This window comes from Isoptericola sp. NPDC019693, from assembly GCF_044389085.1.
Classification (GTDB): Bacteria; Actinomycetota; Actinomycetes; order Actinomycetales; family Cellulomonadaceae; genus Isoptericola.
This window is the reverse complement of the sequence record NZ_JBIRXP010000002.1, coordinates 110,505-222,346: the sequence shown is the minus strand read 5'-3', so window position 1 is coordinate 222,346 and position 111,842 is coordinate 110,505. Positions and strand designations below refer to the sequence as shown.

106 protein-coding genes, 2 tRNA genes, 1 other RNA gene and 1 riboswitch (2 of these 110 cut by a window edge) are annotated in these 111,842 nt (G+C 72.3%); of the genes, 40 read left to right on the top strand and 69 right to left on the bottom strand.

The window, feature by feature from the left end:
• The 6 genes from ACH436_RS06445 to ACH436_RS06420 form a co-directional block, all read right to left on the bottom strand.
• Nucleotides 1-508 carry the 5' portion of a hypothetical protein gene (locus ACH436_RS06445; RefSeq protein WP_430559371.1) on the bottom strand. The gene continues 92 nt to the left of window position 1, outside the view, so 508 of the gene's 600 nt are visible here — the first part of the coding sequence; it begins with the start codon at nt 506-508; its stop codon lies off the left edge, out of view.
• Nucleotides 508-2,688, bottom strand: coding sequence for a hypothetical protein (locus ACH436_RS06440; RefSeq protein WP_430559370.1), 2,181 nt, complete (start codon nt 2,686-2,688; stop codon nt 508-510). The genes ACH436_RS06445 and ACH436_RS06440 overlap by 1 nt, the downstream gene beginning before the upstream one ends.
• Nucleotides 2,685-5,393: an ATP-binding protein gene (locus ACH436_RS06435; protein WP_430559369.1), complete on the bottom strand. Its 2,709-nt coding sequence runs from the start codon at nt 5,391-5,393 to the stop codon at nt 2,685-2,687. The genes ACH436_RS06440 and ACH436_RS06435 overlap by 4 nt, the downstream gene beginning before the upstream one ends.
• The gene (locus tag ACH436_RS06430; protein WP_430559368.1) at nt 5,393-5,842 is read right to left on the bottom strand and encodes a hypothetical protein; all 450 of its coding nucleotides are present in this window, start codon (nt 5,840-5,842) and stop codon (nt 5,393-5,395) included. Before ACH436_RS06430 ends, ACH436_RS06435 begins: the two co-directional genes overlap by 1 nt.
• Nucleotides 5,843-5,844: 2 nt before the next feature.
• Nucleotides 5,845-6,072, bottom strand: coding sequence for a hypothetical protein (locus ACH436_RS06425; protein WP_430559367.1), 228 nt, complete (start codon nt 6,070-6,072; stop codon nt 5,845-5,847).
• A 294-nt stretch (nt 6,073-6,366) separates the two neighbouring features.
• On the bottom strand, nt 6,367-6,645 hold the full coding sequence (locus tag ACH436_RS06420; protein WP_430559366.1) for a hypothetical protein: 279 nt from the start codon (nt 6,643-6,645) through the stop codon (nt 6,367-6,369).
• 245 nt (nt 6,646-6,890) lie between these two features.
• Between ACH436_RS06420 and ACH436_RS06415 the strand changes: the two genes are divergently transcribed.
• The 3 genes from ACH436_RS06415 to ACH436_RS06405 all read left to right on the top strand — a co-directional run bounded on the left by ACH436_RS06415 (nt 6,891) and on the right by ACH436_RS06405 (nt 10,087).
• The gene (locus tag ACH436_RS06415) at nt 6,891-8,177 is read left to right on the top strand and encodes a hypothetical protein (RefSeq protein WP_430559365.1); all 1,287 of its coding nucleotides are present in this window, start codon (nt 6,891-6,893) and stop codon (nt 8,175-8,177) included.
• A 249-nt stretch (nt 8,178-8,426) separates the two neighbouring features.
• Nucleotides 8,427-9,455, top strand: a complete 1,029-nt coding sequence (locus ACH436_RS06410; RefSeq protein WP_430559364.1) for a hypothetical protein — start codon at nt 8,427-8,429, stop codon at nt 9,453-9,455.
• A 266-nt stretch (nt 9,456-9,721) separates the two neighbouring features.
• A complete protein-coding gene (locus ACH436_RS06405) occupies nt 9,722-10,087 on the top strand; it encodes a hypothetical protein (RefSeq protein ID WP_430559363.1) in 366 nt (121 codons plus the stop codon).
• Nucleotides 10,088-10,735: 648 nt separating this feature from the next.
• Here ACH436_RS06405 and ACH436_RS06400 read toward each other — a convergent pair.
• On the bottom strand, nt 10,736-11,185 hold the full coding sequence (locus ACH436_RS06400) for a hypothetical protein (RefSeq protein WP_430559362.1): 450 nt from the start codon (nt 11,183-11,185) through the stop codon (nt 10,736-10,738).
• An 80-nt stretch (nt 11,186-11,265) separates the two neighbouring features.
• On the opposite strand from ACH436_RS06400, the gene ACH436_RS06395 reads away from it, so the two are divergent.
• The 3 genes from ACH436_RS06395 (at nt 11,266) to ACH436_RS06385 (ending at nt 14,213) form a co-directional block, all read left to right on the top strand.
• The gene (locus ACH436_RS06395; protein WP_430559361.1) at nt 11,266-11,910 is read left to right on the top strand and encodes a TetR/AcrR family transcriptional regulator; all 645 of its coding nucleotides are present in this window, start codon (nt 11,266-11,268) and stop codon (nt 11,908-11,910) included.
• 2 nt (nt 11,911-11,912) lie between these two features.
• A complete protein-coding gene (locus ACH436_RS06390) occupies nt 11,913-12,881 on the top strand; it encodes an epimerase (protein ID WP_430559360.1) in 969 nt (322 codons plus the stop codon).
• Between the two features lie 84 nt (nt 12,882-12,965).
• A complete protein-coding gene (locus ACH436_RS06385) occupies nt 12,966-14,213 on the top strand; it encodes an NAD(P)/FAD-dependent oxidoreductase (RefSeq protein WP_430559359.1) in 1,248 nt (415 codons plus the stop codon).
• On the opposite strand, the gene ACH436_RS06380 is transcribed toward ACH436_RS06385, so the two are convergent.
• The 6 genes from ACH436_RS06380 to ACH436_RS06355 are packed head-to-tail and all read right to left on the bottom strand — an operon-like array spanning nt 14,203 to nt 23,698.
• Nucleotides 14,203-15,633 (bottom strand): UDP-glucose dehydrogenase family protein, encoded by a 1,431-nt coding sequence (locus ACH436_RS06380; RefSeq protein ID WP_430559358.1) that lies wholly within the window; start codon nt 15,631-15,633, stop codon nt 14,203-14,205. The genes ACH436_RS06385 and ACH436_RS06380 overlap by 11 nt on opposite strands.
• Complete coding sequence (locus tag ACH436_RS06375; RefSeq protein ID WP_430559357.1) at nt 15,630-18,062, bottom strand: phosphotransferase; 2,433 nt, start codon at nt 18,060-18,062, stop codon at nt 15,630-15,632. Before ACH436_RS06375 ends, ACH436_RS06380 begins: the two co-directional genes overlap by 4 nt.
• On the bottom strand, nt 18,052-19,908 hold the full coding sequence (locus ACH436_RS06370) for an ABC transporter ATP-binding protein (RefSeq protein ID WP_430559356.1): 1,857 nt from the start codon (nt 19,906-19,908) through the stop codon (nt 18,052-18,054). The genes ACH436_RS06375 and ACH436_RS06370 overlap by 11 nt, the downstream gene beginning before the upstream one ends.
• Complete coding sequence (locus ACH436_RS06365) at nt 19,901-21,190, bottom strand: glycosyltransferase (RefSeq protein ID WP_430559355.1); 1,290 nt, start codon at nt 21,188-21,190, stop codon at nt 19,901-19,903. The genes ACH436_RS06370 and ACH436_RS06365 overlap by 8 nt, the downstream gene beginning before the upstream one ends.
• Nucleotides 21,187-22,467 carry a glycosyltransferase gene (locus ACH436_RS06360; protein WP_430559354.1) on the bottom strand — a complete coding sequence of 427 codons (1,281 nt, stop codon included), beginning with the start codon at nt 22,465-22,467 and terminating at the stop codon, nt 21,187-21,189. The genes ACH436_RS06365 and ACH436_RS06360 overlap by 4 nt, the downstream gene beginning before the upstream one ends.
• On the bottom strand, nt 22,454-23,698 hold the full coding sequence (locus ACH436_RS06355) for a glycosyltransferase family protein (protein WP_430559353.1): 1,245 nt from the start codon (nt 23,696-23,698) through the stop codon (nt 22,454-22,456). Before ACH436_RS06355 ends, ACH436_RS06360 begins: the two co-directional genes overlap by 14 nt.
• A gap of 139 nt (nt 23,699-23,837) precedes the next feature.
• On the opposite strand from ACH436_RS06355, the gene ACH436_RS06350 reads away from it, so the two are divergent.
• Complete coding sequence (locus ACH436_RS06350; protein ID WP_430559352.1) at nt 23,838-25,241, top strand: DUF4232 domain-containing protein; 1,404 nt, start codon at nt 23,838-23,840, stop codon at nt 25,239-25,241.
• A 96-nt stretch (nt 25,242-25,337) separates the two neighbouring features.
• On the opposite strand, the gene ACH436_RS06345 is transcribed toward ACH436_RS06350, so the two are convergent.
• A complete protein-coding gene (locus tag ACH436_RS06345; RefSeq protein WP_430559351.1) occupies nt 25,338-26,405 on the bottom strand; it encodes a 3-deoxy-7-phosphoheptulonate synthase in 1,068 nt (355 codons plus the stop codon).
• 491 nt (nt 26,406-26,896) lie between these two features.
• Here ACH436_RS06345 and ACH436_RS06340 point away from each other — a divergent pair, with 491 nt between their 5' ends.
• The 3 genes from ACH436_RS06340 (at nt 26,897) to ACH436_RS06330 (ending at nt 30,732) form a co-directional block, all read left to right on the top strand.
• The gene (locus ACH436_RS06340; protein ID WP_430559350.1) at nt 26,897-27,679 is read left to right on the top strand and encodes an SDR family oxidoreductase; all 783 of its coding nucleotides are present in this window, start codon (nt 26,897-26,899) and stop codon (nt 27,677-27,679) included.
• 57 nt (nt 27,680-27,736) lie between these two features.
• Nucleotides 27,737-28,234, top strand: a complete 498-nt coding sequence (locus ACH436_RS06335) for an NUDIX hydrolase (protein WP_430559349.1) — start codon at nt 27,737-27,739, stop codon at nt 28,232-28,234.
• A 176-nt stretch (nt 28,235-28,410) separates the two neighbouring features.
• Nucleotides 28,411-30,732: an immune inhibitor A domain-containing protein gene (locus ACH436_RS06330; RefSeq protein WP_430559348.1), complete on the top strand. Its 2,322-nt coding sequence runs from the start codon at nt 28,411-28,413 to the stop codon at nt 30,730-30,732.
• Between the two features lie 118 nt (nt 30,733-30,850).
• Here the strand turns inward: ACH436_RS06330 and ACH436_RS06325 are convergent, their stop codons facing one another.
• The 9 genes from ACH436_RS06325 to ACH436_RS06285 form a co-directional block, all read right to left on the bottom strand.
• A complete protein-coding gene (locus ACH436_RS06325; protein WP_430559347.1) occupies nt 30,851-31,582 on the bottom strand; it encodes a glutamine amidotransferase in 732 nt (243 codons plus the stop codon).
• Nucleotides 31,579-32,547 carry a bile acid:sodium symporter family protein gene (locus ACH436_RS06320; protein WP_430559346.1) on the bottom strand — a complete coding sequence of 323 codons (969 nt, stop codon included), beginning with the start codon at nt 32,545-32,547 and terminating at the stop codon, nt 31,579-31,581. Before ACH436_RS06320 ends, ACH436_RS06325 begins: the two co-directional genes overlap by 4 nt.
• A 73-nt stretch (nt 32,548-32,620) precedes the next feature.
• On the bottom strand, nt 32,621-33,430 hold the full coding sequence (locus ACH436_RS06315) for an ABC transporter permease (RefSeq protein WP_430559345.1): 810 nt from the start codon (nt 33,428-33,430) through the stop codon (nt 32,621-32,623).
• A complete protein-coding gene (locus tag ACH436_RS06310; RefSeq protein ID WP_430559344.1) occupies nt 33,427-34,410 on the bottom strand; it encodes an ABC transporter ATP-binding protein in 984 nt (327 codons plus the stop codon). The genes ACH436_RS06315 and ACH436_RS06310 overlap by 4 nt, the downstream gene beginning before the upstream one ends.
• Before the next feature lie 44 nt (nt 34,411-34,454).
• A complete protein-coding gene (locus tag ACH436_RS06305) occupies nt 34,455-35,240 on the bottom strand; it encodes a hypothetical protein (RefSeq protein WP_430559343.1) in 786 nt (261 codons plus the stop codon).
• 5 nt (nt 35,241-35,245) lie between these two features.
• Entirely contained in the window at nt 35,246-36,025 is a 780-nt protein-coding gene (locus ACH436_RS06300; RefSeq protein ID WP_430559342.1) for a hypothetical protein, read from the bottom strand.
• Nucleotides 36,022-37,029, bottom strand: a complete 1,008-nt coding sequence (locus tag ACH436_RS06295; RefSeq protein ID WP_430559341.1) for an ATP-binding cassette domain-containing protein — start codon at nt 37,027-37,029, stop codon at nt 36,022-36,024. The genes ACH436_RS06300 and ACH436_RS06295 overlap by 4 nt, the downstream gene beginning before the upstream one ends.
• Entirely contained in the window at nt 37,026-37,421 is a 396-nt protein-coding gene (locus tag ACH436_RS06290; protein WP_430559340.1) for a GntR family transcriptional regulator, read from the bottom strand. The genes ACH436_RS06295 and ACH436_RS06290 overlap by 4 nt, the downstream gene beginning before the upstream one ends.
• A 168-nt stretch (nt 37,422-37,589) precedes the next feature.
• Complete coding sequence (locus tag ACH436_RS06285) at nt 37,590-38,045, bottom strand: DUF6194 family protein (protein WP_430559339.1); 456 nt, start codon at nt 38,043-38,045, stop codon at nt 37,590-37,592.
• 33 nt (nt 38,046-38,078) lie between these two features.
• On the opposite strand from ACH436_RS06285, the gene ACH436_RS06280 reads away from it, so the two are divergent.
• The gene (locus ACH436_RS06280) at nt 38,079-38,804 is read left to right on the top strand and encodes a MerR family transcriptional regulator (protein WP_430559338.1); all 726 of its coding nucleotides are present in this window, start codon (nt 38,079-38,081) and stop codon (nt 38,802-38,804) included.
• A 99-nt stretch (nt 38,805-38,903) separates the two neighbouring features.
• Here the strand turns inward: ACH436_RS06280 and ACH436_RS06275 are convergent, their stop codons facing one another.
• Nucleotides 38,904-40,019, bottom strand: coding sequence for an aspartate-semialdehyde dehydrogenase (locus ACH436_RS06275; RefSeq protein WP_430559337.1), 1,116 nt, complete (start codon nt 40,017-40,019; stop codon nt 38,904-38,906).
• A gap of 7 nt (nt 40,020-40,026) precedes the next feature.
• Entirely contained in the window at nt 40,027-41,328 is a 1,302-nt protein-coding gene (locus ACH436_RS06270) for an aspartate kinase (RefSeq protein ID WP_430559336.1), read from the bottom strand.
• A 174-nt stretch (nt 41,329-41,502) separates the two neighbouring features.
• Here ACH436_RS06270 and ACH436_RS06265 point away from each other — a divergent pair, with 174 nt between their 5' ends.
• On the top strand, nt 41,503-43,302 hold the full coding sequence (locus tag ACH436_RS06265; RefSeq protein ID WP_430559335.1) for an N-acetylmuramoyl-L-alanine amidase: 1,800 nt from the start codon (nt 41,503-41,505) through the stop codon (nt 43,300-43,302).
• A 9-nt stretch (nt 43,303-43,311) separates the two neighbouring features.
• Here the strand turns inward: ACH436_RS06265 and ACH436_RS06260 are convergent, their stop codons facing one another.
• The 7 genes from ACH436_RS06260 to ACH436_RS06230 form a co-directional block, all read right to left on the bottom strand.
• The gene (locus tag ACH436_RS06260) at nt 43,312-44,088 is read right to left on the bottom strand and encodes a TSUP family transporter (RefSeq protein ID WP_430559334.1); all 777 of its coding nucleotides are present in this window, start codon (nt 44,086-44,088) and stop codon (nt 43,312-43,314) included.
• Between the two features lie 108 nt (nt 44,089-44,196).
• Complete coding sequence (locus ACH436_RS06255) at nt 44,197-44,766, bottom strand: DUF5063 domain-containing protein (protein WP_430559333.1); 570 nt, start codon at nt 44,764-44,766, stop codon at nt 44,197-44,199.
• A 73-nt stretch (nt 44,767-44,839) separates the two neighbouring features.
• Nucleotides 44,840-45,439 (bottom strand): recombination mediator RecR, encoded by a 600-nt coding sequence (gene recR / locus ACH436_RS06250; protein ID WP_430559332.1) that lies wholly within the window; start codon nt 45,437-45,439, stop codon nt 44,840-44,842.
• 61 nt (nt 45,440-45,500) lie between these two features.
• Nucleotides 45,501-46,106, bottom strand: a complete 606-nt coding sequence (locus ACH436_RS06245) for a DNA-binding response regulator (protein ID WP_430559331.1) — start codon at nt 46,104-46,106, stop codon at nt 45,501-45,503.
• Nucleotides 46,103-47,416 (bottom strand): sensor histidine kinase, encoded by a 1,314-nt coding sequence (locus ACH436_RS06240; protein WP_430559330.1) that lies wholly within the window; start codon nt 47,414-47,416, stop codon nt 46,103-46,105. The genes ACH436_RS06245 and ACH436_RS06240 overlap by 4 nt, the downstream gene beginning before the upstream one ends.
• Nucleotides 47,417-47,451: 35 nt before the next feature.
• A complete protein-coding gene (locus ACH436_RS06235) occupies nt 47,452-48,294 on the bottom strand; it encodes an ABC transporter permease (RefSeq protein WP_430559329.1) in 843 nt (280 codons plus the stop codon).
• The gene (locus tag ACH436_RS06230) at nt 48,291-49,280 is read right to left on the bottom strand and encodes an ABC transporter ATP-binding protein (RefSeq protein WP_430559328.1); all 990 of its coding nucleotides are present in this window, start codon (nt 49,278-49,280) and stop codon (nt 48,291-48,293) included. The genes ACH436_RS06235 and ACH436_RS06230 overlap by 4 nt, the downstream gene beginning before the upstream one ends.
• Nucleotides 49,281-49,402: 122 nt before the next feature.
• On the opposite strand from ACH436_RS06230, the gene ACH436_RS06225 reads away from it, so the two are divergent.
• The gene (locus ACH436_RS06225) at nt 49,403-49,924 is read left to right on the top strand and encodes an NUDIX hydrolase (RefSeq protein WP_430559327.1); all 522 of its coding nucleotides are present in this window, start codon (nt 49,403-49,405) and stop codon (nt 49,922-49,924) included.
• A 95-nt stretch (nt 49,925-50,019) separates the two neighbouring features.
• On the opposite strand, the gene ACH436_RS06220 is transcribed toward ACH436_RS06225, so the two are convergent.
• The 7 genes from ACH436_RS06220 to ffs all read right to left on the bottom strand — a co-directional run bounded on the left by ACH436_RS06220 (nt 50,020) and on the right by ffs (nt 57,161).
• Complete coding sequence (locus ACH436_RS06220) at nt 50,020-50,442, bottom strand: VOC family protein (RefSeq protein ID WP_430559326.1); 423 nt, start codon at nt 50,440-50,442, stop codon at nt 50,020-50,022.
• Between the two features lie 10 nt (nt 50,443-50,452).
• A complete protein-coding gene (locus ACH436_RS06215) occupies nt 50,453-50,884 on the bottom strand; it encodes an NUDIX domain-containing protein (RefSeq protein ID WP_430559325.1) in 432 nt (143 codons plus the stop codon).
• Between the two features lies 1 nt (nt 50,885).
• Nucleotides 50,886-53,642: a DNA polymerase III subunit gamma and tau gene (locus ACH436_RS06210; protein ID WP_430559324.1), complete on the bottom strand. Its 2,757-nt coding sequence runs from the start codon at nt 53,640-53,642 to the stop codon at nt 50,886-50,888.
• Between the two features lie 131 nt (nt 53,643-53,773).
• The gene (locus ACH436_RS06205) at nt 53,774-54,436 is read right to left on the bottom strand and encodes a methionine ABC transporter permease (RefSeq protein WP_430559323.1); all 663 of its coding nucleotides are present in this window, start codon (nt 54,434-54,436) and stop codon (nt 53,774-53,776) included.
• Nucleotides 54,436-55,644, bottom strand: coding sequence for a methionine ABC transporter ATP-binding protein (locus ACH436_RS06200; RefSeq protein ID WP_430559322.1), 1,209 nt, complete (start codon nt 55,642-55,644; stop codon nt 54,436-54,438). Before ACH436_RS06200 ends, ACH436_RS06205 begins: the two co-directional genes overlap by 1 nt.
• 113 nt (nt 55,645-55,757) lie before the next feature.
• Nucleotides 55,758-56,651 carry a MetQ/NlpA family ABC transporter substrate-binding protein gene (locus tag ACH436_RS06195; protein ID WP_430559321.1) on the bottom strand — a complete coding sequence of 298 codons (894 nt, stop codon included), beginning with the start codon at nt 56,649-56,651 and terminating at the stop codon, nt 55,758-55,760.
• 413 nt (nt 56,652-57,064) lie between these two features.
• Nucleotides 57,065-57,161, bottom strand: an RNA gene (gene ffs / locus ACH436_RS06190) — signal recognition particle sRNA small type.
• Nucleotides 57,162-57,310: 149 nt separating this feature from the next.
• Between ffs and ACH436_RS06185 the strand changes: the two genes are divergently transcribed.
• Nucleotides 57,311-57,395: transfer RNA gene (locus ACH436_RS06185), tRNA-Ser, on the top strand.
• A 188-nt stretch (nt 57,396-57,583) separates the two neighbouring features.
• On the opposite strand, the gene ACH436_RS06180 is transcribed toward ACH436_RS06185, so the two are convergent.
• Nucleotides 57,584-58,888 carry a glycoside hydrolase family 6 protein gene (locus tag ACH436_RS06180; protein ID WP_430559320.1) on the bottom strand — a complete coding sequence of 435 codons (1,305 nt, stop codon included), beginning with the start codon at nt 58,886-58,888 and terminating at the stop codon, nt 57,584-57,586.
• Nucleotides 58,889-59,100: 212 nt separating this feature from the next.
• Here ACH436_RS06180 and ACH436_RS06175 point away from each other — a divergent pair, with 212 nt between their 5' ends.
• Both ACH436_RS06175 and ACH436_RS06170 read left to right on the top strand, forming a co-directional pair.
• Nucleotides 59,101-59,397: a type II toxin-antitoxin system VapB family antitoxin gene (locus tag ACH436_RS06175; RefSeq protein WP_430559319.1), complete on the top strand. Its 297-nt coding sequence runs from the start codon at nt 59,101-59,103 to the stop codon at nt 59,395-59,397.
• A gap of 61 nt (nt 59,398-59,458) precedes the next feature.
• Nucleotides 59,459-60,094 carry a LytR C-terminal domain-containing protein gene (locus tag ACH436_RS06170; protein WP_430559318.1) on the top strand — a complete coding sequence of 212 codons (636 nt, stop codon included), beginning with the start codon at nt 59,459-59,461 and terminating at the stop codon, nt 60,092-60,094.
• A 22-nt stretch (nt 60,095-60,116) separates the two neighbouring features.
• Here the strand turns inward: ACH436_RS06170 and ACH436_RS06165 are convergent, their stop codons facing one another.
• From ACH436_RS06165 to ACH436_RS06105, 13 genes are all read right to left on the bottom strand, one after another.
• Nucleotides 60,117-61,475, bottom strand: a complete 1,359-nt coding sequence (locus ACH436_RS06165; protein WP_430559317.1) for a uracil-xanthine permease family protein — start codon at nt 61,473-61,475, stop codon at nt 60,117-60,119.
• Nucleotides 61,476-61,711: 236 nt separating this feature from the next.
• Complete coding sequence (locus ACH436_RS06160) at nt 61,712-64,420, bottom strand: Tat pathway signal sequence domain protein (protein ID WP_430559316.1); 2,709 nt, start codon at nt 64,418-64,420, stop codon at nt 61,712-61,714.
• Complete coding sequence (locus tag ACH436_RS06155; protein ID WP_430559315.1) at nt 64,417-65,094, bottom strand: DUF1961 family protein; 678 nt, start codon at nt 65,092-65,094, stop codon at nt 64,417-64,419. Before ACH436_RS06155 ends, ACH436_RS06160 begins: the two co-directional genes overlap by 4 nt.
• Nucleotides 65,076-65,789, bottom strand: coding sequence for a rhamnogalacturonan acetylesterase (locus ACH436_RS06150; RefSeq protein WP_430559314.1), 714 nt, complete (start codon nt 65,787-65,789; stop codon nt 65,076-65,078). Before ACH436_RS06150 ends, ACH436_RS06155 begins: the two co-directional genes overlap by 19 nt.
• Nucleotide 65,790: 1 nt before the next feature.
• Nucleotides 65,791-66,771: a carbohydrate ABC transporter permease gene (locus ACH436_RS06145; RefSeq protein ID WP_430559313.1), complete on the bottom strand. Its 981-nt coding sequence runs from the start codon at nt 66,769-66,771 to the stop codon at nt 65,791-65,793.
• Nucleotides 66,771-67,745: an ABC transporter permease gene (locus tag ACH436_RS06140; protein ID WP_430559312.1), complete on the bottom strand. Its 975-nt coding sequence runs from the start codon at nt 67,743-67,745 to the stop codon at nt 66,771-66,773. Before ACH436_RS06140 ends, ACH436_RS06145 begins: the two co-directional genes overlap by 1 nt.
• 64 nt (nt 67,746-67,809) lie before the next feature.
• On the bottom strand, nt 67,810-69,357 hold the full coding sequence (locus ACH436_RS06135; protein ID WP_430559311.1) for an extracellular solute-binding protein: 1,548 nt from the start codon (nt 69,355-69,357) through the stop codon (nt 67,810-67,812).
• Between the two features lie 32 nt (nt 69,358-69,389).
• Nucleotides 69,390-70,085, bottom strand: a complete 696-nt coding sequence (locus ACH436_RS06130; RefSeq protein ID WP_430559310.1) for a YesL family protein — start codon at nt 70,083-70,085, stop codon at nt 69,390-69,392.
• Between the two features lie 184 nt (nt 70,086-70,269).
• On the bottom strand, nt 70,270-72,396 hold the full coding sequence (locus tag ACH436_RS06125; RefSeq protein WP_430559309.1) for a glycosyl hydrolase: 2,127 nt from the start codon (nt 72,394-72,396) through the stop codon (nt 70,270-70,272).
• Nucleotides 72,393-73,124 carry an HlyD family efflux transporter periplasmic adaptor subunit gene (locus ACH436_RS06120; RefSeq protein WP_430559308.1) on the bottom strand — a complete coding sequence of 244 codons (732 nt, stop codon included), beginning with the start codon at nt 73,122-73,124 and terminating at the stop codon, nt 72,393-72,395. The genes ACH436_RS06125 and ACH436_RS06120 overlap by 4 nt, the downstream gene beginning before the upstream one ends.
• Complete coding sequence (locus tag ACH436_RS06115; protein WP_430559307.1) at nt 73,121-74,875, bottom strand: glycosyltransferase; 1,755 nt, start codon at nt 74,873-74,875, stop codon at nt 73,121-73,123. Before ACH436_RS06115 ends, ACH436_RS06120 begins: the two co-directional genes overlap by 4 nt.
• A gap of 330 nt (nt 74,876-75,205) precedes the next feature.
• Nucleotides 75,206-76,129 (bottom strand): LLM class F420-dependent oxidoreductase, encoded by a 924-nt coding sequence (locus ACH436_RS06110; protein ID WP_430559306.1) that lies wholly within the window; start codon nt 76,127-76,129, stop codon nt 75,206-75,208.
• A 76-nt stretch (nt 76,130-76,205) separates the two neighbouring features.
• Complete coding sequence (locus ACH436_RS06105) at nt 76,206-76,862, bottom strand: DsbA family protein (protein ID WP_430559305.1); 657 nt, start codon at nt 76,860-76,862, stop codon at nt 76,206-76,208.
• 72 nt (nt 76,863-76,934) lie between these two features.
• Between ACH436_RS06105 and ACH436_RS06100 the strand changes: the two genes are divergently transcribed.
• The 3 genes from ACH436_RS06100 to pnuC all read left to right on the top strand — a co-directional run bounded on the left by ACH436_RS06100 (nt 76,935) and on the right by pnuC (nt 79,102).
• Nucleotides 76,935-77,186, top strand: a complete 252-nt coding sequence (locus tag ACH436_RS06100; RefSeq protein ID WP_430559304.1) for a hypothetical protein — start codon at nt 76,935-76,937, stop codon at nt 77,184-77,186.
• 10 nt (nt 77,187-77,196) lie between these two features.
• On the top strand, nt 77,197-78,012 hold the full coding sequence (locus tag ACH436_RS06095; protein WP_430559303.1) for a TetR family transcriptional regulator: 816 nt from the start codon (nt 77,197-77,199) through the stop codon (nt 78,010-78,012).
• A 102-nt stretch (nt 78,013-78,114) separates the two neighbouring features.
• A riboswitch (FMN riboswitch) is annotated at nt 78,115-78,257 on the top strand.
• A 125-nt stretch (nt 78,258-78,382) separates the two neighbouring features.
• A complete protein-coding gene (pnuC, locus tag ACH436_RS06090) occupies nt 78,383-79,102 on the top strand; it encodes a nicotinamide riboside transporter PnuC (RefSeq protein ID WP_430559302.1) in 720 nt (239 codons plus the stop codon).
• A gap of 90 nt (nt 79,103-79,192) precedes the next feature.
• Here pnuC and ACH436_RS06085 read toward each other — a convergent pair whose 3' ends face one another.
• Nucleotides 79,193-79,879 carry a hypothetical protein gene (locus tag ACH436_RS06085; RefSeq protein WP_430559301.1) on the bottom strand — a complete coding sequence of 229 codons (687 nt, stop codon included), beginning with the start codon at nt 79,877-79,879 and terminating at the stop codon, nt 79,193-79,195.
• Nucleotides 79,880-79,917: 38 nt separating this feature from the next.
• Between ACH436_RS06085 and ACH436_RS06080 the strand changes: the two genes are divergently transcribed.
• The gene (locus tag ACH436_RS06080; RefSeq protein ID WP_430559300.1) at nt 79,918-80,613 is read left to right on the top strand and encodes a GPP34 family phosphoprotein; all 696 of its coding nucleotides are present in this window, start codon (nt 79,918-79,920) and stop codon (nt 80,611-80,613) included.
• Nucleotides 80,614-80,769: 156 nt separating this feature from the next.
• On the opposite strand, the gene ACH436_RS06075 is transcribed toward ACH436_RS06080, so the two are convergent.
• Both ACH436_RS06075 and ACH436_RS06070 read right to left on the bottom strand, forming a co-directional pair.
• Nucleotides 80,770-82,083 carry an extracellular solute-binding protein gene (locus ACH436_RS06075; protein WP_430559299.1) on the bottom strand — a complete coding sequence of 438 codons (1,314 nt, stop codon included), beginning with the start codon at nt 82,081-82,083 and terminating at the stop codon, nt 80,770-80,772.
• A 130-nt stretch (nt 82,084-82,213) separates the two neighbouring features.
• On the bottom strand, nt 82,214-83,470 hold the full coding sequence (locus tag ACH436_RS06070; RefSeq protein ID WP_430559298.1) for an acyl-CoA dehydrogenase family protein: 1,257 nt from the start codon (nt 83,468-83,470) through the stop codon (nt 82,214-82,216).
• Between the two features lie 230 nt (nt 83,471-83,700).
• Between ACH436_RS06070 and ACH436_RS06065 the strand changes: the two genes are divergently transcribed.
• Nucleotides 83,701-84,183: an NUDIX domain-containing protein gene (locus ACH436_RS06065; protein WP_430559297.1), complete on the top strand. Its 483-nt coding sequence runs from the start codon at nt 83,701-83,703 to the stop codon at nt 84,181-84,183.
• Between the two features lie 190 nt (nt 84,184-84,373).
• On the opposite strand, the gene ACH436_RS06060 is transcribed toward ACH436_RS06065, so the two are convergent.
• A complete protein-coding gene (locus ACH436_RS06060; protein ID WP_430559296.1) occupies nt 84,374-85,717 on the bottom strand; it encodes an Nramp family divalent metal transporter in 1,344 nt (447 codons plus the stop codon).
• Between the two features lie 128 nt (nt 85,718-85,845).
• On the opposite strand from ACH436_RS06060, the gene ACH436_RS06055 reads away from it, so the two are divergent.
• From ACH436_RS06055 to ACH436_RS06040, 4 genes are all read left to right on the top strand, one after another.
• Complete coding sequence (locus ACH436_RS06055) at nt 85,846-87,156, top strand: glycosyltransferase 87 family protein (RefSeq protein WP_430559295.1); 1,311 nt, start codon at nt 85,846-85,848, stop codon at nt 87,154-87,156.
• Between the two features lie 129 nt (nt 87,157-87,285).
• Nucleotides 87,286-89,091, top strand: coding sequence for a choice-of-anchor I family protein (locus ACH436_RS06050; RefSeq protein WP_430559294.1), 1,806 nt, complete (start codon nt 87,286-87,288; stop codon nt 89,089-89,091).
• A 58-nt stretch (nt 89,092-89,149) separates the two neighbouring features.
• Nucleotides 89,150-89,821, top strand: a complete 672-nt coding sequence (locus tag ACH436_RS06045) for an ANTAR domain-containing protein (protein ID WP_430559293.1) — start codon at nt 89,150-89,152, stop codon at nt 89,819-89,821.
• Between the two features lie 82 nt (nt 89,822-89,903).
• Complete coding sequence (locus tag ACH436_RS06040) at nt 89,904-90,611, top strand: ANTAR domain-containing protein (RefSeq protein ID WP_430559292.1); 708 nt, start codon at nt 89,904-89,906, stop codon at nt 90,609-90,611.
• A gap of 7 nt (nt 90,612-90,618) precedes the next feature.
• On the opposite strand, the gene ACH436_RS06035 is transcribed toward ACH436_RS06040, so the two are convergent.
• Together ACH436_RS06035 and ACH436_RS06030 are read right to left on the bottom strand one after the other, a co-directional pair.
• Nucleotides 90,619-91,185 (bottom strand): PAS and ANTAR domain-containing protein, encoded by a 567-nt coding sequence (locus tag ACH436_RS06035; protein WP_430559291.1) that lies wholly within the window; start codon nt 91,183-91,185, stop codon nt 90,619-90,621.
• 137 nt (nt 91,186-91,322) lie between these two features.
• Entirely contained in the window at nt 91,323-91,862 is a 540-nt protein-coding gene (locus ACH436_RS06030; RefSeq protein ID WP_430559290.1) for a PadR family transcriptional regulator, read from the bottom strand.
• 77 nt (nt 91,863-91,939) lie between these two features.
• Between ACH436_RS06030 and ACH436_RS06025 the strand changes: the two genes are divergently transcribed.
• The 4 genes from ACH436_RS06025 to ACH436_RS06010 all read left to right on the top strand — a co-directional run bounded on the left by ACH436_RS06025 (nt 91,940) and on the right by ACH436_RS06010 (nt 95,580).
• Nucleotides 91,940-93,001: a serine hydrolase domain-containing protein gene (locus ACH436_RS06025; protein WP_430559289.1), complete on the top strand. Its 1,062-nt coding sequence runs from the start codon at nt 91,940-91,942 to the stop codon at nt 92,999-93,001.
• 95 nt (nt 93,002-93,096) lie between these two features.
• The gene (locus tag ACH436_RS06020; protein WP_430559288.1) at nt 93,097-93,336 is read left to right on the top strand and encodes a BatC protein; all 240 of its coding nucleotides are present in this window, start codon (nt 93,097-93,099) and stop codon (nt 93,334-93,336) included.
• Entirely contained in the window at nt 93,333-94,604 is a 1,272-nt protein-coding gene (locus ACH436_RS06015; protein WP_430559287.1) for a cupin domain-containing protein, read from the top strand. The genes ACH436_RS06020 and ACH436_RS06015 overlap by 4 nt, the downstream gene beginning before the upstream one ends.
• A gap of 28 nt (nt 94,605-94,632) precedes the next feature.
• Nucleotides 94,633-95,580 carry a sucrase ferredoxin gene (locus ACH436_RS06010; RefSeq protein WP_430559286.1) on the top strand — a complete coding sequence of 316 codons (948 nt, stop codon included), beginning with the start codon at nt 94,633-94,635 and terminating at the stop codon, nt 95,578-95,580.
• A 35-nt stretch (nt 95,581-95,615) separates the two neighbouring features.
• On the opposite strand, the gene ACH436_RS06005 is transcribed toward ACH436_RS06010, so the two are convergent.
• Entirely contained in the window at nt 95,616-96,161 is a 546-nt protein-coding gene (locus tag ACH436_RS06005) for a hypothetical protein (RefSeq protein WP_430559285.1), read from the bottom strand.
• Between the two features lie 149 nt (nt 96,162-96,310).
• Here ACH436_RS06005 and ACH436_RS06000 point away from each other — a divergent pair, with 149 nt between their 5' ends.
• On the top strand, nt 96,311-96,943 hold the full coding sequence (locus ACH436_RS06000; protein ID WP_430559284.1) for a hypothetical protein: 633 nt from the start codon (nt 96,311-96,313) through the stop codon (nt 96,941-96,943).
• A gap of 10 nt (nt 96,944-96,953) precedes the next feature.
• On the opposite strand, the gene ACH436_RS05995 is transcribed toward ACH436_RS06000, so the two are convergent.
• The gene (locus tag ACH436_RS05995; RefSeq protein ID WP_430559283.1) at nt 96,954-97,277 is read right to left on the bottom strand and encodes a hypothetical protein; all 324 of its coding nucleotides are present in this window, start codon (nt 97,275-97,277) and stop codon (nt 96,954-96,956) included.
• A gap of 97 nt (nt 97,278-97,374) precedes the next feature.
• Complete coding sequence (locus ACH436_RS05990; protein WP_430559282.1) at nt 97,375-98,040, bottom strand: Type 1 glutamine amidotransferase-like domain-containing protein; 666 nt, start codon at nt 98,038-98,040, stop codon at nt 97,375-97,377.
• 131 nt (nt 98,041-98,171) lie between these two features.
• Here ACH436_RS05990 and ACH436_RS05985 point away from each other — a divergent pair, with 131 nt between their 5' ends.
• Together ACH436_RS05985 and ACH436_RS05980 are read left to right on the top strand one after the other, a co-directional pair.
• On the top strand, nt 98,172-98,414 hold the full coding sequence (locus ACH436_RS05985; RefSeq protein WP_430559281.1) for a hypothetical protein: 243 nt from the start codon (nt 98,172-98,174) through the stop codon (nt 98,412-98,414).
• Between the two features lie 46 nt (nt 98,415-98,460).
• The gene (locus ACH436_RS05980; protein WP_430559280.1) at nt 98,461-99,105 is read left to right on the top strand and encodes a hypothetical protein; all 645 of its coding nucleotides are present in this window, start codon (nt 98,461-98,463) and stop codon (nt 99,103-99,105) included.
• Between the two features lie 32 nt (nt 99,106-99,137).
• Here ACH436_RS05980 and ACH436_RS05975 read toward each other — a convergent pair whose 3' ends face one another.
• Nucleotides 99,138-99,623, bottom strand: coding sequence for an Imm8 family immunity protein (locus tag ACH436_RS05975; RefSeq protein WP_430559279.1), 486 nt, complete (start codon nt 99,621-99,623; stop codon nt 99,138-99,140).
• Between the two features lie 220 nt (nt 99,624-99,843).
• Here ACH436_RS05975 and ACH436_RS05970 point away from each other — a divergent pair, with 220 nt between their 5' ends.
• Together ACH436_RS05970 and ACH436_RS05965 are read left to right on the top strand one after the other, a co-directional pair.
• A complete protein-coding gene (locus ACH436_RS05970) occupies nt 99,844-100,305 on the top strand; it encodes a hypothetical protein (RefSeq protein ID WP_430559278.1) in 462 nt (153 codons plus the stop codon).
• 542 nt (nt 100,306-100,847) lie between these two features.
• On the top strand, nt 100,848-101,345 hold the full coding sequence (locus ACH436_RS05965; RefSeq protein ID WP_430559277.1) for a hypothetical protein: 498 nt from the start codon (nt 100,848-100,850) through the stop codon (nt 101,343-101,345).
• A gap of 179 nt (nt 101,346-101,524) precedes the next feature.
• Here ACH436_RS05965 and ACH436_RS05960 read toward each other — a convergent pair whose 3' ends face one another.
• The 4 genes from ACH436_RS05960 to ACH436_RS05945 all read right to left on the bottom strand — a co-directional run bounded on the left by ACH436_RS05960 (nt 101,525) and on the right by ACH436_RS05945 (nt 105,939).
• On the bottom strand, nt 101,525-103,264 hold the full coding sequence (locus ACH436_RS05960; protein ID WP_430559276.1) for a DUF2326 domain-containing protein: 1,740 nt from the start codon (nt 103,262-103,264) through the stop codon (nt 101,525-101,527).
• Nucleotides 103,261-103,494, bottom strand: a complete 234-nt coding sequence (locus ACH436_RS05955) for an ABC-three component system middle component 6 (protein WP_430559275.1) — start codon at nt 103,492-103,494, stop codon at nt 103,261-103,263. The genes ACH436_RS05960 and ACH436_RS05955 overlap by 4 nt, the downstream gene beginning before the upstream one ends.
• Nucleotides 103,491-104,264, bottom strand: a complete 774-nt coding sequence (locus ACH436_RS05950) for a hypothetical protein (protein ID WP_430559274.1) — start codon at nt 104,262-104,264, stop codon at nt 103,491-103,493. The genes ACH436_RS05955 and ACH436_RS05950 overlap by 4 nt, the downstream gene beginning before the upstream one ends.
• Before the next feature lie 847 nt (nt 104,265-105,111).
• A complete protein-coding gene (locus ACH436_RS05945) occupies nt 105,112-105,939 on the bottom strand; it encodes a hypothetical protein (RefSeq protein WP_430559273.1) in 828 nt (275 codons plus the stop codon).
• A 225-nt stretch (nt 105,940-106,164) separates the two neighbouring features.
• Here ACH436_RS05945 and ACH436_RS05940 point away from each other — a divergent pair, with 225 nt between their 5' ends.
• The 5 genes from ACH436_RS05940 to ACH436_RS05920 all read left to right on the top strand — a co-directional run bounded on the left by ACH436_RS05940 (nt 106,165) and on the right by ACH436_RS05920 (nt 110,288).
• Nucleotides 106,165-106,509, top strand: coding sequence for a plasmid replication, integration and excision activator (locus tag ACH436_RS05940; RefSeq protein WP_430559272.1), 345 nt, complete (start codon nt 106,165-106,167; stop codon nt 106,507-106,509).
• Nucleotides 106,510-106,635: 126 nt separating this feature from the next.
• Nucleotides 106,636-107,283, top strand: coding sequence for a hypothetical protein (locus ACH436_RS05935; protein WP_430559271.1), 648 nt, complete (start codon nt 106,636-106,638; stop codon nt 107,281-107,283).
• Nucleotides 107,261-108,067: a hypothetical protein gene (locus tag ACH436_RS05930; RefSeq protein WP_430559270.1), complete on the top strand. Its 807-nt coding sequence runs from the start codon at nt 107,261-107,263 to the stop codon at nt 108,065-108,067. The genes ACH436_RS05935 and ACH436_RS05930 overlap by 23 nt, the downstream gene beginning before the upstream one ends.
• Entirely contained in the window at nt 107,970-109,610 is a 1,641-nt protein-coding gene (locus tag ACH436_RS05925; protein WP_430559269.1) for a replication initiator, read from the top strand. Before ACH436_RS05930 ends, ACH436_RS05925 begins: the two co-directional genes overlap by 98 nt.
• 552 nt (nt 109,611-110,162) lie before the next feature.
• Nucleotides 110,163-110,288 carry a DNA-binding protein gene (locus ACH436_RS05920; protein ID WP_430559268.1) on the top strand — a complete coding sequence of 42 codons (126 nt, stop codon included), beginning with the start codon at nt 110,163-110,165 and terminating at the stop codon, nt 110,286-110,288.
• Between the two features lie 277 nt (nt 110,289-110,565).
• Here ACH436_RS05920 and ACH436_RS05915 read toward each other — a convergent pair whose 3' ends face one another.
• Complete coding sequence (locus tag ACH436_RS05915; protein ID WP_430559267.1) at nt 110,566-110,877, bottom strand: hypothetical protein; 312 nt, start codon at nt 110,875-110,877, stop codon at nt 110,566-110,568.
• 106 nt (nt 110,878-110,983) lie between these two features.
• Nucleotides 110,984-111,073, bottom strand: a tRNA-Ser gene (locus tag ACH436_RS05910).
• A gap of 145 nt (nt 111,074-111,218) precedes the next feature.
• Here ACH436_RS05910 and ACH436_RS05905 point away from each other — a divergent pair.
• Nucleotides 111,219-111,842: the start of a glycerophosphodiester phosphodiesterase family protein gene (locus tag ACH436_RS05905; protein WP_430559266.1), read on the top strand. The gene runs 858 nt beyond the window's last position; the window shows 624 of its 1,482 coding nt (coding positions 1-624); its start codon is at nt 111,219-111,221; its stop codon lies beyond the right edge, outside the window.

Sequence of the window (111,842 nt, the reverse complement as noted above, 5' to 3'; positions counted from 1 at the left end):
CGTCGAAGACTGCCTCCTCGGCGTTGATCGCGACCTGGCGAGGTTCCCCACGCACGGTGACTTCGGGCGTACTCGCCGGGTCGGTCATGCTCAGAGCGGTGGACCAGAGGTCCGACGTCGCGAGTGGGCGGACGTTACTGGCCCACGTGTCGCTGTCGAGGTTTGGCCGGGCCCAGGCGGCCACGAAAGCGGCGGCAACGTCGGCAGCGGCTGCGGCGGGATCATCGGCGGCCGGGTCGGCACTCAGGTCGTCAGACGCTCCGACAGACGCCGCATCGCCCGTCGCCATGCTCGAGCTCGAGGTCTCGTCAGGGGTAGGGGCCGAGGAGAGTAAGCCGTCGACGGACTCGGGCGAGGCCGACTGAACGACGGCGGCGGATGACGCGCCTTCCTCGTCGTTGATCTCCCCGGCGAAGAACACGGCCACCAGAGCGATCACCACGACCCCGACGAATCGCAGGGGCGAGTAGAGGGGCCAGCGGACGATCGGAGCAAGCATCTCCCACATCAGCGGTACTCCTCCCGCTCGTCGTTCGCGTCCGCCGTGGTCGGTGGACGCCAGATCTCGAAGACGGCATTGCCTTCTGAGTCGTAGGTCGTGCCCGCCTCGACGACGCCGGCCGGCAGGGTGGTCGAGCCGCCGATGACCTCACCGCGCGGGGCGTTCTTGTCGACCGGCCCGGACAGGTCGACGTCGGCATCGTCTGGACGGGTTGGCGAAGACTTGCGCCACTCGGCGACCGGATTCTCGCGAACGGAACCGATGATTGACGTTCCCGCCGCCGTGGTCTGCGTGTCGACGGCACCCAGCTCAGGCGCGGACGCTTCATGTGATCCCGACGCGGAGTTGCTCGCCGCAGTCCCGGCGATGGCAGCAGCGCTGGCACCCGCTGCCAGTTCCCCGCGGGTGCGACGAGACAGTGTTCGGCGATCGGCCGGCCGAGCCCCAGGGATCTCGTTCGTCCGATCTCGATGCCGACCTCGATTCGTCACGCCCGGTGCCTCAGGCAGCTCCCGCCCCGAGGCGGACTGCCGACCGGGGCCGAGCTCCCGCGGCGGTCCGTTCCCGGCGGGCAGCGCCCTGGTGCTCCCAACTGCTACCGGAGCGCTCTTGGCGTAGCCATGGCGGTAGACGCTGGGCTCGCGCCCATGCTTCTTCTCGTCGGTCTGCTCGCCGTCGCTCTTCTTCGAGTCCTCGACACCGCCCCGGACCGCCTGACGGGTGACGAACGCGTTGAGCAGCGTCCCCATCCCCGACCGAGCCATGCGCCGTGCTGCCCTAGAGCCCGGAACTGCGCGCCCAGGACGCAGCAGCTTGAACAGGATGAACGGCACTGCGGCCACGATGACGAGCTTGAGGCCGAACGCCAGGTCGGAGTCGAGTACGGCTGTGGCTAGCAGGAGGTTCGCCAGAGCCGCGACGAAGAACGCCGGCCCGAGGATGATGAGTCGGCCCACCTGCTTGAGCACCCCGATCACCCAGTCCTGGGTGACGTACAGCAGCCCAAGAACGCCGAACGCAGGCGCGAGCGGGACGAACACGCGCGTGGCCACGTATGCGACGACGATGAAGACCGCGGCGACCGCCAGGAAGGGCATCATCACGGCGACCCTGAGCACGACCGTTCCGGCGGCGTCCCACCGGCCGTTGTTCCCCGTGAGCTGCTGATAGGCGCCGGAGTCCTCGCGCTCGACGGCGGCAGCGGTCTTGACCCACAGCTCCTTCTTGGCATCGACGATCGCCTGGCCGGCGTCGGGGTCGTTCTTCACCGTCTCGGCCTCGCTCCAAGTCAGGTGCGAGGCTCGGAACAGGTTCGGCCCGTGCTCGCGAGCAACCGCGCTGTCGTTGGATCCGAGCGTGCCTTCGAGCCAGGCGTCGTAGAACAGGTCGCGGTTGATCGTGTCGAACATGTCGTCCAGCGCGGCCTGAGCCTCGTTCGGGCTCTCCTTGCCTTCGTTCCCCGGGACCGGCGGGCCGTAGGTCTCGTTCGCCACACCCACTCCGCGAGCCGACGTCGTGATCGTCTGCTGCACCAGCTCGTCGACGGCCCGTGCCGACGACACCGGATAGCTCATGACGTAGGTCGCCCCAACGAGGACCAGCAGCGCCCAACCGACGGTCGTGACCGTCGAGGACACGTCGGCGCGCATCGCCGTGACCAGGACTCCCACCGTGACGAGGATGAGGATCACCGTGACCCACGGGTCCCAGAACCCGCCCTTGACCGCGGAGGTCGCACTCGTCAGGACGTCGTCGAGCGGTGCCAAGAAGTCGGGCGTCACCACCAGGCTGAACAGGTTGTGCGTGAACGCCGAGACAGACGCGCTGCTGGACAGAAGGAAGTTCGCCATGCCTGTCTGCGCGTTCGGGAGCACGTCCGAGCCGGGGACGCAGCCGTTGTCGTAGTTCGCCCAGCGGTACGAGTAGCCGTAGACGTCCGCCAGCTTGACGTCCTGATTGGTGAACGGGTCGGCGTTGCTCGCCGTGGCCGGCTTGCCGTAGAGCTTGCCCGGTAGCCCGGCCAACGGCGACGCCGGCTCGGGAGCAGACGCGCACGCCTTCGCTGCGACCCCACCCGCGGCCGAGACCACCGTCGTCCCCCCGGGTGCGGCGGCAGCACCCAACGCTGGCCCAGCGCCCAGAAGGCCGAGGGCGAGCAGGGCGACGACGACGGCCCGGCGGATCATGCTGCGCCTTCCTCGGCGCTCCCCTGGTCGACGAGCTCGAGGGCTCGGCGCTTGGTCGGGTCCGCGGTGGTGTTCAGCGCCGCGGTGAGCCGTTCATGGTTGGAGTAGTCGACGCGGATCTTCTCGACGCCGCCCTTGCCGTCCTCCCCGCCCATGCCGTCACGGAAGATGAACTCGCGTGGAGCGCCCGTCGTCTCCGAGCGACGTGACCGCCGCGAGAGCTTCGAGAACTCCGCCTCGTAGCCGACGCCCGTGGGCAGGCCAAGCAGCCGGCAGTTGTGCTCCTGCGCCTCCTCGTCTGTCGTCTTGCCCACGAAGGCGGCGCCGACGAAGTTGTTGATGTTCTGGCCGATGACGTTCGCCGCGTTCTGGGTCGAGACCAGGGCCGCGATGTCGTGCTTGCGCGTGTCGGTGGCGACCTTCTGCACGAGGGTCCGGCCCGTCGAGACCGCGGTGATCTCGTGGACCTCGTCGAGGAACATGCCCTTGCGCTCGTGGAAGTCGGCCCGGTAGACCGACCGCAGCGCGGACCACGCAGCCAGCGACATCACGGGTCGGCTCATCAGCTCGTCGTACGACCACTCACCTTTGGGCTTGTTCTCGTCGATCTGCGCGAGGCCCTTGAGGCTGAAGAACGTCATGCGGCGGCTGCTCAGCGCGTCCCCGTGGTTGCCGCCTGACGGCGAAGCGAAGAACAGGCGCGAGATCTCCCGCTCAGACGCCTCCCGCAGCCTGCGCTGGATCCGCGCCGCTAGCTCGCCGTCGTCGTGGTGTTGGAGTGCCATGAGGACGCCGTGCGCGGTGGAGTACGGCAATGCCTCCGCGCGTGCCACGGCGTCACGCAGGATCGACATGGCTGCCTTGTCGTCCTGGTCCTCGGCGGGAAGGCACCAACGCAGCGTGTCGGTCACCAGGTCGCGCCGCTGCGCCTTGGCGGCGGACTTCGCCAGGGCGAGCGCCTGCTCCGGGTCCGGCTCGTCGCGGAACCACGCCTCCTGCGGCTCCGGAACGAGCGCATAGGGATTCAGCGCTCCAGGCTCGGACTCCAACAGATTGATCGCCGTCGCGACGACCCGGAACTCGGGAAGCTCCGCGAGGGATCCGAGCCGGCCGGAGGGATCGAGGACGGTCCAGGGCACACCTTGAGCACCGGTCTTGTAGACGATGCCCCCGGCGAAGAAGCTCTTGCCCGCGCCCAGCCCGCCTACGATCGGCACCAGGCCGGAGCCCTCGACGACCTCGGGCCCGTACCAGGGATCCCAGGTAACCGGCCGCTCCGCGAAGCCGCTCGTGTAGCCGATGAGGACGCCACGCTTGTCGCCGACTTCCGCCGTGGCGGCGGGGACGCCTGCCGCGAGCTTGAGGATCGGCAGGTGCCTGGTGTGTCCGCTGTTGGCGAGCGGCTCCATCGGCACGAACTCGCGCGCGAGGCGGAACTGGTCGAGCTCGCGCTCGATCTTGATCGCCGGCTTGTAGACCTTCTGCACCACCTTGGCCCGCGCCAGCGCCTCTTCCTGGGTCGGCGCGGCGACGGCGATCCGATACCAGCCACGGGTCCGGGTCGCCAGGCCATCGAAGCCGGAGCGCTGTTCGTCCTCGACAGCGGAGGCCCGTTCGGACTGCCTGGCGAGCTGGCGCGGAGGCTGCTTGCCGTGGTCCTCGAGGTAGTGGTCACGCTGCGCGAGGACGCGGTCGGAGAGCTTGTTCATCTCCTTCGACGTCTCGTCCGGCGAGCGCACGTCGACACGGAAGGACCACTCCACCGGGAAGGGCAGCTTGTCAGTCTTGGCGATCCACGGCTCGTCGACCTCGGGGATGTGCAGCTCCCCCATGCGTCCGACGGTCAGGACGACGACGCACCGCGTGATCGGCTGCTCCCCCATCGTGGTGTCGATGCGCACTGACTGCGCCAAGGGCTCAGCGCTCCAGAACGTCGAGCCCGTGAACTCGTGGAGGTCTTCCTTCGACCAGTGCGTCTCCTCGATGGTGTCCTGGTTCGGAGCCGGGCAACCAAGCGCGAACGACCGAGCCAGCAACCACGCCATGTCGTTGCCGACCGCGGGGATCGCGTCGACGCCGGCGCCCGCCATGATCTCGTCGACCTCGTCCAGGCGATGCTGCACCGCCGCGAGCTCTCGGCGGGCGATGTCGGGCAGGACTCGCGCGGTCAGGTCGACGGCCGACGACCGAGAACCGAGGTCGACCCCGAAGTACACGAGCTTGTCCGACTGCATCCGGGACGCGAGCTGCTGCTGGTCGCGCACGAGGATGGCTTCGAAGCCCTCGCTCGGGCTCGGCGAGTTCTGCCATGCAGCCTGTGCCCAGGTCTGGACCGGGTAGGGGCGGGTAGTGATACGGCAGTAGACCGTGCGCCCGACCAGCTCGGCGATCTGCGACGCGTGCGCCTCGATCAGCGCCTCGCCGTCCGCCACGGTGCGGAAGCTCCACCGCTGCGGGTCGAGCAGGTACCAGGCGACCATGCGCTTGTCCGAGAACGTGACGTTGTTGGCCACCCGCGACAGGGCCCACTTCATGGCGCTGATCATCTTCGGCGTATCCGGGTACCGGCCCCGGCCCTTCGCCGGCTTGGTCGGGCGGGCGGTCTCGACGTGCTCCTCGACCGGGTCGTAGGTGATCGCGACGTCGTCGTCTTCGTCGTCGTCAGGCTTGCGGCGACCAAGAAGAGACCTGAGGTTGAGCTGCATCATTCCCCCTCGCGCCCAGCCGCGCGGGCGGCGGCATGCCGGTTCGCGTACGACCGCCACCGCCGTCGTCCCGTCATCAGCCGGTGGTCAGCGCCGATGGACGTTGCTCGACGGCGGAATGCTGCGGGCTGGCGGCCCCGCTGCCCCCGCACCGGCATGCGGGTGGCGGTGAGCTCGTGCCAGAACGTGGCGACCAGCACGCCGATCGGTCGTTCGTGCGTCGTCCTGTCGACGATCCACTGCGACAGCCGCAAGGCAACGAGGACGGTCAGCGCGACGGACAGGAGTGTGAACCCGATGCCGGTCTTGAGCAAGAAGGCCAGCCCGAGCAGGACCATCACCGGTGTGACTGCGATCATCCGATAGCGCAGGCGACCGATGTAGTACCCCGGCGGGCCAAGGTACGTCTGGTCGACGTCGTAGATCTCGTCGTCGTCCGGGAGTCGCATGATCAGGCCGTCTGGAAGAGCCCGAGGAGCCACTGCCCGACCTCGTCGAACGAGCCGGTCACGACCATCGCCAGGAACGCCACTCCGACGAGGGTCACGCCGACCTTGGTCACGGCCTTCGAGATGTTGCCGGCGTTGCCGGCCCACAGGACGCCGATCGCGATGACGATCAGGATGAGCGGAACCACGTTGTCCTGGATCCACTGAGCGATGCCGCCGGTACCAAACATGATGGAGTCTCCTTCGATGCTGGATCGTGCAACGCATTACACGCTACACGCACGGGCCGACAGTTGCTAGGAAGCGGTTCGGAGATTCGTCGCGAGGGTGTTGTCAGGGAGCCAGCTCGTGGTCGATGGCCACGAGCGGTTCGGCGCAGAGCCGATCTAGGGTCGTCCCGCGGGGCTGTCGACCGCGCTTCGCACGCGCTGCGATGCGCACCCCGGCGCCTCCAGTGTTAGCCGCGGGCGACGGAGCGCAGTGGCGACGCGCCGGAGGTGATGTGCTCGAAGGTGAACTCTTGGTTACGCGTCGTGCTGCTCGAGGTAGGCGCGAGCCTTCTCCGCGTTGTCGAAGTTCGCGCGGGCAGTGCGGTCAATGTAGGCGACCATGCTCTTCGAGAGCCCGACGTCGGCAGCCACGGCCCCGAGCGAGGCGCCTGGCGTCGCGAGCATGGCCAGCACCTCGGCGTCGCGGACGGCCCGAGCTTCGCGCTCGAGCTCGGCGGCCTCCTTCTGGCGAGCGATCGCCTTGCGAGCAAGGTCCCGGTGAAGGCCGTACGGTGTGCGACTTTCAGCGACCATGGCTCGACCATACCCCCGAACGTGCAACACGCTGCACAGCCCCAACTATCCATATCCCCGATCAACATTTCACCCACCGGCGTGCATCACCGCACCTGCACAAGGTGCCATGCTGAGACCGCATTAACCCCGAGGGGCGGGATCGCTGTGGCGCTCCGAAATCGGAGTGAGTCCGACCCGACACGCTCAACACATCAGCGCAACAAGAAGCCCCGAACCTTAATATCGTAAGGAATCCGATCACCATGCCAACTGAGCTCCCTGAGCAATCCGGACCCTCCTCTTCGGTAGCGGAATTCATCCGACGAGCCGACGCCGCAGGGATCGGCTATAAGCGCGACGGTGATGAGATCGAAATCTTGGGCGACGGACTTCTGGTGGAATTTCCTCGAGGCCGCGAAACCCGCGAGCTTTACCTAGGCACCGAACAAGTCAATGCTCTTCTTGCCACCAACTTTGAGGAAATCAGATTCCTCGGCGACTATGCCGCGATCGCGAGCCCAGAGAACCAGACGATAGAGGCATTCGTCACCTCGCAGCAATTTCCCATCTCGACACTTTCCAGGCGTATCCGCGGCCTTCCGCGGAATAGCAATCAGTCCTCAGCCGCGGATCAGTTTGACTCTGCCGAGGAGCCCCTTCAGGACGCATCGATTCGCGTCGAGGAGGGGGAAAATTGGCTCGAATTGTCAGCACCGAGTCCAACCATGCGGGCCTTATTCCCATATAGACGCTTCACCCTTAAGCTCCCGGCGAATGCTGCCATGAACTCAGCAGAGTCGATCGCGACTCTCGAATCTCTCTCAGGCGCATTCTTCTTCGATCTCGACGTCCGCTACGGTGTCGCGCTCCAACTCCAGCGTCTACGCACGCGGCGCCTCGTGGCAGAGGAACGAAGGCACCCGGCGCCTCCAGAGTATCCGCAAAATGTTTATCCACAGGAGGCCCTTGAACTTTATCGCTACGGGCGGAGCGCGCGCGGGCTCCCTCTTCTCGAATTTCTCGCATACTACCAGGCGATGGAGTTCTTCTTCCCGTACTTCTCGGAACAGGCCACCATCGCCTCGATAAAGACCGAGCTAATGGACCCGGGATTCAACCGACTTGACGACGCATACCTACGGCGCCTGATATCTCTAGCGAGGCCGTCCAGCCGAGGCGGCCCGTCTGAGCGGGGACAACTTCGAGCAACAATTGAGGGATGCATTGACGGTGAACTTCTCACGAATTTTATTAGTTCCAGCCAGGAGGTCAGAGACCACTTCTGTGCAAACAAGCAGCACATCCCGGGACTGAGCAAGATCCAGATGGGGTCCGACCAGGACCTGCGCCACCAGATCGCCGACCGCATTTATGCGTTGCGATGCCGAATCGTACACACCAAGTCAGACGGTGGTGAGTCACGGGCTGAGCCCGAGCTACTCCTCCCCTCGAGCGATGAGGTGCAGTGGCTAAATCCCGAGATCGAGCTTGCTAAGTTGGTGGCCCAACGTGTCATCGTCGCGCGCAGTGCCCGCGCGCTTCGTCCCTAATGTGTTGCGATCAGGTGCGGGCCCGGTACACACCGGCTCGGCTGGGTTGAACGTGCCGCCAATTACTGGCGCTGCGCACGCACGCGGCGCTAGCGTTGCCGCATGGCGAAGGTCCGCAGCGTTGGCCTTCGGCGCGATACGCCTTGCCTGAGCGACCGTCCACGCTGGTGTCGGGCGCGCAGTCTACGACGACAGCCTCATTCATCACCACGAGCAGATTGCAGGTTCCCTTGATCGCCCGATGCCCCCGTGAGCGCGACGCAGATGACCACCGTTAGCCCGGCCCAGGATTACTGGTGGGCCGGAAATCCCGATGAGCGGTACTGGATGGAGATTCGCCGGAGGGCCGGTATCGGGATTGACCTCTGGTCGCCCGACCGGAACGAGAATGGCGGAGTGGATCCCTGGTACGAGCTGCTCGCGAGCGTCCGCGCCGGCGAGGTCGTGTATCACTACAGCGCTCGGGAGCAGCGAATCGTGGGCCGCAGCGTCGCAGCACGCGATGCCGAGCATCGCGCCCACGACCACTCGTACAGGGTCGCGCTGAAGAACTTCGAGCCCATCGACGGCGCGGTGAATCTTGACGCGTTCCGATCTCACGCCGATGAGCTGTACGACCTCCGCGACAAGTTCCGTCAGTCATACAGCGGGCCTCTCTACTTGCCCTTCCAGTTCACAACGGACCGTACGCAGTTCCGGCCCATGTCAAACTACTTCACGAAGCTGCCCCAGGCTTTCCTTCAAGTCCTCTTTCCTGAATCCAATGGCGGCTCCGAGACGACGCCAATCGGTCAGGGCGAGGAGCCACTCGATGAAGCGCCAACCCAAACCCCTCCGGGCGTCGCGTTCCTTGACCCGTTTAAGCCCAAGGCCGACACGGACTACGTCGTTGAGATCGCGAAAGCGAAGCGAACTTCAACACGACGCCACGAAACGCTCGTTAACAACTTCGCTTCTTGGCTCATTCGGCATGGATTCGAACCTGGGAAAAACGCCGCGATCGACCTCGGGCTGCTCGATCCGCCCGTGATCTTCGAGGCAAAGACAGTCGGCAATTCCTGGGCCGATGCGATCCGTCAAGCCGTCAGCCAGCTCTACGAATATCGATACTTCAAGGTTGGCATGCCAGAGGCGGAACTGATCTTTCTTAGCGAAAAGCCCTTACCCGCCGAATGGTTGATGTACCTCGAAAAGGACCGGTCCATCGGCGCCGTCTGGCCGGTCGGCGCGGCTTGGCACTTTAGTCCACGAGCCTCAGCGGCACTTGGCAACCCGTAGCCGCACCAACGACGAGTCACCCCGACAAATGACGCCGGCGCGTGAACCATCAAGCGGAACATGCGCAATGTGTCATGCCTTGACGCGGGACCTGCTTGACACATCTGTCTCAGGACATGCTTGACTGCCCTGGCTTGGCGACTGATGCTTCGACCCAGCGTGGCGCTAGCCGATGCACCTCATCGAAAGGGAGGCGCGTGATGCCCTGGCGACCCGACAGGAGCGCGTTCGATCGCGATCCCAGTCTCGACATCTTCCGAGGCAGCGTGGCCCAGGTCTTCGATGACTCGACGACCGGGTTCGTCGTCTTCCGAGTCGAGCCGAGGTGGACCCGGACCGGCGGGTTCCTCTGGTGGACCAGATGGGCGCGCGGCGTGGAGCATGTTGAGTTCATCGAGACTCTCTGGCTGAACGCTGCCGACGCACCCGACCCTGACAAGGTGGTCAGCGAGGCTGGGTGGGCCGAATCGCCTTCCGGGTGGCTTGATGAACTGAGGAACGGTTCGTACGGCTTCTACGAGAACTCTGGTGACGCGGAGCACCCCGAGCAGGAGCGGATGCTGCGGGTTCGGTGGCTCGTGGGGGCCGAACGCGCGAAGGCAATGGACGAGTGGGGCGTTGGGGCGGCCTGACTCTCGAACGTCACCAGCTCGTCCGATGCGACGCAGGCCCGATCCGCAGCCAGGCGTCAAGCATGTCCTGAGACAGATGCGTCAGGCAGGTCCCGAGACAGGACACAGGCGTCCAGCACGCCGCGTGAGAACTTTCCTTACTGACTCAAGCGCGCGGCTCCGCCGCGCGGGTCGGCCTACCGGGCGGGGCCCCGCGCTCCGCTCGCAGGCTCGCTCCGCGCACCCCACCCGTCCGGCCCCCCCCCACATGACAAAGGCGACCTCGAGGTGCTCCCGAGGCCAACTCACCATCCGGCACCGCACCGACCGCCGAGCATCCGGCTGCCTCCGGCCCGCGTCAAGGGCGCCTTCGGCGTCGCACGCGATGACCTGCGGCCACCCCTGACCCGGACCTCCGTCAGCCTCCCGTGCTCCGCTATCGGTTCAGCGCCTTCCAGTGTCCCCACCTGCACGAGTCGTCGCGCTGGGGGCGCTACTGGGGGCTTACTGCCGCGACTACCGGCGGACTCCGGCGAACGACAACCCACAGAACCACAGCGAACCGAGGGCGACGCGTGGTGTCGGATTGCCTTCGGGACGAAGAGGTCGCAGGTTCAAATCCTGTCACCCCGACCAGCCGAGAGGCCCTCTGAACAGCGGAAACGCTGATCAGAGGGCCTCTCGCTCTGTCCGGGAGCTCGCGCCGGGCCGCGGTCGCCGCATGGCCGCCCCGACCACCGCGCACAGCGCTCCGGGAGCGAAGACGAGGCCGATCGAGAACCCTCCGAGGACGACGTAGACCACGAGGCAGACCGCCGAGAGCACCGACAGCACCGTCCACGCCCGGCCACGAACGAGCATCGGCAGCACGGCGAGTGGGATCGGCGCGGCGACCCACGCGACGTACGACCAGGCCCGGGCGGCGAGCAGCGACGTCGGAGGGTCGCAGGTGCTCCACTCCGAGAGCTCGCCAGAGGGCGAGACGGATCCGCCCCCGGAGCACGCGGACTGGGCCTCGTAGATCGGTGCGGTGAGCAGGTAGGTCGAGCCCACCACGACCAGCCCGAGCGCGACGACCTGCCAGGCCCGCTTCGTGTTCCACCACCCGGCTCGGCCCATGGTCCCCTCGCCCCTCCGTCGGCGACATGGCCAACAAACCATACACACGTATGACTGGCAACAGGTCTACCCTGGCGACCGTGACCCACGACCGCGCCGAGGCCACCCGCAGGCGCCTGCTCGACGCCACCGTCGCCGCCCTGCGCGCCCACGGGACCGCCGGGCTGACCTCGCGGGAGATCACCCGCGCCGCCGGGGTGAACCTGCAGGCCATCACCTACCACTTCGGGTCCAAGGACGAGCTGGTCGCGCAGGCCCTGACCGGCCTCGTGACCGAGCGGATCGCGCCCGTCCGCGCGGCCCTCGACACCGACGGCGACCCGGCGGAGCGCCTGTTCGCCGCGCTCCGCACCATCGGCGGCACGTTCGTCGTCGCCCGCGACGACCTGGCCGCCTACGCGAGCGCGGTGGCGGCGGCATCGTCGAACCCGACTCTGGCGGCCGCCCTGCGCGACCTGCACGCCGAGCTCGTGGACTACCTCGCCACCCTCATGGCGCAGATGCAGGCCGACGGCTACATCCAGTCCTGGGTCCGGCCGCGCGCCATGGCCGAGGTGCTGATCTCGATCGGCGACGGCGTCGCCATGCAGGCCCACTACGGCGAGCCCGACGTCGACGGCGTGCTCGACCAGGTCGCGCTGCTCCTCCTCGCGGCGCGCGACCAGCGGTCGCGGGTCTGGCCGGCGGCCGCGCGGGCGCTCCTCAAGCAGGCACGGAAGGGATGACGATGCGCGGACGTGCGGTGGTCGCCGGCTGGAACGGCTTCATCGGTGACCGGCTGGTGGCCGACCTGGCGGAGCGCGGGTACGGCGTCGTGCGCGTGGGACGCACGGGCCCCGACGCTCGCTGGGGGGACGCCGCCGCGCTGGCCGCCGCCGTCGACGGCGCCGAGCTGGTCGTGAACCTCGCGGGCAAGAGCGTCGGCTGCCGGTACACCGAGGCGAACCGCGACGAGATCCTGCGCTCGCGCGTCGAGACCACGCGGGCGCTGCGCCAGGCCGTCGAGGCCGCCGCGACCCCGCCGCGGCTGTGGCTCAACGCCAGCACCGCCACCATCTACCGGTACGCGGCGGACCGCCCGCAGACCGAGTCCGACGGCGAGCTCGGCACGGGCTTCTCCGTGGACGTCGCCCGCAGCTGGGAGCGCGAGCTGTTCGCCGGCGACCTGCCCGGAACGCGCCGGGTGGCGCTGCGCATGGCGATCGTGCTCGGCGGGCCGGCGTCCGACCTGCTGGCCCGGATCGCGCGGCTCGGCGTGGGCGGGCCGCAGCACGACGGCTGGTGGTTCCCGCACCGCCGCTACCGCGGCATCGGCAACGAGCCGTCCGGCGGCCCGGTGCCGGTCCACCGCTCGGGCGGCCGGCAGAAGTTCTCGTGGATCCACGTCGACGACGTGCTCGCCGCGATCCGGTTCCTCGAGTCGCACGACGAGCTCGCCGGACCGGTCAACCTGTCCGCACCGCACCCGAGCGACAACCGCACCCTCATGGCCGAGCTGCGCCGTGCGGTCGGCATGCCGGTGGGCATCCCCACCCCGCGCTGGCTGCTCGAGCCGGCGCTGTGGGCGCTCCGCAACGAGTCCGAGCTGGTGCTCAAGAGCCGCTGGGTGCTCCCGGAGCGACTGACCGCCGCCGGTTTCGACTTCGCCTGGCCGGAGATGGGGCCCGCGATCGACGACGCCGTCCGGCGCCACTGACGCCCCCGCGGAGGGTCGCCAGCAGCGCGGAACTGTGGCACCGTCGGCCTCGGCAGCCCTCGTCCCCGCTGGTCAGGAGTCACCATGCCTGCGTCGTCCACCGCACCTGTCGTCGTCGTCGGAGGGGGGCTGGCGGCAGCCCGGGCCGTCGAGGCCGTGCGAGAGCAGGACCCGGACGTCGACCTCGTCGTCGTCACCTCCGAGGGCCACCGGCCGTACGAGCGCCCGCCGCTGTCGAAGGACTACCTGCGGGGGCAGGCGGAGCCCGACGTCATCTACCCGCTGCGGGCCGGCTGGTGGGACGACCACGGCATCGACCTGCGCACGCTCTCCACGGTCGTGGACCTCGCCCCCGGGGACCACGAGGTGACGTTCGCCGACGGCTCGACCCTCGGCTACTCGAAGCTGCTGCTCGCGACCGGCTCCACGCCCCGCGCGCTCCAGGTGGTCGGGCGGAGCCTCATCGGCGTGCACACCCTGCGCACGGTCGACGACGCGGACCTGCTCGCCGGGCTCCTGCTGCCCGCGTCGCTCGAGGGCGAGGGCAAGGTCGTCGTCGTCGGCGACGGCTGGATCGGCACCGAGGTGGCGGCGTCGGCGCGGATGCTCGGCCTCGACGTGTGCCTCGTGGGCCAGACCGAGCACCCCCTGCAGGCCACGCTGGGCCCGGAGCTCGGGGCCCTGTACGGGCGGCTGCACGACGACCGGGGCGTGCTGCGCCACCGTGGCGACGTCGTCGCGTTCACGGGCGAGTCCGGCCGGGTCAAGGGGGTGGAGCTGGCCGACGGCACCCGCCTCGAGGCCGACTTCGTCGTGATGGGCGTGGGGGTGACGCCCAACGTCGGCATCGCGTCGGCCGCCGGGATCGAGCTGCGCTCGCGCGACCTCGGCGGCGGGATCGCGGTGGACGGCACCCTGCGCACCTCCGCCCCCGACGTCTTCGCCGCCGGCGACATCGCCTCCGTCCCGTCGCCGCACTACGGCCGCCCGCTGCGCGTGGAGCACTGGGCCGTCGCGCAGGACACCGGCGCGCACGCCGGCCGCGCGATGCTCGGCGACGACGCCACCTACGACGTCCTCCCGTACTTCTTCAGCGACCAGTACGACGTCGGCATGGAGTACAAGGGCTTCGTCGACCCGCGCGCCGGCGACACCGAGGTGGTGATCTCCGGCTCCACCGCCGACCGCGAGCTCGTCGCGTTCTGGCTGCGTGACGGCGAGGTGCAGGCCGGAATGGCCGTCAACGTCTGGGACCGCATGGACGATGTCGAGGAGCTCATCCGCTCCCGCCGCCAGGTGCCCCGCGCCGAGCTGGAGGCGTTCACGGGCTGACCGCCGGACCGACGGCGGGGCGGCCGAGGGCACGCACCCGCCACCCGGCGGCGACCCACCGGTCGACGTCGAGCGCGTTGCGGCCGTCGACGACGACGCGGCGCGCAGGCTCGAGCGCCGCCGGGTCGAGGTCGCGGAACTCCTGCCACTCGGTGAGGTGCAGCACCAGGTCGGCGCCGGTGACGGCGTCCTCGACGGTGTCCGCGTAGCCGAGCGTGGGGAACGTCCGCGCCGCGGTGGCGTTGGCGCGCGGGTCGTGCACGCGCACGTGCGCGCCCTGCAGCTGCAGCTGGGCGGCGACGTTGAGCGCGGGCGAGTCGCGCACGTCGTCGGTGCCCGGCTTGAACGCCGCACCCAGGACGGCGATGCGCCGCCCCAGCACGCTGCCGCCGCACTCCTCCACCGCCAGCGCGACGGCCCGCGACCGGCGCCGCATGTTGATGGCGTCGACCTCGCGCAGGAACGTCAGCGCCTGGTCGACGCCGAGCTCGCCGGCGCGGGCCATGAGCGCGCGGATGTCCTTGGGCAGGCAGCCGCCGCCGAAGCCGAGGCCGGCGTTGAGGAACTGGTGCCCGATGCGGGCGTCGTACCCGATGGCGCCGGTGAGCGCGACGACGTCGCCGCCGGCCGCGTCGCACAGCTCGGCGATCGCGTTGGCGAACGAGATCTTCGTGGCGAGGAACGCGTTCGCGGCCACCTTGACCAGCTCGGACGTGGCGAGGTCGGTGACGAGGAACGGCACACCGGCGTCGACCACGGGGGCGTACAGCTCACGGAGCGCCTTCTCGTGCCGCGGGTCCGTGACGCCGACGACGATCCGGTCGGGGCGCAGCGTGTCCTCGACCGCGCGCCCCTCGCGCAGGAACTCCGGGTTCCACGCGACGCCCACCTCGACGCCGGCGGGCGCGAGGCCGTCCGCGAGCGCCTGGAGCCCGGCGGCGGTGCCCACAGGGACCGTGGACTTGCCGACGAGCAGCGCGTCCCCGCGCAGGTGCGGCACGAGCGCGGCCACCGCGGCGGTGACGTGGCCCGTGTCCGCCGCCATCGAGTCCCGGCGCTGCGGCGTCCCGACGCACACGAAGTGCAGGTCGGCGAACCCGGCCGCCTCGGCCGGGTCGGTCGTGAACCGCAGCCGCCCGGAGGCCGTGTGGCGCTCGACGAGCTCCGCCAGCCCCGGCTCGTAGAACGGCAGGCGGCCCGCCGCGAGGTCGGCGATCTTCGCGGGGTCGGTGTCCAGGCCGAGCACGTCGTAGCCCAGCTCGGCCAGGCACGCGGCGTGCGTGGCGCCCAGGTAGCCCGTGCCGATCACGGTCACCCGGGTGGTCGCGGACGCGCCCGGCGCGGTGGCCGGCTCGACGGCGACGTCGGGGACGGCGGTGTTGACGGTGGCGGCGGTGGTGGTCGGGGCGGGGTGCGTCATCGGTCCTCCAGGGTGAGCAGGGTGGGCTCGAACGGCAGGGGCCGGTCGAGGTCGGTCAGGAGCGCGCCGGGCACGTCCCGGGGCGCCGGCCGGAACGCGTACACCGCGGCCAGGCGCGCGCGGGCGGCGACGGCGAAGGCGTGGAGCGCCGCGCCGTCGGGCTCGGGGCGGTAGCCGTCGACGACGGCGGACGCCACCAGGGCGGCACGCTCGGGCGGGCACACGCCCTGGTGCGCACGCAGCTCGAGGTGCACGATCAGGTTGGCCAGGTCGAGCGCGGGGTGCGCGAGGGCGGCGAGGTCCAGGTCGAGCAGGCCCGCTCGGACGCCGTCGCCGTCCCCGGCGTGACCCTCGACGTGCACGAGCAGCTGCTTGTCGTGCAGGTCGCGGTGCGTGAGCACGGCGGGCGCCGCGGGGGCGGCGGCGAGCGCGACGCGCACCCGCCGGACGACGGCCTCCGCGTCCGCCGCGGACGTCGCGCCGTGCGCGACGGCGAGCCCCCACCAGCGGGCGACGACACCGACCTCGGCCGCGGCGTCGTGCTCCGCGACGTCCGGGGGCGGTGCCGCCTGGAGCCGCCGCAGCCCGCGGCCGATGGTCTCTCCCGCGGCGGCGAGCAGGGTGTCCGGCGTGGCCGGGTCGCGCAGCAGCTCGTGCAGCGTGCGCCCGGGCAGCGGCACGGTGGTGACGAACCCCTCGCCGCGGTCCTGGACCTCCGGGGTGGCGAACGCCGCCGGCGGCACGGCGACGTCCGCGGGCTCGCGGCCGGGGCGCGTCACCTTGGTGTAGGTGCCGGCAGGTTCGCGGACGACGCCGCGCCGGCCGGAGCGGTGCGCGACGAGCGTCGCTCCCGCGCGGACGCGGGCGGCCAGGCCGGGCAGACGCGGGTCCGCGCCGTCGGGCTGGAGCACGAGGGCTCCGCCCGCGACCGGCACGGGCCCGCGTGCGTGGGCGGGGTCCCCGCCGGTGCGCACCCCCGCCCCGCGGGCGGGTGGCGTGACCGGCCCGGCGTCCCAGCGCCCGGCCAGCACGGCGCCGTCGCGGTCGGTGCCGACCACCAGCAGCCGGTCGGCCGTCCGCGGCAGCACGGCGCGCAGGGCATGCCCCTGGGCCGCGAGCGCGTCGGCCAGCGCCTCGGCGACGGGCGCGGTGCGGATCCGGGGGCCGTCGGGGACCGCGGGCTCCCCCAGGGCGGACGGCGCCCGCGACCGTCCGGGCCGGACCGCGGCGAGCGGGATGCCGCGGCGCCGTCCGGCCGTCATCGCGGCTCCCAGCGCGCCGCCCCGGCCGTCGGCGAGGTCGTCGGCGAGCTCCCGGAGCGCGGCGGACGTCGCCGCCCAGCCGTCCTCCAGCCGCCGGAACGGCTCGCCGGCACGGCGCCGCAGGTGCTCGACGACGGCGGCGCGCAGCTCGGCCTCCGCGACCGGCCCCGCCCCGGCCCCGGCGTACCCGTCCAGCACCGCCGCCAGCCGTGCCGCGGCGGCGTCGACCTCGCCGTGCGCCCGCACGAGCGCGCCCGCGAGCGACCCGAGGTCGTCGGCGGGTCGGCCCCAGCGGGCGGCGTCGCCGTCGACGAGGGCGAGCCCGCCGCCCGGGGTCCGCACGAGCTGGTCCAGAGACAGGTCGCCGTGCACGGGGACGGCGCCGTCCGGGCGCGGGGGGATGCCTGCTCCCGCGGGGCGCGCACCGTGCAGCGCAGCCGCGAGCGCGCCGACCTCGCGGAGCGCAGCGTCGTCGAGCGTGCCCGCCGCGTCGAGCCGGTCGAGCGAACGGCCCGGCACCCAGTCGGTGACGACGACGCCCCGGTCGGCGTCGACGGCGCGCAGCCGCGGCGCGGAGAGGTGGTTCCCGTCCGCCACCGCCCCCAGCAGCACGTACCCCCGGACGGCGGGCGCGACGGCGTCCGGCCGCACCAGCCGCAGCAAGGCCTCGCCGCGCGGGCCGCGGGCGTACAGCACCGCGCGACGCTCGGGGTTGTGCCGCAGCAGCCGCGGGTCGGCGGGCCGGCCCACGACGTCGGCCGCGAGGTCCGCGGCGTCGCGCGCCGCGGGGAGCTGCCGGTCAGCGGCCCAGTCGGTGACGACCAGCCCGGCCTCCCGGTCGAGCAGCAGCACCTCGCCCGGCCGGCGCGGGTCGAGGCCCTTGTCCAGCTTGCCGCGCGACCCGGCGGCGTAGGCGCGCACCAGGAGGTCGCGCGGGCGGCCGGCGACCCCGCCCGTCCACCGGCACGACAGCACGACGCTGGTGCCGGGCTTGTACCGCAGGTACGGCAGCGAGACGGTGCCCGGTGCTCCCGTGGCGTCCGCGAGGCGCGCCGTCAGCCGGTCGAGGTCGAGGACGTCGCCCAGCGCGGGGATCGCGGGGTCGGCGGCCGCGACCTGGCGCGCGGTCGCCGGGCGGGCACGGTCGAGCGTCAGGTCAGGCGCCACGGGACGCCACCTCCTCCGGGGTGCGCGGCGCCGCGGGCGCCGGGGGCAGGTCGGGGCCGTCGCCGAGCACGACCGACGGCGGGCCGGACGCGACCACGCGGCCGCCGTCGAGCCGCACCACGCGCTCGCAGTCGCGTGCGGCGTCCAGGTCGTGGGTGATGACGAACGTGGTGCGGCCGCGGGTCAGTCGGCCGAGGGCGTCGACGACCTCGTGCTCCGTCTGCTCGTCCAGGCCGGTGAGGGCCTCGTCGAGCACCACCACGGGGGCGTCGAGCATCGCCGCGCGGGCGATGGCGATCCGCTGGCGCTGACCGCCGGACAGGGTGCCGCCCCGCTCCCCCACGACGGTGTCGTAACCGTCCGGCAGCGCGAGGACGAAGTCGTGCGCCCCCGCCACGCGTGCGGCACGCTCCACCTGCTCGTCCGTGGCGTCGGGCACGGCGGCGGTGATGTTCTCCCGGACCGTGCCGTGGAACAGCACGCTCTCCTGCAGCACGACGGCGACAGAGCGGCGCACGCTGTCGAGCGTGAGGTTGCGCAGGTCGTGACCGTCGATCCGGACCACGCCCGCGTCGGGGTCGCGCAGGCGGGAGATCAGCGAGACCAGGCTCGACTTCCCGGCCCCCGACGCGCCCACGACCGCGACCCGCTCCCCCGGCCGCACGGCCAGGTCGAGCCCTCGCAGCACGGGATGGCCCGGCACGTAGGCGAACCAGACGCCCTCGAACCGCACGTCTCCCAGCGCCCGCCCGATCGGCCGCGCCCAGCTCGCATCGGTCACCTCGGGCCGGCTCTCCAGCACCTCGACGACCCGCTCCCCCGACGCCCCGGCCTGCGCGATGCGGCCGGTGTACTTCGCGATGTCCCGCATCGGCTTGAACGCCGCCTTGAGGTACGTGAGGAACACGGTGAGCTCGCCCGGGGTCAGCGCGCCGTCGAGCACCCGCTGTGCGCCGACGAACAGCACGACGGCGGTGGCGATGCCCACGAGCACGTCGGTGGAGCGCTCCAGCCCGGCGGACAGCCGCTTGGCCCGCACCCCCTCGCGCAGCGACGACGAGTTGGAGCGCGCGAACCGCCCGCCCATCCGGTCCTCCAGCGCGTACGCCTGCACGACCTTCACGGCGCCCAGCGTCTCCGTGGCGAGCGACGCGAGGTGCCCCTCGGCCTTGCGCTGGTCGCGCGACACCTTCCGGATGGTGCGGGACAGCCGCGCGCTGGTGAGCAGGAAGACGGGAAGCACGATCACCATGACGAGCGCCAGCAGCGGGTCGAGCACCGCGACCACGACCACCATGCCCACGAGCGTCACGACGTTGCCGATCATGGGCAGCATCGCCGTCACCGACACCTCCTTGAGGCGCGTGACGTCGCTGGTGAGCCGGGTGACGAGGTCGCCCGTCGTCGACCCGTCGTGGAAGCGCAGGGACAGCCGCTGCAGGTGCGCGAACACGTCCGCGCGCACCCCCGTGAGCACGCGGTTGCCCGCCAGGGAGAAGCAGACGGTGGACGCGTACGCCGCACCGGCGCGCAGCAGCACGATCACGAGCAGCGACCCCGACGCGAGCAGGATCAGTGCGGGCAGGTTCGCGGGCTCCGGGCCGGCCGCCGTCGACCCCGTGGCGGCCACGATGCCGTCCACCACGTACTTCAGCGGCCACGGCTCCAGCAGCCGCATCCCCACCTCGGCGAGCATCGCCAGGCTGCCCAGCACGAACAGCCGGCGCTCGGGCCGCACGTGGTGGCGCAGGTGCGGCCAGAAGCGGCGGAACGAGCGCCCGGCCTCACGCACCGAGCGCGGCTTGTAGCGGTTCCCGGCGCCGACGCCCGCCGTCGTGTCAGCCATGACGGGCCCCCGCGTGCTCGGGCAGCCGCACCCCGGCGAACCCGAGCGCCCGCCGTACCACCACGGACCAGTCGTGCCGCTCGACGGCGACCTCCCGCGCCCGCGCGGCGAGCGCGGCGCGGCGGTCGTCGTCGTGCGCGAGGGCGACGAGCGCGTCGGCCAGCGCGGCGGCGTCCCCGGGCGGCACGAGCGCGCCAGCGGCCCCGTGCTCCAGCGCGTCGGGCAGCTCCCCGACGGCACTCGCGACGACGGGCAGCCCGGCCGCGAGGTACTCGTAGACCTTCAGCGGCGAGAAGTAGAAGTCGTCGAGCGGCGGGTAGGGCGCCACGGCGACGTCGGCGCGGTGCAGCAGCGCCGGCACGTCGGACGGCGCCACGGCGCCCGCGTGCTCCACGGCGTCGGCCACCCCGAGGGCCTCCGCCCGGGCGAGGACGGCCTCGCGCTCGGGGCCGTCGCCGACCAGCAGCAGCCGCGCGTCGGGGACTCGGCCCCGGACCACGGCGAACGCGTCGACGAGCACGTCCAGCCCGTGCCACGGCTTGAGGGTGCCGACGAACAGCACCGTCAACGGCGTCGCGTCCTGTCGGACTCTTCGCGCGGACGTATCCCTCCCGAAGTGGAGGGCGCCCTGGCGCCCGTGAACGCGTCCGCGCGAAGAGTCCGACAGGTCGCGACGGCCCCCGCACCGGTCCGCGGCCGGGACGATCCGCCCGGTGTCCACTCCGTTCGACAGCACGTGGACCTTCTCCGGGTGCGCGCCGGCGCGGTCGGCCGCCCAGGCGGCGACCGGCCCGCTCACCGCGACGACCGCCGTCGCCGCGCCGACGGCCGCGCGGGCGCAGCGCTCGGCACCGGCCTCGTCGGCCAGCTCACGGTGGGTGCGCTGCTCGGCGACGAGGGGCGCGTTCACCTCCAGCACGCTCGGCACGCCCGCGTCGCGTGACCAGGCGGTGGCCGCCGTCCCCCAGAGGGAGTAGCGCTCGTAGACCAGGTCGACCCCGGCCCTCCCGTGCAGCGCGTCCAGGACGTCGGCGACCAGGGCGTCCGCGTCCTGCAGGGCACGCTCGCGTCCCGCGGTGGAGCCCGTCGGCGCCACCGGGAGGCGGTGCACGACGACGTCGGCGAGGTCGGCGGGCACGTCGCCGCCGGGGCGCGTCGTGACGACGTGCACCTCGGCGCCGGCGCGCACCAGCTCGCGCAGCACGGCCTGCACGTGCACGGACGAGCCCTTGCGGCCGAACACCGGGACGCCCGGGTCGGAGCTCACGTACGCGACCCTCATGCCGCCCTCCTCTCCGCGGCGGGGGCCGCCGCGGTCTCCAGCACGTCCAGCAGGCGCCGGGACGTGCCGACGACGTCGAACTCGGCCTCGATCAGCGCGCGGGCGCCGTCGGCGAGGCGGCGCGCCTCGTCCGGGTCGTCGAGCAGCGCGCGGAGCGCCGCGGCGAGCGCCGGGGCGTCGCCGGGCGGCACGAGCCGGCCGGTCTCGCCGTCGCGCACCGCCTCGGGGATGCCCGTGACGGGCGTCGAGACGACGGGGGTGCCGAGGGCCATCGCCTCCAGCAGGACCGTGGGCAGGCCGTCGCGGTTGCCGTCCGCGCCGAGCACGCACGGCGCGGCGAAGACGGCGGCGCGGGCGACGACGTCCCGCACCCGGTCCTGCGGCAGCGGGCCGTGGAACGTCACGTGCTCCGCGCCCTCCCGCAGCAGGCCGAGCGCGGCGGCGCGGTCGCGCAGCTCCGCCTCCTGCGGCCCGGAGCCGACGAGGTCGAGGTGCACGTCGCGGCCGTCGGCCACGAGGAGGGCGAGCGCGTCCAGGAGGTCGCCGAAGCCCTTCTTCTCCACGAGCCGCCCGACGGCGCACACGTGACGGGGCCGCCGCGGCGTCGACGCGCGGGCGTACTCGTCCAGGTCGAGGCCGTTGTACACGCGCACCACGGCGTCCGCGGCCGGCCCGTAGGTGTCGCGCAGGTAGGCGAGGTTGTGGTCGCTCACGGTCACGACGGCGCGCGCGTCGGCGAGCTTGACCCGCAGGTCGGCGGGGTCCACGGACTCGTGGAAGATGTCCTTCGCATGGGCGGTGAACGTGTAGCCGATGCCGAGGACAGCGGCGGCGAGTTGCGCGACCGTCGTCGCGACGGACCCGAAGTGCGCGTGCAGGTGGGTGAGCCCGGCGTCGTGCGCGGCGGTCGCGACCCACAGCGCCTGGACGGCGTCCTCCGGGTCGGCGCCGAGCAGGTCCGCGAGGGTGGCGGCGGGCAGCGCGCGCAGGTCGAGCCGGTCGTGGGCGGCCGCGAGGGCCGACCACGCGTCGGCCGCACGGGGTGCGCGGGGCACGTACCGCACCGGCGCGGCGACGTCCGCCAACGCCGCGTGGAACCGCGTGTCGACGGGGGCGCGGAGCGAGAAGATCTCGATCTCGACGCCGCGCCGCTCCAGGCCGCGCACCTCGTTGACGATGAACGTCTCCGAGAACCGCGGGTACATCTTGGTGACGTAGCCGACGCGCGGGGTCGGTGTCGTCGAGGGAGTCATGGGGGTGGTCTCAGGCCGTGGCACGGTGCTCCTCCTCCTGCTGGTCCTGCGGGCACGGGGTGGTCGCCGTCGGACGGGCGGCCGTGTGGACGAGCCGGTCGACGAGCTCCGGGACGCGCGCCAGGCCGTCGAGGTCGACGTCGACCTCGGAGCGCCGGAGCGTCTCGCCGGCGGCGGCGCGGGCGAGCCAGGCGCCCACCCGCTCGGGGGTGATGGCGCCGACGAGCACGTCGAGCAGCCCGAGGTCGGCGAGCCGACAGGCCCGCACGAGCTGCTCGGCGCGCGGGTGCGTGCGCGGCACGACGAGGCCGGGCCGGCCCGACGCCAGCAGCTCGCACACGGAGTTGTAGCCGCCCATGGTCACGACCGCCGCGGAGCCCTCGACCAGCGGGACGACGTCGGGCACGAACGCGTGCACCTCGAGGTCGTCGCGGCCGACGGCCCCGGCGTGCAGCCGGTCGCGCGTCGCCTCCGGCAGGTACGGCCCGGTGACGAGCACGCCCCGGTGGCCCGCGGGCAGGGGCGCGGCCGCGAACGCCTCCGCGAGCGCCGCGCCGTCCTGCCCGCCGCCGACCAGGCAGAGGACGTACGGCACGTCCCCCGCCACGACCGGCGACACCGTCGTGCGACCGCGACCGAGGTAGCCGGTGAACACCGTGCGGGCGGCCACGTGGCCGGGCAGCGCGTACTCGGTGAGCGGGTCGTAGACGCGCGCGTCGCCGTACACCCAGACCTCGTCGAAGAACCGCTCGATCACGGACGTGCTGCGCTGCTCGCGCCACTCGCGGACGGCGACCTCGGGGGTGTCGAGCACGTCGCGCAGCCCGAGCACGCACGCGGTGCCGCCCTGCGCGCGCAGCCGGCGCAGGGCGGGCAGCAGCTCGCCGCCGACGCCGAGCGGCACCTTGTCGACGACCAGCACGTCGGGCCGGAAGGCGGCGAGCGCGCCGTCGAGCACCCCCGCGCGGACGCCGACCACGTCGTCGAGCGTCCCGCCCCACGTGCGCGGCCCGTAGCCGTGCTCGGGGTGCTTGCCGACGCGCGGCAGGGTGACGACCTCGGTCCGCTCCGGCAGCGGCAGGCTCGTCGCCTCCCGTGCCCCGGACAGGAGGAGGACGTCGACGTCGGGGTCCGCCCCCACCACCGCCCGCGCCAGCAGCGAGGTGCGCCGCACGTGGCCGAGGCCCTGGGTGTCGTGGGAGTAGAACGCGACCCGGCGGCGGGCCGGTCTCTCGACGGCTGCTGTGTGTCTCACCCTGGCAACCCTGCGGAGGTTGCCTGAGTCACGGATGAGGCGACCATGAGGGGGCTCTCATGCGGGAGGGCGCAGCATCTGCACCAAGCACGCCCAGGTCCGCCGCTCGTCCCGGCCGCGCGTCTGGCACGCTCCCGTCGTGACCCGAGGACGCGTGTTCGCGCTGGTGACCGCCCTGGCCGTGACCGCGGCGCTCGCGACCCTCGTCGTCCTGTGGCGGCCGTGGGACCCCGTACCGGACGCGCTGCGGGCGGCGGCGCACGAGGCCGCGGACGTGCCCGGCGTCGTCTCCGCCGAGGTGGTCGGCTACGAGGTCACGCTCCGCGACGCGAAGGACGGCGACGCCGCCCACGTGAGCGTCGACGTGGTGCTCGACGACGCCCTCACCCCCGGGGAGGCGAGCGCGGCCGCCGCCCGGGCGGACGACGTGGTCGCGGCGGCGCGGGTCGACGGGGTGCGCACGCTGACCCGCACCACGACGGTGCACGCCGGCGAGCCGCGGGCCGTGGGGGGCGTCGAGGTCTACCCCCTCACGGCGCGGGTGGCCGAGGACGGCGACGCGTCGTCCGTCGCGGACGCCGTCGTCCTCCGCGACGCGGGCGCGACGACGGTGAGCGGCGCCAGCGCGGACGCGGCCGACGGGGAGGGGCTGGTGCGGGTGGCACGGCCCGCCGCCGAGCAGGAGATCGCCGCGTCGCTGCGCACGACCGACGGCACCCTGCAGTACGACACCTCCGGCCGGGTGCCCGACCCCGCGGTGGCGCGACTCTCGGCCGAGACAGCCGAGCGGCCGGGGGTCGCGTCGGTGTCCGTGAGCGCTCAGGTACCCCAGGACGTGGTCGTGCCAGGCGGCGTCGTCCTGGGCCTCCAGGTCCGGCTGGCCGGGCCCGTGACGTCGCCCGAGTCGGACGCCCTCACCCGCTGGCTCGACGACGACGCCCGGCGCACGACGGACGAGGCGACCATCGCGTACACGCTGTGGGAGCCCGGCTACGCCGAGCGCGTCGACGGCTGGGTCGCGGCGGCGGCGCCACCCGCGCCCGAGGAGCACACCGTGCCGCTGCCCGCCGGTGTCGACCCCTGGCCGGCCGACGCCGGCGCCCCGGCCTGCACGGGCGCCGACCTGCGTCTCACGCTCGGCACCCCCGACGCCGCGGCCGGCGGCCGGTTCCTCGCCGTGCACGCGGAGAACGTCTCCGACCGCCCGTGCGCCCTGGACGGCGTCCCCGACCTGACGTTCCGCGACGCCGGCGGTGAGCCGCAGGACGACGTCACGACCGAGCCGTCCGCGCCCGGCGTCGTCGCGGGCCGCGTCGTCGTCCCGGCGGGCGAGCGAGCGCTCGCCACCGTGCAGTGGCGCGCCATGTCGACGGCGAACGACCCGGACGTGACCACGACGGTGGACGTCGTCGCCGTCCCGGGCGCCGAGCCCGTGCCCCTCACGCCCGAGTACCCGGACGCCGGCCCCGCCGAGCTGGACGTGCTCGACGGCGCCGAGGTGCGCGTCGGCCCGTGGGTGCAGGCCGCCGACGGCTGGTCGTGAGCGGCATCCGCCGTCGACGTAGTTTCTGGTGACGGTTCCCGGCGCTGAACCATCACCAGGAACTACGTCGGCACCAGAGCTACGCCGACGCCACTGTCAGGCCTCGCGCCGCGCGCGCACGGCGGCGGCGAGGGTGCCGAGCAGCTCGGCCGTCGTGTCCCAGTCGAGGCACTTGTCGGTGACGGACTGGCCGTAGACGAGCCCCTCGAGCGGGCCCGGCTTCTGCGCGCCCGCCACGAGGAAGCTCTCCATCATCAGACCGGTGACGTCCCGGTCGCCCTCGGCGACCCGCTCCGCGAGCTCGCGCACGACCTCGGCCTGGCGCACGTGGTCCTTGCCGGAGTTGCCGTGCGAGGCGTCCACCACGACGCCGGCCTCCACGGCCCCGCCGAGGCCGGACGTGCGCGCCACCGCCAGGGCGTCCGCCACGTCCTTCTCGGAGTAGTTCGGGCCGCCGCGCCCGCCGCGCAGGATGACGTGGCAGTCGGGGTTGCCGGTCGTCTCGACCGCGGCCGCGCGCCCCTGCGCGTCCGCCCCGAAGAAGGTGTGCTCGCTCGCCGCCGTGATGCACCCGTCCACGGCGATCTGCACGTCGCCGTCCGTCGCGTTCTTGAACCCCACCGGCATCGACAGCCCCGACGCGAGCTGGCGGTGCACCTGCGACTCCGCGTTGCGCGCGCCGATCGCGCCCCACGTCACCGCGTCGGCGATGTACTGCGGGCTGGTGGGCTCGAGGAACTCGCACGCGGCGGGCACGCCCGCGTCGAGCACGCCCAGCAGCACCTCGCGCGCCAGGCGCAGGCCGTGGTGCACGTCGTGGGAGCCGTCCAGGTGCGGGTCGTTGATGAGGCCCTTCCAGCCCACCGTGGTGCGCGGCTTCTCGAAGTACACCCGCATCACGACGACCAGGTCGTCGGACAGCTCGCGCGCCACCGGCGCCAGGCGGCGGGCGTAGTCGAGCGCGGCCGCCGGGTCGTGCACGGAGCACGGGCCGACGATGACGAGCAGCCGGTCGTCCTCGCCGCGCAGCACGTCACGCACCTCGCGGCGCGACGTCGTGACGAGGTCGCTGCGGGGGGTGCCGAGCGGCAGCTCCGCCCGCATGACACCGGGGGCGGGCAGCGGGTCGAGCGCGCGGACCCGCAGGTCGGAGGTCTCTGCCATCAGGTCAGTATGCGGCCGGCCGGGTTCGGACGGCGCGGCGGTGTCGGTACGGCCGGAGGCGGTGGCGCTGGTGGCGGTGCTCATCGTGGGGCTCCTGGGGTGTCGGCGGCGGGGCGGTCGGGAGGCGGGGCTCGGCGTCGTCGTCGCGGCGTCTGCTCGAACCGTGGTCCATGCCCGACCGGAGCGGCCCGTCTGACGACGAAGGGCCCGGACGCGCGGTGCGTCCCAGGCCCTGTGCTGGCTCCGGTGGAAGTGGTGTCGGTCAGGCGTCAGCCCGCCGAGCCCCTACCGGAGCCGGCGTAAAGCGCCAATACCAACGGATGTCCACGGCGACGACGGTACGTCGCACCTCCCCCGTCCGTCCACCCGCGTCCACCATCCGGTCGGGCGGCACACCGCCCGGCCCCCGCGCCACGACCGCCGCGCGAGCATCCCGGCCCGTCCCTAACGTCAGGGACGGTCGGACGGTCGAGCACCGAGGGGTGGGGACGATGCAGGGTCTCGAGGGCAAGGTCGCGCTGGTCACGGGCGCGGGGTCGGGGATCGGGCGCGCGACGGCGGTGCTCCTCGCCCGCGAGGGAGCCACCGTGGTCGCGCTGGGGCACCGGCAGGAGAGCGCCGAGGACGTGGCCGACGAGATCCGGCGCGACGGCGGCGCGGTGCTGCCCGTGTCGGCCGACGTCGCGGACGCGCGTGCGGTGCACGACGTGGTGGCCCGGATCGAACGGGAGCTCGGCCGGCTGGACGTCGTCGTGGCCAACGCCGGCGTGAACGGCGTCTGGGCCCCGCTCGAGGAGCTGACGCCGCAGGAGTGGTCCGACACGATCGCCACCAACCTCACCGGCACGTTCCACACCGTGCGGTTCGCGGTGCCGCTGCTCGTGCGGCAGGGCGGCGCCGTCGTCGTGGTCTCGTCGATCAACGGGACCCGCACGTTCAGCAACTCCGGCGCCTCGGCCTACGCGACCAGCAAGGCCGGCCAGGTGGCGTTCGCCCGCATGGCCGCCGTCGAGCTCGGGCCGCGCGGGGTGCGCGTCAACTCCGTGTGCCCGGGCGCGATCGACACCGAGATCGACGACAACACCGAGCAGCGCCACACCGAGGGACTCGGCGTGCCCGCCGAGTTCCCCGCGGGGCAGATCCCGCTCACGGGCGAGGAGCCGGGCGTGGCCGCGCAGGTCGCGGCGACCATCGCCTACCTCGTGTCGGACGCCGCGAGCCACGTGACCGGCACCGAGGTGTTCGTCGACGGCGGCCAGTCGCTCGTCGCCTGACCACGCCCACGCCACGGCCCTGGGCGGCGGGCGGCGGTCCGCCGTAGGGTCGGCGTCATGCCGGTCCCCGACTTCGTCGCCGCCCTGCGCGCCCACGTGGGCCACGACCTGCTGTGGCTGCCGGGCGTCTCCGCCGTCGTGCTCGACGACGACGGCCGGCTGCTCCTCGGCCGCCGGGCGGACAACGGCCTGTGGGCCGTGGTGTCCGGCATCCTCGAGCCGGGCGAGGACCCGGCCGTCGGGCTGGCCCGCGAGGTGCTCGAGGAGACCGGCGTCGACGTCGTGGTCGACGCGCTCGTGGCGGTCACCGTCACCCCGCCGGTCGACTACCCGAACGGGGACCGCTCGCAGTACCTCGACCTGTGCTTCCTGTGCCGGGCCGCGAACCCGGCCGCCGTCGCACGGGCGCACGTCGCCGACGACGAGTCCACGGACGTCGCGTGGTTCGCCCCGGACGACGTCCCGACGGATCTCGCGCCCTCGTCCGCGGAGCGCCTGGGCCACGCGCTCGGCTGGTTGGCGGCCGGCTCCGGAGCCCCGTACTTCGTGCGCTGACCCCCGTTCCTCCCGTTCCTCCTGGTCGGCGGCACGTGCTCTGTTCGTCTCGCGGGTGAAACCTGGAAGTGGTTATGTGTGCCCCGCCACAGTTTGCCCCGGCGCACCGACGCGCCCCGGCACGACGGTGCCCGGCCCCCACGGCCGGGTCGCTCCGACACCCATGGAGGAAAACCGTGAGAGCACGCACCACCAGCGCGTTCGGCGTAGCGGGAGCCCTGCTGACCGCCGCCGTCCTCGCGCCCGGCCTCGCCGCGTCGGCGTCCTCGGCGCCCGCGTCCGACGCCCCACCGAACGACCCGGCCGCGCACGTCAAGAAGGACGACCGTCCCGACCCGCTGGCCGAGAAGCGCACCGCGCTCAAGCAGGAGGCCGTCGACCGCGTCGCCATGGGTGACGCCACCGTGCAGACGCGGGGCAAGGGCGCCCACACGTCGAAGTCGGTCAAGGTCGGCAAGAACCAGTGGGTCGAGTACGAGACGGAGCAGACGGCCCAGCTCCTGACCTTCCTCGTCGACTTCGGGGACAAGACCGACTCCCGCTTCCCCGACGCACCGGCCACCGGCCCGGTGCACAACGAGATCCCCGAGCCGACCCGCAGCGACAACTCCACCTACTGGGAGCCCGACTTCTCGCAGGAGCACTACGAGGAGATGTTCTTCACCGGGCTGGAGGACCAGAACGGCGAGTCGTTCGCCGGCGTCTACGACGAGATGTCCTCGGGGCGCTTCGACCTGCAGGGCGACGTGTCCGACTGGGTGACCGTGCCGTTCAACTCGGCGTCGTACGGCCAGACCGAGTCGAACGACGACATGACGCGGTTCGTGCAGGACGCCGCCGACGCGTGGTACGCCGACCAGGTCGCCCAGGGGAAGTCCGCCGCGGAGATCGACGAGTACCTGAAGTCGTTCGACGTCTGGGACCGCTACGACATCGACGGTGACGGGATCTTCGACGAGCCCGACGGCTACATCGACCACTTCCAGGCGATCCACGCCGGGGAGGGCGAGGAGGCCGGTGCGCCGGAGTCGGCCATCTGGTCGCACCGGTGGGCGGTCAACCCGCTCGGCACGAACGGCCCCGCCGGGTTCCCCAAGGTCGGCGGCATCAAGATCGGCGACTCCGACCTGTGGATCCGCGACTACACGACGGAGCCGGAGAACGGCGGGCTCGGCGTCTTCGCGCACGAGTTCGGTCACGACCTCGGCCTGCCCGACTACTACGACACCACCAACAAGGGTGAGAACGGCACCGGGTTCTGGAACCTCATGAGCTCGGGCTCCTGGCTCGGCCACGGCGACGGCACCATCGGCACCACGCCGAACCACATGGGCGCCACGGAGAAGATGTTCCTCGGCTGGCTGGACTACGAGACGGTCGACCAGGGCGAGCGCGCCACGGTCAAGCTCGGCCCGTCCTATCACGCGACGACGAACTCGCAGGCCGTCGTGGTCAACCTGCCCGACGGGGTGAAGGACGTCGACCTCGGCGTCGAGCCCCACGACGGCCAGTTCGCCTACTCCGGCACGGGCAGCAACGCGAACTACACGCTCGCGTCGCCGTCGTTCACCGTGCCCGACGGCGCCTCGCTGACCGCCAAGGTGCAGTACGCGATCGAGCCGGGCTACGACCACGCCTTCGCCGACATCTCGACCGACGGCGGCTCCACGTGGACGCCGCTCACGACGAACCTCTCGGACGAGGACGCGAACGGCGGCATCTCCGGCGACTCGGGCAAGGCGTGGGTCGACCTCACCGCCGACCTCGCCGACTACGCCGGCCAGGACGCCCAGCTCCGGTTCCGCTACCAGAGCGACGGCGGGCTGAACCTGCTCGGGTTCCTGGTCGACGACGTCGCCGTGGGTGACGCCCTCGACGAGGACTTCTCCGACGGGTTCGAGGGCTGGACGAGCGACGGCTTCAGCGTCATCAAGGCCGACGGCACGCACGAGGTCGAGTTCTCGCACTACTACGTGGCGGAGAACCGGCAGTACGCCGGCTACGACGAGACCCTGCAGACGGGCCCGTACAACTTCGGCTGGGCCACCTCGAAGCCGAACACCGTGGAGCACTACCCCTACCAGGACGGCCTACTGGTCTGGTACGTCAACACGTTCTACGGCGACAACAACACCTCGGACCACCCGGGCGGCGGGCAGGCCCTGCCCGTCGACGCGAACGCGCAGGCGCTGCGCTGGTCGGACGGCACCCTCGCGCGCAACCGCATCCAGGCGTTCGACGCGACGTTCGGCCTCGGCAAGTCCGACGCGTTCACCCTGCACCGGGAGACCGCGGCGGGCATGACGACGCTGCGCACGTGGTCGCAGAAGGCGGAGAACGTCTTCGACGACACCGACCCGAACGCCTACTACGACGAGGCCAACCCGACCGGGTCGGTGGTCGTCGCCGGCTCGGGCACGAAGATCAAGGTCAAGGCCGTCAACGGCAAGAACGGTGTGATGACGGTGGACGTCACCACGCCCCGCACGAAGGGCTGACCTGTCAGGGTGAGCGCCCGGTCGACCGCGCGCTCACCCTGACAGCCTTCTGAGCCCGCAACCTGTCAGGCCCTGCGCACGGAAGACCGTGCGCAGGGCTGACAGGTGCTCGGGGCGGTCAGCGGGCGTAGCGGGTCACGAAGTTCCGCAGGAGGCGCATGGGCTCGGTGACGCGGTGCTCGCGCGAGCGCGCGACGATGCGGTCGCCCTCCTCGGGCGGGAAGTACCCGTAGGTGCGGTACACCTCGACCCGCTGCTCGATGCCGGCCAGGTCCAGCTCGGGGTGGAACTGGGTGGCGTACAGGTTCTGGCGCACGCGGAACATCTGCACGGGGGCGTCGGCGGAACGGGCGAGCAGGGTGGCCGACGGCGGCAGCTCCCGCACCGCCTCCTTGTGGCCCAGGTAGGCGGTGAACCGGGCGGGCACCCCCGCCAGCAACGGGTCGGCGAGCCCCTCGGGGGTCAGCTCGATCTCGGCGGGCCCTACGGGCTCGGAGTACGTGCGGTCGACGACGCCGCCCTGGTGCGTGCCGAGCGTCCCGACGCCGTAGCAGGCGCCGAGGAACGGGAAGTCGCGGTCCACCAGCTCGTCGAGCAGGGCCGCCATCTCCCGCTCCACGCGGTGCTGCACGGCGGACTTCTCGTCCTCCGGATCCGAGGAGTTGAACGGCCCTCCCCCGACGATCACGCCGGAGAGCCCCTCGAGGTCGACGGGCGGCAAGGGCTCCCGCTCGAGCCGGACCCGGCGCAGGGACGCGGCGGTCAGCCCGGAGTAGCGCAGCACCGCGTCGTACTCCCCGTCGGCGGCGACGTCCTCGGCTCGGGTGCCGAGGAAGAGGAACGGCTTCACGGGTGCAGGCTAGGCGCGTCCTCGGCAGCCCGCCGGTCGTCCGTCGCCACGGGACGGCGCGCCCAGAACGACGCCAGGATCGACCCGGACACGTTGTGCCAGACCGAGAACAGGGCCGCGGGAAGGGCGGCCGCGGGCGTGAAGTAGTCGGTGGCGAGGCTGGCCGCCAGGCCGGAGTTCTGCATCCCGACCTCGACGCTCACCGCGCGGCGAGAGCCCTCGTCCAGCCGCGCCAGGCTCGCGGCGCCGTAGCCGAGCAGCAGGCCGAGGGCGTTGTGCAGGATGACGGCGAGGGCGACCAGGATGCCCGTGCTCAGCACGGCGTCGGCGTTCGCGGCCACGATCCCGGCGACGATGACGACGATCCCCGCGACGGAGACGAGCGGCAGGTACGGCAGCAGGTACCGCTCCACGATCCTGCCGGCGAACGCCCGCACCAGCAGGCCCGCCAGCACCGGGAAGAGCACGATCTGCACGATGGAGGTGACGAGCGCGCCGTAGGTGACGTCGAGCTGCGAGCCCGCCAGCCACAGCACCAGGGCCGGGGTGAGCAGCGGGGCCAGCAACGTGGACACCGACGTCAGCGTCACCGACAGGGCGGTGTCGCCCTTGGCCAGGTAGACGATGACGTTGGACGCCGTGCCCCCGGGCGCGGCGCCGACGAGGATCATGCCGATCATCGCCTCGCCCTCGAGCCCGAACAGGTGCCCGATCCCCCAGGCGAGCAGCGGCATGATCGTGAACTGCGCGACCACGCCGAGCAGCACCGCCCACGGCCGCCGCGCGACGAGCCCGAAGTCGGAGCCCCGCAGCGTGAGCCCCATCCCGAACATGATGATCCCGAGGAACAACGGCGTCTGCTCCGCGACGGGGGCGAGGGCGGTCGGGGCCAGCAGCCCCGCCACCCCGCCCAGCACCACGAGCACCGCGAACCACTTCCCGGCGAGCTCAGCCACTCTGCGCATGGGGTGGGACCTTACTCCCGTACGCACGTCGAGCCGGCCGGGACCCGCAGGCCCCGGCAGGCTCGACCGGTCGTCACGTCCAGCGGAAGAGCCGGGCCGCGAGGGGGAGCAGCACGGCCGTCCACACGACCATGACGACCACCTGGAGCAGCGGGAACCCCTCGCCGAACCAGCCCGTGTCCATCGCCTGCGCCGCGGCGCCCATCGGGCTGAACTGGCCGATCTGCCGGATGAAGTCCGGCATGATCGGGCCCGGCGTCCACAGGCCCGCGAGGAACAGCAGCGGGAAGTAGACCAGCGACCCGACCGCGTTGGCCGTCGAGGGCTTGTTCACCACGGCGGACAGCAGCATGCCGAGGGAGAACATCGACAGCATCCCCAGCACGAACGCGAGGGCGACGACGCCGAGCTGGGTGGGGCGCACGATGCCGAACGCGAGCTGCGCCACCACGAGGGCGAGGGCCGCACCGACGAGCGTGGTGACGACGTTGATGACCAGGTGCACCACGATGAGGCTCTGCGGGCGCATGGGCGTCGTGGACAGCCGCCGCAGCACCCCCTTGTCGCGGAAGGTCGCGAACGTGACGGGCAGCGACATGACCGCGAGCGTGCCGACGGACATGGCGAGCACGGTGGGCAGGAAGGTCGCGATCGCCGACACCCCGTACCAGAGCGAGTCCGGCGGGGCGTCCGTGATCGGGTCCCGCATCCCGGGGATGGCGAACCCGACGCCGAGCAGGATGACCGACGGGAAGAGGATCCCGAAGAACACCGACCCGAAGTCGCGCAGCCACACGGTGGTCTCGATGCGCAGCAGGGGCCCGAACCCGCTCCAGCGACTGCGGGCCGTCCGCACGGGGGCGGTGGCGACGGCGGTGGTCATGACGGCACTCCTTCGGTGACGAGGTGGTTCGAGGACTCGGGGTCGTAGCTGCGCCCGGTGACGGCGAGGAACACGTCCTCGAGCGACCGGGAGACGGTGCGGACGTCGTCCGGCACCAGGTCGGCGGCGGCGAGCGCCGGGACGAGGGAGAACAGCACCCGGCGGGTGCCCGTGACCGCGAGCTCGACGTCGGACCCGTCGACGTCGGCCATGCCCTCGACCTCGGGGTCCCGGTCGACCAGCACGGCGAGCTCGCGGCGCCCGCGCTCGACGTCCCGCGGCGCGAACCGCACGACGACGGTGCGCCCGCCCTCCAGCCCGTCGATCAGCTCGGCGGGGGTCCCCTCGGCGACGACCCGGCCGGCGTCGATGACGACGAGCCGGTCGCACAGCCGCTCCGCCTCCTCCATGAAGTGCGTGACCAGCAGGATCGTCACGCCGGTGGCGCGCACGCGCTCCACGAGCTCCCAGGTGGCGCGGCGGGCCTGCGGGTCGAGCCCGGTGGTGAGCTCGTCGAGGATGGCGATCTCCGGGTTGCCGACGAGCGCGAGCGCGATGGACAGCCGTTGCTTCTGGCCGCCCGACAGCTTCGCGAACTGCCTGTCGGCGTGCTCGGTGAGGTCGAGCAGTCGGAGGAGCTCGTCCGGGTCGGCCGGGTCGCTGTAGAAGCCGGCGAACAACCGCAGCGCCTCCCCCACCGTGATCTTGTCGTGCAGGGTGGCCTCCTGGAGCTGGACGCCCAGGAGGTCCTTGACGGCCACCGGGTCGCGCTGCGTGTCGATGCCGCGCACGCGCACGGTGCCGCCGTCCGCCTGCCGCAGGCCGGCCAGCGTCTCGACGGTCGTGGTCTTCCCCGCCCCGTTGGGGCCGAGGATGCCGAAGATCTCGCCGGGCCGGACGGCGAACGACACGTCGTCCACGGCCACCTTCTCGCCGTACGTCTTGCGAAGGTGGGATACCTCCACGATGGGATCGGCCATGGCAGGCCTCCAATCTGGTCGGGTGGTGCCTGGTGGTCGGGTGGCTAGGGACGGAGGGGGACGTCGCGCAGCAGGCGGTGCGCGACGACGGCCGCGAGGGCCGCCGCGGCGAGGCCGCCCACCACGGTTCCGACGGCGCCGACGAGGACGGTCTCGTACCCGCCGCGCAACGGGATGCCGAACAGGCCGGTACGGGTCGCGAGGTCCGCGATCGCGCACGGGACGAGCAGCGGCAGGACGAGCAGCGGCGGGAAGAAGAGCACCCAGCGCACGTGGATGAACCGCCGGAACCCGGCGACCACGGCGACGCCGGCGAGCGCGTACGTCACGACGACGAGCGCCTCGCCCACGACCGTCACGACGACCCCCGCGGCGGTGTCGAGCGGGAGCGGTGTGGCTCCGCCCTTCCAGTGGAGGTCGAGCGCGGCGTAGACGCGCTCCTCGCCGAGGGTGAGCAGCACGGTCATCACCCCGAAGGCCGGGCCGACCAGTGCGGCGGCCCGCAGTACGCCGTCGACGACCGAGGCGCGCGTCCCGCCCGCGGCGACGTGCAGGCGCAGCATGCTGCCCGACACGATCGCGCCGACGGCGAACGCCACCCAGCGGGACGGTGCGCCCGCCAGGTCGTAGGTGAGGTCCGGCATCTCGCCGCCCCAGCGGTCCACCGCCGCCGGCACCCCGGCGACGAACACCGTCCAGATCGCCCAGAACCAGGCGCCGGAGAGGAGCAGCGAGCGCACGACCCGGCGTCGGGCGACCCGGACCGCGGGGCGGTGCGACGCCTGCGCCCGCTCGGTCGCGGGGAGCTCTCGGATCGGGGAGGTGGTCATGGCGCTCACCTCGCCGGCCGCAGCGTGACGGTGCGCAGCTGCCACCAGAACCAGCCGGCGGCCAGGGCGAGGACGACCAGCGCCGCGCCGAACCCGACCGCGGGTGACGTCGGCATGGCGTCGCCCAGCAACGCGGTGAGCGCGTCGTCGCCTGCACCGGTGCGGGTGGTCGCGTCCGCGAGCATCAGCAGCACGAGCCCGGGCAGGACGAGGAGCGTGCCGCGCCAGACCCCGGCGGTGTAGTAGCCCGCCGCCACGGCCATCCCGACCAGCGAGTAGACGACGACCGCGAGGGCCTCGGCGGCGGCGGTCACCAGGATCCAGGTGTTGTGCGTCCCGAGGGCGCTGCCCAGCTGGTCCCACTGCCAGCCCATCGCGCCGAAGATCGCCTGCTCCACCATCAGCAGTGCGCTGGCGGCGGCGCCGAAGACGACCCCGGTGACCGCCGCGGCACGGATCGAGCCGCTCAGCAGTGCCCGCCGGGTGCCGCCTGCGGCGAGGTGGTTCACGACCAGGGCCGTGATCATGACGATGCCCAACGAGAAGGCGAACCACCGTGACGCGTACTCGTTTCCCGTCATGGCCCCGCCGCCGAGCACGCCGCCGGAGGCGTTCACGACCAGCGGCAGCGCCACCGTGATCAGGGCGTACACGCCCCAGAACATCGAGCCGACGAAGAGCATGGCGACGGCCACGGTGCGGGTGACCCGCCGCACGGCGGCGGCGTGCGCGTGGGCGGCGAACGCGTCGCGCTCGCGGCGGCCGATCGTGGTCCTGGCGGTCATCGTCCCGCCTCCGCCCCACCGACGGACCGCTCCGCGACCGGGCTCGTGCCTTCGTCGGTGCCGCCGGGCTGTGTGAGCCGGACGAACAGGTCCTGCAGAGGCAGCGAGCCGATCTCGACGCCGGCTGCTCGTGCCGCTGCCGCCTCACCGTCGGCGGGCGCGCCCTCGATCGTGACCTGCACCGTGGCACCGAGCTGCTGACGGTGCAGCACCCGGCGTCCGCCGACGATCTTCTCCACGGCCCGCACGGAGCCGGTGAGGCTGAAGCCGCGCGCCTGCATCTGCTCCGCGGGCTCGGCCAGCAGAACCTTGCCCCGGTGCAGCACGACGACGTCCTCGAAGAGGCGTTCGACCTCCTCGACCAGGTGGCTGGACAGCAGGATGGTGCGCGGGTGCTCGGCGTAGTCCGTGAGGATCTCGTCGTAGAACGCGTACCGCGTCGGCGCGTCCATGCCGAGGTAGACCTCGTCGAGGATGGTCAACGGAGCGCGAGCCGCCAGGCCGATGGTGGCGCCGACGGCCGAGCGCTTGCCGCGGGAGAGAGCGGAGGGCTTCTTGCGCGGGTCGACCTCGAACAGGTCGAGCAGGCGCCCGGCGAGCTCGGCGTCCCAGTACGGGCGCAGGTCGGCGTAGTACTTCAGCGAGTCGGAGACCTTCTCCTCGTCCTGCAGGTCGCCGCTCTCGCGCACCAGCTGGACGTTCGACGTGACCCAGGGGTTCTCCCACGGGTTCTCCCACAGCTCGCCCGAGCCCTCGGGCCCGACACGCACCGTACCGCTCGTGGGGCGGTTGAACGCCGCGAGCAGCGACAGGAGGGTCGACTTGCCGGCGCCGTTGCGGCCCAGCAGGCCGGTGATCACGCCCGGGCGGATCTGCAGGCTCGCCCCGTCCAGGGCGGTCGAGGCGTCGTCCTTGAACGTGGCGCCGGCCGCCGTCATCCGGCGCTGGCTGCCGAACCGGACGACGACGTCGTCGAGACGGGCGCCGAAGGGTGCGGGGGTCATGGCTCCTCCGTGGTGGTCGTGGGGCCGCCGGGCTTCCGGCGGCCGGTGCCGAGGACGTACGCGACGAGGTCGTCGGTCGGGATGCCGAGCAGGTCGGCCTGCGCGAGCGCCGGGCCGAGCACGTCGTCGAAATACGCCTTGCGGTGCTGGTCCAGCAGCCGCTCGCGCGCCCCGGGGGCGACGAACATCCCCAGGCCGCGCCGCTTGTACAGGACGCCCTCGTCCACCAGGCCGGCGAAGGCCTTGGCGGCGGTGGCGGGGTTGATGCGGAACGTCGTGGCGAACTGAGTGGTCGACATGACCTGCTCCTCCTCCGCGAGCTCACCGGCGAGCACCTGCGCGCGGATCATCTGGGCGATCTGCACGTAGATGGGTTCGGGACCGTCGAACACGCGGGCCTCCTCACGCAAGCTTCTTTGGTTATGGGGTTCATTACTCGACTAATGAACCATAGACCCGCCCCGGCGCGCAACCCCTCCCGCCGAGGTAGTCCCGAACCCAGCGAGGTGGTTCGGATCCTGGCGAGGTAGTTCGGCCAAGAACGGTGGGGTGCCGCACCCTCACCCGAGCGCCCGACGACGCTCGGAGCGGCGCCTCGCGGCGTCGTGCGCCTCGCTCAGCAGGTCCAGGACCAGCGGCGTCGTCCGCCCGGCCGGGTTCAGCACGCACACCCAGCCCAGGTCGCCGTACACCGGGTGCGGGAGCAGGACGTCGGGGACGACGACGGCGGCCGGCTCGCGGCCGGGCACGAGCACACGCGCCCGGGCGCGACCGACGTGCACGTTGACCCGCCAGCGGCCGGGACGGTCGAGGTCGAAGGCGACGTCGTCCGGGTAGTTCTTGGTGACGACGGTGCCGAAGGGCTGCTCGGACGTCGGGACCTCGCCGTCGGGCGCGTGGTAGAAGAACGCGTCGCCCCACGCGATCTCGGGGGTCCCGTCCCCAGCCCGGGGTTCGAGGACGAGGGCCCCGTCGAGGCGCCGCACCGTGTCGAGGATCTGTTCCATACTCGTCATGGTTCAAGCGTGACCTTGAAGTGCTGGTGTGGGGTGAGGAGGGACCGTCCGCTGCGTACCGTCGACGTCGCCCGCGCCACCGGCTACTCCGTGCAGCAGGTGCGTGACCTCGAGCGCCTCGGGGTGCTGCCTCCCGCCCGCCGCGAGCCGAACGGCTACCGCGCCTACGCCGCCCGCCACGTCCGCGCCACCCGGGCCTATCGCGGCCTGGCCACCGCCGTCGGGCCCGTCGTCGCACGCCGGACGATGGTCACGCTCCAGGGGGCGTCCCTCGCCGACGCCGCCGCGGCGATCACGGAGCTGCACGCGGGCCTCGCCTCCGAGCGTGCCCAGACCCTCCAGGCGCTCGCCGGACTCGACGCGATCCGTGCGGAGCCCGCGGGCCCCGCACGCGGGAGCATCCTGACGATCACCGAGCTCGCCGACGCGCTCGGCGTGCGCACGTCCACGCTGCGGCACTGGGAGGCCGAGGGGCTGCTGCGGCCCGAGCGGGTGGGGTCGTTCCGCGCCCGCGCCTACGGCGACCCTGCGGTCACCACGGCCCGCGTGGTCGCCGCCCTCCGCTCCGCGGGGTACGGCATCCCCGCGCTGCGCGAGGTCGTGGCCCCGCTGCACGGCCTCGGGGGCACGGCCGAGGCGGAGGCCGCGCTGCGGTCCCGGTCAGAGTCGATCGCGGCACGGTCGGTGGCGCTCCTGCGAGCCGGGGCGGACCTGGCCGCCGTCCTCGACGACGTCGCGCACGACGAGGGGCCGCGGTGAGCGATGCTCACCACGGCCCCTCGAACTACCTCGGCACGTCTCGCACTACCTCGGCAGCCTTCGAACTACCTCGGCACGTCTCGCACTACCTCGCGAGCGTCAGGCCGGGGTGGCCTCCGCGGCGTCGACGTCGTCGAGCGCGGCCAGCTCGGCCAGGTCGGCGGCGACGATCTCCGCGATCTGCACGGCGTTGAGCGCCGCACCCTTGCGCAGGTTGTCGTTCGAGACGAACAGCACGAGGCCGCGCCCGCCGGGCACGGACTGGTCGGTGCGGATGCGCCCGACGAACGACGGGTCGGCGCCCGCCGCCTGCAGGGGCGTCGGGACGTCCGCCAGCTCGACGCCCGGAGCCGCCGCCAGCAGCTCCCGCGCCCGCTCCGGGGTGATCGCGGCGCCGAACTCGGCGTGGATCGCCAGCGAGTGCCCGGTGAACACCGGCACGCGCACGCAGGTGCCCGCGACGGCCAGGTCGGGCAGGCCGAGGATCTTGCGGGACTCGTTGCGGAGCTTCTGCTCCTCGTCCGTCTCGCCGGAACCGTCGTCCACGAGGTTGCCCGCCAGCGGCAGCACGTCGAACGCGATGGGCGCGACGTACTTCTCGGGCTCCGGGAACGACACGGCCCCGCCCGAGTGCGCCAGCCCCTCGAGGCCCCCGGCGACGGCGGCGCGCGCCTGGTCGGCGAGCTCCTTCACCCCGCCGAGCCCCGAGCCCGACACCGCCTGGTAGGTCGCGACGCGCAGCCGCTCCAGCCCGGCCTCGTCGGCCAGCGGCTTGAGCACCGGCATCGCGGCCATCGTGGTGCAGTTCGGGTTCGCGACGATGCCCTTGGCGGCGTCGGCGATCGCCTCCGGGTTCACCTCGGAGACGACCAGCGGCACCTCGGGGTCGAGCCGCCACGCGGACGAGTTGTCGATGACGACGGCGCCCGCCTCGGCGAACCGCGGCGCGTGCTCGCGCGACGTGCCGCCGCCGGCCGAGAAGATCGCGACGTCGACGTCCGCGAGGTCGTCGGTGGCCGTGGCCGCGACGTCCTCGACGACGACGTCCACGCCCTCGAACGGCAGCGTGCTGCCCGCCGAGCGCGCCGAGGCGAAGAACCGCAGCTCCTTGACCGGGAAGGCGCGCTCCGCGAGCAGGCGACGCAGGACGCCGCCGACCTGGCCGGTGGCGCCGACGACGGCGACGTTGATCCCGGAGGTGTTGATCTGGACCATCAGCGCGTCACCGCCCCGAGCCGGCGTAGACGACGGCCTCGCCGTCGGCGGAGTCCAGGTCGAACGCGGTGTGGATGGCGCGCACGGCGTCGTCCAGGGCGTCCTCCCGGGTGACCACCGAGATGCGGATCTCCGAGGTGGAGATCATCTCGATGTTGATGCCGGCGTCGCGCAGGGCGCCGAACAGGCGCGCCGAGACGCCGGGGTGCGACTTCATGCCCGCGCCGACCAGCGACAGCTTGCCGATCTGGTCGTCGTACTGCAGCGACGCGAAGCCGAGCTCGTCCTGCAGCGCGTTGAGCGCGGCCAGGGTGCTGGGGCTGTCGGCGTGCGGCAGCGTGAACGAGATGTCCGTCAGCCCGGTGTGGGCGGCCGACACGTTCTGCACGATCATGTCGATGTTCGCGCCGGCGCCGGCGACGACCTCGAAGATGCGGGCCGCGGTGCCGGGCTTGTCCGGCACGCCGACGACGGTGATCTTGGCCTCGCTGCGGTCGTGCGCGACGCCGGAGATGATCGGGGCTTCCATCTGGTTTTCCTCCTCGGCCGCCGGGGCGTTCGGGTCGATCGCGTCGCCGTGCGTGCCGGTGACGAGGGTGCCGGTGGTGCTGCTGAACGAGCTGCGCACGTGCACGGGCACGTCGTAGCGGCGCGCGTACTCGACGGCGCGCAGGGCCAGGACCTTCGCGCCGGACGCCGCGAGCTCGAGCATCTCCTCGTAGGTGACGCGGTCGATCTTGCGGGCGCTCGGGACGATGCGCGGGTCGGCGGTGAAGACGCCGTCGACGTCGGTGTAGATCTCGCAGACGTCGGCGTCCAGGCCCGCCGCGAGCGCGACCGCCGTCGTGTCCGAGCCGCCGCGGCCGAGCGTCGTCACGTCGTTCGTGGAGCTGACGCCCTGGAAGCCCGCGACGATCGCGACCTGCCCCTTCTCGACCGTCTCGCGGATGCGGTGCGGCACCACGTCCACGAGCCGGGCGCGGCCGTGCACCGCGTCGGTCATGAGGCCGGCCTGCTGGCCGGTGAAGGACTTCGCCCTGACCCCGAGGTTCGTGATCGCCATCGCGAGCAGGGACATCGAGATGCGCTCACCCGAGGTGAGGAGGATGTCCAGCTCGCGCTGCGGAGGGAGGGGGGTGATCTGCCCGGCCAGGTCGAGGAGCTCGTCGGTGGTGTCGCCCATGGCGCTCACCACCACGACGACGTCGTTCCCCGCACGCTTGGTCGCGGCGATCCGCTTCGCCACACGCTTGATGCTGTGGGCGTCGGAGACGGATGATCCGCCGTATTTCTGCACGACAAGTGCCATGTCACAACCTTCGGTCGCCGGCCTCCGTCTCTCTCAACGGCCCGCCGGGTTCGTGTGCTTGCCCGTCGATGGTACGCGGCGGTCCGGCGGGCACCCCGGCTGCGTCTCGCGATGTGGCACGAGCCGGTCTATGTTGGCGAGGTCCACCTGTCGCCCCTGCCAAAGGTCCGACCGATGACAGCACATCGCCCGAGAGCTGCTGCCGCCACCGCCGTGGTCCTGGCACTCGTCGCCACCGCAGCCCCCGCGGCCGTCGCCTCGCCGGGCTCCCCGGCGCACTCCGCGACGACGCCCGCCGCAGGCACCACCGAACGCACCGCCGAACGCACGACCGGCAATGACCCGTCCGCCGTCCCGGCCACCGTGGAGACGACCCCGGTCGAGGCCCCGGCTGCTGCCAACACGCTCCGCTCCGGCCGGTCGCAGGACCCGACCGGCGACGACGTGGTCACCGCCGCGTCAGACGTCAGCGGGTTCGCGACCGTCGGCGTCACCTGGACCGGCTCCCCCGACGCCGACCTCACCGTCGAGGCCCGCACCTCGGCCGACGACGGGGCCACGTGGTCGGCATGGACCTCGGTGAGCGTCGAGGCGCTCGACCCCGACGCGACCACGGGCGGGACGGCCCCGCTCGCCGTCGGCGACGTGGACCAGGTCGAGGTGACGGTCGAGGGCGTGGCCGCCGCGGACGTGCACGACGTCGAGCTCGTCACGATCGACCCGGGCCAGGGCGCGGTGGACCGGGCCGCCGCGGACATCGCGTCCGCTAACGGCGCGGCCGCCGATGTCGACGCCCCCTTCGGGATGGGACCGGGTGCGGCAGTACAGGTTCCCGCCGCCGTGGCGACCGGGGACCAGCACGACGGCCCCGCCATCCGCTCCCGCGCCGACTGGGGCGCCGACGAGTCCCTCATGACCTGGACGCCCCGGCAGGGGCAGGTCAAGGGCGCGGTCATCCACCACACCGCCGGGACCAACAGCTACACGGCCTCCCAGGTGCCGTCGATCATCCGCGGCATCTACACGTACCACGCGAAGACCCGCGGCTGGGGCGACATCGGCTACAACTTCCTCGTCGACAAGTGGGGCCGCATCTGGGAGGGGCGCACCGGCGGCGTCGAGCTCGAGATCATCGGGGCGCACGCCCTGGGCGTGAACGACGAGACCGTCGGCGTCTCCGTCCTCGGCAACTACGACCAGGCCACCGTCAGCAACGCGGCCGTCCGCGGCGTCATCGACCTCCTGGCCTGGAAGCTCGCGCTGCACGGGGTCCCCGCCCGCGGCTACACCACCCTCGACGGGTCGCGCGAGGCCAGGATCTCCGGTCATCGCGACGTCGGCAGCACCGCGTGCCCCGGCGCCTCGATCTACCAGCGGATGGGCGAGATCCGCCGCAAGGTCGAGAACGACCAGGCCGCGTGGAAGCACCTGTGGAACAAGAGCACCGGCTACCTCATCGAGTACCGGCCCCACGTCTCGCGCGACCAGGTTTGGTTCGTCTCCGGCGGCACCCGCCACCTCATCACCAGCACCGAGGCCCGCGCGGCGCTGGCCAAGCGGCTCGGCCGCGCCTCGTACGCGAGCTACACCTTCCTGACCAGCCTGGAGCGAGGCACCGACTTCGACTCCCGCTGGGCCCGCGTGCCGTCCGGCCGCTACGTCATGCTCGACACCAACGGCGACCTCATGTGGGCGACCTCCTGCGGCACCGTGCGCCACTGGGGCGGAGACTGCACCGACCCGCGGATCCCCGACCGGGCCAAGAACGCCTTCGACGTCGAGCACATCTCGTACTTCGCGCGGTCCGAGCACACGGGCTACCTGTACCGGATCTACGACGGCAGGAGGGAACGGGTCTACACGAGGGACGCCTGGTGGCGGCTCACGCGGGCGCTCGGGTGGAGCGAGCTACGGGACGTGAAGGTGACGTCGGCCCTGCTGAACGAGTTCCCCGCCGGCCCCTCCCACCGCTAGGCCGCACCGTCAGGCACCCGTCACGACGTCGTAGCCGAGCTTCACGATCAGCGCGCCCACGACGACGACGAAGATGACGCGCACGAACGCGCTGCCCTTGGCCACGGCCATCCGCGCCCCGATGTACGCGCCCACGAGGTTGGCCGCGCCGATCATCAGCCCCAGCCCCCACAGCACGGCGCCGTGCGGCACGAAGAACAGCAGCGCGCCGAGGTTGGTGGCGAAGTTGGTGATCTTCGCGAGCGCCGACGCCGGCAGGAACGCGTAACCCAGCACGCTGACCAGCGCGATGACGAGGAACGTGCCGGTGCCCGGGCCGAGCAGCCCGTCGTAGGCGCCGATGACGAGGCCGATGCCGGCGGCCGTCCAGCGGTGCCGGTTGCCCTCCCAGCGCAGGTTGTCGTGCGCGCCGAGCTTCGGCTTCAGCACCGTGTAGACCGCCACCCCGATGAGCACGACGAGGATGATCGGCTTGAACAGGTCGGCGGGGATGCGGCTCGCGAGCGCGGCGCCGCCGAACGCCCCGACCAGCGCGGCGACCGCCATCGGGCCCGCTGTCGTGAGGTCCGGGCCGACCCGCCGGTAGTAGGTGATCGCGCTGGTGGACGTGCCCATGATCGAGCCCAGCTTGTTCGTGGCGAGCGCCTGCACCGGCGAGATGCCCGGCACCAGCAGCAGCGCGGGGAGCTGGATCAGGCCGCCTCCGCCCACGACGGCGTCGACCCAGCCGGCGGTGAGCCCGGCCAGCACGAGCAGCACGATGGTGAGGGTGTCGAGGTCGGGCACGCCGAAGATCCTCGCACGCGCCCGCGCGCGACCTCGTTCGGCAGTGCGGTACGTCGTCGGTCCCTGCAGGTGCCGAACACCTGCCAGGGTGCCGAACGAAGCCTGGGGTCAGGAGTGCAGGGCGTCGTACTCCGCCTCGGCGGCGACATCGTCCGCGACGTCGAGCCGCAGGTGGCCCAGCACGCCCTGGAGCACGCGCAGCGCCGACGACGCCCGCTCGCCCCAGACCGACAGGTAGCTGAACTGCCACCACCACAGGCCCTCGAGCTCGTGGCCGTCGTCGAAGTGCTGCAGGCCCTTGGCGATCTCCTCGGCGACGCAGGCCAGGTCGCCGGACAGGGTCGCGGGGGCGACGTCGGCGCTCAGCGCAGGGTCGGACACCTCGACGTAGTCGTCGAAGCCGTCGAACATCTTGGCGAGCGCGTCGCGCAGCGGGTCGACGTCGGTCTCCGGGCCGGCGTCGGGCTCCCACCGCTCGGCGGGGACGACGTCGACGATGGCGGCGAGGCGGGCGCCCGCGGACAGCAGGTCGGACGTCGCGAGGATGAGCAGCGCGATCTCCGCGCCCGGGGCCGCGCCGGACGCGACCTGCGTCGTCGTCGACAGGAACACGCGCGCCTGCGCGGACATCTGCTCGGCGACGTCCCGGAACTCTGATCCGGCCTCGATCTCTCCCACGGTCCTGCCCCCTCCCGCCGCGGTGACGGCGTCGGTGCTGCTGGTCGGCGCCCGTCGCGGGCGTCGTGGCGGGTCAGCCGCCGACGACCCGCCGGCCCTCGAAAGCGCGCCCGAGGGTCACCTCGTCCGCGTACTCCAAGTCTCCCCCGACGGGCAGACCCGACGCGAGGCGGGAGACGGTGACGCCCATGGGCGCGATGAGCCGCGACAGGTACGTGGCCGTGGCCTCGCCCTCGATGTTCGGGTCGGTCGCGAGGATGACCTCAGTGACGGTGCCGTCGGCCAGGCGGGTCATGAGCTGGCTGATGCGCAGGTCGTCGGGGCCGACGTTCTCGATCGGGTTGATGGCGCCGCCGAGCACGTGGTACCTGCCGCGGAACTCGCGGGTGCGCTCGATCGCGACGACGTCCTTGGGCTCCTCGACCACGCAGATCACGTCGTCGGCGCGGCGCGGGTCCGCGCAGATGCGGCACTTCTCCGACTCGGCGACGTTGCCGCACGTCTCGCAGAACTGCACGCGCGCCTTGACCTCGGTGAGCGCGTCGGCGAGCCGGCGCACGTCGGCCGCGTCCGCCGCGAGCAGGTGGAACGCGATGCGCTGCGCGCTCTTGGGCCCGACGCCGGGAAGGCGGCCGAGCTCGTCGATCAGGTCCTGGACTGCGCCCTCGTACACAAGGGTCCAGCCTACGGGCTGGCGGGGACGCTGCGGCCGCTCCGACCCCGCTCAGGCCCGGTCAGACCCACCCCTGGGCGCGGGCCAGCCTCGCCGCCTCGTGCCGGTTGGTGACGCCGAGCTTGGCCACCGCCGACGACAGGTAGTTGCGCACCGTGCCCGGAGCGAGGGCCGCGCGCTCGGCGATCTCCTCGACGGGCGCGCCGTCGGCGGCCAGCTCGAGCACGTCCGCCTCGCGCGCGGTCAGCGGCGAGTCCCCCGCGGCGATGGCGTCGGCGGCCAGCTCCGGGTCCACGTACCGCCCGCCGCCGGCCACCTGCCGGACGGCCGCCGCCAGCACGGCCGCGGACGCCGTCTTGGGGAGAAACCCGCGCACGCCCGCCGCGAGCGCCTTCTTGAGGTGGCCCGGCCGGCCGTGGCTCGTCACGACGACGACGCCGCACCCCGGCACCGTGGACCGCACCCGTTCGGCGACGTCGATGCCGTCGAAGCCCGGCATCTGCAGGTCGAGCACCGCGACGTCGGGCCGGTGCCGGTCGATCGTCGCGACGGCCTCCGGGCCGCTGCCGGCCACCGCCACGACCTCCAGGTCGGCCTCGAGGTCGAGCAGCTGGGCGACCGCGTCGCGGATCAGGGTCTCGTCATCGGCGAGCACGACGCGGATCATGCGGCGGCCTCTCTGGTCGGGCCGGTGGGCGTCGAGGTGGGCGTCGAGGTGGGAGTCGAGGTGGGGCCGGGGGCGGGCACCCGGGCGCTGAGCACGAACCGGTCGCCGCGGGCCGCGGCGTCGAGGGCACCGCCGACGGCGGCCAGCCGCTCGCGCAGGCCGACGAGCCCGGAGCCGCCCCCGGTGTCCGCGGCGGCGCCACCGACGCCGTCGTTGGTGACGGTGAGCGCCAGCTCGCGCGTGCCGCGGCCGGCGTCCACGAGGAGGTCGGTGAGCTCGATGCGGGCCTCGTGCGCGTCGGAGTGCCGCACGATGTTCGTGACGCCCTCGCGCACCACCCAGGCGAGCGCCTCGACCTGCGGGGCTGCGAGGTCGGGCACGTCGCCGACGACCCGCACGGTCACGCCGGCGGCCCGCAGCACCGACCGGGCGCCGTCGAGCTCCGTGGCGAGGTCGGCGCCCCGGTACCCGGCGACGACGCCGCGCACCTCGCGCAGCGACTCCTGCGCGAGGGTGCGCACCTCGTCCATCTGGTCCGCGCCCCGCGGGTCGCCGCGCCGGGCGAGGGCGGCGGCGAGCTCGGACTTCACGGCGACGGCGGACAGCGCCCGCCCGACGACGTCGTGCATGTCCCGTGCGATGCGCAGCCGCTCCTCCGCGACGGCGAGCCGGGCCGCGACCTCGCGCGCCTCGTCGAGCTGGCGCACCACCTCGACGATCCACATGGACATCCGCGCGGTGCCGGACCAGAACAGGACCAGGACGGTACAGGTCAGGCCCAGCAGCACGGCGTCGAGGGCCGTCCCGGCACCGGCGGCCAGGCGGGCGGCGACGACCACCACCGGCACCGCGAGCCCCGCGAGCGCCACCGGCCGGAACCGGATCGCGACCGCCAGTGCCCCGCAGGTCGCGGCGCCCACCACCCCGACGACGATCGTGCGGGGGTCCTGGAGCAGGTTCGGGCCCTCCGGGGGCGGCAGCACGGCGAAGGAGGTCGCCACGACCGCCACCGCGGACGCCAGCATGGCCACGACCACGGGCCGCGGGCGCCCCCGGGACACGAGCGGGCCGTCGAACCCGGCGTGGACGGTCGCGAGGCACAGCGCCGTGTGCGCCAGGGCGACGACGGCCAGGAGCCCCGCGGCCAGGGGGGCCGGCGGCCCGGCGTCCATGGTCGACAGGGCCGAGATCGCGTAGAGCAGGAAGAACGGCTCCAGCAGGACGAACAGGTAGAGGCTGACGCGGGTGTACACCTCGACCCCGCGCGCACCACCGACGCCGGAGACGGGCAGCCGACGACGTGAGCTCACGCCGTCAGCCTCCCACGTGCGGCGCGGGGCGGTCGTCACCGCCGCGGCTCCCAGCGCATCCACCGCCGGGCGGCGAGGGCCCCGACCACGGTCCACGCGACGAGCACGGCCACGGGAAGCGCGGCCGCGCCGAACGTCTCGGTGAACGTCAGCACCTGGCCGTCCCTGTCGATCCCTCCGGCGCCGAGCAGCATGAGGTCCGTGATCGGGCGCAGCGGGGTGAACGTGCCGATCGTGTCGAGCACGCCGGACCCGGCGCCGGGCCAGCCGAAGAGGCCGGCGAACGGGATCGCGACGACGAGCAGCGGCAGGGTGGTGAGCTGTGCGGACTCCACGGTGCGCGACAGCCCTGAGGTCGCGGCCGCCAGCAGGGTGAGCATCGTCGCGCCGCCGAGCACCGCCACCACCATCAGCACCGGGTTGACGAACGCCGGCGGCTCCAGGAACACGGAGACGGCCACGATGCCCAGCACCGCCTGGGCGAGCGCCACCGCGAGCGCCGGCACGGCCGCGCCCGTGAGGATCTCCGCCCGCGTGGACTCGCCCACGAGGTACCGCTTGAGCACGAGCTCCTCGCGGCGGGCCACGTACGCCACGGTGAGGTTGTAGTAGACGACGAACGCGAGCGACATGAACACGAGCAGGTTGAGCAGCACCGTGCCGGACGCCTCCCCCGCCCCCTCGCCCAGACCCCCGACGGCGCTGAACAGCGCCACCGTGAGGGGCGGCAGGGCGAGGGCGTTGAACAGGGCGGTGCGGTTGCGCACGAGCAGCTGCAGCTCGGCGCGGGCGAGGGCGGCGATGCGCCGGGCGCTGCTGCCGCGCGAGCCCGCCGCGGACGGTCGCCGGCGAGCGGGGGTGGTCGTCGTGGTGGTCATGCCGCTGCCTCCGTGTCGGTCGTGCGGGGGGTGCCGGGCGCGCCGTGGGCGTCCCCGTCGGTGTCGTCGAGGGCGAGGAACGCCTGCTCGAGCGACGCCGCCCGGGCGTCGAGGTCGTCGAGCCGCAGGCGCCGGGCGTCGGCCCACTGCAGCAGGGTGAGCAGGTCGTCCTGCAGGCGGGTGGTGCGCAGCCGCAGGCGGCCCGTGCGGTCGATGTCCGGGACGCCGACGACACCGGCCAGGGCGGGCAGGTCCGCGGCGGCGGGCGTCACGGCCCGGCCGCCGTCGTTGCGCACCACGGCCTCGACGCGGGCGGGCTCGGCGGCGACGACGTCGGCGACCGACCCCGTCCGCACCACCCGGCCGGCCTGCATGATCGCGATGCGGTCGGCGAGCTGCTCCGCCTCCTCGAGGTAGTGGGTGGTGAGCAGCACCGTGGTGCCGGCGTCGAGCATGCCCTGGACCAGCGCCCAGGTGGCGCGCCGGCTCTCGGGGTCGAGGCCGGTCGTGGGCTCGTCGAGGAACAGCAGCTCCGGGTCGCCCATCGTCGCGAGGGCCAGGTCGAGGCGACGCTTCTCGCCGCCGGACAGGCTGGCGACCCGCACGTCGGCGCGATGGTCCAGCCCGACGGCCGTGAGGACGTCGGCCACGGGGCGCGGGCGGGTGAGCGTCCCGGCCCAGGTGCGCGCCGTCTCCGCGACGGTGAGGTCGCCGGAGAACCCGGCGCTCTGCAGCATGATGCCGAGCGAGCCGACGATCTGCCGCCGCTCGCGGTACGGGTCCCGGCCGAGCACGCGGACCGTGCCACCGGAGGCCGGCGCGAGACCCTCGACGAGCTCGACGAACGACGTCTTGCCCGCGCCGTTGGTGCCGAGCAGGGCCACGAGCTCCCCGCGGTGGACGTCGAGGTCGACCCCGCGCACGGCCTCGAACGTGCCGTAGCGGCGGCGTGCCCCGCGGACGTGGACGATGGGTTCCGAAGTCATGCCTCCACTCTCGGGGCGGCGCGTCGCCGCAGGTAGTGCCGCCCCTCACCGGGTTCCGTGAGGCGCGCACCGGTGCGCCATGACATCTGTCATGCCGTGGCCGCGTGCGGCAGGATGCTCGCATGGACGGGTCCGCTGACGAGGTCGTGACCCTGTACGACGAGGCGTGGAGGCCGTGCGGCACCGCGCCCCGCACGCGGGTGCGGGCGGAGAACCTGCGGCACGCGGCGACGGCCGTCGTGGTGCGCAACGGCGCCGGTGACGTCTACGTGCACCGCCGCACCGACACCAAGGACCTGTACCCCGGTCGGTACGACTTCTGCGCGGGCGGCGTGCTGCGCGCCGGCGAGGAGCCGCTCGCCTCCGCGCGCCGCGAGCTGGCCGAGGAGCTGGGCGTCACCGGGGTGGAGCTGGTGCCCCTCGGCACCGCCGACTACGCCGACGAGCGCACCCGCATGCGCGAGTTCCTCTACGAGTGCACCTACGACGGCCCGGTCACCTGGCAGCCCGAGGAGGTCGCGTGGGGCGCATGGGTGTCCCCCGCCCGGCTGCTGCGGATGCTCGACGAGGTGCCGTTCATGCCCGACTCGGTGGCCAACCTCGCGGGCTGGCTGGACGACCTGCGCGCCGCCCTGCCGAGGTAGTCCGAGAACCCGCGAGGTAGTCCGGATTCCCGCGAGGTAGTCCGGATTCCCGCGAGGTAGTCCGAGAACCGGCGAGGTAGTTCGTCCGGGGCGGGTCAGCCGACGACGAGCTCGACCTCGTAGCCGTCCGCATCTTCGAGGTACGCGGCGCGGTGGTCGGGCCCGCCGGCGAAGGGGTGCCGCTCGGGGAACAGCAGCGCCCAGCCGTGCGCGGGCGCGGCGGCGACGAGGGCGTCGAGCTGGTCCGCGGTCCCGGCGTGGAACGCCAGGTGGTTGAGTCCAGGCCGGAGGCGGTCGTGGTCGCCCGCGGCGAGGGCCGGGCTCTGCTCGACGACGACGTACGTGTCGCCGAGCAGCCACGACCGGCCGTGCTCCCACGACTGGTGGGGGCGGTAGCCGATCTCGCCCAGCAGCCAGCCCCAGGAGCGCTCGGCGCGGGCGAGGTCGGGCACCCACAGCTCGACGTGGTGAACGGCGCCGCGACGCGGGGGCGGTGCGACGCCGGGGTGGTCGGTCATCGTCGCCCGCTCAGGTCTGTGCGGCGACGTCGGCCATGAGGTCGGCGGACAGGGGCGCGAGGGGGTGCGGCGCGACGGGCGCCGCCGGGTCGACCCAGACGTGCTCGGCGAGCTCGGCACGCGTCTCGACGTCGAAGCCGGCGGGCAGCGCGACCTCGAAGACGTGCGCGTCGACCACGTGGTCGGGCTCGTTGGCGGCGACGGCCGTCCGTCGCGGGAGGGGGCGGACGGCGGCCGGGTCGACGACGAGGCCGATCTCCTCGGCGCACTCGCGCACGAGCGCGGCGACCGGGTCCTCGCCGGGCTCGATCTTGCCGCCCACCTGCATGAACGCCATCGTGCCGCGCTTGCGCACGAGCAGCGCGCGGCCGTCGTCGCGCACGATGACGGCCGCGACGATGTGCAGCGTGGTGGTGCCTTCGGCGGTGGGGTGTCCGGTCATGTCAGGGCTGCTCCGCGATCTCCTCGATGACCTTGCCGTCGAGCACCTGCACCACGAGCTGCACGCCCACGAGGCCCGACGACGTGATGTCGGGGTCGTCGGCCGACGGCTCGTCGTCCGCGGGGTTCCCCCCGGACGCGGGTGCCCAGGACGACCGGCCTTCCGACTGCTGCGCCTCGCGCACCCGGCGCTCAGCGGCCTGGCGCGGGGTCTCGCGCGCCGGCGGGGCGGCCGGGGCGGGCGCGGACGACACTGCCGTGGCAGGCGCGGGCACGCTCGCGACGGGTGCGCTCGGCGATGCCTCCGGCTCGGGCACCGGCGACGCGACGGGCCGTCCGACCGGCGCCGCGGGCGGCTCGTCGAGCGGCGGCTCGGGCTCGTCGTCGGGCGGGGGCTCGTGCAGGGAGACGCCGGCGAGCCACGCCGCGTCGGCCTCGTCGACCGAGGCGACCTGCCTCGCCTGCGGCTGCGGCCGCTGGGTCCGCTGCGGGGCGTCCTGCGCCGCGCGGCGGACGGGCGGCTCGACGACCGCGACGGCGGTGTCCGGGCGCGGACCGCTCGCCGCGACCGTGGTGGCGGACGCGCGCGGGCCACCTCCCCGACCGTCGGCCTCGCCGCTGGTCCCCGCGTCGGCCTGCGTCTCGACAGGCGGGGGGCCGTCGTGCCGGTCGGAGCGGTCCGGCTCCTCGGCGGGCTCTCCGCCCGGCTCGGACGGGGCGGACGAGCTGCCGGTCTCCCGGGGGCGCGAGCCGGCGTCGACCTCGACGATCTCGATCCGCACCGCGATGCCGAGCGCCTGGTAGACGGCGTCCGAGATGGTCTCCGGCCGCCCCTGCCGCGCCAGCGCGACGACGGCCGGCGCGAACCCGAGGGTCAGCAGGTCACCCTCGAGGTGGAGCACCTGGGCGTTCTCGCCGAGGAACGCGGCGGCGCGCGGGCTGGGGATGGCGGCCAGGACCTCGCGCCAGCGCCGCCGGACCACCTCGGAGGTGACGGCGCTCTCGGGAGCGGTCGGCGCGGGCTCGGGGGTCGGCTCGGCCGTCGGGGCGGCCTCGACGGCCTCGCCCGCCGGCTCCTGGTGCGGCCCGGGCTCCGCGCCAGCCGCAGGCTCGGCAGCCGACTCAGACTCGGCAAACGGCTCGGGCTCGGCAGTCGGCTCGGGCTCGTCAACTGGCTCGCGCTCGGCCACCGGCTCGCGCTCGGCCACCGGCTCGCGCTCGGCCACTGGCTCGCGCTCGGCCACTGGCTCAGGCTCAACAGCCGGCTCGGGCTCCGGGCCCGGCTCGGGCTCGGCCACCGGCTCAGGCTCCGCGACCATCGCAGGCTCGACAGCCGGCTCGGGCTCGGCGGCAGGCTCAGAGTTCACGACGGGCTCAGGGCTCGGGACGGGCTCAGGGCTCGGGACGGGCTCAGGGCTCGGGACGGGCTCAGGCTCGGCAGCCGGACGCCGACTCGCCTGCAGGGCGGCCCGCGCAGCGGCGGCACCGCTCAGACTGCCGCCTCCGCCCGCGGAGGACTGCGGCGCTGGCGTCGAGACGACGTCCGCGTCGGTGTGCGCCGCGGACGGCGCGGACGTGCCGCCGGCCGCGATCCGGCCCCGCTCGAGCCGTTCGATGCGTGCGGCGAGCCCCTCCACGCCGTCGTCGGCGCCGGGCAGCAGCAGCCGTGCGCAGAGCAGCTCCAGGTGCAGCCGCGGCGAGGTGGCACCGGTCATCTCGGTGAGCGCGGCGTTGACGAGGTCGGCGGCGCGCGAGAGCTCGGCCACCCCGAGCCGGCCCGCCTGGACACGCATCCGCTCGAGCTGGTCGGCGGGCAGTCCGCGCAGCACGGCCTCGGCCGCGTCGCCGGAGACGGCGATGACGATGAGGTCGCGCAGCCGCTCCAGCACGTCCTCGACGAACCGCCGCGGCTCGTGACCGGTGGCGATCACCTGGTCGACGACGCGGAAGATCGAGGCGCCGTCGCCCGCGGCGAGGGCGTCGACGACGTCGTCGAGCAGCGTGGCGTGCGTGAAGCCCAGCAGGCCGACGGCCGTGTCGTACTCGACGACCCCGCCCGTGGCGCCCGCGATGAGCTGGTCGAGCACGGAGAGGCTGTCGCGCACGGAGCCGCCGCCCGCACGGGTCACCAGCGGCACGACGCCGCCGCCCAGCTCGATCCCCTCGGCCGCGGTGAGCTGCTCGAGGTACGGACCGAGCACGTCCGGCGGCACGAGCCGGAACGGGTAGTGGTGGGTGCGCGACCGGATAGTGCCGATCACCTTGTCCGGCTCCGTCGTCGCGAAGACGAACTTCACGTGCGGCGGCGGCTCCTCGACGATCTTCAGCAGCGCGTTGAAGCCCTGCGGCGTCACCATGTGCGCCTCGTCGAGGATGAAGATCTTGTACCGGTCGCGCGCGGGCGCGAACGTGGCGCGCTCGCGCAGGTCGCGGGCGTCGTCGACGCCGTTGTGGCTGGCCGCGTCGATCTCCACGACGTCGAGCGAACCGGGGCCGCCGCGCGCCAGCTCGACGCACGACGGGCACTCGCCGCACGGGGTGTCGAGCGGGCTCTCGGGGGTGTTGCGCGCGCAGTTGAGCGTGCGCGCGAGGATGCGGGCGGACGTCGTCTTGCCGCAGCCGCGCGGCCCGGAGAACAGGTAGGCGTGGTTGACGCGCCCGCTGCGCAGGGCCTGCATGAGCGGTGCGGTGACGTGCTCCTGGCCGATCACCTCGGCGAACGTCTCGGGCCGGTAGCGGCGGTACAGGGCTGTCGTCACCCGGCCAACCCTAGACGCCGCGGCCGACACCGACGAGGCCGCTGCTCAGGCCGGTCCGCGACTGCTCGTCGACGTAGTACCCGATGACGGTTCACGACGACGAACCGTCACCAGGTACTACGTCGACGGCGTCAGCGGTGCAGGACCTTGCGCGCCAGGCGGTTGCCGACCCACTGCACCACCTGCACGATGACGACGATCACCGCGACGGTCACCAGCACGACCATCCAGTTGTAGCGCTGGTAGCCGTACCGCAGGGCGAAGTCACCGAGCCCGCCGCCGCCGATGAGGCCGGCGATCGCGGACATGTCGAGGACCGCGATGAACAGGAACGTGTAGCCGAGGATCAGCGGGGCGAGCGCCTCCGGCACGAGGACGGTCGTGATGATGCGCCACGACGACGCCCCCATCGCACGGGCCGCCTCCACGACGCCGGGGTCGATCCCCACGAGGTTCTGCTCCACGATGCGCGACGTGCCGAACGCCGTCATGACCGACAGCGGGAAGATGAACGCCTCCGTGCCGAGCGTCGTGCCCACGACCTGCAGCGTCACGGGCCCGAGCAGCGTCACGAAGATGATGAACGGGATCGGGCGCACGATGTTGACGACCACGTTGAGGACGCCGAACACGGCCCGGTTGGCCAGCAGGTTGCCCGGCCGCGTCACGTAGAGCGCGAGCCCCAGCGCCAGGCCGGCGACGCCGCCCGTGAGCAGCGCGATCGTGACCATCTGCAGGGTCTGGCCGAACGCCTCCCACAGCAGCGGCCACAGGGTGGACCAGTCCTTGTTCATCACGCGCCTCCGAAGTTGCGCAGGTGGCCGCCCCGAAGGACGTCGTCGCGGGCGGCCCCGTACGGGTCGTCGAGGTCGTCACCGGGGTCGGGCCGCTCGCCCTGCGGGTCGCGCTCGGCCCGCACGGCGCGCGGGTCGTCGACAGGCCGCTCGGCGGTGCCGAGGTCCACGACCTCGGCGTGCTCGCGCAGGGCCGCCAGGAAGGTCGCGATGCGCTCGTCCGGCGCGACGAGCTCGACGGTGATCGACCCGAACGGTCGCTGGCCGACCTCGCTGATGCCGCCGAAGACGACGGACCCGTCGACCTCGTGCTCGCGCAGCAGGCGGAAGAGCTCGGTGCCGGAGCTCGCGCCCTCCCGCACGCCGACGGTGACGAGGCGGCCGGGGTGGCGCTCGCGCAGGCGGGCGAGCGCGTCGGGCGAGGGCCGGTCGTGCATGGACGTGCCGACGAACCGCTGGGCGGCGTCGGCGCTGGGCGCGGAGAAGACGTCGTAGACGTCGCCGACCTCGACCACCTTGCCGTGCTCCATGACGGCGACGCGGTCGCACAGGGAGCGCACGACGTCCATCTCGTGGGTGATGACGACGATGGTGAGCCCGAGCTCCGCGTTGACGCGGCGCAGCAGGGCCAGGACGTCGCGGGTGGTCTCGGGGTCGAGGGCCGACGTCGCCTCGTCGGCCAGCAGGATGGTGGGCGACGTCGCGAGGGCGCGCGCGATGCCGACGCGCTGCTTCTGCCCGCCGGAGAGCTGGCGGGGGTACGCGCGCGCCTTGTCGGACAGGCCGACGAACTCGAGCAGCTCCGCGACGCGGGCCGCGCGCTCCTCCTTGGGCCAGCGCGCCACCTTGAGCGGGTAGGCGACGTTGCCCGCGACGGTGCGCGAGCTCAGCAGGTTGAACTGCTGGAAGATCATGCCGATGCGCGCGCGGATGCCGCGGACCTTGCGCTCCGGCAGCCCCGTGAGGTCGGTGCCCTCGACGATCACGGACCCCGAGGTCACCGTCTCCAGCGCGTTGACGAGCCGCACCAGCGTGGACTTGCCCGCGCCGGAGTAGCCGATGACGCCGAAGATCTCGCCCGCGCGCACCGTGAGGGACACGTCGTCGACGGCGCGCACGGCGCGGTCTCCCTCGCCGAACGTCTTCGACACCCCGCGCAGCTCGATCGCCGGCGTCCCGGGGGCCGGTCCGGCCGTGTTGTCGCTCACCTGTTCGTCCTCACTGTGCGCTCGTCGTCCGCTCGACCGCTCGTGCTGCCCATCGTGCCCAGCACGGCGGCCGGGGCGCGCGGGCTGGCCCGCGCGTCCCGGCCGTCGGCGGGTCAGGAGGCGTTGCGGATGTCGTCCTCGAGCCCGGACAGGATCTCCTGCAGCTCCTCGGGCGAGTTGTCCTTGATGACGGCGGTGCCGCCCGAGGCCTTCTGCTCGGCCGCGACGACCTCGTCGGAGTGCGAGATCTCCGCGAGCTTGAGCAGGTCGGGGTCGTCCTTGTCCTCGGCCCGGGCCACCCACACGTTGATGTACGGGGCGGCGGCGTCGGAGTCGGGGTCGTCCTGGAAGAGCGCGTCGTCCGGCGACAGGCCGGCGTCCTCGACGAAGTCGTTGTTGACGACGGACGCGTCCACGGACTTGAGCTGGATCGGCGTCTGCTCGGCCGCGACCGGCGTCACGGTGACCTTGGAGCTGGGCAGCACGTCGGCCTCGGTGGAGACGGCGCTGCCGCCGTCCTTGAGCTCGATGAGGCCGGCCTCCTGCAGCACGAGGAGGGCGCGGGCGAGGTTGGTCGGGTCGTTCGGGACGGCGACCTCGCCGCCGGCGGGGATCTGCTCGAGCGAGGTGTGCTTCTCCGAGTAGAGGCCCAGCGGGTAGACGGCGGTGGCGCCGATCGGCGTCAGGTCGTCGTCGGCGTCGACGTTGTAGCCGGCGAGGAACTGCAGGTGCTGGAACTGGTTCGCGTCCAGCTCGCCCTGCGACAGGGAGGGGTTGGCCTGCGTGTAGTCCTGCAGGTCGACCAGCTCGATCGTGAGGCCCTCCGCCTCGGCCTGCTCCTGGAAGACCGCCCACTTGTCGTCGGCGGCACCGACGACGCCGATGCGGAGCGTGCCGTCGCCCTCGGCGTTGCCGGAGCCACCGCCGCAGGCGGACAGGGCGAGGGTGGACGCGGCCGCGATCGCGGTGACCGCGAGGAGGCGGGTGCGGGTGCTGTTCCGGGACATGGTGGTCCTTCCGGGCAGGCGCCGGGTACGGCGCCGGTGAGCGGGGTGGGGTGTGCGGCGGCCTCGGCCATCAGCGCGAGGCGGCGGGAGAGCGGGGTCTCCCCGGCGGGCCGGGGAGGGGACGACGACGTCGTCGGGTGCGATGCCGTGAGGCCTCAGCCGAGCTCGCACATTCGACACGTGGTCGTCCGGCCCGTCGTCATCGCGGCACGGCACATCTCGCCGCGACGGCGTGCGCGCGCGGTCGAGGTGGCTGCGGATGCGATGCGGGACATGCCCTCAGAGTGACCACCCGGGGCCCGGTTCACCAAGCCGACCACCCGGAAATCTCATGCAGTGGACTATTTGCCGTCCGCATCGTGGATCCTGTGATCCGGCGCACTCTCGCGACGCTGCGGAGGCCGGGTCCGGACGTGAAGGACCCCCCGCACACCCACCAGAGCTCACTTACCCTTGCTGCCTTCCGGCCCTGGGGGAGTTCGGCGAGATGGTGCCGCACGAGGGGTCTGCCCGACAGCCTAACCGAGACCGGCCCCCGGCCCGAAACTGGCGGCGGCGACAGGACAGAGACAGCCGTCACCCGCGCAGGATTCGGAGCCGGGGCGGGGTGTCGGCTATTCTTCTGGGGCTGCCCGCGCAGGATGCGGGTCGCACTCTGAGGAGGATTCGCCTAGCGGCCTATGGCGCACGCTTGGAAAGCGTGTTGGGTTCACGCCCTCGGGGGTTCGAATCCCCCATCCTCCGCCGACCGACGGGGCCCGCACCACACGGTGCGGGCCCCGTCGTCGTTCGCCCGTCGCCCGCCGACCAGGCGGTTGGCACCGATATCCGCCCTCGTGGCGGGCTATTTCGACAGCAACCGCCTGGTCGGCGTCCGAGGATGGCGGGACGGACCGCACGTTCGACGAGCCCTGGCCGCCCGGCCGTCCGCCTCAGTCCAGCGCGGGCACCGCGAGCTCGACCAGCTCGTCCGCCTGCTCGACGAACCACTGCCCGGCGGGCGGGTCGACCATGCCGCGCTCCGGGTCGAGCGGGCCGCCCGTTCCCCGGAAGCACTGGCCGTCGGACTCGCCGGGCACCTTGATCCACAGGTAGGCGTCCACCAGCGGCTCGCCGGTGTCGAGCGTGGGCCGCAGGCCCAGCCCGCGGCCGGGCGGGTTGCACCAGTCCTCGGCGTCGGAGTAGGTGTTCTCGGACGTCGCCGGGTCCCACGGGCCCTGCCCGTTGCGCGAGGTGTCGACGACGAAGGACGTCGTGGGCTGCACGTCACCGAGCTGCTGGGCGTAGCGGGAGTCCACGCCGGCCGTGCTCAGCGCCGGGTCGTCGGCGTCGGCGGTCCACCGCCCGTAGGGCGACATCTCCACGCCCGACCAGCCGTTCGCCGGGCCGCCGTTCCAGTACTGGTTCCCGCAGTCGCCGACCGCCCCGCCCGCCTGCGTGACGAGCGCGAGGCACGACGAGATCCACCGCCCGTACGCCACCGAGTTCTCCGTGTACTGGTAGTTCGAGGCGTTGAGGAAGAACCCGTCCGCGCGCTCGACGCCGGCCTTCAGGAGGCGGTCGGCGTTGTCGCCCACGTTGAGCCACTTGCTGTTGCCGGCGTCGAGGTAGACCTTCGTGCCCGGCAGCGCGCCGAGGGTGTCCACCGCGTGATTGAGCATCGCGAACCGTTCCGCCGCGGCGGTGGCCGGGTCCGCCTCCGCAGGCTGGCACCACTCCGGGTTCCCCTCGACGGTCGTGTACCAGGGGATGATGCCGAGCCCGTCGGGCTCGAGGATCACGACCGCCTGCTTGTTCCCGATCCCGCGCGCGAACCCGTCGATCCATGCCGTGTACTCGGCGAGCGACGTGGCACCGCCGGCCGAGTACTGCGCGCAGTCGCGGAAGGGCAGGTTGTACGCGACCAGCACCGGGACGGCCTTGTCGGCGTGCGCGTGCACGACGACGTCCTTGACGTCCTGCTTCACCTCGCGCGGCGTGCCACCGGTGAACCAGGTCGCCGAGGGGATCGCCGCGAGCGCGAGCGCGTCGTCGCGCGCGTCCCCGGTCAGGCCCAGCTCCTCGACGTGGCCGATCGTCGAGCTGTCCGGGTCGACCCACAGCTGCGGGTCGGACGGCGGTGGCGGCGCCGCGGTGGCCGAGAGGCCGCTGAGGGCCAGGCCGGCGGCCGCGGCGAGGACGAGGGCCGTCCGGACCGCCGTCGGGGCGGAGGGGCGACGAGAGGAACGGAGGACCACGGCGATCTCCTTTGATCGGCGCACGGCGCTCCCGCGATATGAGAGCGCTCCCATCGTGCTGACGGTCCCAGCGTGCCACAGGGGCGCCGGCGGGAGAAGGGGAGGCCGAGAGGCGTCCGGAGCACCGGCCGTGACGGGATCGTGACGGGATCGTGTCCGTATCGCGAGGCAACATCGCGGCCGGTCACAGGCTCGCCCCTACGATGGCAGCCATGATCTTCAAGGCCGTGGGGGACGGTCGTCCCTACCCCGACCACGGACACGTCACCGCCAAGGACTGGGTGGACGTGCCGCCACGTCAGGTGCGCCTCGACGAGCTCGTCACCACCAAGCGCACGCTGGACCTCGACCACCTGCTCGCGGAGGACTCGACGTTCTTCGGCGACCTCTTCGCCCACGTGGTGGAGTACGGGGGCGTGCTGTACCTCGAGGACGGGCTGCACCGTGCCGTGCGGGCCGCCCTCCAGCAGCGCCCCGTGCTGCACGCGCGGGTCCTCGTGCTCCGGTGAGTCCCACCACGGCCGGCGGCGCTCCCGCGAACGATCCCCCGAACTCGGGTAGTTTCTTCGCGTGACATCACCTGCCCCTGACCCGGTCCGCGAGACGCGCCGCAAGCGCGAGCACGAGCGGCAGGCCGTGGTCTTCGGGCTCCTCATCGCGTTCCTGCTGCTCGCGGGCCTGGCGGCTGCCGCGATGTACACCGGCGCCTTCAGCTCGCCGTTCTCCCGCCCCATCCACACGCCCGTGGCCGAGGCGCCCCAGCCGGAGCCCTGCCTTCCGCCGGTCAAGGGCCAGCCCGACGGCGCGCTGCCCGTGCCTTACTCGAAGGTGAAGGTGCGGGTCTACAACGCCGCCGACGGCAGCGAGCCCCTCGCGGGGGCGAACGAGGACGTGCTCAGCGAGCGCGGGTTCGACGTCGTCGACACCGGGAACTGGGTCGAGAAGCTCGGGCAGTCGGAGGTGCGGTTCGGCACCAAGGGCATCACCCGGGCCTACACCCTCGCGGCCCAGTACCCCGACGTCCGCCTCGTGCTCGACGACCGCACGGGCTCCACCATCGACCTGCTCGTCGGCGAGGAGTACAGCCCGCCGCTCAGCGAGGACAGCGTGCTGCTGGACGCCGAGACCCCGATGAAGGACGTCGAGAGCTGCGTGCCCGCCAGTGAGATCACGCCGATCCCCCAGGTGACCCTGCCCAAGAAGTAGGCCGGGCCACCCGGGGGCGGGATCACTCGGACGCGTCGGCCGCCACGGGGGACGACGCCGGCGAGGCCGGCTCCTGGCCCGTGCCGCGCCACCGCGCGATCGCGCGCATGCCGTGGTAGATCACCAGCGCGGCCGCGGTACCGATCGCGATCCCCTCGAAGGTGAGGTCGCCGGCGGAGAACGTGAAGTTCGCGATGCCGATGATCAGCGGGACGGCGGCCGTGGTGAGGTTCACCGGGTTGCCGAAGTCCACCTTGCCCTGCACCCAGATGCGCGCGCCGAGGATGCCGATCATGCCGTAGAGCATCGTCGTCGCACCGCCGAGCACGCCCGCCGGGATGGTGGCGATGAGCGCCCCGAACTTGGGGGACATCGACAGCAGCAGGGCCGTCACGGCGGCCACCCAGTACGCCGCCGTCGAGTACACGCGCGTCGCGGCCATGACGCCGATGTTCTCGGCGTAGGTCGTGGTGCCGGAGCCGCCGCCCACGCCCGCGAGGGTCGTCGCGAGGCCGTCGCTGAACAGGGCCTTGCCCGCGACGTCGTCGAGGTTCTTGCCCGTCATCGCCGCGACCGACTTCACGTGGCCCACGTTCTCCGCGACCAGCACGAGCACCACGGGGACGAAGAGGCCCAGCACCGCCGGCTCGAACGACGGGGTGACGAAGTGCGGGAAGCCGAACCAGTCCGCCTTGACGACCGCGTCGAAGCTCACCTGTCCCTGGAGCAGCGCGGCGACGTAGCCGATCACCACGCCGACCAGGATCGACAGGCGGCCGATGATGCCCTTGAACAGCACGGTGACGAGGATGATCGCGGCCAGCGTGATCGTCGCCGTGAGCGGCGCGGCGCGGAAGCCGGCGTCGCAGGTCTGGACGATCTCGCCGTCGACGACGGACTCGGTGCAGCTCCCCCAGGCCGCCGGGGCGAGGTTGAGGCCGATGAGCGCGACGATCGTGCCGGTGACGACGGGCGGCATGACGACGTCGATCCACCGGGCGCCGGCGAAGTGCACCAGCGCGCCGATCGCCGCGAGCACGAGGCCCGTGACGAGGATGCCGCCGACGGCCACGGACTCGCCGTGCGAGGCCGTCGCGGCCGTGATCGGCGCGATGAACGCGAAGCTCGACCCCAGGTAGCTGGGCAGCCGATTCCGCGTGATCAGCAGGAACAGCACCGTGCCGATCGCCGAGAAGAACAGGGTCGTCGCGGGCGAGAAACCCGTGATCAGCGGCACGATGAACGTGGAGCCGAACATGGCCACCACGTGCTGCATGCCGATGCCGATGGTGCGCGGCCAGCTCAGCCGCTCGTCGGGGGCGACGACGTCGCCGGGGGCGACGTGCCTGCCGTCGCCGTGCTTGGTCCAGCCGAGGCTCATGGTGCTCCGTCCGTCGGGCCCGCGGGGGCCTCCGTGCTCACCGCTGGTCGCTCGCCCGTGAACGTCCGGTGAAGATTGCCGCCGCACAGCGTACTGGCACACCGCGCCGAGGTAGTCCGAACCCTGCCGAGGTAGTTCATGACTCCCTGTCATGAACTACTTCGGCGAGGATCGAACTACCTCGGCAGGTTTCGAACTACCTCGGCAGGTTTCGAACTACCTCGGCGGGGTTCGGACTACCTCGGTGGGAGGCGGTGGCCGACCAGGGCGAGGTTCTGGATCGTCGCGAGGCTGCACTGGGCGGCGTCGTTGGTGGACAGCGTGCGCGCCTCGTCGATCCGCACCAGGGTCTCGGGCGGGAGCACCGGCACCGGGTGGAAGGCCTCCTCCCCCATGAACTCGCCGCCGCGGAAGTAGGCGCTCCACGCGACGTCGGCCAGGCCGTCGTCGCCGAGCCGCGCCGCCGCGTACGCGGCCAGGCGCGAGTGGGCCTGCTCGAGGTTCGTGCCCGACGGCGCGACGCCGAGCTCGGCCTCCTGCTCCGCCGGGGTGGCGAGGTAGAGGCGGCAGTACTGCAGCCACGCGTCCTTGAAGCCGGGGGCGTCGACGAGGCCCGCGTCGACCAGCGACACGAGCTCCGAGCAGATCTCCACCAACCCGAAGACGGCGGACAGGTGCGAGACGGTGACGCGGTCGCGGTCGGTGGCGAACCGGCCCGTGTCCAGGTTGTACAGCGCCTCGCCGGTGAAGAAGCCGTGCCTCAGCGCCCCGATGTCGGTCATGGTGCCGACCAGCCGGTCGCGCGACCGTTCGTTCCCGGTGGCCTCCCAGTCCGCGAGCCAGGTGGCGGCCAGCGCGCTCCAGTCGGTGCCGAGCCCGACGGCGAGCGCGTCACGGCACGGGCGGTAGGTGGCGGCGTCGGGCCGCACCTTGCGCGTCGGGTCGAGGCCGAGGAAGTTCCGGTCCGAGTCGCGCAGCTCGAGCATGAGGTCGCGCGTGTGCTCGTCGCCGGTGAGGAAGTAGTGCGGGCGCCGGTACGCGGGCGTCGAGATGCGCACCTGCTTGGCGCTGCACCCCCAGTGCTGCACGTTGTGCCTGCTGCCGAGGCCCTGCCAGGGGCCTGCGTGGTAGACGTCCACGTCGCCCGTGTGCCGGGTCATGCGCTCGGCGAGCCGGAAGACGTCGGCCCGCCCGGTGCGCAGGAAGGACGTCCACAGCCACAGGTCCGGCGACAGCTCGGAGTTGTCCCAGGCGTACCCGCCCACGTCGTAGCGCCACACGTGCCGGTCGGGGTCGTAGGCGTGCATGACGTCGCCGTAGTTCCAGAACCCGTACCAGGAGCGCTGGTCCACCTGGCCGACGTAGAAGTCGAGCATCGTGGCGAGGCGGTCCTCCAGCGCCGCGCGCTCGGGCGTGCCGCGGTCCACGAGGTCCCAGTCGCCGAGCACGCGCGCGGCGTGCAGCGCCTCGGGGGTGGGCACGAGCTGGGGCCGGACGGCGGTGCCCGCGGCGAGGCGGGCGAGCGCGTCGGCGTCGGGCGTGGCGGCGAACGCGGTGACCGTCAGCTCGTGCGTGCGGCCGATGCCGTGGGCGTTCCCGAAGCCCGGCTCGTAGTCCTCGTAGGTGATCTCGAGGGCGTCGAGCTGGTCGTCGTACGTGTCCTGGCCGAGGCCGTCGTGGTAGAAGCGCAGGTCCATCGGTTCGGCGTCGGGCGACCAGAGCCAGGTGGTCAGGGAGCCGACGTCGGACGTCGCGCGCTCGACGTCGATCCCCGTCGGGTGGGACTGCCAGAACCCGGTGAGGCCGACGGCGAGGCCGCCGCCCGTGTCCCCCAGGTAGCCCAGCCCCTCGGACCGCGTGCCCTGCGCGACGTCGATCCACGGCCGGTCGGGCGCCGTGCGCTTGTGCACGGTGAAGCCGTTCGCGCTCAGCTGGCGCAGCGACCAGGCCTCCCAGGTCGGCACCCAGCGCAACCGGCCGGAGACGCGCTCGTCCCACTGCTCCAGGGGCGGGGTGGCGCGGCCCGCCACCTGCGCCGCGCGCACGTCCTCCCCCGGGTCGCGCCGCAGCCCGGTCACGCCCTGCACCGCCTCGCGCACGAGCCCGCCGCCGGCGCCGGCGAGGCGCACGTGCCGGTCGTACGCGGCGGCCCGGAGCGGGACGTCGAAGCGCAGGCCGAGCGACGAGAGGAAGTCACGCTCGGGGTCGCCGTCCCACACGAACGAGTGCACCAGCCGGAACGTCGGCGCCCCCGCCGCGAGCACCAGGCGCAGCGTGAACGGCAGCCACGAGGGCGCCCCGTCCTCGTGCGCCCGGTCGACGTCGCGGTGGGCACCGGTCACGCGCACCACGGCACGCACGGGCCCGGCCTGCTCGACGACGACGTCGCGGACGACGCCCACGGACTCACGCCGTCCCCGGTGGTCGGGCTCCGGCCGGTCCTGGCGGCTCGACACGAGCCGACCGGCGCGCGCCACCTCCACGCCCTGCACCCGCACGGACCGCACGACGTCGGGCCCGGACCGCCCCACGACCACCGTGCACGCGCCGGTGTCCACGACGACCTCGTCGGCCTGCTCGGTCACCGTGACCACGGGCCCGGCGACGTCCCGCGCGCCCGGCGGCGCGGCGACCACCCGGTACGACGCGCTGGGCGGTGCCGCCGCCCCCAGCGCGACGCCGGACCACTTCACGCTGCCGTCCGGCCAGGTCGCGAGCGGCCAGGTCTGCGCGGCGACGGAGCGTCCCCAGGAGTCGACGACGGCGAGGTCGCCGGCGTCGCGCACGACGCCCGGGCGGAACGGGACGCCGCAGGTGACGCCGCCGACCGTGAGGTCCGGCGCGATGTCGTCGAGCCAGCGCAGCGGGACGTCGACGGCGTCCGGGGCCGCGGGGGTGGCGTGGGGGTCGGTGCGGACGACGGTGTCGGTGGGCGCGGTGGTCATGACAGCGGGGTCACCTCGAGGTTGCGGTAGTGGGCGACGAGCGGGGCCATCTGTCGGAAGCCGATCCGGCCGGCGCCCAGCGGCGCGTCGTCGTGGAACGTGAAGAGGGTGAGGTCGTCGATCGCGAAGGCGACGTCCGCCCCTCGCTTGGTGACGCGCACGCGGTAGTGGCCGTCGGCGTCCTCGGGGCCGGGCAGCGGGTCGGCACCCTGCGCGACGAGCCGGAAGCCCGGGCTCTTGCGCAGGTTGCAGGTGCGGAACCGCTTCTCGGTGGCCCACTTGCGGCGCAGGTAGGACACGTGGAGCGTCGAGACGTCGCCCGAGTGGTACTGCGGGTAGTACCCCGTCCGCTCGGCCAGGGCGGGGTCGAAGAGGTCGCGCCCCTCCGTGCCCGTCGCGGCGAGGAACAGCATCGCCAGGCCGTCGCCGGCGAGCGGCCGGAAGTCCCACGAGATCTCGACGTCCGCCCCGAACACCTCCGGGCACCAGTAGGTGAAGTGCGCGTGGTCGCCGCGGCCGTCGGCCACGAGCGCGGCCTCGTCCGCCGTGCTGCGCAGCACCAGGCCGTCGTCGCGGTGCTCGACGCCGACGGGGCCCTCCGCGACCCACCCGGCGAGGTCGCCGGGAGCCGCCAGCGGGTTGCGGTAGGCCGCCGTCACGGTTGCATCACCCACGCGCCGAGCGGCTCCTCGGCGTCGTGCACGCCCTCGAGGGACGCGAGGGCCTCACCGACGTACCGGGCGACGGCGCGCGCGCCCGCCGTCGTGAAGTGGGTGTTGTCCTTGCGCAGCGCGTCGTCGACGGGCAGCCCGGCCGCCGCGGCGGCCCCGTGCGGGAACAGCTCCGCGGACGCGTCACGGCCCAGCCACCCGTAGAGCCAGCGCGTGAACGCCGTGAGGTCGAGCACCGGCACGTCGAGCTCGTGCCCGAGGGCCCGGACCGCCGCCGGGTAGGGCCCGTGCGACCAGCGCAGCGCGGCGTCGCGCGCGTCGCCGTCGTAGAGGCGCCGCTCGACGCTGGTGGCCAGCACCGGCCGCGCCCCGTTCGCCCGCGCCTCCGCGACGAACTGCGCGAGCCGGTCCGTGTACCCGCCCTCGGCGGCGAGCTCGTCCGGCTCCTTCTGGTCGTTGTGCCCGAACTGGATCACGACGGTGTCGCCCGGCCGCAGCTCGGCGAGCAGCGCGTCCCAGCGCCCCTCGGCCCGGAACGACGCCGTGGTCGCGCCGCCGATCGCGTGGTTGCGCACCACCTGGTCGGTGAACGGGGCGAGCTCGTCGCCCCAGCCGAGCAGGGGGATCTCCGGGTACCCCGAGGTGCGGCCGGAGTCCGTGGGGGCGACGGTCGAGTCGCCCGCGAGGTGGATGGTCATGTCAGCCCTTCACGCTCCCGATGAGCATTCCCTTGGCGAAGTGTTTCTGGAGGAACGGGTAGGCCAGGAGCACGGGGATGGTGGCCACGATGACGACGGCGAACTTGATGCCCTGCGCGGGCGGGGGCAGCTCGGTGCCCATGTCCTGCGCGGACATCGACGCCGAGGCGGTGACCTGCCGCAGGAACATCTGCAGCGTCCACATGTCCTGATCGTTGAGGTACAGCAGCGGGGACATGTAGTCGTTCCAGATGCCCACGGCGTAGAACAGCGCGAACGTCGCCAGCACCGGCTTGGACAGCGGGATCACCACGTGGCGCAGGATCTGCAGCTCGTGCGCGCCGTCGATCTTCGCGGACTCCTCCAGCTCCTGGGGCAGCTGCTGGAAGAAGTTCTTGATGATGATGAGGCTGAACGGGTTGATCGCCATCGGCAGGATCAGCGCCCAGTAGGTGTCCAGCAGGCCGAGCTCCTTGACCACCAGGAACGTGGGAATCATGCCCGCGGAGAACACCATCGTGAACACGACCACGGTCATGATGGTGCGCCGCCCGGGCAGGTCGACCTTCGACAGCGGGTAGGCCATCAGCGCTGTGAGGGCCAGCTGGATCAGCGTGCCGATCAGGGTCACGAGCACGGTGGTGACGAAGGCGCGCACGAACGCGTCCGAGGACAGGATCGAGGCGTAGGAGTCGGTGGTGAACTCCCGCGGCCACAGGAAGAACGGCCGGGTGGTGATCTCCAGCTCCGTGGCGAACGACCCGGCCAGCACGTACAGGAACGGCAGCAGCGCCAGCATCCCCACGGCCACGAGCAGCACGACGTTCACGACGTCGAACGCCCGCCCCGCGCGGGTGTTGAACCGCTGGTGCTGCGTGGAGGGCTTCGAGGCCCGACGGGCGCCGCGGCCGGGCGACACGCCGGGCGACCCGGTGGGCGACACGGTGGGCGTGGTGGGCACGGTGGTGAGCGGTGCGGCCATCAGAAGATCCCCTGCTGGTTGAAGCGCTTGGCGAGCCAGTTGGTGCCGAAGATCAGCACCAGCCCGACGATCGCCTTCGACAGGCCCACGGCGGTGGAGTAGGAGTACGCGCCCTGCTGGATACCGGTGAAGTACACGTACGTGTCGAACACGTCCGCCACGGTGCGGTTCAGCGCGTTGGACATCAGGTAGATCTGCTCGAACCCGGTGTTGAGGATCTCCCCGGTCTGCAGGATCAGCATCACGATGATCGTGGGCCGGATCGCCGGCAGCGTGATGTGCCAGGTGCGCTGCCACCGCCCCGCGCCGTCGATCACCGCGGCCTCGTACTGCTCCTGGTCCACGCTGGCCAGCGCCGCGAGGAAGATGATCGTGCCCCACCCGGTCGACTTCCAGATCGTCTGCAGCAGGATCAGCGGCCGGAACCAGTCCGGGTCCGCCAGATAGTTCGTCTCCGTGCCCGTGACCCCGTCCAGGAACGACGACAACGGGCCCGTGCCGATCGCGAACAGCAGCGCCGTCAACGACACCACCACCGTCCAGGACAGGAAGTGCGGGATGTACACCAGCGTCTGCACCGTGCGCTTGAGCACCGACAGCCGCACCTCGTTGAGCAGCAGCGCCAGCACGATCGTCAACGGGAACGCGACGAACAGGCTCAGCGCCGCCAGGATCAACGTGTTGCCCAGCAGCCGCGGGAAGTCCGGGTTGGAGAAGAACTCCTGGAAGTGGTGCCAACCCACCCACTCGGAGCCCTGGATCCCGAGGAAGGGCACGTAGTTCTTGAACGCGATCTGCGCTCCCCACATCGGCCAGATGCGGAAGAGCAGGAAGTACAGGATGCCCGGCAGCATCATCACCAGCAGCCACCGGTAGCGCACCGCGCGGGCCCAGCGGCGGTGCGGCCGGCGGGGCGCGGGCGGCGCGGCGGGCGCCGCGGCTCCGGCCTGCTCGACGTCGACGACAGCAGTCATCGCAGCCTCCATCTCGACGGGGTGCGGGGCCGGGCCGGTGGGCCCGGCCCCGCACCGAAGGGGGTCAGCCGAGCTGGCTGTAGAGCTCGTTCATCTCGGCCGTGACCGCGTCACCGCCGCTGGACTTCCACTGCGCGATCGCCGCGTCGACGCCGGCCTCGTCGATCTGGCCGCTGATGTACTGGATGCGGGCGTCGGCGATGATCTGGTCGAGCTGGACGCCGTTGGTCATGTACGTCTCGGAGACGAGCGCCGCCCCGGGGTTGAAGACCGCCTTCTCCAGGTCCTTGGCCTGCAGCTCCGCCCGCTCCTGCTCGAGCTCGGCGTCGAACTCCGTCTCCGGCTTCGGCTTGTAGCCCTCGTAGCCCGCGACGTTCGTGCCGATCTGCGCCCACGAGCCGGAGACCAGGTCCGTGTACTCCTGCTTCGACTCGTCGTAGGCCGCGAAGCCGTCCTCGACGGTGAAGTTGTCGCCCTCGATGCCGTTGTTCTGCAGCACCTGACCCTCGGTGCTGGCCAGCGTGTCCAGCGCGGTGAGCACCTGCGCGAGCTGCTCCTCGGTCTGCACGGAGGCCTTCGGCACGGCGAGGAAGCCGCTGTAGCCCGGCGTCGGGAGCGCGAAGTCGCCGTTCGGCCCGGCGATGTTGCCCTGGAGCGCGACGAACTGGTCGTACGTCTCGGGGTCCTTCTCCTTGAACAGCCCCGCCAGCTGGGACGCGCGCGACTGGACGTCGATGATGATGCCGCCCTTGCCGTTGAGGAAGGGCTCGTTCCACTGGGTGGAGCCGTCCATCGTGGCGTAGTCCTTGTTGACGTAGCCGTTCTCGATGAGCTGCTTCTCGTAGTCCAGGGCCTGCTTCCACTCGGGGGTGGTGAACGACGGGATCAGCTCGCCGCCCTCGTCCTTCCACACGTTGCCCGCGCCGAACCATGCCTCGATCGCGTCGTAGGGGCTGCCCGTGCCGATCGACGCGCCCCAGGCGGGGATGATCATCCCGTAGGTGTCGTCCTTGCCGTTGCCGTCCGGGTCGTCCTCGGTGAACGCCTTGGCGAGGGCCATGAGCTCGTCGGTGTTGGTGGGCTCCTCGAGGCCGAGGTTCTCCAGCCAGTCCTTGCGGATGGTGATGGACGTGCGCACGACGTCGCGGGCCCGGTAGACCCCGTAGACCTTGCCGTTGACGCTCGAGGCCTGCTGGACGTCGGGGTTCTCCGTGACGAGGTTCGGGTAGTCGCCCGATGCCAGGTAGTCGGTGAGGTCCCAGAAGCCGCCGGCCTCCGCCGTCTGCACGAAGCCCTGGCTCTTCTGCTGGATCACCATGACGTCGGGGATCTCGTCGCCCGCGAGCACCACGTTGGTGCGGTCGCCGTACTCCGCGTTGGGCACCCACTGCATGTCGAGGTCCAGGCCCGCCAGCTCGGAGAGCTTGGCGCCCACCGGGTCGTCGTCCTCCGGCGGCGTGGTCGAGAAGTACGGGGCCATGATCGACAGCGAGTCGAGCGTCTCGCCGCCTCCGTCGCCGCCGTCGTCGCCGGAGCCGCCGCTGCCGCAGGCGGCGAGCGCGAGGCTCCCGACCGCGAGGAGGGCCACGGGAGCCAGCCGTCGTGTGCGCATGGTGTTCCTTTCGTCGGAGTGCACGTCGTCGTTCACTCGTCGAGGGGGTCGGTCTCCGCCGGACGGTCGCCGAGGTGGCGGTCGTTGGCGGCATAGAAGGACAGGCAGAGGGCCGTGCACAGGTACGCCCACGCGCCGATCGAGACGACGGGCAGGAGGCCGGGCACGAGGGCGGTGACGACGCCGACCAGCGCCGTCGTCGCCGCGAGCAGGAGGGGTGCGCCGGGGAAGCGCAGCAGGAAGGCCCAGGCCAGCCGCGGCACGTCGCGGCCGCGCAGGTCGTAGTGGGCGTCCATCGTCAGGGCGAGCAGCACGTGCACCACGGCGAGGCCGGCGACGACGGCGAGCGCCACGCGCAGCACCGCGGGCGCGCCGTCGAGCACGAGGAGGCTCGTACCGGTGAGGGCGAGGGCCAGCAGCCCGGGCGCCGCGAGGAGGTTGGCGCGGCCGAAGCTCGACGTCCAGGTCCGGAGGAAGACGCGCGCGGTGCGCTGGGTGTCGCCGCGCAGCCGCGTGCGGCTCACGACGGTCGCCGCCGCCAGCGCGGGCGCGACGCCGAGCACCACTCCCCCGGCCAGGGTGCCTGCCAGGACCAGCAGGTTGACCAGCCCCAGGAAGGCCAGGGTGTCGACCCAGCCGAACCAGCGATCGAGCCGGGCGCCGCCGTCGGGAGCGGCCACCGCCCGGGGGGCGGCGACGTCCGCGCGCGCGGTGCCCTCGTGTGCCATGGCCCGGTCCCATCTCCGTCGATGTCCGGGCGCCGTCGGCCCGGTCAGCCTCCGGGTCGGCGACGTCGTCGACCCGGCACGGGAAAGCGATTCCCCGCGTTGAATGGATTCACCGTAGGGTCCAGGACTTCACCCGTCAACAGGTTGTCTGCAACGTTGAGGTCACGATAGAGACACGTCCCCGCTACCCCGCGGCGTGCACCAGCAGCCACGCCGTCAGGGACGATCGCGTGCTCCCGTCGTCGATCCGGTCGTCCGGCAGGCCGCGGGCCACCTCCAGCGCCGCGGCCGCGTCGGCGGGCCCGGCCAGCGCGGCGTACATGAGGAGCTGGTCGCCGAACAGCACGTCCCACGACGCAGGGTCCTCGCGGGGCCCGGCGAGCGCCTCGTCGAGGTTGGCGCGGATGCGCGCGGGGTCGCCGCCGAGGTAGCCGGCCACGGGCTGCACCGGCAGCACGACGATGCCGAGCATCGCGCTCGGTTCGGCGCTGAACCACGTGGCCCAGTCGCGCTTGCCGCCCCACACGAGCGACGTCACGGAGTGCTCGAACCCGGCGACCGCCGGGTCGTCCCGGTCGAAGTCCGTCCAGTACGCGCGCGCCGACGCGGCCTCCGCCCCGAGCAGCCAGCGCGCCTGGGACTCGAGCCCGTCGTCCCCGCGGGCGCGCGCCCACAGCGCCAGCCCGTTCCACGCCGACACGGCCTCCGACGCGGACTCCTGGTTGTTGCCGTCGGCGAACGGCGCGTACCCGGAGGCCCACGAGTGGCCCGCGTACGCGTCGAAGACCCGCAGCGCGGGCATCCCGCCCACGGCGTCCCCGGCCGCGACGTCGGCGGCCAGCAGGTCGAGCACGGGGGCGAGGTCGTCCGCGAGCGCCGGGTCGTCGGCGGCCACGACCCCCGCCGCGTACAAGAAGTACCCGTAGTGGAAGTGGTGGTCGTTGCCCTCCTCGGACCCGAACGACGGGGCCCGCCCCACGACGGTCCGCAGCACGGGATCGAAGACGAAGCAGCGTTCCTGCCGCGTCGTGCACCCGTCGGGCTCGGCCCACTCGCGCAGCCGGGCGGCCAGGTCCTCGCGCAGGGGGCCGGCGACGTCGTCGAGGCCGAGCTGCTCCGCCAGGACCAGCAGGTTCGCGTCGCGCGCGAGGGCCTTGCCGCCGTAGTAGGTGTCGGACGGCGCCTCGAGCGTGCCCGCCGCGCGGGCGGCCGCGTCGGCGCGCACCTGGGCGGCGAGCTCGTCCGTGGCGTCGGCGGCGAGGCCCGACAGGTCCAGGCGGCCGGCGGGCGCCACGGCGGGGCTCGTCCACGACAGGGTGGACGCGGTGCACACGTCGACGGTGCCGTGCACGGTGGCGTAGGTGCCGAGCCCGCACGACGCCCCGGCCGAGTCCCGCTGGTGCGGCATGCGGACGACGGCGGCCGGGCCCCCGTCGCGGGTGGCGTAGGTCAGGGCGGTGGTCACGGCCGCGTCGTCCGCGCCGTGGGCGAGCGTCACGCCCGTCACGGGGTCGGCCGCCGCGGCGGCGAGGGTCGCCACGGCGTCGCCGGACGCGCCGTCGGGCACGGGGAACCAGGCCGCCGTCTCGCCCGCGGCGAGGGTGAGCGAGCGGCCGTCGCGGGAGAGCCCGGCCCCGGGGTCGGCGGTCCCGCCGGGGCCGACGAGGACGTGCTCGCGCTCGCCGTCGGCACCCGTGACCCGGGTGCTCGCGCGGCGGTCGGCCACGGTGAACGCGACCGTGGTCGCGACGTCCTGGTCGACGGCGGCCGTGTACCGCACGACGGGCGATCCCTCGACGAGCAGCAGGTCCCCGCGGGGGGAGCCCGCGCCGTCGCGCAGCTCCACGGTCACCGACGCCGCGTCGTAGGCCGCGACGACGGCCGAGCTCGCCCCGACGTCCACCCCGACCTGCGCCGCGAACGGGCCGAGCACCGACGTCGCGGTCACCTGCACGTCCGGCAGCCCGTACGCGAACCCGTCGGGCGTGAGCGCGACGGCCAGCGGGACGGGGAACACCGGCTGCGGCGCGTCGCCGAGGGCGAGGGACGAGAACCAGCGGTTGGTCGGCGGGGCGAGACCGTCCGCGAGACGGGTCGTGGGGGTGGGGGCCACCTGCTCCTGGGGCAGGAGGCCGACGTCGACGTCCGGCGCGGTGCCCGTGCGGTCCGCGGCGGGTGCGCCCTGCGGGCCGGGCGACGCCGACGGCGCCGGCGCCGGCGACCCGGCCGGGGCCGTGCCGCCGAGCAGCCCGCACCCGGCGAGCGCGAGGACCGTCCCCGCCGCCGCGACCGCCCGCCCGGCCCGGCTCACAGCCCCACCCGGCGCAGGAAGGCGTCGAACGACTCGTCGACGTCGGCCAGCGGGCCGTCGTCGTGCAGCTGGATGACCGCCGTCACGGGGGTGCCGGCCGCGACCAGGCCGTGCACCGCCCCGCCGACGAGGCCGTCACCCGTGACCCGCACGGTGGCCTCGGCCTGGTTCGTCGTGTTGCGCACCGCGACGTCGGCGACGGTCCCCGCGATCTCCGACTGGTCCGGCAGCACGATCGTCACGTCGGCGCCGTCGCGGACCCGCGCGAAGTCGCCCGGGTCGAGCACCAGCCGGGCGTCGACGGCGAGCGACCCCGCGCGCTCCACGGACACGAGGGGCTCCCCCGCCTTCGTGAAGCCGCCGCGCCGGACCGCCACGGAGGTGACCACGCCGTCGGCCGGCGCGACGACGGTCATCGTGCCGTCCTTCGTCACCCGGTAGACCGACGCGTCCTCGCTGACGAGGCCGACGGCGAGGTCGTGCTGGAGGGTGAGGCTGCGCAGCTCGACCAGCGGGTCACCCTCGGACACCTCGTCCCCGACGTCGGCGAACGTGTCGGTGACGGTCCCCGCGTAGTCGGTGCCGGCGTCGAGGGTCTCCGCGACGATCGTCGCGGTGGCCGACGTGGCCTGCCCGGCACGGCGGTTGAGGACGAGCGTGAGGGCCGCGCACACGAGCAGCACGGCGAGCAGCCCGGCGACGAGGCGCAGGCGGGTGGGCCAGGTCATGCGGCACCTCCGGGGGTGAGGGCGGGGGCCGTCGCGGGCCGGCGGGCCGGGCGGGCGCGTCGTCCCCGGCGGGACTCGCGGGCGGTCCGGGCGGTGCGGCGCGCCTCGCGGGCGGCCGTCACGACGAACGCGCCGAGGATGGCGGTGTTGGTGACGTTCCAGGCCAGGGCGAGGCTCGGCATGCCGTCGTCCCGCTCGGCCCACGCCCCCACGAGCGAGGTGACCAGCAGGAACGCGAAGCACAGGACCTGCGGGACCATGAACGCGAAGGGCGACGTCGCGGCTCCCTTGCGACCCGTGACGTGCCAGGCCTGCTCCTTGCCGGTGGCGGCGTTCCACAGGGCGCGCGTGTAGATGGGGAACGACACGGAGGCGAGCATCAGCACCTCCCAGCGGAACGAGCCGAGCGTGAAGAACGCGATCGCGATCTGCATGACGTAGAAGCCGGCGTAGTACAGCAGCCACGTGGACCACGAGATCGTGAGGTTCATCGGCGTGAGCCCCAGGTAGATCTGCAGCGGCGGCACCATCAGCAGCACCAGGGGCGCGATGCCGGACAGGTAGTGCGTCGCCGTCACCGTGTACTGGAGCCGCTGGTCGAGCGTCAGGCGCCGGCGCGGGCTGAGCGGGTTGTGGCGCAGGAGGATCTCGAACCCGCCCGTCGCCCAGCGCAGCTGCTGCTTGGTGTACGCCTCGACGGTCTCGGGGGTGTCGCCGACGGCGAGCGTCGTCGGGATGTACACCGACCGCCAGCCCCGCTCGTGCAGGTGCAGCGACGTCCACACGTCCTCCGACTTGGAGTCCGTGCACATGCCGCCGACGTCGTCGATCGCCGTGCGGCGGAACACGACGTTCGTGCCCACGCAGAACGCGGCGTTGAACCGGTTGCGGCCCGGCTGCACGTACCGGTAGAAGACCGCCTGCATGTACCCGGCACCCCGCGAGATGAGCGAGTCGAGGTTGCCGTACGTCTGCGGGGTCTGCACGAACGCGACGTCGTCGCGCACGAAGAACGGCAGCGTCTCGACCAGCAGCTCGGGACGCGCGACGAAGTCGGCGTCGAGGATGACGAAGTAGTCGCCCTTCGCGATCGACAGCGCGTAGTTGACGTTGCCCGCCTTGGCGCCGTTGCTGCTCAGCCGCCGCAGGTAGCGGGCGCCGAGCCGGGCGGCGAGGTCGCGCACGTCGTCCGACCGGCCGTCGTCGAGCACCCAGGTGCGGTGGGCGCCGCGCACGGCGAGGGCGGCGCGCACCGTCCGCTCGACGGTGCCGAGGTCCTCGCCGTAGGTCGTGACGAAGACGTCGACCGTGACGGGGCGGTCGTGCAGGTAGAGGCGCCAGCGTGGGGGGTCGTCCTCGGCGCCGTCCCGGATGATCTCCGGCAGGTCGAAGAGGCGGTCCTTGGCATGGTGGAACGCGAAGTCGCGCGGGTCGTAGCCGCTCGACAGCACGGTCCACATGGCCAGCAGCGCCTGCACGACCAGGACGGTCTCGGCGGTGATGACCATGACGTACGGCAGCGCGTCCCCGCGGTTGGCGGGGTTGAGCAGGAACGCCGCGTACGCGACCACCCCGAGGGTGGCGAGCATCATGATCAGGGCCAGGGACGGCGAGCGGGCGGCGGAGTTCTCGTCCCGGGGCGGTGCGGTCGGGCGTTCCTCCGCGCCGCCGAGGGGGCGGGTGGACGGCGGCCGCACGTACTCGGTGCGGCGCGGGGTGACGACGAGGCGGTCGAACTCGGAGACGGACATGACGGTCCTCCGGGCGCAGGCGGCGGTCCTCGGGGGTGGTCGCGGGGCCGGGCGCACGTGGCCGGCGGACGGGGCGTGCCCGTCCCCCGGGACCGCCCGGTGGGTGCGACCTCGTCGTCGTGTGCGTCGTCGTGACGTCGTGTGGTGCCTGCCCCCTGAACGAGTCGAGGTGACCCGCTCGGGAGCGGGTCACCTCGTCGTCTGTGCGCGAATCTAGCCCCGCCCGCCGCCCGTGTCACGGGTGGCGGGCGGGTGAGACCACGGGTCGAGACCGTGTGCCGGACCAACTGTCGCCGCAGGTCACAGCCCTGCGGGGTGCCGACGGAGGGGTCAGAGCTGCGTGGCCACCTCGCGCGCCACCAGGTCCAGGTGGTCGAGGTCGTGCAGGTCGAGCACCTGGAGGTAGACGCGCTGGACGCCCTGGTCGCGCAGGGAGCCGAGCAGGTCGACGGCCTCGGAGACCGTGCCGGCGACGCCGTGCTCGCGCAGCTCGGCGGGCTCGCGGCCGATCGCGGCGGCACGCTCGGCGAACTGCGCCTCGTCCTTGCCGACGGCGAGCACCAGCGCGACGGACTGCACGATCGAGTCGGGCGTGCGGCCCGCCTCGGCGAGGGCCTCGTTGATGACGCCGATGCGCGGCGCGACCGTGTCCAGCTCGGGGAACGCCTGGTTGTACTCGTCGCCGAACCGGGCGGCCAGCGCCGGCGTGCGCTTCGGGCCGCCGCCGCCCACGATGACGGGGATGCGGTCCTGCGCCGGCTTGGGCAGCGCCGGGGAGTCGACGAGCGTGTAGTGCTCTCCCTCGAAGGAGTACGACCCGCCCACCGGGGTGCCCCACAGGCCCGTGAGGATCTCCAGCTGCTCCTCCAGGAGCCCGAACCGCTTGGCCGGGAACGGGATGCCGTAGGCCTCGTGCTCGCGGGCGAACCAGCCGGCGCCCAGCCCGATCTCCACGCGGCCGCCGGACATCTGGTCCACCTGCGCCACCTGGATGGCGAGCACGCCCGGGTGTCGGAACGTGGCCGACGTGACGAGGGTGCCCAGCCGCACGGTGGACGTGTCGCGGGCCAGGCCGGCCAGCGTCGTCCAGGCGTCGGTGGGCCCGGGGAGCCCGTCGCCGCCCATCGTCAGGTAGTGGTCGGAGCGGAAGAACGCGCTGAAGCCGAGGTCCTCGGTCGCCTTCGCGACGGCGAGCAGGTCGTCGTAGGACGCACCCTGCTGGGGCTCGGTGAAGACACGCAGGTCGAGGGTCATGGGTGCACCTCTCGGGTGGGGCGGGGCAGCGGACCGCGGACGAGCCGGGGGTCCCGGACGGTCGGCGGCAGGAGGGTCAGTCGAAGGACGGGTCGCTGGTGCGCGACCGCTTGAGCTCGAAGAAGTCCGGGAACGACGCGAGCGCGACGGCGCCGTCGAAGATCCGCACGGCGTCCTCGCCGCGCGGGATGCGCGTGAGGACCGGACCGAAGAACGCCACGCCGTCGACGTGGATCGTCGGCGTGCCGACGTCCTCGCCCACCGGCTTCATCCCGGCCTCGTGCGAGGCGGCGAGGGCGGCGTCGTAGGCGTCGGACGTCGCGGCGTCGGCCAGGGACGCGGGCAGGCCCGCCTCCGCCAGCGCCTCCACGGCGACCGCGTCGAGGTCGTCGCCGCGGCCGCCCGGGTGGATGCGGGTGCCGGCGGCCGTGTAGAAGGCGCTGAACGCCTCCGGGCCGTGCTCGGTCTGCACCGCGGCGGCGACGCGGCCGATGCCGCGCGAGGCCTCGATCTTCGCCCGGTAGTCGGCCGGGATGTCGCGGTCCTTGTTGAGCAGGTAGAGGCTCATCAGCCGGAACGTGAGCTGCACGTCCCGGTGCTGCGCGACCTCGAGCGCCCAGCGCGACGTGATCCAGGCGAACGGGCACAGCGGGTCGACGTAGACGTCCACGACGGGGACGCTCGCGGTCGTGGTGGTCGCGGTCTCAGGCGCGGTGGTGGTCCCGGAAGTCACGCCCGCCACCTTACCCACGCCCGGACGGTGCGTGGCGGCGACCGCGCGGGGCCGCACGGGTAGCCTCGGCCCGTGCGCAAGGTGCGGTGGGCGAGCGTGTGGACGGTCGTGGGGGCGTGCGTCGTCGCGCTCGCGATGCTGTGGGTCGTGCTGCGCGGCAGGGTCTGGGCGTGGATCCCGTTCTTCCTGGCCGCCGGGGTCGCGGTGCGCGAGATCCGGTACCTGCAGCGGGCGCGCCGTCCCGCCGACGCGGGCTTCGACGAGCCGCGTCGTGCGACACCGGGGGGCGACACCGGCCGACGTCGTGGCCGCCGCTCGGAGTAGCCTCCGTGGCATGACCGCCGTCCGGACGCACACCCACGCCCAGGCCGTCGACGCCGCGATCGACCTCTTCTCCCGGCAGGGCTACGAGCAGACCACCGTCGAGGAGATCGCCGACGCCGCGCGCGTCAGCCGTGCGACCTTCTTCCGCCGCTTCCGCTCCAAGGAGGACGTGGTCTTCGCGGACCACGAGCTGCTCCTCGAGGAGGTGGTGGTGATGCTCGCGGAGACCCGCCCCGAGGCGCGCGCGAGCGAGGAGTCCGGCCGCGCGCCCGAGCGGGCCTGGGACCCGACCACCGACCCGTACCTCGAGGTCTGCCGCGCGGCGCGTCTGGTCTTCGACCACCACGTGGGACAGCGCGAGACGTCGATCGCACGCCACCAGCTGCTGCAGCAGGTGCCCGCGCTGCGCGACCGCGAGCTGGTCACCACCCACCGGTACGAGCGCGCGTTCACGGCGTACCTGCGCGACACCCTGTCGCCCGACCGCTCCACCACGACGATGTCGATCGCGTTCGCGGCGTCCGTCGTCGCCGTGCACAACGCGATCCTGCGTCGCTGGCTGCGCAACCCCCACCTCGACCTGCGGCCGGAGCTCGAGGAGGCGTTCGCCGACCTCCGGCACGCCGCCGTCGCCCCGTTCACGCACGACGACGAGCCCGCAGCGCCGTCGTCCGCCGCCGCGGGCGACCCGGGCACCGCCGACGTGGCCGGCGAGCCGCGCACCCTGGCGACGGGAGGCGACGGCAGGCGCGTCGTCGTCACCGTGCTGGAGCCCGGGGCCGGGCCGGACGACGTCGCGCGCGCCGTCCGCGACGCGCTGGCCTGACGGCCGACGCGGACGGGACGACCCGGTGCACGGGAATGCCGCTGTGGCATCCTGAGTTGTGCAGGACGCCGCCGGGACCTCCGGCGGTGGCAAGACACGCACGTACGTGCTCCGGGGTCGGTGAAATTCCGAGCCGGCGGTGACAGCCCGCGACCCGGTCTCCTCGTCAGAAGCCGAGCGAGACCGGTTGACCTGGTGGAACTCCAGGGCCGACGGTCAAAGTCCGGATGGGAGGAAGCACGTGCGGCACACGCCCGTCAGGGTGGGTGCCGCCGGGCGTCGTGTCGTCGGCGACGGCCCTCCGGGCCGTGCTCGGCGAGCGCCGACCCTTCACCCCCGGACGCCGCACCTCGGACCGGGAGAGTGAACGATGGACGCGATCGACGCGTTCTTCAACGCCACGCTGACCATCGGCGACCAGCACATGTCGTGGCGCGAGATCGTGGGCAACCTGTTCGGCCTCGCCTCCGCACTCGGAGGCATGCGCCGCAAGGTGTGGGCGTGGCCCGTCGGCATCGTCGGCAACCTCGTCCTGTTCACCGTCTTCATGGGCTCGTGGTTCGGCGACTCCAGCCGCGCCGACATGCTCGGCCAGGCCGGCCGTCAGGTGATGTTCCTCATCGTCTCGATCTACGGCTGGGTGCAGTGGCGCCGCACGCAGCGCGCCGACCTCGAGGTGCGCGCCGACGGCAAGATCCCCGCCGACGGCGGCGCCGCGGTGCACCCGCACTGGGCCTCCTGGCGGGCACGGGTGGGGATCGTCGTCGTCATGGTCGCCGGCACCCTGGTCCTCACGCCGCTGTTCCGCGCCCTCGGTTCGTACGAGCCCGTGTGGTCGGACGCCTGGATCTTCATGGGCTCCCTCGTCGCCACGTACGGCATGGCCAAGGGCTGGGTCGAGTTCTGGCTGGTCTGGGTGGCCGTCGACGTCGTGGGCGTGCCCCTGCTCTGGTCCGCCGGGTACTACGCCACGGCGCTCATGTACGTGTTCTACGGCGTGTTCACGCTGACCGGCTTCTTCGTGTGGTGGCGCGTGCACCGGCGCGAGCAGGCCGAGGCGGGGACGACGACACCCGCCGTCACGCCCTGACGGCGCTCGGCGCGGCAGTTTGGGCTCGGCGCGGCAGTTTGAACTGCCGCGCCGAATCCGAACTGCCGCGCTGAACGTGGCCTGCCGGCGTCAGTCGTCGATGTCGAGGACGGTCGACGGCGTGGCCGCCCGCGCCTCCAGCCGTGCGTCGGCCAGGACGGCGCCGACCAGGTCCGCGGGGCCGCCGAGCGCCACCTCCGCGGTGTAGATCGGGAGCCCGAGGAACCACCGCCGGTGCTCCGGCCAGACGTGGGAGGGCAGCTCGACCGCGTCGAGGAGCCCGGTGACCGTCCGGGAGGTCCCCGTCCAGACGTGGTACTCCCTGTGGGGCAGGCGAAGCCTGTCGGCGAGCGGCCTGGCGACGAGCCGGTCGAGCAGCTCCTGCTCCGCCTCCCGCCGCGCCTCGGCGAGCTCCTGCGCGGAGGGCTCCGGCTCGTCCGGGTCCCAGGCGAGCATGACGGCGACCCCTGACGACGCCACACCGCCGCCCGGCGCGTAAAGGTTCGGCCAGCCCTCCCACAGCGTGCCGCGCAGCGGCGACTCCCCCGTCCACGGGTCGAGCACCTCGAGCAACGCGTCGAGGCGCGCCGGGACCGCGTCCAGGTCCAGGTCGCCCTCAGCGTCCCGGGGCAGGGGCACGACGGCGTAGGCGGCGTACGCCTGCGGGACGGCATGGCCGAGCGTCGGGCCGAACTCCCCCAGCAACGGCAGGATCCATTCCCCCGCGCTCGGATCGTCGTCCCAGCGCGCGCCCACACGGGCGAGGTCGTCGGCCATCCCTGGACCCTAGGCCGTGGGTCCGCCAGGATCGACGAGTGATCATCGCCGAGGACCTGCTGCTGCTCGCGTACGACGACAGGACCGGGCGCCCGTCCCTCGAGCGGACCCAGCTCGACTACCGGCTGGCGGGGGCGCTGCTCGTCGAGCTCGCCCTGACCGGCCGGGTGGACGTCACGTCGTCGGCGGCCACGGACCTGGACGGCCGGCCGGTGGGGGCCGGCAGGGTCGTCGTGCGGGACCCGTCCCCGACGGGGCACCCCGCGCTCGACCACGCGCTGGCGTCCGTGCGCGCCCGGGCTCGCGCGCCGAAGAGCCTGGTGGCGCCGCTGGCCAAGGGCCTGCGGGACCACCTGCTGGCCGGGCTCGCGGCGCGCGGGATCCTGCGGCGCGAGGACGGGACGGTGCTCTGGATCTTCCCGACGACGTCGTGGCCCGCCGCCGACGCCACCCACGAGACGTGGCTGCGCGCGACGTGCCACGAGGTGCTGCTGGGCGTCCGCGACCCCGACGCCCGTACCGCGGCCCTCCTCGCCATCGCGAGCGGGACGCCGCTCGTGCGCGGCATCGTCGCCCCCGAGCACCGGCGGCAGGCGGAGGCCCGCGCGAAGGACCTCGCCGCGGGGAGCTGGGCGAGCGCCGCCGTCAAGAAGGCCGTGGACGAGATGCAGGCTGCGGTCATGACGGCCGTCATGGTCGCCGTGACGACCTCCGCGACAGCCACGTCCGGCTGACACGGCGTGCGGATCACCCTGGTACGACATGCGGCACCCGCGGTCCGGGACGACGCTCCCACGAGCGCGTGGCAGCTCTCCGCAGCCGGCCGTGCCGCCGCCCGCGAGCTCCGGGTCCCCCGCGGCACGCGGGCCGTCTCGAGCGACGAGCGCGCCTCAGAGGGTGTCGTTCATGGCGGCGACGAAGCCCTCGGGCTCGAGCTCGCCGGTGAACACCTGATGGAGGTGGTCGAGCAGCGCGGCCGCCTGGTCCGGCGGGATGGCCTGGTCCCAGGAGAGCTGGAAGTGCGGGGCGGAGTCGACCATCTCGTACACCGCGCGCAGGTACTCCGCGCTGTCTCCGCTCGCCAGACGCCCGTCGATGCCGCGCACGGGTGGCACCGTGCGGACCGTGAGGAAGGTGTCGACGGACCGCTCGGAGTAGACCTCGGAGTTGAGGAAGTCGATGGCCGCCTGCTGGTCGGCGGGAGATGCCGCGGCGGACACGGACCAGAAGTTCGCGGGGTTGCCGACGACGTTCTCCGGGTCTCCCACGCCGCCGTCCACGGTCGGGAAGGAGCCGAAGCCGATGCCTCCGTCCGCGACGAGCTCGGGCATGGTGGTGACGATGTCGGGGTAGATCCACGCGCCCTGCAGCAGGAAGGCCGCGCTCCCGGACGCCAGCATCCCCACGTCCCCGCTGGAGTCCGCGGTGACCTCGGTGAAGTCGTCGCCGAACGCCCCGGCGTCGACGAGCGCACGGATCTTGTGGAGCGCCTCGACGACGGCCGGGTCCGACCAGGCGTCCGGCTCGCCCGCGACGACGCGCTGGAAGACCTCGGGTCCCCCGATCCGGTCGGTGAGGTACTGCAGGTACATGAGCTCGGGCCAGCGGCTGCCGCCCGCGAGGGCGATCGGCCGCACCCCCGCCTCGCGCAGCACGCGCACGGCGTCGAGGAGGTCGTCGAACGTCTCCGGCGGCTCGACGCCGGCCTCTCGCAGCACGTCCACGTGGTGATAGAGGAGCACCGGCTGGGTCTGGTTGGCGGGGACGGCGTATGTGCTGCCGTCCACGGTGCCGTTCTTCGCGACGGCGGGGAGCGCCTTGTCCAGGACGGGCTGGACCCGGCCCGTGAGGTCGAGCACGTCCCCGTCGGCCACGTAGCCGGCGAGGTCGCTGCCGGCCCAGCCGTAGATGAGCGTCGGCGCCTCGCCCGCGTCGATCGCGGCCCGGATCTCGTCCTTGTAGACGTCGTTCTCCAGCCAGCCCACGTCGAACGGGCGGTCGGGGTGGTCACGGTTCCAGCTCTCGAAGGACCGCTCCAGCACGATGTCGCTGCCGCCGGACAGCGACCACGCGGTGAGGCCCTCGACCGGCGGGCCCGAGGAGCGCGCCGGTTGGTCGGCCGGCACCGCCGTCGAGCTGCAGGCCGCCACCACCGTCGACAGTGCCAGCACCCCCACCGTCAGGCGAACCTGCCTGCGCCGCATCGCACCCTCCACCTCGTCGTGGTATCGAAAACGATTTCCGACGCCAGACTCTGGCAGCGCGCGATGAACGCGTCAAGCCCCCGTCCCTGCTGGTCAGGGACGGGGGCTCGCGAGCGGGACGACCCGAGCGTCAGGCGAAGGCCGAGACCCCCGTGATGTCGCGACCGACGATGAGGGCCTGCATCGACTCGGTGCCCTCGTAGGTGTGCAGCGCCTCGACGTCCGCGAAGTGCCGTGCGACGCGGTTGGCGAGGAGGATGCCGTTGCCGCCGAGCATGTCGCGGGCGATCGACGCGACCTCGCGGGCCTGGCGCGTCGTCGTGTACTTCGCCAGCGACGCCTGCTCGCCGGTGAGGGTGCCGGCGTCGGCGAGGCGCGTGATCTGCGCGACGAGCAGCTGCATCTGCGTGACCAGCGAGAGCATGCGGGTGAGCCGCTCCTGCACCATCTGGTTCTTGGCCAGCGGCCGGCCGAACTGGATGCGCTGGGTCGCGTAGGCGGCGGCCGCCTCGTAGCAGGCGACGGCGTGCCCGACGGCGGACCAGGCCACTGCGAGACGGGTCGCGAACAGCACGGCGGCGGTCGCCTTGAACGACGTCGCGCCGGGCAGGGCCGCGCTCGCGGGGACGAACACGTCGTCGAGCACGATGTGCGCCTGCCAGATGGCGCGCAGCGAGACCTTGCCCTCGATGGTGGTCGCGGTGTAGCCGGGGGCGTCCTGCGGGACGATGAAGCCGTGCACCTGGTTGTCGCCGTCGTCGCCGACGAGACGGGCCCACACCACGGTGATGTCACCGCAGGAGCCGAAACCGATCCACTTCTTCTCGCCGTCGATGACGTAGCCCTCGACGCCGTCGCGGGTCTCCTTGCGGGCCGTCGTCTCGAGCGAGACGGAGTCCGAGCCGTGGGTGGGCTCGGTGAGCGCGAACGCGCCGAGGATCTCCCCGCGCGCCATCGGCTCGGCGTACTGCTCGACCTGCTCGGGCGAGCCGTGCATGACGATCGAGCGCAGCGCGAGCCCGCCCTGGACGCCGCAGATGGTGGCGACGGAGCCGTCGCCGCGCGACATCTCCATGCTGGCCAGGCCCTCGGCCATGAACGAGACGGACGGGCGGCCGGGGACGTCGACGCCGTCGCGCAGGAAGTCGCGCTCGGCGAGCTTCTTGACGAGGTCGAACGGCACCTCGGCGCGCTCCCAGTAACCGTCGATGACGGGCAGCACGTCCTCCTGCACGAACTCGCGGACGGCGAGCTGGTGGGCGCGCTCCTCGGGCTTCACGTCGGCGAAGGCGCCCACGTAGTCGAGGTCGAGCGGCTGCGAGACGTCGTAGTCGGGGGCGGTCACGCCTGGCATGACGGGGACATCACGGGAGGAGCTGCGGGTCATCGACGACCTCTCTCTGCGCGGGGGTCCGGCGTTCCGGGCCCGGTGAGAAGTGAGGACCGGCGCCGTCCGAGGCTGGTGGTGGTCGGCGCCGGTCTCCCCTCATCGTCGCTCGCGACCCGGTCTCACGTCAAGCGATACTCGGTCTCACACTCTCTCGACGAGGTAGTTCGAAACCCCGCGGGGTAGTTCACGGCTCCGCGAGGTAGTGCCGGGCGAGCCAGACTGTGCGCATGGCGACCACCAGCGCGGGCCTGCTGCTCTACCGGACCACGGACGCCGGCATCATCGAGGTGCTGCTCGGCCACATGGGCGGACCGTTCTGGGCGCGCAAGGATGAAGGCGCGTGGACCGTCCTCAAGGGCGAGCTCGAGCCGGACGAGGACCCGCACGCCGCGGCGCTGCGCGAGGCGGCGGAGGAGCTCGGCCTGCCGCTCCCCGCGCCGTCGTCCCCCGACGTCGACCTGGGCGAGGTGCGGCAGAAGTCGGGCAAGCGGGTCCTGGCCTGGGCACGCGAGTGGCCGCCGCCCGGACCGGACCTGGACCAGGTCCGCAGCAACACCGTCGAGATCGAGTGGCCGCCGCGATCCGGACGCCGGATCGAGGTGCCCGAGATCGACCGCGTCGCCTGGTTCGCGCCCGACGACGCGCGGCGCCTCGTCGTCAGCGCCCAGGCCGCGCTCGTCGACCGCCTCGAGGCCGCCCTCGGCCGCTGACCCGAACTACCTCGCCGAGCCCGGAACTACCTCGGCGGGACCCGAACTACCTCGCCGGGTTCGGAACTACCTCGGCAGGATCCGCACTACCTCGCCGGGTTCGGAACTACCTCGGCAAGATCCGCACTACCTCACCGAGCTCGGAACTACCTCGCGGGGTTCGGAACTACCTCGCGGAGACCTGGACTACTCACCCGGTGAAGGTCAGCCAGAGCAGGGCGACGTTCAGCACGACGATGACGGCGGCCACGGCCCAGGCCGCGACCTGGGTGGCGAGACCGTTGCGGAAGCCGCCCAGCAGGCCGGCGTCGCGCGTGATCCGCACCAGCGGGATCATCGCGAACGGGATGCCGAAGCTCAGCACCACCTGGCTCACCACCAGCAGCCACGTCGGCGACACCCCCGTCGCGAGCAGCACGATCGCGGGCACCAGGGTGACCAGCCGGCGGGCGATCAGCGAGACGCGCACGCGCAGCAGCCCGGACATGATCTCGGCGCCGGCGTAGGCCCCCACCGACGTCGACGCCAGGCCCGACGCGAGCAGCCCCACACCGAACAGCACCGCGACGGCGGGGCCGAGCGACGACTCGATGGCGGCGTGCGCGCCCTCGATCGAGTCGGTGCCGGTGCGGCCGGGCAGGTTGGCCGCCGCGAGCAGCAGCATCGCGATGTTCACGCTGCCCGCGAGCACCAGCGCGGCGACGACGTCCCAGCGCGTGGCGGTGAGCAGGCGGCGCACCACGGGCGGCGACGGCGGCCCCGGCACGGCGACGTCGTCCGTCAGGTCGTCGGCCTCCGCGTCGGCGCGCCCCTCGGCCCCGGCCGCCAGGGCGTGCCGCCGCTGCACGCGCGCGTCGTGGCGCACCCGGTCGCGGGCGAGCGACGAGTGCAGGTAGATCGCGTGCGGCATGACCGTGGCTCCGAGCATCGACGCGGCCAGCAGCACCGACTCCGCGCCGTCGAGCCGCGGCACGAGGCCGCCGAGCACCGCGCCGAGGTCGGGCGGGGAGAAGAACAGGCCCGCGCAGAACCCCACGGTGAGCACCGCGAGCATCGACGTCACGACCGTCTCGAAGACGCGCTGGCCGCGGCGCTGCTGCACGCCGAGCACGAGCATCGACACGACGCCGGTGATCACGCCGCCCAGCACGAGCGGCACCCCGAACAGCAGGTGCAGGGCGATGGCGCCGCCGATCACCTCGGCGACGTCGGTGGCCATCGCGACCACCTCCGCCTGCGCCCAGTAGGCGATCCGTCCGCGCCGGGAGAGCCGCTCCCCGAGCACCTCGGGCAGGGAACGCCCGGTGACGACGCCGAGCTTGGCGGACAGGTACTGCACCAGCACGGCCATGACGTTCGCGACGACCAGCACCCACACCAGCAGGTACCCGAACTTGGCCCCCGCGGTGAGGTTGGCCGCGACGTTCCCCGGGTCGACGTAGGCGATGGCCGCGACGAACGCCGGCCCGAGCAGGGTCACCAGGCGCGCGGGGCGCACCCCCCGGGCGGGTCGGTCGAGGGTCGGTCGGCTCATGCGGGTCCTCCGGGTGGGCCAGTGTCGGTCGGGCAAATTTTTCGGGTATCCGAAACCTTAGACGTCCATACCCGCATCGCGCATCCCCGCAGGGTGCTCCGGAGCGCCGCCGAGCCCGGTCTGTCACCATGTCGGGCGTGCCATCCCCCCAGACCGCCGCCGCGCGGAACGCCCCCGGTCCGCTCGGCGCCGTGCTGCGCTCCCGGTGGCTGCTGGCGCTCGGCTTCCTCGCCGTGCACGCCTGGGTGATCGGGCAGGCCATCACCTGGGGCTACACGATCTACGGCGACGTCACGCTGTACGAGTGGTGGGCCCGCCACGGCCTCGGCACCGGGCAGTGGCCCGTCCTCGACTACGACTGGGTGTACCCCGCCGGCGCGCTCGTGCCCGTCACGCTGCCCGCGCTCGTCACCGGCAGCCTGCTGGGGTACGAGATCGTCTGGACGGCGATGGTCGTGGCGCTCAACGCCGTCGCCACGGTGGTGCTCGTGCGCTCGGCGCCGCGCGGGGTGCTGGGCGCCTGGTGGTGGCTCGCGTTCCTGCTGGCCCTCGGCCCGATCTTCCTCGGGCGGCTGGACGGCGTCGTCGCGCCGCTCATCCTGGTCTCCCTGGTGGTCGCGACGCGCCGCCCCACGCTCGCGACGGCCGTCGCCACCGCGGGCGCGTGGATCAAGATCGCGCCGGGCGCGGTGGTCGTGGCGCTGGCCGCGACGCGCGCCCGCGGGCGGGACCTGCTGCGCCAGGTGGTGGTGCCGGGCGCGGTGGTGAGCCTCGTCGTCGTCGGGCTCGCCCTCGCGGGGGGCGCCGGGCAGCGCGCGTTCAGCGTGTTCGGGCAGCAGGAGGCACGCACGCTCCAGGCCGAGTCGGTGTTCGCCACCTGGTTCAGCGTCGCGCGACTGTGGGACCCGTCCGTGCGGATCGACTACAACGACGTGATCTTCACCTACGAGGTGCAGGGGGACGCCGCCCGCCAGGTCGCGTCCCTCCTCGACTGGCTGCTGCCCGTCGCGGTGCTGCTCATCGCGGCCCTCACGTGGTGGACGGCGCGGCGCCGACCCGACCACGCCGGCGACGTCCTGCTGCTCAGCACCGCCGCCCTGCTGCTCGCGCTCATCGTGTTCAACAAGGTGGGGTCGCCGCAGTTCGTGGCGTGGATCGGGCCTCCGCTGGCGGCCGCCGTCGCGCTCGCCGGGCCGGGGACCCGCCGGCTGTGGGGCCCGCCCGCCGTCGGGGTGCTGCTGGCGGCGCTCGGCACGCAGATCGTCTACCCGGTGGCGTACGGCGAGTTCCTCGGCGGGCAGCCCGCGATGGTCGTCGTCGAGGCGCTGCGGAACCTCGCGCTCGTCGTGCTGCTCGCGGGCGCCGTGTGGCGGATCGTGCAGCTCGGCCGCAACGGGGTGCGCGCCGACGGCGTCGCGGACGCCGGCACGCCCGCCTGAGCGGCGGCCGAGCAGGCGTTCACCGGCGGGTCGGCGCGCGTTCACCACGGCCACCCCGGGCGGTCATCCGTCCTCCCTACGGTCACGTCGACGGCGCGCCTCCGCGCGCCCCGGCCCCCGGAGGACCCCTTGCGCACACCTCTCCCCCGCACCGCCCGACGCGCCGTCGTCGCTACCGCCGTCGCGGCCGCGCTGACCGCGCCGGTCGCGCTCACCGCGTCGGCGCTCGGCCACCCAGGGAACGGCGGCACGACGCCGGGCGACGGCGTCGTCGCCGACCCCGTGGAGCTGTCCGCCGACGACGCCCGGGTCGGGCTCACACCCCTGGGCGCGTACGCGACGGGCGTGTTCGACGAGTCGGCGGCGGAGATCGTCGCGTACCACGCGCGCTCCGAGCGACTCTTCTCCGTGAACGCGCAGGCGGGCGAGGTCACCGTGCTCGACGTCGCGCGGCCGTCGTCGCCCCGCGAGCTGTTCGCGCTCGAGACGACCGGCGTGCGGGCCGCGGACGGCTCCACCGTGCCCGAGGGGGCCGTCGCGAACTCCGTCGCGGTCCGCCCGGACGGGCTGGGCGTCGTCGCGGTCGAGGCTCCCGACAAGGTCTCCGACGGCTGGCTGGTGCTGTTCGACGCGGCCGGCGACGGCGACGCCCTGGGCGCCTGGCGCGTGGGCGCGCTGCCCGACATGGTGGCGCTCACGCCCGACGGCCGCCGCGCCGTCGTCGCGAACGAGGGCGAGCCCGCCGACGACTTCTCCGTCGACCCCGAGGGCACCGTGTCCGTCGTGGACCTGCCCCGCAAGCTCACCGGCAGGCACGCGGGCGCCGTCGCGCAGGACGCCGTGCGCACCGCCACCTTCCACGCGTTCGAGGGAGACGCGCTGCCCGCCGGCGTGCGGGTCTTCGGACCGGACGTGGCGGGCCCGGACGGCTCGCTCGCACACCGCGTGTCGCGCAACCTCGAGCCCGAGTACGTGACCGTCTCGAAGGACTCCCGCACCGCGTACGTGGCGCTGCAGGAGGCGAACGCCGTCGCCGAGATCGACCTGCGCGGCGCCCGCACGACCGACCTGTGGTCGCTCGGCAGCAAGGACCACTCGGTGCCCGGCCAGGGCCTCGACCCGTCGGACAAGGACGGCGGGGCCGCGGTGCGCGAGGTGCCCGTCCGGGGGCTGTACATGCCCGACGGGGTCGCGTCGTACACGTCGCGCGGGCAGACCTACCTCGTCACCGCGAACGAGGGCGACGCCCGCGAGTGGGGCGACTACGTCGAGGGCGCGCGGGTCAAGGACCTGGGCGACGACGGCCTCGCGCCCGTGTGCGCGGACTCCCCCGCGGCGGCGCTGCTCGGCGACGCCGACCTCGGCCGCCTCAACGTCTCCACGGCGTCCGGCCTGCGCGCCGACGGCTCCTGCTACGAGGAGCTGTACGCCTTCGGCGGGCGGTCGTTCTCCGTGTGGACCACCGACGGCGAGCTCGTCTTCGACTCCGGCGACACGTTCGAGCGCGTGACCGCCGAGGCGCTGGGCGACGCGTTCAACACCAACCACACCGAGACGAAGGGCGACGGCCGCAGCGACGACAAGGGCCCCGAGCCGGAGAACCTGACGATCGGCGAGGTCGCGGGGCGGACGTACGTGTTCGTCGGCCTGGAGCGGGCCGGCGGTGTCATGGTCTACGACGTCACGCGCCCCGAGCGCGCCGCCTTCGTCACGTACGTCTCGAACCGCGACTACTCCGTGTCCGCCGAGGACGCGATCGACGACGGCGCCGCCCCGTCCGACGCGCTCGCCGCGGCCGGCGACCTGGGGCCCGAGGGCCTGACGTTCATCCCGGCGTCCGACTCCCCCACGCACCGGCCGCTGCTCGCCGTCGCGAACGAGGTGTCCGGCACGACGACGCTCTTCCAGGTGGACCGGCTCACCGGACGCCGGTGAGGAGCACCACGCCGGTCCACGCGGGACGGGGCCCGGGCGCGCGAGTACCGTGACGCCCATGGCCCTGTCCCGCTATCTCGACGAGAGCGCGATCCGCGCCGCGGCCGTGCTCGGCCACGGCGTCGAGGCGAGCATCAGCCTGCGCGAGCACGGCATCTCGCTGCGCGCCGGCAGCAGCACCCCCGGCGCGGGGCGCTGCGACCAGGCCGAGGCGCGCGCCGACGCCGGGCCCTGCATCGACGCGATGCGACGGGGCGCGGTGCTGACCACCGCGGTGCCGGACGTGGTGCCGGGCTGGGAGGCCTGGCGGGCGGCGGCGGAGGCCGAGGGGTTCGTCCAGGCGCTCGCCGTCCCGGCCGAGGTGGGCCCCGGCGTGCGGGTGGCGATCAACGTGTACAGCCGCACCGGCGGGGACTGGCCCGCCGGCCTGGTGGACGCCGCCGTCGGTCACGCCGGGCTCGCGGCCGACGCCGTGCGCCTGCAGCTCCAGTACGCCGACCTCGGGGACGCCGTCGCGGGCCTGTACCGCACCATGTCCGACCGGGCGACGGTGGAGCAGGCGGTGGGCGCGATCATGGCGTCGAACGACTGCCCCGAGGACGAGGCGCGCACCACCCTGCGGGCGGCGGCGGACCGGCGCGGGCTCAGCGAGCGGGAGGTCGCCGAGTCGATCGTGCGGACCCTGGTCCTCGGCGGCGAGGGCGACGTCATCGACGATCTCGACCGCTGAGGACGCCCCCGTCTCCCGGCGCCATGTCGTGCATCGGGTATCAGTGCAAAACTGACCCGCAGGCGACAGGACGGAGCGAGCAGTGAACACCTCCGAGCTGCTGGGCCTGCTCGCGCGGACCTTGGCGACGCTCGACGCTGCGGAGACCGTCGCGGCGCGGATGTGCCAGGCGTGCACCGCGATCCTCGGAGCGCAGGGCGGCAGCCTCTCCCTCGCCACGCTGCCGGGCGAGCAGGTCACGGTGACCAGCACGAACGCGATGGCGGCGCGGGTCGAGAGCATCCAGGACGTCCTCGGTGAGGGCCCCGGGCGACGCGCGTTCCGGGACGACGCGATCGTGTCCGCCCCGCTCGGCGCGGTCGCGCTGGCGGACGACCCGTTCCCCGTGTTCTCGCAGCTCGCCGGCGAGGCCACCGGCGACGGCACCTGGTTCGGCATCCCCATGCGGGTGGGCGGTCAGCCCGTCGGCGTGCTGGGCCTCGTCGTCGGGGCGGGGCAGGTGCTGGCCCGGGCGGTCGAGGACGCGCAGTTCCTCGCGGACGCCATCGGCACGGCCGTGCTCGGCGAGATCGACCAGCTCGGCTGGACCGCGCGAGCGCGGGTGGACCAGGCCACGGGCATGGTCTCGGCGCAGCTGCGGGTGCAGCCGCACGACGCCCTCGCCGTCCTGCGCGCGCACGCGTTCGGCCGCGGCAGCACGCTCGAGGACGTCGCGGAGGACGTGGTCGCGCGGCGGGTGAGCTTCGCGCACGAGGCCGGGGCCGTCGAGACGCGCCCGACCGAGGACTGATCCGGGGTCAGCCGCGGCGCAGCACGCGGTCGAGCGCCGCGCGACGGTCGACGTCGCGGCGGTGCGCGACGTCGACGACGGCGCGCGCCAGGTCCCGCACGGCCACGTTGTGGTCGTTGGAGGCGGTGCGCATCAGGTCGAAGGCGTCGTCGATCTCGACGTCGTAGACGACGGCGAGCACGCCCTTCGCCTGCTCGATCACGCCACGGGTGGTCGCGGCAGCCTGGATGTCGGCGGACGCGCGCTCGGCGGCCCGCTCCGCGACGGCGGAGGTGAGGTCGAGGAAGTAGCCCGCCGCCCCGTCGTGGCCGGGGTCGCTCTCGACGCTGCCCACGAGCGCGACCGTGAGCTCGCGGCGCCGGGCGGTCAGGATGCGGTGCACGCTCGAGAAGGCCCCCGCCGTCGGCGCGGTCACCAGGGCCGCGCGGACGTCGTCGCGGTCAGCCGGGTGGGTGTGCGCGAGGACGAGGTCGGTGGTGGGGACCACCTCGTGCGGTTCGAAGCCGTGCAGCCGGAAGACGGCCTCCGACCAGGTCCAACGGTCCGACGACAGGTCGAGACGGAAGGAGCCCACCAGTCGTGGGTGCCGGAGGCCCGAGGGCTCACCGGTCACGGTGGTGTCTGTGGCCACAGTCGCCTCCGACACTGCTCAGAGCGGGCCGGCCACTGCTTGACCGGCGGCACGACTCTAGCAAGCGGACCGCCCTCCGCTCACGGCGTCGGGGCGCCGTGCTCCTGCGCGAAGCGCCGGAACCAGTCGCGCGCGAAGCGACCGGAGGCGAGGCCGTGGTCGAGGGTGGCGCGCTGGTAGGCGAAGACGTCGGCGAGCTCGTCGGGGACCTCCTGCGTGGCGAGCCGCTCCTCGAGCGCCTCCAGGCGCGCCACGTCCTGCTCGACGCGGGCCGTGAGCCGCGGCAGCACGGCGGCGCGCTCGTCCGGCTCGAGCAGGCCGAGGAAGAACAGGCGCGGCAGGACGGCGGAGTCGGCGTCGGGGCCGGTCACCGGGCCGGTGAGCCAGGAGCGGAAGTCCGCCCGGCCGGCGTCGGTGACGCGGTAGGTCTTGCGGCCGCGCGCGCCGGGCGCGACCTCGGCGACCTCGATGAGGCCGCCGGTCAGCAGCGTCTCGAGGGCGCGCCGGATGCTGCCCGAGCTGGCGCTGTAGAACAGCGAGACCGACGCCTCGAAGTGCTTGACCAGGTCGTAGAGGCTGGCCGGCCGCAGCAGGAGCAGCCCCAGGATCACGTGCGCCATGGTCCGACCCTAGACCGTTGACCCTCATAGACCTGTCTAGTAGACATGTCTATGAGACTTGTTGATGAGAAGGGGTCATGCGCAGGACACGCGAGGTCGACCGCCTGAGGTCGGCGCTGGACCGGACCGCACGACGCCACACGTCGATGCCGCCGCCGCAGGTGCTCGTCGTCGCGCCGGGACTGGAGCTCGAGTCGGGCGGGTCGCAGCCGTTCCACGCTGCGAGCGTCGGCAAGGTCATGACGGCGACGCTGGTGGCGATGCTCGTCGAGCAGGGGCGGTTCGGCGTCGGCAGCCCGCTCGGGAAGCTGCTGCCCGCGTCCGACCTCGACGGCCTGCCGGCGGCCCCGGGCGTCGACGTGCGCACCGACGTCACCGTCGAGCACCTGCTCACGCACACCAGCGGGATCCCGGACTTCTTCGAACCGCCCCGCGGCACGAGGACCGCGGTCTCCACCCGGACCGTCGCGGCGGAGCCGGACCGGTACTGGTCCCCCACGGCGCTGCTCGACGAGGCGCGCCGCCTGCCGGCCCGCGAGCGCCCGGGTCAGTTCCGCTACGGCGACACGGCGTTCGTGCTGCTCGGGCGCGTCGTGGAGGAGGCCACGGGTGAGGCGTTCACCGAGGTTCTGCGCACCCGCGTCCTGGAGCCCACCGGCATGGAAGGGTCGTCCACGCCGTACAGCGACGCCCGGGTCCCGGGCGACCTCGACGGGCTCGACGTCGCGCCCTTCTGGCTCGGCCGGCACGAGCTCAGCCGTGCCCTCAGCCTGAGCCTCGACTGGGCAGGCGGCGGCATCGTCGCCCCGCCCGCCGACCTCGTGCGGTTCCAGCAGGCGTTGCACGGCGGACGCCTGGTCTCCCCGGAGACCCTCCGCTGGATGGCCGCGCCGCGACACCGGCGCCGACGGGGGATCCACTACGGCGCGGGCATGGTCACCGTCCGGTTCGGCGAGTTCACGCCGCCCTTCCTGCGCGGGCTGCCCGAGCCTGTGGGCGGGCTGGGGCACTTCGCCACGCACCTGTTCTACTACCCGCGCCAGGACGCCCACGTGGTGCTGAACTTCCACGCCTACCGGCGGATGAACCAGTCGTTCATGACGCACGCCCGCATCGCCCGCCTGCTCGTCGACGTCTGAGCCCTTCCCGATTGCAGGCAGACCGCACTGCCCGTAGGAAGAGAGACGTCAGCAGCACAGGAGTCACCTGCCTCTCGGGGCTGAACGGGGGAATCATGAGCGAGACCGACCCGAACTCCACGGAAGGCCCTGCCGACGGCGGTGCCGAGGGCGTGCCGGGCGTGCACGACGGCGGCGCTGACGGCGGCGCCGACGGCGGCGCGGACAGCGGCGCGGAGGGCCCCGCCGACGGCGGCGCGGAAGGCGTGCCGGGCGTGCACGACGGCGGCGCCGACGGTGGTGCCGACGGCGGCGCCGATGGCGGTGCGGACGGCGGCGCCGACCAGGGCGCATGACGCTGGACCAGGCTGGGGTGCCCGCCGTCGACGGGCACCCCAGCGCTGAGCGCGGGACCAGCGCGGCTTCGCCGGTGGAGCGCCTTGTCGCACGACCGCTCGACTCCTTCGCCGCGCTGTGGGGACGCGAACCGCTGCTCGTCACGGCCGGCGAGCGGGGCGGCGACGTGTTCGACGACCTGTTCGGCGAGGCCGCCGTCGACGCCCTCGTGTCTGAGCGCGGTCTGCGCACCCCGTTCCTGCGCGTCGCACGCGACGGGAGCACCCTGCCGAACCGGGACTTCACCGCGGGTGCCGGTGTCGGGGCGGGGGTGGCCGACCAGGTCGACGACACCCGGCTGAGCACCCTCTTCGCGGAGGGATCCACCCTCGTGCTGCAGGGCCTGCACCGTACGTGGCCCCCGCTGGTGCGGTTCGTCGCCGACCTCGCCGCCCAGCTCGGCCATCCCGTGCAGGCGAACGCCTATGTGACGCCGCCGCAGTCGCAGGGTTTCGACGACCACTACGACGTCCACGACGTCTTCGTGCTGCAGATCAGCGGCGCGAAGGAGTGGCGGATCCACCCGCCCGTCCTCGAGTCGCCCCTGCGCGACCAACCGTGGTCGGACCGGCGCGATGCGGTGGCGCGGGCCGCTCAGGATCCTCCGTCGATCCGTGCTGTGCTCCGTCCGGGCGACTGCCTCTACCTGCCGCGCGGCTACCTCCACGCCGCGACCGCGCTGGGGGACGTGAGCACGCACCTCACCCTCGGGGTGCACGCCTGGACGCGGCACGCCCTGGCCGACGAGCTCGCACGGCTCGTCGTGGCCCGGCTGGCCGAGGACCCGCGCGTGCGCGCCTCGCTGGAGGTCGGTCTCGACCCGGACCGCTCGACCAGGTTCGCCGAGGACGTGGCCCTGGTGCGCGAACGGATGGCCGCGGTCCTGGCGGACGTGGCGACGTCGGACGTGGCCGACAGCCTCGACGGGGCGCGACGACGCACCGCCCGTCCCGCACCGGTCGGGCCGCTGGCCCAGCTCCGCGCGGCGCACGACCTGACCGACGACACCACGCTGCGGCTGCGCGCCCATCTCTCGCCCGCGCTGCGCCGTCGGGACGACGGCGGCGCCGACCTGGTCAGCCGCGCGGGCACCGTGCGCGTGGACCCCGACGACGTCGATGCCGTGCGCGACCTGGTCGTGACAGGGACGGCACGAGCGGCCACCCTCGGCGACGCGCTGGCGCGCCGTCTCCTGGCACGCGCCGTCGTGGTCGTGGACGACGCCTGACGGCGGGGGCGCCATGAGGGTCCCCGGGATGCCTCGGCCCGAGGGGCCCGGCCCGGCGCCGACGACGGGTCCGTGGCGGTGCGCCGACGCCGCGCGGGACCGCCGCGACCCGCTGGTCGCCACCGCGGCCCCCGCGCGGCGATGGCTCCTCGTCGAGAACCCCGGGCCTTGGCCGTTCGACGCGGCCGCGTCGGGCGCGGTCCCGCCCGACGTGCTGCACGAGCTGGCGACGGCGGCCCGAGGGGCGCACGCGCGACTCCTGATGATCCGGCGCCCGGGACGGCCCGCGAGGACCGGTGCGCGGCGGTGGGCCGTGCTCGACACCGCACCGGGCACCGAGCCAGTGTGGGGGCGCTGGCGCACCGAGGCCGACCTGCGGGAGGCCGCGGAGCGTGTCGCCCAGCCGCTCGCGACCGCCGTCGCGCCGGTCCGGCCGACGCTGCTCGTGTGCACCCACGGACGCCACGACGTCTGCTGCGCGATCCGAGGCCGTCCCGTGGCCGCCGCGCTCGCGGAGCACTGGCCCGAGGAGACGTGGGAGTGCTCGCACGTGGGCGGGGACCGGTTCGCGGCGAACGTCGTCGTGCTGCCGAGCGGCGCCACCTACGGCGACCTCGACCCCGCGACCGCCGTCCGCGCGGTCGAGGCCCAGCTCGACGGCGCCGTCGACCCGACCCATCTCCGCGGTTTCGCGTCCGAGCCTCCCGCGGGGCAGGCGGCCGTCGTCGCGGCGCACGAGCGCTACGGTCCGGCCGGCGGGGACGACGTGCGGTACCTCGGCAGCGTGCGCACGGGCGACGCCACCTGGTCGGTGAGCGTCGACGTGCGGACGCCGGGCACGACCCGGCAGCTGGTCATGTCCGTGGTCGCCACGCGGCGTCCGCCCGCCCGGCTGACCTGCCACGCCACGGCCGAGACACCAGCCGTGGCCTACGAGGTGCGCGACGTCGCGGAGCGGCGGGACCCACCGTCGTGACGGATCCACAGGTGTGATGCGTGCGGCGAGAGCGGTCAGCCGCGGCGGGCGCTCACCCATCGGACCACGCGCGGCACCTGCAGCGCGACGAGAGCCACGAGCGCCCAGCCGCTGACGGCGTACAGGACGGGCGGGACGGCGGAGTGGTGGCCGCCGGTGATCATGAACGTGTCGGCGAGGTCCATGCCCATGTCGAACGACGCCCAGAAGTAGGCCGGCGCACCCAGGGCGAGCACGGCGATCTGGATCGTCACGGCGGTGTCGGGCGCCACCCGACGCCGGAGCGCGACGGCGCAGCCCGCGACCGACAGCCCGACGCCGAGCATCGCCCACCCGACCAGGAACGGGACCTTGCCCGCCACCGTCCACCCCGCCGCCGCGAGCGCCGCGAAGATCTCCGCCCGGGTCAGGTCGGGCATCGCCGCCAGCGGCTCCAGCACCAGGATCGTCAGCACCATGACCGTCGCGTAGCACGCGACCAGCGCCGGGCCGAGCGGGAGCCACCACATGCCCCACCGCGACCAGGCGGCGTCGTGCGACCGCGGCGCAGGGACGAGGACCGGCGACGGCCGTGGGTGCATCGGGGTCTCCCTCCGCGGGCGGGCCTCCCGCCGCTGTCCCCGGAGCGTACGACGGCGCCCGTCGGCGGCACGCGCAGCTCCGGGTGAAGTCGACGGCCGATGACGGCGAGTCTCTGGGCCACGTTCCGTACCCGCCCTACGATCTCGCCGTGGACGACGGGGTCAGCGAGGTCGATGGGGCGCTGCCGGCGCCACGAGCAGGTCGTCCGTTCCCGCGCCACCGGCTGCCGATCGCCGGAGCAGCCGTCCTCATGCTCGCCTGCGGGCTCGGTGGATGGGCGCACTACCGGGCCGTCGGTTCGTCGCTGATCTATGGTGACGAGCTCCGGACGGCCGCCGGCATCGGCTGCATGCCGTGGGACGGGCCGCTGCAGGTGGTCGACGCACCGGTGCTGTCGAACACGACCGGCGCCACCGTGCACGTGAGCAGGATCCAGCCCGCGGGGACACCCGGCCTCCGCGTGCACGAGGTGCGCGTCGTGCCGCCGTCGCCGGAGATCGTGTTCGGCGCCGAGTACGACCCGGACGACCCCGGCTGGGCAGGGACCTCCGTGGTCGGGCCGGAGGGGATCACGCTGGAACCCGGTGAGTCGGTGCAGCTCGCATACGTGCTGGACGTCGACACGAGCGGCGGCTCGTTCGCGTACAGCACCGTCTCCTACGAGGTCGGTCCGTACTCCTACCACGCGACCTATCCCGGAGCGAACATGGTGCTGCCCACGACAAGGGCGAAGTGCTCGGAAGCAGCGATGGAACGTCTCGGCGCTTCCCCTATCCCCTGACCAGGACCGGTCAGCGAGGCGCGAGCACCTCGAGCAGCAACACGCCGACGGTGGCGACGCCCGCGAGCGACACCACCAGCAGCGGCGAGCGTCGTCCGCGCACCAGCCCGCGGACCTCCGCGACCACGACCCACACGAACAGCACCGCCGACAGCACGCGGAACAGCGCCGGGACGACCTCGGGCGACGCGACGACGTTCTGGACGTGCCGCCACCACGTCGTCAGGTAGAGGCCCGCCAGGCCCGCCTGGATGAGCGCGACGCCGACCACCGCGGCTGCGCGGAGCGGGCTCGGTCCCTGCTCGTCCGGGTATCCGTCGTGGTGCGTCGCCATGCGGTGGTGCTCTCCTGGGGAAAGGGCCGGTCGGGGCTGTGCTGGGCGGCGCCGGCCGATGCGCGGCCGCCGCAGGCCAAGGTACAGCGCCGGCCGGTCAGGCCAGCTTGCGCCAGGTCCCCTCGGACACGACCTCGACGGCGCCGTCGTGCACCACGAACGCCGTCTCGTCGTCGACGGTGTAGGCGGGACCGCCGAGCTTCGCCGCCCACCTCTCGGCCGCGGCCTCCGTGTTGTCGGGCAGGTCAGGGTGGCCCAGGTGCGGGAACATCGAGAAGTCGACGACACCGAGCGTGGCGGCGTCCTCGCCGTCGGGCGGCAGCCACCCGACGAACTCCTCGCCGATGTCCGGCGTCATCACCATGCTGCCGCCGCTCATCCCCACCCAGACGGCGTCCAGCGTGGGCAGGAGGTCCGCCAGGCCGGAGCGGCGCATCCAGTAGGCCAGGTAGCCGGCGTCGCCACCCGCGGCGAGCAGGACGTCGGTCTCCCGCACCAGCGGCACCCAGCGCTCCTCCGGGATGCTCGGCAGCGCGGTCAGCTCGAGCACGCCCACCGACTTCCAGCCCTGGTCGGTCAGGTGGTCCGTGGTCCCCGTGATGAAGTTCCACGCGTTCACGCCAGGGCCGACCCACGGGTGCCCGTACAGCGCCGTCGGGATGGCGAGGGCGGTGCAGTCCGCGACAGGTCGCGGGAGCAGGTCCTCCAACGCGGTGCGGATCGACACGTTCCGGACACCTGCGGAAGTCAGCAGCAGCTTCATCGTGCGCCTCTCGGTTCAGCGGTCACTCTGCAGACGGCATCAGGGGCGACAACTCATCGCGCCTGGTGCGGCACGGGTGAAGTCTCCTCGCGGTGCCGGGGCGAGTCCCGACCGTCACCTACTCTCGCCAGATGAGGACACGCACGTCGACGGCGATGCTCATCGGAGGCACGACGCTCGCCGTCCTGGGGGCGATCGTGTCCGTCGTCTACTTCCTGCAGCCGTGGCGCACCTGCCCGGACGAGGACTCGTCGGCCGGTTGCGCGATGCTGCCCCTCGACGCGTCGATCATGGCGGCGGCGATGGTCGTCACCCTTTTCGCGACGGCGGTGGCCATCGCCGGTGCTGCGAGCAGAAAACGCACCATGTACTGAAGGCTGATCGGCGGGTATCGGCCGGCCAGGCGCTACGGTTCCGGCCATGACGACGACGGGGCGCCGGCGTGTGCCGACCGGGCTCGTGCTCGTGGGGTGCTGCGCCGCGTGGCTTGCCGCCCTGTCAGGTCGGATCGCCTCGCTGCTCGCCGTGGAGGGCGTGCTCCCCCAGCCGCTGGGCTGGACGGTGTGGACCCGCGGCCCGGGAGTGCCGTTCCGTCTCGTGGGTGCTGTCGTCGCGTTGAGTCTTCTGGTCTGGATCGTCGGCCGGCTGGCGCGGCCTCGATGGGTCGCAGCGCCGGTCATCGCGCTGGGAACCGTGGCCGCGCTCGTCGCACCGGCCGTGCCCTACCCGGGGGCGGAGGCCCTGTTCACCTCGATGCGACCTCAGCTCGACCGGGTCATCGGCCTCCCCGCTGTGGCCGATTCAGGCTCAGCGGCCCGCGACGCCACGCTCCCCCGCGCTCTCCGACCGGTCGCCGTCCGCGGCGTCGTCTCCCCCGCCGGTTCCGGCGGCGTCTTCGTCCCGCAGTGGGCCGCGGTCCCGGACGACGCCGGCGGCTTCTGGTTCATGCCCGGGTCCTCGCCGTCGGGTCGGGACATGCAGGGGATGATCTGCGAAGCCCCCACCCGGCTCGACGGCGACTGGTGGGCGTGCGGGCTGCGCATCGAAGCCGGCGGGACCCTCTAGCCGGTGCGCCTGAACCGCCGTCGCGGGACGAGTCAGTCGCCGTGCCAGAAAGACAGGTCGGGGCGCGGCAACCCCGCCTTCTGGTTGACGGTCCCGTCGTGCCTGTAGTCGTACTCCCAGGGCAAGACGCGGCCGATACGGTTCGCGAGCTCTCCCCAGTCCGGAGCCGGGCTGCATGCGGAGACCAGCCGATGGACGCCGGCCTCGAACGCGGCCGACGACCAGTACCTCATGAGCCACACGCCGGTCACGGGGAGCACGTTGCCGCCGGGAAGCACATCCTCAGCGATGTCGTCGCCATCCCATCTCTCGGCGCTGTACCACTCGGCAAACCAACTGGGTGAACACACGACGCAGTCGAAGGAGTCCGCCAGGTCGCTCGACGTCGTACCGATAAGAACCTGAGCCATGACGGCGAAATGACCTGTCGCGAGGTCAGGCTCCATCCTGTTCCCCCAGTGGTAGAGGAACTGCTTGACCTCCGCGGTCTCTCCGCTGGTTCCGCCGGTCGTGGACATGGTCGCAGTCTGTCAGCCCTACCGCGGATGCAAGCGTGGTCGGGCTCACATAGAAGCTCGAACCCGACCGGATGCTCGGCTGTCGGTGCGGGGCCGGACGGTGAGACGGTTCGCGAGCTCCGACAGGGAAGTTCAGCCGTGGCTTTGGGCCCCACAAACAGCTACCCGCACCGCTGTTCGTGCAAGCATTCGGACCTACTGCGAAGAACAGGGATCGATCATGGACGTGAAGCAGGAGCGGTGGGCCGCGGTAGGGACGGGTGCGGTCATCGTCGCGGTGATGGCCGCAACATGGCTCATGTGCGAGAACGTCCTCGCCTGGCGCGACACCTTCCGCCTCGAGGACCTCACCTACGCCCGTAACCAGGTCGACGACTTCGAGGCGTACCGGTCGGGTGGTGTCTTCGAGTCCGGGATGGCTTGGGGCGCGCTGGTCGTAGCGCTGATCGCCATCGTGCTCGCGGCTGTTGCCGGTGTGCGCGCCAGCCGATGGCGCCCCGTGATTACAGCCGTCGGTGCCGCCTGCGTCATGGCTTTCGTGGCCGCTGGGACGGTCTTTCCGTTCGGCCCGTTCGTCCTCCTGATCTGCGCGCTTCCCGCCACGCTCGCCGTACGCAGCTTGTCGCGGCCGGCGAACGTGCGCAGCGATGCCGATGCCGATGCCGGGATTCGCGGCCTGTAGTTGTTGCCGAGCCCCGGTCCGACGAGACCGGGTGAGGCGTCGCCCTCGTCAGTGGTCTGCCCTGGCGACACCCTTGCGTCCGCGGCCGGACGGCGGCTCCGCGCCGCGGGGCCCCGCGGCGCGGAGCCGCCGGGAGGTCGTACGCGCGGCGGAGCCGCGCCTTGAGTCAAACTGACCTGGTCTTTTATGGCGCCGCCCGTCGGATCGGGTTGCACCCACCGGCATCGATCCGCCGTCCAAAACGGAGGCAATCCGGCGACCTCTCGGCACCCCGGCCGGTGGGGACACTCGGAGGCGCCGTACCGATTGCGGAGCGCAAGAGGTCGGCGGAGGTCCGGGTCAGGGGTGGCCGAAGGCCATCGCGCAGCGACGCCGCAGGCGCCCTTGACGCGGGCCGGAGGCGGCCGGATGCTCGGCTGTCGGTGCGGGGCCGGAACCTGAGGGTGAACGGGACCCCAGCCGACACCGCACGGCACGAACGGCCCCGGCTCGACCTGCGTAGACCCCGCGTCGTGCCTCCGTCACCGCGTCGTCGTCGACTCGTGTCGTTCTGGCTGGTCACTGTGCTGGTCTGGGTTGTCTCGATCGCTCTCGGCGGCGCGTGGGTTGCGATCGGGGTCTTCTGGTCGGTCGACAGTTGGCAGGCGACGCACAGAGGTATCGAAGGACGCTTCATCCCTCTGGTGGAGGACTGCGGCCCTAAGGACTGCCATTGGTACGGGACGTTCGAGTCGGCCGACGGCGCGCACGACGTCGACGGCGGCAAGTTCTCCAGCGGCTTCGGGAAACCTCAACCCGAGGCAACCGAAGCAGCAATCGACCCGGTCGTGATCGCTCCGGACGGGTCTGACGTCTACAACCCGCACGACAAGACTTGGACCTTCGCCTGGATCATGGCGGCGCTCGGCCCGTTCTTCACGTGGGCGCTGATCGCGGGGACGAGCCAGGCCCGGGAGGATTGGTTGCGCAAGGGTCTGGAGCCGGACGAGCAGAACGATCAGGTCGTAGAGACCCGACGACGGCCGAACACAACGGGGTGACGTTTGGGCTGACCCAGCGGGCCGGGTGAAGTCGAGCGCCGGGGAGCACAGTGGGGTGCGCGAGCGAGCTTGCGAGCGAAGCGCGGGGCCCCGCGGTTCTTCCCGGCGCTCGCACGCGCGGCGGAGCCGCGCCTTGAGTCCGTAAGGAAAGTCCTCACGGAGGCAAGCCGCACACCTCGCTACTCGGACGCGTCGAGTCGAAGTCCGAGAAGACTGCCGCTCGGGCTACCGTCATCGAGAGTCAGCACAATCGACCGGCGGAATGCCTCTTGATCGCCGAACTCATGCCAAGGCACCTTATCGCTATTCACTGTCAGTACATACTGATAGCCATGATCGACTGCCGACCTTTGCGCTATATCAATGGCTATCGCCGTCTGCCGCTCATCGACATCAGCGAAAATGAGACTGTCATGGATCAGAAACCCGAGACCGTGACCCTCATCCTGCAGCGTCTCGGTCAAAGCAATGTCGTATGCAAAAATAGCCATGAGATTAACGCCAGAGGAGCCTGTGCGTGGGAGCTTCGTATCAAACATAAAGCCGGATTTGCCCCGTCGCACTCTGATGTCAGCTGACTCGCCTAGCAATGCCTCCATAATCTCTCCGAATCGAGCAATAATAGGCTCTCGGCGAGAAAAGCGCTCCTGGAGGTCCAACTCGGTCCGGGCCGCGACGTCCAATTCGTCTCTCTTAACTTGAGCCTCACGCTCGCTAAGGTCTCGCAACGTAGCAAGATTGGCCCGCGCCTCCGCAAGTTGAGTGACCGCCTCCGCAATGCTCTTCTGCAATTCAGAGAAATCTTCAAGAGCACCGCCGGAATCAAGCAACCTCAAGTCCTCCGCGTGCCGTGCGGCGAGTTGGTCCTGTTCTAGTTCTCGCGCGCGGGTTCTCTCGCGAATACGTCGGATCTCAGCCTGAAGGTAGGCCTCCCGATTCCTTTCGACCTCGAGCCGAAATGCGGACGCTTCCTCAAGGCTCCTTACAACCGCATCGCCGAGATGGACGCTTGCCTGGTCGAAAAGCTCCGCAATCCATCCCTCATGGTTCGATCGCTCTTCATTCACCTGGTTCTCGTACATCTGCAGCAACTGTCGATCGGCGACGTTCGCATTTGAAAGCACCTTCAAGGCCCGGGAGACAGAATTCACGCGATTCTCGATCTCGCGAAACTCGGGAAGAATCTCGAACCCCGCCGCGTTGCGCTGCAGCCGCTCAGACCTACGATCGAGGCGCACACATTGCGCTTCCAGGTCAGCGATTTGCGCGCTAACGTCCAAGTCGCCCGAACGAGCAAGCGCGAGCCGATTCCTCCTCTCCTTTAGACTCACCCATTCGTTCACCAGCGACCAGTCAAGGTCGAGAAGAAATGCATTCTCCAGTTGTACGTCTGCCGCTGCCTGATTCGCGACCGGCCGGAACGGGTCAATAAAGGAGTCGCTTCGGAAGCGAATGAAGTGCTTTACCAAGCTACGGAAGGAAGGTCCTTGCTCAGAGCCACGGCCGCGATAGAAGGTCACTTCCCCAAGCCAACTCGTCCACCGTCGCACACCGAGTACTACGTGGTCGGCCCCTCGCGATGGGTCGAAATCTGGAACGCGTGCGCGCGCCAAGTCGCCGGAGATCACCACGTCACGCGGCAAATCTGGGCTGCGACTTGCCGAGATCTCAGCGCCGCCCGGCAACACGAGATCTAACTTGAATGTCCAGTCCCGTCCCATCATCTGACGCAGATGCTCACCCATGTTCGATCCGAGGCAGAAGTCAACCAAAGCGACGGCAGTAGTCTTGCCTAGGCCGTTACGCGATTCCGTATCCGCCGCGCCCTGACTGCGCTCAGCTAGTATAACGCTCAGATCGTCGTTGAACAGAATCGGGTGAAATTCGCTAAAATTGGCGGACAGGGCCGCGAGCTTCATTTGTCCACATCCCAGACTAGTTTTCCTCGGTCCAAATCCACGGCACCGAGCAGAAATAGAAGTGTCAGAGCTTCAGAATACTCGCCGAAATTGATTGAGTCGCTTTCGTGCCGAACAGCCATCCAGAGTTCGCTCACCGTCTGGTTGGGCCGTCGGCACTCCAGAAGTGTCGCTGATCGTCCCAGGACACTCCGCCTTGCATCGACGTACTTTGTTGGAAGCAGGCTCATGGCGCATCGAATAGGTCACATACTTGGAACAGATGGCAGACGACCGCGGTCACGGCCGCTTGAAATACCCACCGTTCGGCGCCAGTTATTTGAGGCGATGTTGCACGGGTGCCGTACTCGATCAATTCCAGAAAGAGCGCATCACCTTCGATTCCGGACTCTCTGAGAGCGTCATAGCGCGTCGCAAACCCCTGCAGCAATCGTCCTGGGAACTTGCTCGACAATTGCGCTTGTCGCGCAATATACTCAGCAGCTTGGGGGGCTTGTGCTAGCCCGATCGACATCTGCGGCCGTATGGCATTCGTGAGACCATTGGCACGCATCTTCTCCTGTGGCGGTGCAGCCAACATCGGCGTGGATGGGTATTCCACGTCTCCATCGACGAATGCATTGCAAACCATTTCAAGCTCGGCGAATGATATCTGAGTAGCGCCGGCAGCTAGCTTTTCTCGGGTCTCACGCTCCGCTTGGCGTTTCCACTCGCGAAGCTCTTCGACGGGATACTCGGAGTCCAGTCGGTCGACGAGCCGGTGATGATGAGCGCAAAGAACGAGCAGGTTTGCGTATCCATCACGCTCTCTAGGCGCGAGCGACAGGTTCCGTCGGGGACCGTTGTCAGACGACGCTTCGATATGCGCGATATCCCCTAGGATCTCAGGGCCATCGTCCGTGTACTCGACTGTTCGTGTCGTGCACTCAGGGTGCGCGCAATGATGTCCCGACATAATAAAGAGCTGCTTGAGAGTGCGGTCGCTGTAGCTTCGTGCCATTACGAGGCTCCTACCGATCGGGCAGTTCCAGGCGCGTAGGCTGAGTCGGCTAGTGGAGTGTCCAGGAATCGGATCACGGCGATCGTCTTGTCATCATGCCGCTTAGCTCGATGGAGACTGGTTCCATCGGGATCTTGGTCTCGTTCCCAGATATGCGCCTTTTCGAGTAGGCCATCGAGATTCGGTTCACTGAGGGCAGCGCGCCACCAATCACCAGTATTGTGCTCGAGAGTCTTACATGCACCATCCGTCGCGATTACACACCAGGGGCTTTCGCCCACGTTGTGCTGGACTCGCAGTGCATGGTTAGCCGCGTCTGGAACCGCTTCTGCGATCCAATAGCCGTCGGGGCGGTTTCTGCAGTTCGCCTGTTTGGCCTGCAGCACTTGGAGCAAGGCTCGATGCTTTTCATCGTACCCATGTCCAAGTCGCAGGCGTCCTCGGTAGGCCCGTCGCTCACTTATCGCGCACTTGCCTATCCGATTGTCAATGAGAACCTCGCTGGGTGTGACGATCTCCGTATCACCCAGGACGAGCAAGTCAACGGTTCCCTCATACTCGCGCGCAATTGCCACGGTTGCGCTTGGGGACATGCCCGGACGGAGCTCGAGCTCGTTCTTCGCAAAGTTGATCGCGTCGCGTAGCGCGACAGCCAGATCGATTTTCGGGTCGTTGAGGAAGCTTGAACGTAGGTGTCCGCCAAGGGTGTCGACGTAAAGTCCCGTCGATACACTGACAGGCACGAAGGCTGAAGCGCCATCGAGCATGATGGCCGCGTGCGGTGTTGTGAAGAGTCGGTCTTTCGACTCTGGCGGATCCGGCATCATCGCTGACGCAATCTGCATTCTCACTCCCAGCCGAACGGGCCTGCGACGGTCCCGGTACTTGTAATCTTCATCCCATCGTAGGAGGAGCGAAGTATCATCGAAAAGGAGCCATATCCTGATTTAGCAAAGAGTGCCGCTGCCTGGCTATCGAGGTGCTGGACGGCTCCGATCGACCCGACTGCATGGATGCCGGCCACGTGGGTGATCACTCGGCCGTCGCTCTCCCGCCGGCTCACGTATGCGAGGTCTTCAGCAGCTGGTACTGCGTCGTGGGAACCTGACCCGAAACGCTCTCCAGTGTCGCGCCGAACGATCAACCAACGTCCGTCGTCGTTAAGTACGTCCAGCACGGGGTCCTGGTCGATCAGTACCTGCGACACGAGTGAAGACTTCGGCCCACAAATCAACAGGACGTCGCCGTCTGGTAGACGCCGATCGTCGACCAGAATTTCCTGCTCCGCTGTAACGAATGACAGGGAACGGAGCATGGTGACGGCCTGCCTACGCGCTTCCATGTCCTCAGCGCTCACCAAGGGATGCGCGCGACCCTCCGCACGCCGGTACGGCACCGAAACAGTCACGGGGCCCTTGCCGAAGATTGCACGGTGCGCGGGAGGAGCGCTGGACCGCAACTGAGTGACGCGACCCTTGGTGATCCCCAGAGCCTTGGCCACGTCCGTGTACGACAGGCCTGCCTCGAGGTGGGCCCGTTCCATGGCGGCGCGGCGGAGCCGGCCGAGTTCCGTCGACCGCTGCTGGTAGACGGTCTGCAGGGCCGAGGCACGCTGTGCCTGACGGATCGGGTCGGGCTCGCGCCGGATTGCGTCGATGTCGTCAGGGAGTGCCACCTGGCGAGTTTAGGCAGCCTCGACGGTGCTTGACGAGGGTGAAGCTTCGGTCGATCGTGTTTGGGGCCCATCAACACCCCTCACGATCCGAACCGCAGACTCACGATCCGACTGTATAGGGGTTCTAAACCGGGAGGTAGCCAGCATGGCGATGAAGCAGCGGTTCGAGATCGAGCACTCGGTGGCATTCCCCAGGGCGCGTTCCTGCGCGGGCAGGTGGAGCCCGTGGCGGACTTCAACGGCGAGAAACGGACCGACGGTTCGCGTCGGCAGCAGCACAACAAGGAGACGGGCCTGCCGCTGTGGCAGTGTGTCGTCATCGACGGCGACGAGGACGCCGGCCGCAAGGAGATCGGCGTGACGGTGAAGTTTGCCGCTAAGTATCAGCCGGTGCCGCCGGAGAACAAGTCCGGCTTCCCGTGGACGCCCGTCGAGTTCGTGGGCCTGACGGCCCTGCCGTACGTGGACGACAACGGCATGCGTCCGCGCATCGCATGGTCGTTCCGGGCGACCGACCTCGTCGCTCCCGGTCAGGGCGGCGCGAAAGCCGGTCCGAAGGCGGCGGCGTGATCACCGCCCGGCTCTGGCAGGCGGTCCGGCGCGTGCTGTCGGCCTTGTGGCTGGCGCTGCGGTGGACCGCCCGTCGGTGGCGTTGGCTCCTGGCCACGACGATCGCCGGGGGGCGTCCTGAGCGTCATGGAGCGGGACACCCTGAGCGTGATCGTCTACTGGTCGATTCCGGCGTTCAACCTCCTGCGCGCGTTCTGGGCGGTGTTCAGCCCGATGACGTACGAGCCGCTGCTCGGCGGGCCGCTCCGTCACTTGGGTTGGCGGCGGCGCGTTCGGCGTCGTTGGGGCGCCATGGCAGGGGCGTGCGGCCTGGCTGACAGCGTCGTGCGTGAGAGCAGGTCGGTGCCACGCCTGCTCCGGGTCCGAGCGAAGGGCAACACGCTCACGATCCGTGTCCGGGCTCGGGCCGGCCAGACGCTAGACGATCTGCGGGGTGCGGTCGACGCACTCGGCACGATCATGGGGGCCGAGAACTCGACCGGTCGCCGCGTCCGGCCCGGCGTGCTCGACATCGTGCTCACGATGGCGGATTTCCTCGACCAGCCGCTCTACGCGACGATCCCCAGCGATATCGACGCGACGGGCGTCGAGCTGGGACGCCGACAGGATGGGTCGCGGTGGCGGCTCACCCTGCGCGGGCTGCAGACACTCGTGGTCGGGTGCTCGGGCTCCGGCAAGGGCTCGGTCTTCTGGGGCATCGCGGGCAAACCTGGCTCCGGCCGTGCAGGCGCGCCTCGTCCGACTGTGGGGCGTGGATCTCAAAGGCGGCATTGAGGTCGGCATCGGTGATGACCTGTTCCGCCGGGTGTGCACCGACGAGCACGAGGCCGTTGACGCCATGTGCGACCTGCTCGCGGTCGTCGACCGTCGCCAGAAGGCGATATACGGGCAGACGCGCGATTTTGAGCCGACGCCCGGTGACCCCGTGCACGTGCTCATGATCGACGAGCTCGCCGTCCTCACCGCGTACGCCTCGAAGCAGGTCCAGAGCGCGGCTTCCGACCTACTGCGTCGCATCCTGACCCAGGGGCGGGCGCTCGGCGTGCTGGTGGCGGCGTTCGTGCAGGACCCGCGCAAGGAAACGGTGCCGATGCGTGGTCTGTTCACCCAGACCATCGCGCTGCGGCTCCGCTCGGCGTCCGAAACGACGATGGTGCTCGGCGAAGGCACGGCCGCATTCGCTCCGGCGCATCAGATCAGCCCGGCACACCCGGGCACGGGATACGTCGTGTCCGACGACGGCTCCGTGGAGCGCGTCCGCGCGGACTTCTGGGAGGACTCGTTCATCCGCATGGTCGCGGCTACGTACCCCGCGCCGGACCGCTACGTCCCGCCGGTGATCCCGTCCGTCGCTGCTCCAGCGGACGACATCCCCGAGCCGCAGGACCTGAACGCGGCGCCGCACACCGAGGCGGGGGTCGAGGATGCCTCGCGCGTCGCCAAGAGACCGTCGACGGCAGATGCTCAGCGTGCTCCGCGTACTCGGAGCCCTCGAAAGCCGCGGGCTCCCCGCGCACCGCGTACGGCCTCGAACGGCTCTGGAGCATCCCGTGGCTGACGTTGAAGTGGTGGGAGGAGGGTTCCCGGGGTTCGGGCAGGATGCACCGCTCGACCTCGGGGACCTCACCCCCGCCGCCGTGGCCGGAGTGGTGTCCTGGCTCCGCGACGGCACTGCCTCTGCCTTCTCGGACGCCGCAGCTCGCACCGGGTTCTGCTCGCATCCGATCCGACTCCAGGGCACGTCCACGACGATCGACGCCGCGACGGGTGAGGTGTTGTCGCAGTTCAGCTCCGCCGATGCACCGCTCGGCACGTTGTTCCGGGCGTGCGGCAACCGGCGCGAGTCTGTCTGCCCGGCCTGTTCCCGCGTATACGCCCGCGACACGTTCGAGATGATCCGCGCCGGCCTGCTGGGCGGCAAGACCGTTCCCGACACGGTCGCGGACAACCCGCTCGTGTTCGCCACCCTCACGGCCCCGTCGTTCGGGCACGTCCACGGCACCGGCGGCAAGCACGGCGGCGGACGCTGGCGCCCCCACGTGTCAGGCCGAGGTACCGGCGTCTGTCCGCACGGCCGCCCGCGCTCGTGCACCGCCCAGCACTCCGACACCGACCCCCTCGTGGGCGGGCCCCTGTGCGAGGCCTGCTACGACTGGCACTCCGCCGTCGTGTGGCAGTGGCACGCCCCCGAGTTATGGCGCCGCTTAACCGTCGCACTGCGCCGCCAAGTCGCCGACCGCCTCGGCGTCCGCGAATTCGCTCTGCGCGACGTCGCGTCGGTGCAGTTCGCCAAGGTCGCCGAGTACCAGGTGCGCGGCCTCGTGCACTTCCACGCCCTCATCCGCCTCGACGGACCCGACGGCCCCGGCTCCCCCGCACCACTCGACGGCGAGGCTCTGGCCCAGGCCGCCAAGGAAGCCGCCCGCGCTGTCGTGGTCACCGCGCCCCCGGTCGACGGCGGCGCCGTCCCGCGCGTGCTGCGATTCGGCAAGCAGCTCGACGTGCGGCGCGTGCGCTCCGGCGTGCCGGACAACGACGACGGCACCGACGACCTGCGCCCCGAGCAGGTGGCCGGCTACCTCGCCAAGTACTCCACCAAGGGCACTGGCACCGACCCCACCGCTCCCCGGCCCCATCACCAGCGCCTCATCCGCACCTGCCGCTGGCTAGCCGAACGCGCCCGCACCGCCTGCCGCGGCCTCGATGGCCCCGAGCCCGAGGACGACGAAGGGTGCTCGTGCGGCCAGTGCGCCGACAGCCCTTACCGGCTGCTGACCAAGTGGGCACACATGCTCGGCTTCCGCGGCCACTTCTCCAGCAAGTCCCGGCGCTACTCCATCCCCCTCGGAAGGCTCCGCCGAGCCCGCGCCAGATTCCAGAAGCTCAAGGCCGACGCCGACCGCGACGGCACCCCGATGGACACCGCCGACCTCGAGAACCGCCTGCTGGCCGACAACGAAGACACCACCCTCGTCATCGGGCAATGGACCTACGCCGGCACCGGCTGGACCAACCCCGGCGCCAAGGCCCTCGCCGACGCCGCAGCCGCGCGTGCGCGCGAGTACGCGCAATGGATGGCGGCGCGGCGCACGGGGCGATAGTTCCCGACCCCTGAGGGGCGGAGTCACCACACCGCGCTAGACGCACCTTAAGCGGGGCGATGCCGAGGCTCGTCGCGGTTCTGGATCTCATCTCTCCGCGCTCGTGCTTCTCGGTGGCGTTGACGACGACGGAACTGCGCCCTGAATCGCCGTTGAGCGGCTTCGATACGGTCTGCCGACGGGTCTGCCGCGCGCTCGTAGTACTCGTTCTCTGCGCCGTCGCGCCCACCGCCCGCTTCGACCAGGCGACCTAAGGAGATCCTGCTGGGTTCACCCTTCGGGAGCGCCGCAACCCACGGCCCCTTGGCTGACTCGTTACCCACGTGCCCAGAGTAGAGGGCAGTGGGCATCCGGGCGGATGCAAGAGGAAGCCCAGCGCCCTCTGCTAGGCGCGCCAGGTGAGAAATACGGCCTAGCCAGGAACCACACCACCACCACGTAGGAGGAAGCACGATGTCCATCACGAGCACCCACGAGGCCACCACCACCTGCCGCCGGCGGCTGATGCCGCCGGACGAGTTCGCCGAGTAATTGGGCGTGACCCTGCACTGCGTGTATGCGTGGTCGAGCCGCGGCGGCAGGCCGAACGTGGTCCGCGTCGGAGCCCGCCTGCGCTACCGGCCCGAGACCCCCGAGGCGTGGCTCGACCGCGACATCGACGCCCGCGCGGTGGGCTGATCCGTATCCGCGATCAGCATCGCGACGTCCAGGCCGCCATCGGCACCAAGGTCACACGCACGATTTCCGCCGCACCGTCGCCACCCAGGTCGCCAACTCGACCACATCGCCAACGCGACCGAGCTACTTGGTCACGCCGACGAGGGCACCACCGTGCGGCACTACGTGAAGCGGACCCACGTCGCACCGGACCTGCGCGTCGTCATCGATCAGCTCATCGAGCAGTCCACGGCGCCCCCCACCGACGAGCGTGTGCGCCATGACCGGAACGAGAGAGTCACGTCTGGGAAGGCGTCGACTTCACGAGCTCGTTGAGACGTGCCACGAAGTGCTCCGCCGCAGGTCGTCCAAGGCATCCCGGCCCAGAAAGCGACTCGCTGAACCAGTGTCGCCAGATCACGTCGACCTCCTCCACAGTGATCGATCCGTTGTCGACAAGGTGCTTGGCGATGGGCTCGGCCTCGAGGTCATATTCGGCGAGCGGCGCACCGCCAGGCGTGCCCGGATCGAGCCCGTAAGGGTCGGCGTCGTTCAGCAGGGTAAGGACGCCCGACACTGTGCTCGTCCACAGCCTGTTTCGCCCGTTCACTTCGCCATGATGGCTCAGCGCGGGAGCCAGGGAGGCGAGTTTCCGGTGACCTGGAAACGACGAAGGACCCCACATCCGCATGATGCTGCGGGTGGGGCCCTTCGGGTGGCGGTAGCGGTGGGATTTGAACCCACGGTGGACTTTCACCCACACACGCTTTCGAGGCGTGCTCCTTAGGCCGCTCGGACACGCTACCTCGCCGGACGAACCGGCCCACCGAGGATACCCAACGAAGCGGCAGACTCGAAATCGTCGCGCTGCGGCGGTGTTCGCCCAGTCTTCATCGAGCCGTCGCCGAGCGGTCCCACGGGCGGCATCCGGGGGCACCTAGCGTCGCGAGCATGGCCAACCCACGACTCCGACGCACCGTCGCGCCCGCGCTCGCCGCCATCCTCACGACCGCCGCCGTCGGCGGCACCACAGCCCTGAGCTCCACGACCTCCACGACCCAGGCCGCCCCCGTGGCCGCCGAGGCGCCGCCGGCCCTCGCGTTCGGCGGCAAGGGGCACGGCGGCCGCACCGACGCCGAGCGGGCGTACCGCGACCTGCTCGACCACTCCGCCAAGGCCAAGATCCTCACGGCCGCGCACCGGGGCCAGTGGCGCGACGCCCCCGAGAACTCCCTGCCTGCCATCGAGGCGGCGTTCGACGACGGCGCCGAGATCGTCGAGCTGGACGTGCGGCTCACGTCCGACGGCGTGCCCGTGCTCATGCACGACGAGACGGTGGACCGCACCACCAACGGCACCGGCAAGGTGTCGTCGTTCACGCTCGCCGAGATCCAGCAGCTGCGGCTCAAGGAGCACCTCGGCGGCGCGCAGACCGCCCTCACGGACGAGCGGGTCCCCACCCTCGCGGAGGCGATGGAGGTCGCCGCCGACCGCGGCCTCGTCAACCTCGACAAGGGCTGGCCTGCCCGCGAGGAGATCTGGGACGTCCTCGTCGAGACCGGCACCGAGCGCAAC

What these genes read in the sequence shown, in the direction of transcription:
- ACH436_RS06300 (WP_430559342.1), bottom strand. Translation starts at nt 36,025, where the DNA reads ATGACCGCCAGGACCACGATCGGCCGCCGCGAGCGCGACGCGTTCGCC.
- ACH436_RS06110 (WP_430559306.1), bottom strand. Translation starts at nt 76,129, where the DNA reads ATGACCCTCGACCTGCGTGTCTTCACCGAGCCCCAGCAGGGTGCGTCC.
- ACH436_RS06175 (WP_430559319.1), top strand. Translation starts at nt 59,101, where the DNA reads ATGATCTTCAAGGCCGTGGGGGACGGTCGTCCCTACCCCGACCACGGA.
- ACH436_RS06365 (WP_430559355.1), bottom strand. Translation starts at nt 21,190, where the DNA reads ATGAGGGTCGCGTACGTGAGCTCCGACCCGGGCGTCCCGGTGTTCGGC.
- ACH436_RS06295 (WP_430559341.1), bottom strand. Translation starts at nt 37,029, where the DNA reads ATGACCCCCGCACCCTTCGGCGCCCGTCTCGACGACGTCGTCGTCCGG.
- ACH436_RS05975 (WP_430559279.1), bottom strand. Translation starts at nt 99,623, where the DNA reads ATGTCCACGACCGGCGGAACCAGCGGAGAGACCGCGGAGGTCAAGCAG.
- ACH436_RS06010 (WP_430559286.1), top strand. Translation starts at nt 94,633, where the DNA reads ATGCCTCGGCCCGAGGGGCCCGGCCCGGCGCCGACGACGGGTCCGTGG.
- ACH436_RS06310 (WP_430559344.1), bottom strand. Translation starts at nt 34,410, where the DNA reads ATGGCCGATCCCATCGTGGAGGTATCCCACCTTCGCAAGACGTACGGC.
- ACH436_RS06385 (WP_430559359.1), top strand. Translation starts at nt 12,966, where the DNA reads ATGCCTGCGTCGTCCACCGCACCTGTCGTCGTCGTCGGAGGGGGGCTG.
- ACH436_RS06320 (WP_430559346.1), bottom strand. Translation starts at nt 32,547, where the DNA reads ATGCGCAGAGTGGCTGAGCTCGCCGGGAAGTGGTTCGCGGTGCTCGTG.
- ACH436_RS06060 (WP_430559296.1), bottom strand. Translation starts at nt 85,717, where the DNA reads ATGAGCCGACCGACCCTCGACCGACCCGCCCGGGGGGTGCGCCCCGCG.
- ACH436_RS06245 (WP_430559331.1), bottom strand. Translation starts at nt 46,106, where the DNA reads ATGATCCGCGTCGTGCTCGCCGATGACGAGACCCTGATCCGCGACGCG.
- ACH436_RS06025 (WP_430559289.1), top strand. Translation starts at nt 91,940, where the DNA reads ATGCGCAGGACACGCGAGGTCGACCGCCTGAGGTCGGCGCTGGACCGG.
- ACH436_RS05995 (WP_430559283.1), bottom strand. Translation starts at nt 97,277, where the DNA reads ATGGCGACGCACCACGACGGATACCCGGACGAGCAGGGACCGAGCCCG.
- ACH436_RS06085 (WP_430559301.1), bottom strand. Translation starts at nt 79,879, where the DNA reads ATGGCCGACGACCTCGCCCGTGTGGGCGCGCGCTGGGACGACGATCCG.
- ACH436_RS06370 (WP_430559356.1), bottom strand. Translation starts at nt 19,908, where the DNA reads ATGGCTGACACGACGGCGGGCGTCGGCGCCGGGAACCGCTACAAGCCG.
- ACH436_RS05990 (WP_430559282.1), bottom strand. Translation starts at nt 98,040, where the DNA reads ATGAAGCTGCTGCTGACTTCCGCAGGTGTCCGGAACGTGTCGATCCGC.
- ACH436_RS06225 (WP_430559327.1), top strand. Translation starts at nt 49,403, where the DNA reads ATGGACGGGTCCGCTGACGAGGTCGTGACCCTGTACGACGAGGCGTGG.
- ACH436_RS06235 (WP_430559329.1), bottom strand. Translation starts at nt 48,294, where the DNA reads ATGACCACCACGACGACCACCCCCGCTCGCCGGCGACCGTCCGCGGCG.
- ACH436_RS06315 (WP_430559345.1), bottom strand. Translation starts at nt 33,430, where the DNA reads ATGACCACCGCCGTCGCCACCGCCCCCGTGCGGACGGCCCGCAGTCGC.
- ACH436_RS06390 (WP_430559360.1), top strand. Translation starts at nt 11,913, where the DNA reads ATGCGCGGACGTGCGGTGGTCGCCGGCTGGAACGGCTTCATCGGTGAC.
- ACH436_RS06415 (WP_430559365.1), top strand. Translation starts at nt 6,891, where the DNA reads ATGCCAACTGAGCTCCCTGAGCAATCCGGACCCTCCTCTTCGGTAGCG.
- ACH436_RS06305 (WP_430559343.1), bottom strand. Translation starts at nt 35,240, where the DNA reads ATGACCACCTCCCCGATCCGAGAGCTCCCCGCGACCGAGCGGGCGCAG.
- ACH436_RS06275 (WP_430559337.1), bottom strand. Translation starts at nt 40,019, where the DNA reads ATGGTCCAGATCAACACCTCCGGGATCAACGTCGCCGTCGTCGGCGCC.
- ACH436_RS05970 (WP_430559278.1), top strand. Translation starts at nt 99,844, where the DNA reads ATGGACGTGAAGCAGGAGCGGTGGGCCGCGGTAGGGACGGGTGCGGTC.
- ACH436_RS06420 (WP_430559366.1), bottom strand. Translation starts at nt 6,645, where the DNA reads ATGGTCGCTGAAAGTCGCACACCGTACGGCCTTCACCGGGACCTTGCT.
- ACH436_RS06380 (WP_430559358.1), bottom strand. Translation starts at nt 15,633, where the DNA reads ATGACGCACCCCGCCCCGACCACCACCGCCGCCACCGTCAACACCGCC.
- ACH436_RS06115 (WP_430559307.1), bottom strand. Translation starts at nt 74,875, where the DNA reads ATGTCCGTCTCCGAGTTCGACCGCCTCGTCGTCACCCCGCGCCGCACC.
- ACH436_RS06030 (WP_430559290.1), bottom strand. Translation starts at nt 91,862, where the DNA reads ATGGCGCACGTGATCCTGGGGCTGCTCCTGCTGCGGCCGGCCAGCCTC.
- ACH436_RS06230 (WP_430559328.1), bottom strand. Translation starts at nt 49,280, where the DNA reads ATGACTTCGGAACCCATCGTCCACGTCCGCGGGGCACGCCGCCGCTAC.
- ACH436_RS06095 (WP_430559303.1), top strand. Translation starts at nt 77,197, where the DNA reads ATGACCGCCGTCCGGACGCACACCCACGCCCAGGCCGTCGACGCCGCG.
- ACH436_RS06335 (WP_430559349.1), top strand. Translation starts at nt 27,737, where the DNA reads ATGCCGGTCCCCGACTTCGTCGCCGCCCTGCGCGCCCACGTGGGCCAC.
- ACH436_RS06270 (WP_430559336.1), bottom strand. Translation starts at nt 41,328, where the DNA reads ATGGCACTTGTCGTGCAGAAATACGGCGGATCATCCGTCTCCGACGCC.
- ACH436_RS06215 (WP_430559325.1), bottom strand. Translation starts at nt 50,884, where the DNA reads ATGACCGGACACCCCACCGCCGAAGGCACCACCACGCTGCACATCGTC.
- ACH436_RS06145 (WP_430559313.1), bottom strand. Translation starts at nt 66,771, where the DNA reads ATGGCCGCACCGCTCACCACCGTGCCCACCACGCCCACCGTGTCGCCC.
- ACH436_RS06075 (WP_430559299.1), bottom strand. Translation starts at nt 82,083, where the DNA reads ATGCGGCGCAGGCAGGTTCGCCTGACGGTGGGGGTGCTGGCACTGTCG.
- pnuC (WP_430559302.1), top strand. Translation starts at nt 78,383, where the DNA reads ATGGACGCGATCGACGCGTTCTTCAACGCCACGCTGACCATCGGCGAC.
- ACH436_RS05935 (WP_430559271.1), top strand. Translation starts at nt 106,636, where the DNA reads ATGGAGCGGGACACCCTGAGCGTGATCGTCTACTGGTCGATTCCGGCG.
- ACH436_RS06400 (WP_430559362.1), bottom strand. Translation starts at nt 11,185, where the DNA reads ATGGGCCGAGCCGGGTGGTGGAACACGAAGCGGGCCTGGCAGGTCGTC.
- ACH436_RS06285 (WP_430559339.1), bottom strand. Translation starts at nt 38,045, where the DNA reads ATGACGAGTATGGAACAGATCCTCGACACGGTGCGGCGCCTCGACGGG.
- ACH436_RS06070 (WP_430559298.1), bottom strand. Translation starts at nt 83,470, where the DNA reads ATGACCCGCAGCTCCTCCCGTGATGTCCCCGTCATGCCAGGCGTGACC.
- ACH436_RS06065 (WP_430559297.1), top strand. Translation starts at nt 83,701, where the DNA reads ATGGCGACCACCAGCGCGGGCCTGCTGCTCTACCGGACCACGGACGCC.
- ACH436_RS06005 (WP_430559285.1), bottom strand. Translation starts at nt 96,161, where the DNA reads ATGCACCCACGGCCGTCGCCGGTCCTCGTCCCTGCGCCGCGGTCGCAC.
- ACH436_RS05950 (WP_430559274.1), bottom strand. Translation starts at nt 104,264, where the DNA reads ATGGCACGAAGCTACAGCGACCGCACTCTCAAGCAGCTCTTTATTATG.
- ACH436_RS06165 (WP_430559317.1), bottom strand. Translation starts at nt 61,475, where the DNA reads ATGAGCCTCGGCTGGACCAAGCACGGCGACGGCAGGCACGTCGCCCCC.
- ACH436_RS06435 (WP_430559369.1), bottom strand. Translation starts at nt 5,393, where the DNA reads ATGCAGCTCAACCTCAGGTCTCTTCTTGGTCGCCGCAAGCCTGACGAC.
- ACH436_RS06150 (WP_430559314.1), bottom strand. Translation starts at nt 65,789, where the DNA reads ATGACCATCCACCTCGCGGGCGACTCGACCGTCGCCCCCACGGACTCC.
- ACH436_RS06430 (WP_430559368.1), bottom strand. Translation starts at nt 5,842, where the DNA reads ATGCGACTCCCGGACGACGACGAGATCTACGACGTCGACCAGACGTAC.
- ACH436_RS05925 (WP_430559269.1), top strand. Translation starts at nt 107,970, where the DNA reads ATGCTCAGCGTGCTCCGCGTACTCGGAGCCCTCGAAAGCCGCGGGCTC.
- ACH436_RS05960 (WP_430559276.1), bottom strand. Translation starts at nt 103,264, where the DNA reads ATGAAGCTCGCGGCCCTGTCCGCCAATTTTAGCGAATTTCACCCGATT.
- ACH436_RS06120 (WP_430559308.1), bottom strand. Translation starts at nt 73,124, where the DNA reads ATGACCTGGCCCACCCGCCTGCGCCTCGTCGCCGGGCTGCTCGCCGTG.
- ACH436_RS06205 (WP_430559323.1), bottom strand. Translation starts at nt 54,436, where the DNA reads ATGAACAAGGACTGGTCCACCCTGTGGCCGCTGCTGTGGGAGGCGTTC.
- ACH436_RS06130 (WP_430559310.1), bottom strand. Translation starts at nt 70,085, where the DNA reads ATGGCACACGAGGGCACCGCGCGCGCGGACGTCGCCGCCCCCCGGGCG.
- ACH436_RS06195 (WP_430559321.1), bottom strand. Translation starts at nt 56,651, where the DNA reads ATGTCCCGGAACAGCACCCGCACCCGCCTCCTCGCGGTCACCGCGATC.
- ACH436_RS06340 (WP_430559350.1), top strand. Translation starts at nt 26,897, where the DNA reads ATGCAGGGTCTCGAGGGCAAGGTCGCGCTGGTCACGGGCGCGGGGTCG.
- ACH436_RS06140 (WP_430559312.1), bottom strand. Translation starts at nt 67,745, where the DNA reads ATGACTGCTGTCGTCGACGTCGAGCAGGCCGGAGCCGCGGCGCCCGCC.
- ACH436_RS05985 (WP_430559281.1), top strand. Translation starts at nt 98,172, where the DNA reads ATGAGGACACGCACGTCGACGGCGATGCTCATCGGAGGCACGACGCTC.
- ACH436_RS06220 (WP_430559326.1), bottom strand. Translation starts at nt 50,442, where the DNA reads ATGACCGACCACCCCGGCGTCGCACCGCCCCCGCGTCGCGGCGCCGTT.
- ACH436_RS05980 (WP_430559280.1), top strand. Translation starts at nt 98,461, where the DNA reads ATGACGACGACGGGGCGCCGGCGTGTGCCGACCGGGCTCGTGCTCGTG.
- ACH436_RS05955 (WP_430559275.1), bottom strand. Translation starts at nt 103,494, where the DNA reads ATGAGCCTGCTTCCAACAAAGTACGTCGATGCAAGGCGGAGTGTCCTG.
- ACH436_RS06160 (WP_430559316.1), bottom strand. Translation starts at nt 64,420, where the DNA reads ATGACCACCGCGCCCACCGACACCGTCGTCCGCACCGACCCCCACGCC.
- ACH436_RS06055 (WP_430559295.1), top strand. Translation starts at nt 85,846, where the DNA reads ATGTCGGGCGTGCCATCCCCCCAGACCGCCGCCGCGCGGAACGCCCCC.
- ACH436_RS06425 (WP_430559367.1), bottom strand. Translation starts at nt 6,072, where the DNA reads ATGTTTGGTACCGGCGGCATCGCTCAGTGGATCCAGGACAACGTGGTT.
- ACH436_RS06345 (WP_430559351.1), bottom strand. Translation starts at nt 26,405, where the DNA reads ATGGCAGAGACCTCCGACCTGCGGGTCCGCGCGCTCGACCCGCTGCCC.
- ACH436_RS06015 (WP_430559287.1), top strand. Translation starts at nt 93,333, where the DNA reads ATGACGCTGGACCAGGCTGGGGTGCCCGCCGTCGACGGGCACCCCAGC.
- ACH436_RS06265 (WP_430559335.1), top strand. Translation starts at nt 41,503, where the DNA reads ATGACAGCACATCGCCCGAGAGCTGCTGCCGCCACCGCCGTGGTCCTG.
- ACH436_RS06135 (WP_430559311.1), bottom strand. Translation starts at nt 69,357, where the DNA reads ATGCGCACACGACGGCTGGCTCCCGTGGCCCTCCTCGCGGTCGGGAGC.
- ACH436_RS06045 (WP_430559293.1), top strand. Translation starts at nt 89,150, where the DNA reads ATGGCCCTGTCCCGCTATCTCGACGAGAGCGCGATCCGCGCCGCGGCC.
- ACH436_RS06440 (WP_430559370.1), bottom strand. Translation starts at nt 2,688, where the DNA reads ATGATCCGCCGGGCCGTCGTCGTCGCCCTGCTCGCCCTCGGCCTTCTG.
- ACH436_RS06020 (WP_430559288.1), top strand. Translation starts at nt 93,097, where the DNA reads ATGAGCGAGACCGACCCGAACTCCACGGAAGGCCCTGCCGACGGCGGT.